General features: G+C 67.5%; 107 protein-coding genes and 1 riboswitch (2 of these 108 running past the window's edge). Of the genes, 66 read left to right on the forward strand and 41 right to left on the reverse strand.

Going from position 1 to position 112142, the window contains the following annotated elements; genetic code table 11:
- Positions 1-597 carry the 5' portion of a stage II sporulation protein M gene (locus AC3DEZ_RS00525; protein ID WP_488386455.1) on the reverse strand. Its footprint begins 399 nt before the window's first position, so only the first 597 of its 996 coding nucleotides appear in the window; it begins with the start codon at positions 595-597; its stop codon lies beyond the left edge, outside the window.
- Positions 594-1277, reverse strand: a complete 684-nt coding sequence (locus AC3DEZ_RS00530; protein WP_447103880.1) for an RDD family protein — start codon at positions 1275-1277, stop codon at positions 594-596. The genes AC3DEZ_RS00525 and AC3DEZ_RS00530 overlap by 4 nt, the downstream gene beginning before the upstream one ends.
- Before the next feature lie 154 nt (positions 1278-1431).
- Here AC3DEZ_RS00530 and AC3DEZ_RS00535 point away from each other — a divergent pair, with 154 nt between their 5' ends.
- Positions 1432-1698 carry a YkgJ family cysteine cluster protein gene (locus AC3DEZ_RS00535; protein ID WP_488386456.1) on the forward strand — a complete coding sequence of 89 codons (267 nt, stop codon included), beginning with the start codon at positions 1432-1434 and terminating at the stop codon, positions 1696-1698.
- A 16-nt stretch (positions 1699-1714) separates the two neighbouring features.
- Here AC3DEZ_RS00535 and AC3DEZ_RS00540 read toward each other — a convergent pair whose 3' ends face one another.
- The gene (locus AC3DEZ_RS00540; protein WP_488387025.1) at positions 1715-2560 is read right to left on the reverse strand and encodes a DUF2167 domain-containing protein; all 846 of its coding nucleotides are present in this window, start codon (positions 2558-2560) and stop codon (positions 1715-1717) included.
- A gap of 234 nt (positions 2561-2794) precedes the next feature.
- A complete protein-coding gene (locus AC3DEZ_RS00545) occupies positions 2795-3337 on the reverse strand; it encodes a gamma carbonic anhydrase family protein (protein ID WP_488386457.1) in 543 nt (180 codons plus the stop codon).
- A gap of 50 nt (positions 3338-3387) precedes the next feature.
- Here AC3DEZ_RS00545 and AC3DEZ_RS00550 point away from each other — a divergent pair, with 50 nt between their 5' ends.
- From AC3DEZ_RS00550 to xth, 3 genes are all read left to right on the forward strand, one after another.
- The gene (locus AC3DEZ_RS00550; RefSeq protein ID WP_488386458.1) at positions 3388-4797 is read left to right on the forward strand and encodes a coniferyl aldehyde dehydrogenase; all 1410 of its coding nucleotides are present in this window, start codon (positions 3388-3390) and stop codon (positions 4795-4797) included.
- A 285-nt stretch (positions 4798-5082) separates the two neighbouring features.
- Positions 5083-6639 carry an MFS transporter gene (locus AC3DEZ_RS00555; protein WP_488386459.1) on the forward strand — a complete coding sequence of 519 codons (1557 nt, stop codon included), beginning with the start codon at positions 5083-5085 and terminating at the stop codon, positions 6637-6639.
- A 106-nt stretch (positions 6640-6745) separates the two neighbouring features.
- Positions 6746-7516: an exodeoxyribonuclease III gene (xth, locus tag AC3DEZ_RS00560; protein ID WP_488386460.1), complete on the forward strand. Its 771-nt coding sequence runs from the start codon at positions 6746-6748 to the stop codon at positions 7514-7516.
- Positions 7517-7645: 129 nt separating this feature from the next.
- Here xth and AC3DEZ_RS00565 read toward each other — a convergent pair whose 3' ends face one another.
- Entirely contained in the window at positions 7646-7903 is a 258-nt protein-coding gene (locus AC3DEZ_RS00565) for a GlsB/YeaQ/YmgE family stress response membrane protein (protein WP_447103886.1), read from the reverse strand.
- 173 nt (positions 7904-8076) lie between these two features.
- Here AC3DEZ_RS00565 and AC3DEZ_RS00570 point away from each other — a divergent pair, with 173 nt between their 5' ends.
- The 15 genes from AC3DEZ_RS00570 to AC3DEZ_RS00640 all read left to right on the forward strand — a co-directional run bounded on the left by AC3DEZ_RS00570 (position 8077) and on the right by AC3DEZ_RS00640 (position 26217).
- Positions 8077-8688 (forward strand): 4'-phosphopantetheinyl transferase family protein, encoded by a 612-nt coding sequence (locus AC3DEZ_RS00570; protein WP_488386461.1) that lies wholly within the window; start codon positions 8077-8079, stop codon positions 8686-8688.
- A 28-nt stretch (positions 8689-8716) separates the two neighbouring features.
- Positions 8717-9364, forward strand: coding sequence for a 16S rRNA (guanine(527)-N(7))-methyltransferase RsmG (gene rsmG / locus AC3DEZ_RS00575; protein WP_488386462.1), 648 nt, complete (start codon positions 8717-8719; stop codon positions 9362-9364).
- Between the two features lie 166 nt (positions 9365-9530).
- The gene (locus AC3DEZ_RS00580; RefSeq protein WP_447103888.1) at positions 9531-10328 is read left to right on the forward strand and encodes a ParA family protein; all 798 of its coding nucleotides are present in this window, start codon (positions 9531-9533) and stop codon (positions 10326-10328) included.
- Positions 10328-11227 carry a ParB/RepB/Spo0J family partition protein gene (locus tag AC3DEZ_RS00585; protein WP_488386463.1) on the forward strand — a complete coding sequence of 300 codons (900 nt, stop codon included), beginning with the start codon at positions 10328-10330 and terminating at the stop codon, positions 11225-11227. Before AC3DEZ_RS00580 ends, AC3DEZ_RS00585 begins: the two co-directional genes overlap by 1 nt.
- 83 nt (positions 11228-11310) lie before the next feature.
- Positions 11311-12036 (forward strand): glycosyltransferase family 2 protein, encoded by a 726-nt coding sequence (locus AC3DEZ_RS00590; RefSeq protein ID WP_488386464.1) that lies wholly within the window; start codon positions 11311-11313, stop codon positions 12034-12036.
- Position 12037: 1 nt separating this feature from the next.
- Positions 12038-12379, forward strand: a complete 342-nt coding sequence (locus AC3DEZ_RS00595) for a lipid-A-disaccharide synthase N-terminal domain-containing protein (protein WP_141455054.1) — start codon at positions 12038-12040, stop codon at positions 12377-12379.
- A gap of 164 nt (positions 12380-12543) precedes the next feature.
- On the forward strand, positions 12544-12933 hold the full coding sequence (locus AC3DEZ_RS00600) for a hypothetical protein (protein ID WP_488386465.1): 390 nt from the start codon (positions 12544-12546) through the stop codon (positions 12931-12933).
- Between the two features lie 58 nt (positions 12934-12991).
- Positions 12992-14263 (forward strand): TolC family protein, encoded by a 1272-nt coding sequence (locus AC3DEZ_RS00605; RefSeq protein ID WP_488386466.1) that lies wholly within the window; start codon positions 12992-12994, stop codon positions 14261-14263.
- Positions 14260-15528 carry an efflux RND transporter periplasmic adaptor subunit gene (locus AC3DEZ_RS00610; RefSeq protein ID WP_488386467.1) on the forward strand — a complete coding sequence of 423 codons (1269 nt, stop codon included), beginning with the start codon at positions 14260-14262 and terminating at the stop codon, positions 15526-15528. The genes AC3DEZ_RS00605 and AC3DEZ_RS00610 overlap by 4 nt, the downstream gene beginning before the upstream one ends.
- A gap of 10 nt (positions 15529-15538) precedes the next feature.
- Positions 15539-18730 carry an efflux RND transporter permease subunit gene (locus tag AC3DEZ_RS00615; protein ID WP_488386468.1) on the forward strand — a complete coding sequence of 1064 codons (3192 nt, stop codon included), beginning with the start codon at positions 15539-15541 and terminating at the stop codon, positions 18728-18730.
- A gap of 263 nt (positions 18731-18993) precedes the next feature.
- Positions 18994-19230, forward strand: a complete 237-nt coding sequence (gene rpmB / locus AC3DEZ_RS00620; RefSeq protein ID WP_056881579.1) for a 50S ribosomal protein L28 — start codon at positions 18994-18996, stop codon at positions 19228-19230.
- Between the two features lie 13 nt (positions 19231-19243).
- Complete coding sequence (gene rpmG / locus AC3DEZ_RS00625; RefSeq protein ID WP_141455049.1) at positions 19244-19408, forward strand: 50S ribosomal protein L33; 165 nt, start codon at positions 19244-19246, stop codon at positions 19406-19408.
- 345 nt (positions 19409-19753) lie between these two features.
- Positions 19754-21163, forward strand: a complete 1410-nt coding sequence (gene cls / locus AC3DEZ_RS00630) for a cardiolipin synthase (protein WP_488386469.1) — start codon at positions 19754-19756, stop codon at positions 21161-21163.
- Positions 21164-21295: 132 nt separating this feature from the next.
- Positions 21296-22666 carry an FAD/NAD(P)-binding protein gene (locus AC3DEZ_RS00635; RefSeq protein ID WP_488386470.1) on the forward strand — a complete coding sequence of 457 codons (1371 nt, stop codon included), beginning with the start codon at positions 21296-21298 and terminating at the stop codon, positions 22664-22666.
- A 101-nt stretch (positions 22667-22767) separates the two neighbouring features.
- Positions 22768-26217 (forward strand): hybrid sensor histidine kinase/response regulator, encoded by a 3450-nt coding sequence (locus tag AC3DEZ_RS00640; RefSeq protein WP_488386471.1) that lies wholly within the window; start codon positions 22768-22770, stop codon positions 26215-26217.
- A gap of 27 nt (positions 26218-26244) precedes the next feature.
- Here AC3DEZ_RS00640 and AC3DEZ_RS00645 read toward each other — a convergent pair whose 3' ends face one another.
- From AC3DEZ_RS00645 to AC3DEZ_RS00655, 3 genes are all read right to left on the reverse strand, one after another.
- Positions 26245-26694 carry a type IV pilin protein gene (locus AC3DEZ_RS00645; RefSeq protein ID WP_488386472.1) on the reverse strand — a complete coding sequence of 150 codons (450 nt, stop codon included), beginning with the start codon at positions 26692-26694 and terminating at the stop codon, positions 26245-26247.
- Between the two features lie 296 nt (positions 26695-26990).
- Complete coding sequence (locus AC3DEZ_RS00650; RefSeq protein ID WP_488386473.1) at positions 26991-28259, reverse strand: sensor histidine kinase; 1269 nt, start codon at positions 28257-28259, stop codon at positions 26991-26993.
- The gene (locus tag AC3DEZ_RS00655; RefSeq protein ID WP_488386474.1) at positions 28249-28944 is read right to left on the reverse strand and encodes a response regulator transcription factor; all 696 of its coding nucleotides are present in this window, start codon (positions 28942-28944) and stop codon (positions 28249-28251) included. Before AC3DEZ_RS00655 ends, AC3DEZ_RS00650 begins: the two co-directional genes overlap by 11 nt.
- A gap of 273 nt (positions 28945-29217) precedes the next feature.
- Here AC3DEZ_RS00655 and AC3DEZ_RS00660 point away from each other — a divergent pair, with 273 nt between their 5' ends.
- The 3 genes from AC3DEZ_RS00660 to AC3DEZ_RS00670 are packed head-to-tail and all read left to right on the forward strand — an operon-like array spanning position 29218 to position 32178.
- On the forward strand, positions 29218-30021 hold the full coding sequence (locus AC3DEZ_RS00660; RefSeq protein ID WP_488386475.1) for a phosphatase PAP2 family protein: 804 nt from the start codon (positions 29218-29220) through the stop codon (positions 30019-30021).
- Positions 30018-31691: a phosphoethanolamine transferase gene (locus AC3DEZ_RS00665; protein ID WP_488386476.1), complete on the forward strand. Its 1674-nt coding sequence runs from the start codon at positions 30018-30020 to the stop codon at positions 31689-31691. Before AC3DEZ_RS00660 ends, AC3DEZ_RS00665 begins: the two co-directional genes overlap by 4 nt.
- 46 nt (positions 31692-31737) lie before the next feature.
- The gene (locus AC3DEZ_RS00670) at positions 31738-32178 is read left to right on the forward strand and encodes an EamA family transporter (RefSeq protein WP_488386477.1); all 441 of its coding nucleotides are present in this window, start codon (positions 31738-31740) and stop codon (positions 32176-32178) included.
- Positions 32179-32184: 6 nt separating this feature from the next.
- On the opposite strand, the gene AC3DEZ_RS00675 is transcribed toward AC3DEZ_RS00670, so the two are convergent.
- Complete coding sequence (locus AC3DEZ_RS00675) at positions 32185-32850, reverse strand: response regulator transcription factor (protein WP_488386478.1); 666 nt, start codon at positions 32848-32850, stop codon at positions 32185-32187.
- A gap of 40 nt (positions 32851-32890) precedes the next feature.
- Positions 32891-34834, reverse strand: coding sequence for an acetate--CoA ligase (gene acs, locus AC3DEZ_RS00680; RefSeq protein ID WP_488386479.1), 1944 nt, complete (start codon positions 34832-34834; stop codon positions 32891-32893).
- Positions 34835-35168: 334 nt separating this feature from the next.
- Between acs and AC3DEZ_RS00685 the strand changes: the two genes are divergently transcribed.
- The 6 genes from AC3DEZ_RS00685 to AC3DEZ_RS00710 all read left to right on the forward strand — a co-directional run bounded on the left by AC3DEZ_RS00685 (position 35169) and on the right by AC3DEZ_RS00710 (position 40632).
- Complete coding sequence (locus AC3DEZ_RS00685; RefSeq protein ID WP_488386480.1) at positions 35169-36551, forward strand: DcaP family trimeric outer membrane transporter; 1383 nt, start codon at positions 35169-35171, stop codon at positions 36549-36551.
- 10 nt (positions 36552-36561) lie between these two features.
- A complete protein-coding gene (locus AC3DEZ_RS00690; RefSeq protein ID WP_488386481.1) occupies positions 36562-38223 on the forward strand; it encodes an MFS transporter in 1662 nt (553 codons plus the stop codon).
- A gap of 323 nt (positions 38224-38546) precedes the next feature.
- Positions 38547-39161 (forward strand): DUF4388 domain-containing protein, encoded by a 615-nt coding sequence (locus tag AC3DEZ_RS00695; protein ID WP_488386482.1) that lies wholly within the window; start codon positions 38547-38549, stop codon positions 39159-39161.
- Positions 39158-39661 carry a GTP-binding protein gene (locus tag AC3DEZ_RS00700; protein ID WP_488386483.1) on the forward strand — a complete coding sequence of 168 codons (504 nt, stop codon included), beginning with the start codon at positions 39158-39160 and terminating at the stop codon, positions 39659-39661. The genes AC3DEZ_RS00695 and AC3DEZ_RS00700 overlap by 4 nt, the downstream gene beginning before the upstream one ends.
- A 51-nt stretch (positions 39662-39712) precedes the next feature.
- Positions 39713-40081, forward strand: a complete 369-nt coding sequence (locus AC3DEZ_RS00705; protein ID WP_488386484.1) for a roadblock/LC7 domain-containing protein — start codon at positions 39713-39715, stop codon at positions 40079-40081.
- A gap of 14 nt (positions 40082-40095) precedes the next feature.
- Positions 40096-40632 carry a protoglobin domain-containing protein gene (locus tag AC3DEZ_RS00710; protein WP_488386485.1) on the forward strand — a complete coding sequence of 179 codons (537 nt, stop codon included), beginning with the start codon at positions 40096-40098 and terminating at the stop codon, positions 40630-40632.
- A 33-nt stretch (positions 40633-40665) separates the two neighbouring features.
- Here the strand turns inward: AC3DEZ_RS00710 and AC3DEZ_RS00715 are convergent, their stop codons facing one another.
- The 3 genes from AC3DEZ_RS00715 to AC3DEZ_RS00725 form a co-directional block, all read right to left on the reverse strand.
- The gene (locus tag AC3DEZ_RS00715; RefSeq protein ID WP_488386486.1) at positions 40666-40998 is read right to left on the reverse strand and encodes an EF-hand domain-containing protein; all 333 of its coding nucleotides are present in this window, start codon (positions 40996-40998) and stop codon (positions 40666-40668) included.
- A 281-nt stretch (positions 40999-41279) separates the two neighbouring features.
- Positions 41280-42479 (reverse strand): DesA family fatty acid desaturase, encoded by a 1200-nt coding sequence (locus AC3DEZ_RS00720; protein ID WP_488386487.1) that lies wholly within the window; start codon positions 42477-42479, stop codon positions 41280-41282.
- Between the two features lie 102 nt (positions 42480-42581).
- Positions 42582-43130, reverse strand: a complete 549-nt coding sequence (locus AC3DEZ_RS00725) for a TlpA family protein disulfide reductase (protein ID WP_488386488.1) — start codon at positions 43128-43130, stop codon at positions 42582-42584.
- Between the two features lie 66 nt (positions 43131-43196).
- Here AC3DEZ_RS00725 and AC3DEZ_RS00730 point away from each other — a divergent pair, with 66 nt between their 5' ends.
- From AC3DEZ_RS00730 to AC3DEZ_RS00745, 4 genes are all read left to right on the forward strand, one after another.
- Positions 43197-44018, forward strand: a complete 822-nt coding sequence (locus tag AC3DEZ_RS00730) for an ABC transporter ATP-binding protein (RefSeq protein ID WP_488386489.1) — start codon at positions 43197-43199, stop codon at positions 44016-44018.
- Positions 44019-44095: 77 nt separating this feature from the next.
- Complete coding sequence (gene mutM / locus AC3DEZ_RS00735; RefSeq protein WP_488386490.1) at positions 44096-44920, forward strand: bifunctional DNA-formamidopyrimidine glycosylase/DNA-(apurinic or apyrimidinic site) lyase; 825 nt, start codon at positions 44096-44098, stop codon at positions 44918-44920.
- Between the two features lie 72 nt (positions 44921-44992).
- Positions 44993-45559: an ECF-type sigma factor gene (locus AC3DEZ_RS00740; RefSeq protein ID WP_447103917.1), complete on the forward strand. Its 567-nt coding sequence runs from the start codon at positions 44993-44995 to the stop codon at positions 45557-45559.
- A gap of 15 nt (positions 45560-45574) precedes the next feature.
- On the forward strand, positions 45575-48376 hold the full coding sequence (locus AC3DEZ_RS00745) for a serine/threonine protein kinase (RefSeq protein WP_488386491.1): 2802 nt from the start codon (positions 45575-45577) through the stop codon (positions 48374-48376).
- 249 nt (positions 48377-48625) lie between these two features.
- Here AC3DEZ_RS00745 and AC3DEZ_RS00750 read toward each other — a convergent pair whose 3' ends face one another.
- The 8 genes from AC3DEZ_RS00750 to AC3DEZ_RS00785 form a co-directional block, all read right to left on the reverse strand.
- A complete protein-coding gene (locus AC3DEZ_RS00750; protein WP_488386492.1) occupies positions 48626-49246 on the reverse strand; it encodes a thymidine kinase in 621 nt (206 codons plus the stop codon).
- Between the two features lie 33 nt (positions 49247-49279).
- Positions 49280-50077: a hypothetical protein gene (locus tag AC3DEZ_RS00755; protein WP_488386493.1), complete on the reverse strand. Its 798-nt coding sequence runs from the start codon at positions 50075-50077 to the stop codon at positions 49280-49282.
- A gap of 113 nt (positions 50078-50190) precedes the next feature.
- On the reverse strand, positions 50191-53127 hold the full coding sequence (locus AC3DEZ_RS00760; protein WP_488387026.1) for a pilus assembly protein: 2937 nt from the start codon (positions 53125-53127) through the stop codon (positions 50191-50193).
- A gap of 459 nt (positions 53128-53586) precedes the next feature.
- Positions 53587-54180 carry a pilus assembly PilX family protein gene (locus tag AC3DEZ_RS00765; protein ID WP_488386494.1) on the reverse strand — a complete coding sequence of 198 codons (594 nt, stop codon included), beginning with the start codon at positions 54178-54180 and terminating at the stop codon, positions 53587-53589.
- Positions 54177-55301: a prepilin-type N-terminal cleavage/methylation domain-containing protein gene (locus AC3DEZ_RS00770; RefSeq protein ID WP_488386495.1), complete on the reverse strand. Its 1125-nt coding sequence runs from the start codon at positions 55299-55301 to the stop codon at positions 54177-54179. The genes AC3DEZ_RS00765 and AC3DEZ_RS00770 overlap by 4 nt, the downstream gene beginning before the upstream one ends.
- Positions 55217-55729 carry a type IV pilus modification protein PilV gene (gene pilV, locus AC3DEZ_RS00775; RefSeq protein WP_488386496.1) on the reverse strand — a complete coding sequence of 171 codons (513 nt, stop codon included), beginning with the start codon at positions 55727-55729 and terminating at the stop codon, positions 55217-55219. Before pilV ends, AC3DEZ_RS00770 begins: the two co-directional genes overlap by 85 nt.
- A gap of 7 nt (positions 55730-55736) precedes the next feature.
- Positions 55737-56348: a GspH/FimT family pseudopilin gene (locus tag AC3DEZ_RS00780; RefSeq protein ID WP_488386497.1), complete on the reverse strand. Its 612-nt coding sequence runs from the start codon at positions 56346-56348 to the stop codon at positions 55737-55739.
- A 287-nt stretch (positions 56349-56635) separates the two neighbouring features.
- Complete coding sequence (locus AC3DEZ_RS00785; RefSeq protein WP_488386498.1) at positions 56636-57202, reverse strand: GspH/FimT family pseudopilin; 567 nt, start codon at positions 57200-57202, stop codon at positions 56636-56638.
- A 291-nt stretch (positions 57203-57493) separates the two neighbouring features.
- On the opposite strand from AC3DEZ_RS00785, the gene AC3DEZ_RS00790 reads away from it, so the two are divergent.
- The 3 genes from AC3DEZ_RS00790 to AC3DEZ_RS00800 all read left to right on the forward strand — a co-directional run bounded on the left by AC3DEZ_RS00790 (position 57494) and on the right by AC3DEZ_RS00800 (position 60711).
- Positions 57494-59473, forward strand: coding sequence for a UvrD-helicase domain-containing protein (locus tag AC3DEZ_RS00790; protein ID WP_488386499.1), 1980 nt, complete (start codon positions 57494-57496; stop codon positions 59471-59473).
- 315 nt (positions 59474-59788) lie between these two features.
- A complete protein-coding gene (locus AC3DEZ_RS00795) occupies positions 59789-60166 on the forward strand; it encodes a hypothetical protein (protein WP_488386500.1) in 378 nt (125 codons plus the stop codon).
- Positions 60163-60711 (forward strand): DinB family protein, encoded by a 549-nt coding sequence (locus AC3DEZ_RS00800; protein WP_488386501.1) that lies wholly within the window; start codon positions 60163-60165, stop codon positions 60709-60711. The genes AC3DEZ_RS00795 and AC3DEZ_RS00800 overlap by 4 nt, the downstream gene beginning before the upstream one ends.
- A gap of 249 nt (positions 60712-60960) precedes the next feature.
- Here the strand turns inward: AC3DEZ_RS00800 and AC3DEZ_RS00805 are convergent, their stop codons facing one another.
- Positions 60961-61650 (reverse strand): YceH family protein, encoded by a 690-nt coding sequence (locus tag AC3DEZ_RS00805; RefSeq protein WP_488386502.1) that lies wholly within the window; start codon positions 61648-61650, stop codon positions 60961-60963.
- Between the two features lie 118 nt (positions 61651-61768).
- Here AC3DEZ_RS00805 and AC3DEZ_RS00810 point away from each other — a divergent pair, with 118 nt between their 5' ends.
- The 4 genes from AC3DEZ_RS00810 to plsB all read left to right on the forward strand — a co-directional run bounded on the left by AC3DEZ_RS00810 (position 61769) and on the right by plsB (position 67515).
- Positions 61769-62677 carry a 5'-nucleotidase, lipoprotein e(P4) family gene (locus AC3DEZ_RS00810; RefSeq protein WP_488386503.1) on the forward strand — a complete coding sequence of 303 codons (909 nt, stop codon included), beginning with the start codon at positions 61769-61771 and terminating at the stop codon, positions 62675-62677.
- Entirely contained in the window at positions 62674-63393 is a 720-nt protein-coding gene (pyrF, locus tag AC3DEZ_RS00815; protein ID WP_488386504.1) for an orotidine-5'-phosphate decarboxylase, read from the forward strand. The genes AC3DEZ_RS00810 and pyrF overlap by 4 nt, the downstream gene beginning before the upstream one ends.
- Positions 63394-63797: 404 nt before the next feature.
- Complete coding sequence (locus tag AC3DEZ_RS00820; RefSeq protein WP_488386505.1) at positions 63798-64760, forward strand: hypothetical protein; 963 nt, start codon at positions 63798-63800, stop codon at positions 64758-64760.
- Between the two features lie 100 nt (positions 64761-64860).
- On the forward strand, positions 64861-67515 hold the full coding sequence (gene plsB, locus AC3DEZ_RS00825; protein ID WP_488386506.1) for a glycerol-3-phosphate 1-O-acyltransferase PlsB: 2655 nt from the start codon (positions 64861-64863) through the stop codon (positions 67513-67515).
- A gap of 59 nt (positions 67516-67574) precedes the next feature.
- Here plsB and AC3DEZ_RS00830 read toward each other — a convergent pair whose 3' ends face one another.
- Positions 67575-68402 (reverse strand): LysR family transcriptional regulator, encoded by an 828-nt coding sequence (locus AC3DEZ_RS00830; protein ID WP_488386507.1) that lies wholly within the window; start codon positions 68400-68402, stop codon positions 67575-67577.
- Positions 68403-68505: 103 nt separating this feature from the next.
- Between AC3DEZ_RS00830 and AC3DEZ_RS00835 the strand changes: the two genes are divergently transcribed.
- Positions 68506-69402, forward strand: coding sequence for an MBL fold metallo-hydrolase (locus AC3DEZ_RS00835; protein ID WP_488386508.1), 897 nt, complete (start codon positions 68506-68508; stop codon positions 69400-69402).
- A 13-nt stretch (positions 69403-69415) separates the two neighbouring features.
- On the opposite strand, the gene AC3DEZ_RS00840 is transcribed toward AC3DEZ_RS00835, so the two are convergent.
- Both AC3DEZ_RS00840 and AC3DEZ_RS00845 read right to left on the reverse strand, forming a co-directional pair.
- Entirely contained in the window at positions 69416-70105 is a 690-nt protein-coding gene (locus tag AC3DEZ_RS00840) for an N-acyl amino acid synthase FeeM domain-containing protein (RefSeq protein WP_488386509.1), read from the reverse strand.
- A gap of 221 nt (positions 70106-70326) precedes the next feature.
- Entirely contained in the window at positions 70327-70536 is a 210-nt protein-coding gene (locus AC3DEZ_RS00845; protein WP_295382649.1) for a YdcH family protein, read from the reverse strand.
- Between the two features lie 66 nt (positions 70537-70602).
- Between AC3DEZ_RS00845 and ttcA the strand changes: the two genes are divergently transcribed.
- The 4 genes from ttcA (at position 70603) to AC3DEZ_RS00865 (ending at position 74091) form a co-directional block, all read left to right on the forward strand.
- Positions 70603-71526, forward strand: coding sequence for a tRNA 2-thiocytidine(32) synthetase TtcA (ttcA, locus tag AC3DEZ_RS00850; RefSeq protein ID WP_488386510.1), 924 nt, complete (start codon positions 70603-70605; stop codon positions 71524-71526).
- A 64-nt stretch (positions 71527-71590) separates the two neighbouring features.
- On the forward strand, positions 71591-72496 hold the full coding sequence (locus tag AC3DEZ_RS00855) for a recombination-associated protein RdgC (protein WP_447103936.1): 906 nt from the start codon (positions 71591-71593) through the stop codon (positions 72494-72496).
- 216 nt (positions 72497-72712) lie between these two features.
- A complete protein-coding gene (locus tag AC3DEZ_RS00860) occupies positions 72713-73498 on the forward strand; it encodes a M48 family metallopeptidase (RefSeq protein ID WP_488386511.1) in 786 nt (261 codons plus the stop codon).
- An 83-nt stretch (positions 73499-73581) separates the two neighbouring features.
- Positions 73582-74091 (forward strand): hypothetical protein, encoded by a 510-nt coding sequence (locus AC3DEZ_RS00865; RefSeq protein WP_488386512.1) that lies wholly within the window; start codon positions 73582-73584, stop codon positions 74089-74091.
- A 97-nt stretch (positions 74092-74188) separates the two neighbouring features.
- Here AC3DEZ_RS00865 and AC3DEZ_RS00870 read toward each other — a convergent pair whose 3' ends face one another.
- Both AC3DEZ_RS00870 and hemH read right to left on the reverse strand, forming a co-directional pair.
- A complete protein-coding gene (locus tag AC3DEZ_RS00870; RefSeq protein WP_488386513.1) occupies positions 74189-75046 on the reverse strand; it encodes an alpha/beta fold hydrolase in 858 nt (285 codons plus the stop codon).
- On the reverse strand, positions 75043-76005 hold the full coding sequence (gene hemH, locus AC3DEZ_RS00875) for a ferrochelatase (RefSeq protein WP_488386514.1): 963 nt from the start codon (positions 76003-76005) through the stop codon (positions 75043-75045). The genes AC3DEZ_RS00870 and hemH overlap by 4 nt, the downstream gene beginning before the upstream one ends.
- A 201-nt stretch (positions 76006-76206) precedes the next feature.
- Here hemH and AC3DEZ_RS00880 point away from each other — a divergent pair, with 201 nt between their 5' ends.
- The 8 genes from AC3DEZ_RS00880 (at position 76207) to AC3DEZ_RS00915 (ending at position 84354) form a co-directional block, all read left to right on the forward strand.
- Positions 76207-77085 (forward strand): lipid-binding SYLF domain-containing protein, encoded by an 879-nt coding sequence (locus AC3DEZ_RS00880; RefSeq protein ID WP_488387027.1) that lies wholly within the window; start codon positions 76207-76209, stop codon positions 77083-77085.
- 92 nt (positions 77086-77177) lie between these two features.
- Entirely contained in the window at positions 77178-77408 is a 231-nt protein-coding gene (gene tatA / locus AC3DEZ_RS00885; RefSeq protein ID WP_447103940.1) for a Sec-independent protein translocase subunit TatA, read from the forward strand.
- Between the two features lie 18 nt (positions 77409-77426).
- The gene (gene tatB, locus AC3DEZ_RS00890; RefSeq protein ID WP_447103941.1) at positions 77427-77828 is read left to right on the forward strand and encodes a Sec-independent protein translocase protein TatB; all 402 of its coding nucleotides are present in this window, start codon (positions 77427-77429) and stop codon (positions 77826-77828) included.
- A complete protein-coding gene (gene tatC / locus AC3DEZ_RS00895; protein WP_488386515.1) occupies positions 77809-78585 on the forward strand; it encodes a twin-arginine translocase subunit TatC in 777 nt (258 codons plus the stop codon). Before tatB ends, tatC begins: the two co-directional genes overlap by 20 nt.
- Before the next feature lie 129 nt (positions 78586-78714).
- The gene (locus AC3DEZ_RS00900) at positions 78715-79383 is read left to right on the forward strand and encodes a hypothetical protein (protein WP_488386516.1); all 669 of its coding nucleotides are present in this window, start codon (positions 78715-78717) and stop codon (positions 79381-79383) included.
- Between the two features lie 88 nt (positions 79384-79471).
- Positions 79472-79678, forward strand: a riboswitch (cobalamin riboswitch).
- A 270-nt stretch (positions 79679-79948) separates the two neighbouring features.
- Positions 79949-82285, forward strand: coding sequence for a ribonucleoside-diphosphate reductase subunit alpha (locus AC3DEZ_RS00905; protein WP_488387028.1), 2337 nt, complete (start codon positions 79949-79951; stop codon positions 82283-82285).
- Positions 82286-82743: 458 nt separating this feature from the next.
- Positions 82744-83763, forward strand: coding sequence for a ribonucleotide-diphosphate reductase subunit beta (locus AC3DEZ_RS00910; RefSeq protein ID WP_488386517.1), 1020 nt, complete (start codon positions 82744-82746; stop codon positions 83761-83763).
- Between the two features lie 174 nt (positions 83764-83937).
- A complete protein-coding gene (locus AC3DEZ_RS00915) occupies positions 83938-84354 on the forward strand; it encodes an acyl-CoA thioesterase (RefSeq protein WP_488386518.1) in 417 nt (138 codons plus the stop codon).
- 7 nt (positions 84355-84361) lie between these two features.
- On the opposite strand, the gene AC3DEZ_RS00920 is transcribed toward AC3DEZ_RS00915, so the two are convergent.
- On the reverse strand, positions 84362-85855 hold the full coding sequence (locus AC3DEZ_RS00920; protein WP_488386519.1) for an alpha/beta hydrolase: 1494 nt from the start codon (positions 85853-85855) through the stop codon (positions 84362-84364).
- A 66-nt stretch (positions 85856-85921) separates the two neighbouring features.
- Between AC3DEZ_RS00920 and AC3DEZ_RS00925 the strand changes: the two genes are divergently transcribed.
- Positions 85922-86434 (forward strand): MarR family winged helix-turn-helix transcriptional regulator, encoded by a 513-nt coding sequence (locus AC3DEZ_RS00925; RefSeq protein ID WP_488386520.1) that lies wholly within the window; start codon positions 85922-85924, stop codon positions 86432-86434.
- A 93-nt stretch (positions 86435-86527) separates the two neighbouring features.
- Positions 86528-87379 carry a formyltetrahydrofolate deformylase gene (gene purU, locus AC3DEZ_RS00930; RefSeq protein ID WP_488386521.1) on the forward strand — a complete coding sequence of 284 codons (852 nt, stop codon included), beginning with the start codon at positions 86528-86530 and terminating at the stop codon, positions 87377-87379.
- A gap of 21 nt (positions 87380-87400) precedes the next feature.
- Here purU and AC3DEZ_RS00935 read toward each other — a convergent pair whose 3' ends face one another.
- Entirely contained in the window at positions 87401-88300 is a 900-nt protein-coding gene (locus tag AC3DEZ_RS00935) for a LysR family transcriptional regulator (protein WP_488386522.1), read from the reverse strand.
- Between the two features lie 134 nt (positions 88301-88434).
- On the opposite strand from AC3DEZ_RS00935, the gene AC3DEZ_RS00940 reads away from it, so the two are divergent.
- Positions 88435-89430 (forward strand): aldo/keto reductase, encoded by a 996-nt coding sequence (locus AC3DEZ_RS00940; RefSeq protein WP_488386523.1) that lies wholly within the window; start codon positions 88435-88437, stop codon positions 89428-89430.
- A gap of 59 nt (positions 89431-89489) precedes the next feature.
- Here AC3DEZ_RS00940 and AC3DEZ_RS00945 read toward each other — a convergent pair whose 3' ends face one another.
- Positions 89490-90275: a TSUP family transporter gene (locus AC3DEZ_RS00945; protein WP_488386524.1), complete on the reverse strand. Its 786-nt coding sequence runs from the start codon at positions 90273-90275 to the stop codon at positions 89490-89492.
- 135 nt (positions 90276-90410) lie between these two features.
- On the opposite strand from AC3DEZ_RS00945, the gene AC3DEZ_RS00950 reads away from it, so the two are divergent.
- A complete protein-coding gene (locus AC3DEZ_RS00950; protein WP_488386525.1) occupies positions 90411-91751 on the forward strand; it encodes a M20 family metallopeptidase in 1341 nt (446 codons plus the stop codon).
- Between the two features lie 73 nt (positions 91752-91824).
- Here AC3DEZ_RS00950 and AC3DEZ_RS00955 read toward each other — a convergent pair whose 3' ends face one another.
- From AC3DEZ_RS00955 to AC3DEZ_RS00975, 5 genes are all read right to left on the reverse strand, one after another.
- On the reverse strand, positions 91825-92388 hold the full coding sequence (locus AC3DEZ_RS00955) for a hypothetical protein (RefSeq protein ID WP_488386526.1): 564 nt from the start codon (positions 92386-92388) through the stop codon (positions 91825-91827).
- A gap of 32 nt (positions 92389-92420) precedes the next feature.
- Positions 92421-93839, reverse strand: a complete 1419-nt coding sequence (locus tag AC3DEZ_RS00960) for a hypothetical protein (RefSeq protein ID WP_488386527.1) — start codon at positions 93837-93839, stop codon at positions 92421-92423.
- Positions 93836-94906, reverse strand: coding sequence for a hypothetical protein (locus tag AC3DEZ_RS00965; protein WP_488386528.1), 1071 nt, complete (start codon positions 94904-94906; stop codon positions 93836-93838). Before AC3DEZ_RS00965 ends, AC3DEZ_RS00960 begins: the two co-directional genes overlap by 4 nt.
- Positions 94903-95898, reverse strand: a complete 996-nt coding sequence (locus AC3DEZ_RS00970; RefSeq protein WP_488386529.1) for a hypothetical protein — start codon at positions 95896-95898, stop codon at positions 94903-94905. The genes AC3DEZ_RS00965 and AC3DEZ_RS00970 overlap by 4 nt, the downstream gene beginning before the upstream one ends.
- Before the next feature lie 505 nt (positions 95899-96403).
- Positions 96404-96811: a protease inhibitor I42 family protein gene (locus AC3DEZ_RS00975; RefSeq protein ID WP_488386530.1), complete on the reverse strand. Its 408-nt coding sequence runs from the start codon at positions 96809-96811 to the stop codon at positions 96404-96406.
- Between the two features lie 52 nt (positions 96812-96863).
- Here AC3DEZ_RS00975 and queF point away from each other — a divergent pair, with 52 nt between their 5' ends.
- The 4 genes from queF to icd all read left to right on the forward strand — a co-directional run bounded on the left by queF (position 96864) and on the right by icd (position 100304).
- The gene (gene queF, locus AC3DEZ_RS00980) at positions 96864-97679 is read left to right on the forward strand and encodes an NADPH-dependent 7-cyano-7-deazaguanine reductase QueF (RefSeq protein WP_488386531.1); all 816 of its coding nucleotides are present in this window, start codon (positions 96864-96866) and stop codon (positions 97677-97679) included.
- Positions 97680-97786: 107 nt separating this feature from the next.
- Entirely contained in the window at positions 97787-98086 is a 300-nt protein-coding gene (locus tag AC3DEZ_RS00985) for a LysM peptidoglycan-binding domain-containing protein (protein ID WP_488386532.1), read from the forward strand.
- Between the two features lie 48 nt (positions 98087-98134).
- Positions 98135-98620: a hypothetical protein gene (locus AC3DEZ_RS00990; protein WP_488386533.1), complete on the forward strand. Its 486-nt coding sequence runs from the start codon at positions 98135-98137 to the stop codon at positions 98618-98620.
- A gap of 355 nt (positions 98621-98975) precedes the next feature.
- Complete coding sequence (gene icd, locus AC3DEZ_RS00995) at positions 98976-100304, forward strand: isocitrate dehydrogenase (NADP(+)) (RefSeq protein WP_488386534.1); 1329 nt, start codon at positions 98976-98978, stop codon at positions 100302-100304.
- Positions 100305-100683: 379 nt separating this feature from the next.
- Here icd and AC3DEZ_RS01000 read toward each other — a convergent pair whose 3' ends face one another.
- On the reverse strand, positions 100684-100908 hold the full coding sequence (locus AC3DEZ_RS01000; protein WP_488386535.1) for a hypothetical protein: 225 nt from the start codon (positions 100906-100908) through the stop codon (positions 100684-100686).
- 123 nt (positions 100909-101031) lie between these two features.
- Here AC3DEZ_RS01000 and AC3DEZ_RS01005 point away from each other — a divergent pair, with 123 nt between their 5' ends.
- The 4 genes from AC3DEZ_RS01005 to AC3DEZ_RS01020 all read left to right on the forward strand — a co-directional run bounded on the left by AC3DEZ_RS01005 (position 101032) and on the right by AC3DEZ_RS01020 (position 107573).
- Complete coding sequence (locus tag AC3DEZ_RS01005) at positions 101032-101904, forward strand: LysR substrate-binding domain-containing protein (RefSeq protein ID WP_488386536.1); 873 nt, start codon at positions 101032-101034, stop codon at positions 101902-101904.
- Positions 101901-103610 (forward strand): bifunctional isocitrate dehydrogenase kinase/phosphatase, encoded by a 1710-nt coding sequence (gene aceK, locus AC3DEZ_RS01010; protein ID WP_488386537.1) that lies wholly within the window; start codon positions 101901-101903, stop codon positions 103608-103610. The genes AC3DEZ_RS01005 and aceK overlap by 4 nt, the downstream gene beginning before the upstream one ends.
- A 147-nt stretch (positions 103611-103757) precedes the next feature.
- Positions 103758-104696, forward strand: coding sequence for a hypothetical protein (locus tag AC3DEZ_RS01015; protein ID WP_488386538.1), 939 nt, complete (start codon positions 103758-103760; stop codon positions 104694-104696).
- 153 nt (positions 104697-104849) lie between these two features.
- Positions 104850-107573, forward strand: a complete 2724-nt coding sequence (locus AC3DEZ_RS01020) for a bifunctional acetate--CoA ligase family protein/GNAT family N-acetyltransferase (protein ID WP_488386539.1) — start codon at positions 104850-104852, stop codon at positions 107571-107573.
- On the opposite strand, the gene AC3DEZ_RS01025 is transcribed toward AC3DEZ_RS01020, so the two are convergent.
- The 3 genes from AC3DEZ_RS01025 to AC3DEZ_RS01035 are packed head-to-tail and all read right to left on the reverse strand — an operon-like array spanning position 107570 to position 108701.
- Positions 107570-107794, reverse strand: a complete 225-nt coding sequence (locus AC3DEZ_RS01025) for a hypothetical protein (protein WP_488386540.1) — start codon at positions 107792-107794, stop codon at positions 107570-107572. The two genes, AC3DEZ_RS01020 and AC3DEZ_RS01025, sit on opposite strands and share 4 nt — an antisense overlap.
- A complete protein-coding gene (locus tag AC3DEZ_RS01030; RefSeq protein ID WP_488386541.1) occupies positions 107781-108227 on the reverse strand; it encodes a type II 3-dehydroquinate dehydratase in 447 nt (148 codons plus the stop codon). Before AC3DEZ_RS01030 ends, AC3DEZ_RS01025 begins: the two co-directional genes overlap by 14 nt.
- Before the next feature lie 36 nt (positions 108228-108263).
- Positions 108264-108701, reverse strand: a complete 438-nt coding sequence (locus tag AC3DEZ_RS01035) for a hypothetical protein (protein WP_488386542.1) — start codon at positions 108699-108701, stop codon at positions 108264-108266.
- Between the two features lie 187 nt (positions 108702-108888).
- Here AC3DEZ_RS01035 and AC3DEZ_RS01040 point away from each other — a divergent pair, with 187 nt between their 5' ends.
- Together AC3DEZ_RS01040 and AC3DEZ_RS01045 are read left to right on the forward strand one after the other, a co-directional pair.
- Positions 108889-109728, forward strand: a complete 840-nt coding sequence (locus tag AC3DEZ_RS01040) for a class I SAM-dependent methyltransferase (RefSeq protein WP_488386543.1) — start codon at positions 108889-108891, stop codon at positions 109726-109728.
- A 16-nt stretch (positions 109729-109744) separates the two neighbouring features.
- Positions 109745-110287, forward strand: a complete 543-nt coding sequence (locus tag AC3DEZ_RS01045) for a pseudouridine synthase (protein ID WP_488386544.1) — start codon at positions 109745-109747, stop codon at positions 110285-110287.
- 63 nt (positions 110288-110350) lie between these two features.
- On the opposite strand, the gene AC3DEZ_RS01050 is transcribed toward AC3DEZ_RS01045, so the two are convergent.
- Both AC3DEZ_RS01050 and AC3DEZ_RS01055 read right to left on the reverse strand, forming a co-directional pair.
- Complete coding sequence (locus AC3DEZ_RS01050; protein WP_488386545.1) at positions 110351-111865, reverse strand: serine hydrolase domain-containing protein; 1515 nt, start codon at positions 111863-111865, stop codon at positions 110351-110353.
- 210 nt (positions 111866-112075) lie between these two features.
- Positions 112076-112142: the 3' end of a hypothetical protein gene (locus tag AC3DEZ_RS01055; RefSeq protein WP_488386546.1), read on the reverse strand. Its footprint extends 296 nt past the window's final position; the window shows 67 of its 363 coding nt (coding positions 297-363); its start codon lies off the right edge, out of view — the gene reads right to left on this strand; the stop codon is at positions 112076-112078.

Below are 112142 nucleotides of genomic sequence, written 5' to 3' on the forward strand. Positions count from 1 at the left end.
GATCGGTCCCAGGCAACCCAGCAACCCGCTGGCGAACACGCGCAGGCCGATGCTGGTGTTGTTCATGATGTAGACGCCGAACATGTACCAGTCGCTGCCCGAATCGCGTCCCAGCCGGTGACGCGGATCGCCGGGATCGAACATCCGCTCCATCGAGGCGATTTCCTCGGGCGCCTTGATCCCGTGGATCAGTTCCGGCTGGTACTGCAGCAGCACGAACAGGATCACCATCGGCAGCGCGAACAGCGCCGCGGCGATCCACATGCAGGCGGCCTCGCTGCGCACCAGGCGCGGGAAGTCCGCCAGCACGAAAACCAGCGCGCGCCGCCAGCGCGGCGGTGGCGTGCGGTACAGCAGGTTGTGCCCGCGCTGCATCAGCTGCTGCAGGCGATCGGTGATCTGCGGGCTGTAGCCGCGCTTGCGCGCCAGCGCCAACTGTTCGCAGACCCGCCGGTAGCGCGCCGGCACGTCCTCGTCGGCCAGTTCGGCGCGGTTGCGCTGATCCCGCGCCTGCCCGGGTTCGCCGCGGACATCCAGCCATTGTTCGAAGGCCAGCCATTCGCGCTGGTGGCGGGCGACGAACTGCTCCTGCCTCATCGGCGCCCCACCAGCCAGTTGGCCATGCCGTACAGCCGCAACACGCCGGCCTGTCCCTGCGCCTGGGTCAGCGGCGCGACGATGTCCGCCAGTTCGGCCTGGCGCGCGGGCGTCAGCAGCGGCGCCCGCTCGCCGAACGCGACGATCGCGGCCTGCTCGTCCGGCGGCAGTCCCGGCGGCACCGGCACCACCACGTTGGCGGGCGCCGGCACCGGCTCGCGCGCGTGGTCCACATGCACCACCACGGTCCTGGCCACCATGTCGCCGAGGCGGCGGCCATGCGGATCGGCGAGGCTGGTGACCAGCCCGGCCATGTAACCGAACGGCAACATGTCGACCGTGCGCAGCAGGTTGCGGGTAATCGCGGCCAGCCAGCCCAACGGTGCGCCATCGGCCGACACCACCCGCAGGCCCATCGCGCGCTTGCCGATGGTCTGTCCGTTCCAGATCGCTTCCAGCGCGATCGGATAGATCCAGTACACGACGAACATCAGCACCATCGACAGGCCCTGGCCCATCTTGCCCATCAGGCCGAGCACGGTGCCGACGACGAACAGGATGCCCAGCCGCACCGCCAGATCGATCGACCACGCCACGGCGCGCGGCACCGGCCCGGACGCGGGCAGGTGCAAGGCCACGCCTTCGGGCGTGATCACCTCGCGGTAGGTATCCAGTCTCACCCCGTCACCCGATGCCGGCCCACGGCGATGCGCCGTCCTGGCGAGGTCTGCGTGCTGCGCGCCATGCGCGATCCCGTGTTCCTGTTTTCCGTACGTCGCGACTTTAGCCGTCGGCACCACGCTTGCCCAGTCCGCGCGTGGCTACACTGCCGGCATGTCATCGCCCTTTTCCTGCCGTACCGGCTGCGCCGCCTGCTGCACGGCGCCATCGATCGCCTCGCCCATTCCCGGCATGCCCGCCGGCAAGCCGGCGGGCGTTCCCTGCGTGCAACTGGATGAAGCATTGCGCTGCCGCCTGTTCGGACGTCCGGAACGCCCGCGGTTCTGCGCCACGCTCAAACCGGGACCGGAGATGTGCGGCCACAGCCGCCAGGAGGCCATGGCCTACCTGGACGCGCTGGAGCGAGCCACCCGGCCCTGAGGTCTGGTGGCGCATCTCAACTGACGGTCGGCTTTTCTTTCTTGCCGCCGAACACGCGACGGATGCCGGCGCCGACGGCGACCACGCCGATCAGCAGCAGCTTCCAGAACTTGGCCAGCACCAGGCCGATCTTGGCGAACAATCCGGCTTTCGCCGCGAGTCCGCCACCGACCAGCGCGGCCAGGCCGTAGCTGGCGACCTTGTCGGTGGATGCGTTGAAGTCGGCGTAGCGCGCACCCGCGTCGAACTCGGTCATCGGCAGCAGTTCCTGCATCCCTTTCTGCACCTGCGCCAGTTCGGACATGCCGGCCACCGCGTTGAGACTGAGGTAGCCGTGCCGGCCAAGCACGCGGATGTCGTAGTTCAGGGTGTGCTCGGCGTTGCCGTCGAACGACAGCTCCTTGGCCCAGTAGAGCTTCTTGGCGGAACCGTCGTAACGCGGCGGCACCGCCCAGCCGACCAGATCCACGGTGCCGTAGCCGGCCTCCTTGCGCGCGCTGTTCTCCTCGCGCGTGGACGCCTTCATTTCGGTCAGCATCTCGGCGTAGTCGATCTTGGCGGCGTCCTCGTCGGAGACATAACCTTCGTCCGAGTAGGTGACCACCACCGCCCAGCTGTCGTCGGCCAGCAGGTCCGGCTTGCGCGGCACGATCAGGCCCAGCACCGATTCGTCCGGCGGGTTGCCCCACAGATCCTCCAGCACGCGGCGGGCGTCGGCCTGATCCAGATAGCGGAATTCCGGCGTCAGCCGGAACTGCGCGTGCGCCTTCGGCACCGTGACGTCACCCTCCTTGAACTGCAATCCCGCGACGAACTGCTCGGCGCTCTGCGCGCCCGCGTCTTCCCCGCCTTCCTGCGCCATCGCCGGCGTTCCCCACGCCAGCATCGCGGCGGCCAGCAGGCCACCGAACCATGGTTTCAGCATTTTTCTTCCCCGTTGATGGACAGATCCCTGTCCCGCGCCAGTGTTGCCGGAGCATCGACGGCAGGCAAGCCCCTGGCCATCGGCAAAGAACTTCCTGTGGTTCCGGGCAAGCGGGAGCGCAATCGCGGCAAATCCAGCCGGTTCCGACCGGTCCGCGGAAACCGGACGGCGTCAGTCCTTCGGCGGCTGCAGGTATTGGTCCTTCAGCCGCACGTAGTGGGCGGCCGAGTAGTGCAGGCTCTCGATTTCCCTGTCGCTGAGCCGGCGGGCGAAGCGGGCCGGATTGCCCAGCCACAGCTCCGCCTCGCCCACGACCTTGCCGGGACCGACCACCGCGCCGGCGCCGACGAAGCCGTGTTTCTTGACCGTCGCTCCGTCCAGGATGCACGCGCCCATGCCGATCAGGCACAGGTCCTCGATGGTGCAGGCGTGGATGATGGTGCCATGGCCGACGGTGACATCCGCGCCGATCAGGGTGGGATGACCGGCCCGGTTGTACGGGCTGTGATGACTGACGTGGATGATGGTGCCGTCCTGCACGTTGGTGCGGGCGCCGATGCGGATGTGGTTGACGTCGCCGCGGATAACCGTGCCCGGCCACACCGAGACGTCCTCGGCCAGTTCGACGTCACCGATCACGGTTGCGGCCGGATCCACATAGACGCGCGGGCCGAGGGCGGGAAAACGGTCAAGATAGGGGCGGATAGCGGTCATGTCGCCATTGTAGCCACCATACGCACGCGTCCGGGCCTACACTCCGGTGCATGGACACTCCCGCCGACACGCCCGTGACCGAACTTTCATCCACCCTCGATCGCCTGCGCGCGGCCTGGCAGGCGCGACGGCCCGACCTCGCCCAGCGGCAGGCGGACCTGCAGTGCCTGCGCGATGCGCTCAAGCGCCGGCTGGATGAAATGGCCCGCACCATCGCCGCCGACTTCGGCCACCGCTCGCTGCACGAGAGCCGGATCGCCGACGGCATGACCGTGCTCAACGAGATCGATCACCTGCTCAAGCACCTGCGCCGCTGGATGCAGCCTCGCCGGGTCGGAGTGGGCTGGCGTTTCTGGCCCGCCAGTGCGGAGATCCGGCCCGAGCCGGTCGGCGTGGTCGGCGTGATCGCGCCGTGGAACTATCCGGTCAACCTGGCCCTGATTCCGCTGGCCACCGCCATCGCCGCCGGCAACCATGTGTACCTGAAGCCATCGGAACACACGCCACGCACCACCGCGTTCCTGCGCGAGCTGCTGGCCGAAGTATTCCCGCCCGATCGCGTGGCGGTCGCCAGCGGCGGTCCCGAGGTCGCCGCCGCGTTCGCCGGCCTGCCGTTCGACCATCTGGTGTTCACCGGCTCCACCGCGGTGGGCCGCAAGGTCATGGCTGCCGCCGCGCCCCAGCTGACCCCGCTGACCCTGGAACTCGGCGGCAAGTCGCCGGCCATCGTCTGCGACGACTATCCGCTGGATCAGGCGGCGGCGCGGCTGGCGACCGGCAAATGGTTCAACGGCGGCCAGACCTGCATCGCCCCGGACTACGTGCTGATCGCCGCGCACCGCCGCGACGCGCTGGTGGAGGCGCTGCGCAGGCAGGTGAAGGCGCGCTATGGCGATCTGCAGAACCCGGGCGACTACACCCGGATCATCAACGATGGCCAGTTCGCCCGCCTGCGCGGCTACCTGGACGACGCGCGGGCGCGCGGCCTGACGGTGATTCCGCTGGCCGGCGCCGAGGACGCGCGGGAACGACTGTTCCCGCCGACCCTGGTGCTGGATCCGGGCGACGACGCCAAGGTGATGCAGGACGAGATTTTCGGTCCGATCCTGCCGATCCGCTCGGTCGGTTCGCTGGACGAGGCCATCGCCTACGTCAATGCGCATGACCGTCCGTTGGCGCTGTATCCCTTCAGCAACGACCGCAACCGGATCGAGAAGATCCTGAAGAACACCCTGGCCGGCGGCGTCACAGTCAACGACACCGTGCTGCACTTCGGCATCAACGACCTGCCGTTCGGTGGCATCGGTCCCAGCGGCATGGGTGCCTACCACGGCAAGGCCGGCTTCGACGCATTCAGCAAGGCGTTGCCGATTCTCTGGCAGAGCCGCCGTGCCGGCAGCGACATGCTCAAGCCGCCCTACGCCAGGGTCGCGCGGTTCATCGATTTCATCGTCCGCTAGAGGCGGGCGGCCTTCCGGCCCTGTATCGGCGATGCCGAAGCGGGCCGGAATCTCTCCCCGTTGTTCCGGCGGACGCCGGAATCCATTGCCATGCAGGGCGGAGGATGTTCCGGCGAAAAAAAGAAAATGGGTCCCGGCGTTCGCCGGGATGAGGGCGACGGGGTCAGCCATTCCTTCACACCACCATTCCGGCGAAGGAAGAAAACGCGCGGCCCGGGTATTCCCCGATGTCGAAAACCGCCCTGCTCGCGCGTCATAGTCTGGTCACCCCGCACAGGACCCGCCATGACCTCCCCGATGTCCTCCAAGGCCACCCGCCGCGAATGGATGGGCCTGGCCGCCATCGCGCTGCCCTGCATGGTCTACGCGATGGATTTGACCGTGCTCAACCTGGCGTTGCCGGCGATCAGCGCCGATCTCAATCCATCGACGTCGCAGTTGCTGTGGATCGTCGACATCTACGGTTTCCTGGTGGCCGGCTTCCTGATCACGATGGGCACGCTGGGCGACCGCATCGGCCGGCGGCGCCTGCTGCTGATTGGCGCCGCCGCTTTCGCCGTCGCCTCGATCATCGCGGCGTTCTCGCGCAGCGCGGAGATGCTGATCGCGATGCGCGCGTTGCTCGGCGTGGCCGGCGCCACCCTGGCGCCCTCGACGATGTCGCTGATCCGCAACATGTTCCATGACGAACACGAGCGGCAATTCGCGATTGGCGTGTGGATCGCCAGTTTCTCGGTCGGTGGCGCGATTGGCCCCTTGGTGGGCGGGCTGCTGCTGGAGTGGTTCTGGTGGGGCGCGGCCTTTCTGGCGGCGGTGCCGGTGATGGTGCTGCTGTTGCTGCTCGGACCGAAGCTGCTGCCGGAGTACCGCGATCCCGACGCCGGCCGGCTGGATCCGGCCAGCATGGCGCAGTCGCTGCTGGGCGTGCTGGCGGTGGTGTACGGGCTCAAGCGGATCGCCGAGTACGGCGCCGATACGCGCGGGTTGCTGATACTGGCCGTCGGCCTGGTGCTGGGCGTGCTGTTCGTGCGCCGCCAGCGCCATCTGGACTACCCGTTCCTCGACGTCACCCTGTTCCGGCGTCCCGCCTTCAGCGCGGCCATCGTCGCGTACGCGCTCGCGGGCCTGTCGATGATGGGCGTGTACATCTTCATGACCCAGTACCTGCAACTGGTCCTCGGCCTGTCGCCGCTGCAGGCGGGGCTGGCGACGGTGCCCTGGTCGCTGTGCTTCACCTTCGGGTCGCTGCTGGCGCCACGTCTGGCCCGGCACTGGGGCGCGCGCCGGGTGATGGTGCGCGGCCTGCTGCTGGCGGCGGTCGGTTTCGGCATCACCGCGCTGGTGATGCCGCCGCACGGACTGTGGATCCTGATCACCGGCATGCTGGCGATGAGCATCGGCCTGGCGCCGGTGTTCACCGTGGGCAACGAACTGATCATCACCACCGCGCCGCCGGAACGCGCCGGCGCGGCCTCGGCATTGGCCGAGACCAGCGCGGAACTCAGCGGCGCGCTGGGCATCGCGCTGCTCGGCAGCGCCGGCATGGCGCTGTACCGCTTCTGGCTGGAACCGGCATTGCCCGCGGATCTGGCCCACGCCGCCGCCGGACATGCGCTGTCCACGCTGGGCGGCGCGATCGCCACCGCCGAAGCGCTGCCGGCCGGCCAGGCAGCCGCCATCGAAACGACCGCGCGCACCGCGTTCACCGACGCGATGCGGCTGGTCGCGGTGTTCGGTGGAGCGATGATGCTGCTGGCGGCCTGGATGGCGGCGCACCTGATGCGCGACGGCGAGGGCGAGGGCCACATCGCCGACGTGGCCAGCGAGGCACCGGGCGCGTGATGCGTTCGCGAAGCCGCTGCCCGTCGCGCGGACGCGATGGCGCGCGCATCACTTACACTGACGCCCCTCCGGCGCTCGCGGGCGCCCACGCACACGGATGCACGGGATGAAAATCGCCAGCTGGAACGTCAACTCGCTCAACGTGCGCCAACCGCATCTGGAGCAATGGCTGGGCGCGTTCTCGCCCGACGTGGTGGGCATCCAGGAAACCAAGCTGGAGGATCACCGCTTTCCGGATACCGCGCTGGCCGGCCTGGGCTATCGCAGCATCTTCACCGGGCAGAAGACCTACAACGGCGTGGCGATCCTGTCGCGGGTGCCGGCCATCGACGTGCAGATGGGCATCCCCGGTTTCGAGGACGAGCAGAAACGGGTGATCGCGGCGACCGTCGGCGACGTGCGCATCGTCAACCTGTACGTGGTCAACGGCCAGGACGTGGGCACCGACAAGTACGCCTACAAGCTGCGCTGGCTGGACGCCGTGCACGGCTGGCTGGCGGAGGAACTGCAACGGCACCCGAAGATGGTCGTGCTGGGCGATTTCAACATCGCCCCGGACGATCGCGACGTGTACGACCCCAAGGTCTGGGGCGATGACCACATCCTGACCTCGGTGGCCGAACGCGACGCGTTGCGGCGCCTCCAGGCGCTCGGCCTGCACGACGCCTTCCGCCTGCACAACGACGAAGCCGGCGTGTACAGCTGGTGGGACTACCGGATGGGCGGCCTGCGCCGCAACCTTGGCCTGCGCATCGACCTCACCCTGGTTTCGGACGCGCTGCGCGCGCAGGCCGCGGCCTCCGGCATCGATCGCGAGCCACGTACCTGGGATCGTCCCAGCGACCACGCGCCGGCCTGGGTGCAGCTGGCCGTCTGATCGCCGCAGCCGCGGCGCCGGAATGAACAAAGGCCCGACGCGCGCGCGCCGGGCCTTTGTGATGCCACGGACCTTGGGTGCGTCTCGAATCAGCGCACGCGGCCGCAGCGAAACCGGATCATCGTGGCGTCAGCGTGCGCGCCCCCGGGTGAAGAGGTTGACGATCAGCAGCAGCACCACCGCGCCGATGAAGGCGGTGACCAGGAAGCCGACCCAGCCGCCCCCCAGGCCCAGTCCCAGCGCCGGCAGCAGCCAGCCGCCCAGGAAGCCGCCGATGATGCCGACGACGATGTTGAGGATGATGCCCTGCGAACCATCGCGCTTCATCACGATGCTGGCCAACCAGCCCGCGATGCCACCGACGATCAGATAGATGAGAAAATTCATTCTGCCTGTCTCCTTCCGTTGTGGACTCGGCCCCGAACCCGAGGGGTTCGTGGGATTAAGCGGTCGCGGCCGTGAAACCACTGTCAAGCCGGCCAGGGGGAATGGCATCCTTGCGCCGTGGTGATAACGCGAATCGCGCCGCGATGCACGCTGCCCCGCACCACCCGCCGACCATGCCAGAAATCTCCTCCGCCGCCGAATTTCCACCTTCATCGCCCGCCTGGCAGTTCGGAAGATTCCGGGTCTGGCTGCGTCCGCACGCCCCGCGCACGCGCGGTGAACCTTCGGCCCGGCAGGTGCTGGCGGAAGCGCTGGCGCAACCGGCCGACGACCTGCCCATCCGGCGCGACGCGCGCGGCAAGCCCTATTTCGACGCGCCCTTCGGCGATCAGGCGATCAGTTGGAGCCACAGCGGCGAGGTGCTGCTGGTCGCGCTCGGCCCGGCGCGCGATCTGGGCGTGGATGTCGAGCGCCATCGCGAGCGGCCGCGGATGATGGAGATCGCGCAGCGTTTCTTCCATCCCAGTGAACTGGACTGGTTGCGCGCGCAGGACGACAGCGCGCGCACCGGCGCGTTCGTACGCCTGTGGTGCGCCAAGGAGGCGTTGCTGAAGGCGCATGGCCACGGCGTCTCCTTCGGCCTGGAGAAGCTGGTCTTCGGCGAACGCGAAGGCGGCCTGCAGCTGATCGATTGCGACCCCGCGCTGGGTTCGCCGGCGGAGTGGCAGCTGCACGAATGGGAACCGCTGCCCGGCCACCGCGGCGCGCTGGCGTGGCGGACCTGAGCCCCGCTGTTCGGGGATAATGCGCGCGATGAACGCCTCGACGCTTCCCGCCGGCCTGGATGCGCAACTGCGCCAAGGCCTGACCGAACTGGGCCTGGACGCCAACGCGCTGGCACCGCCGCTGCTGGACTACCTGGCGCTGCTGCACCGCTGGAACCGCACCTACAACCTCACCGCCATCCGCGATCCCGCCGAGATGGTGACCCGCCATCTGCTGGATTCGCTGGCCATGCACGCGCATGTCGCCGAAGGCAGCCTGGCCGACCTGGGCACCGGGCCGGGACTGCCCGGGATTCCGCTGGCGATCGCCCATCCCGGCCTGCGGGTGACCCTGGTCGAAAGCAATGGCAAGAAGGCCCGCTTCATGCGCGAGGCGGTACGCCAGCTGGGTCTGGGCAATGCCCGGGTGGCCGAGTCACGCGCCGAGTCGCTCGACGAACCGGCCGCCCATGACAACCTGACCGCGCGCGCCATGGACACGCTGGCCGGCATCATTGCGGTCGGTGGCCATCTGCTGAAACCCGGTGGTGCCCTGCTGGCGATGAAGGGCGTGCGTCCGGACGAGGAAATCGCCGCGCTGCCCCCGGGTTGGCAGGCCGAGGCCATCCATCCGTTGCGGGTGCCCGGCCTGGTCGGCGAGCGCCATCTGGTGATCGTGCGCAAAGCCACCGTCTGAACCCGCGCCTCGCCCCCATAACCAATTGATATCGTTGGCCGCCGCGAGGGCATGAGCGCGGTTCCGGGACGTTGCCGCGCGGCCGGATCGGCGATGCGAATTCGCAGGACCGGTCCGGACCCCGCATAATCCCCCATCCACTCCGTGTCCCGAGGCGACCACCCGCATGGCCCGCATCATCGCGATCGCCAACCAGAAAGGCGGCGTCGGCAAGACCACCACCGCGGTCAATCTGGCCGCCGCGCTGGCGCGCGCGCCGCAGCGCGTGCTGCTGGTGGATCTGGACGCCCAGGGCAACGCCACCATGGGCAGCGGCGTGGACAAGCGCGAGCTCGAGAATTCCACCTGCGACGTGCTGCTGCAGGAAGTCGACACCCGCGCGGCGATCGTGACCACCCAGGAAGGCTTCGATCTGCTTCCCGGCAACATCGACCTGACCGCCGCCGAGATCCAGCTGATGGAGATCGACGGCCGCGAGCTGCGCCTGAAGGCCGCGCTGGAACCGATCCGCGGCGACTACGACTTCATCATCATCGACTGCCCGCCGGCGCTGTCGCTGCTCACCCTCAACGCGCTGACCGCGGCCGACTCGGTGCTGGTGCCGATGCAGTGCGAGTACTACGCGCTGGAGGGCCTGAGCGCGCTGGTGGAAACCATCGAGGCGCTGAAGACACGACTGAATCCCCGCCTGGAGATCGAGGGTGTGCTGCGCACCATGTTCGACGTGCGCAACAACCTGGCCAACGCCGTCTCGGCGGAACTGACCCAGCATTTCGGCGATCGCGTGTTCCGCACCATCGTGCCGCGCAACGTCCGCCTGGCCGAAGCGCCCAGCCACGGCCAGAGCATCGTCGGCTACGACCGCACTTCGCGCGGCGGCGTCGCCTACCTGGGCCTGGCCGGGGAAATCATCCGCCGCCAGAGCGAACGCAAGAAGCAAGAAAAGAGGATGGAGTACGCCTGATGAGCGCGTCGAAGAAACGCGGCCTGGGCCGCGGGCTGGAAGCCCTGCTCGGCCCCAAGGCGGCCGAGACCCCGCCGCCGGAAGCCCAGCCGGGCGAGGCCCTGCGCACGCTGCCGGTCGGCCACCTGCAACCCGGCAAGTACCAGCCGCGCATGGCGATGGATCCGGCCAAGCTCAGCGAGCTGGCCGAGTCGATCAAGGCGCAGGGCGTGATCCAGCCGATCGTCGTGCGCGAACTGTCGGCGGGACGCTTCGAGATCGTCGCCGGCGAGCGCCGCTGGCGCGCCTCGCAGGAAGCCGGCCTGGCCGAAGTGCCGGTGGTCGTGCGGGAGCTGGACGATCGCACCGTCATCGCGATGGCGCTGATCGAAAACATCCAGCGCGAGGATCTGAACCCGCTGGAGGAAGCGCAGTCGCTGCAGCGCCTGATCAACGAATTCTCGCTGACCCACGCCGAGGCCGCCGAAGCGGTCGGCCGTTCGCGCGCGGCGGTGTCCAACCTGCTGCGCCTGCTGGAGCTGCCGCCGGCCATCCGCGCGCTGCTGGAAGCGCGCCGGCTGGAAATGGGCCATGCCCGCGCGCTGCTGACGCTGTCGCCGGAACTGGCCAGCAAGCTGGCCTCCGAGGCCGCCGACCAGGGCTGGTCGGTACGCGAGGTCGAACACCGCGCGCAGCAGTTCGCCGCCGGCAAGGTGCCGGTGGTCGGCCGCAAGGCCAAGCCGGGCAAGGCCGCACCGCAACCGGACATCGCCTCGCTGGAAACCGAACTGTCCGAAAGCCTCGGCACCCGCGTCACCATCGCCCACGGGCGCGGCGGCAAGGGCAAGTTGATCATCCAGTACACCGATCTCGACACTCTGGACGGCGTACTGGAGAAGCTGCGCGGCCCGCGCGGCTGACTGCCGGGCGCGCGCGTCGATGACGGCGCGCCGGCGACACGTATCAGCCCAAGATTCAGCCGGTGGCGGCAAAATAGGCGCCCATGACATCCAGCCCCGCTCTCTCCGTCGTCGTCCCGGTCTTCAACGAACGCGACAACGTCACGCCCCTGATCGACGAGATCACCACCGCCCTGCGCGGCCGGACCGATTTCGAGATCGTCTACGTCGATGATCATTCCCGCGACGACACCCTGGACGTACTGCAGGGCCTGAAGGCGCGGGTGCCGGAACTGCGGGTGCTGCAGCACGTCCAGCAGAGCGGCCAGAGCACCGCCATCCGCACCGGGGTGAAAGCCGCGCGCGGTGCCTGGATCGCCACCCTGGACGGCGACGGCCAGAACGATCCGGCCGACATTCCGAAGCTGATCGCCGCGCGCGACGGCGGCGAGGCGCAGACCAAGCTGTACGCCGGTTGGCGGGTCAACCGCCAGGACAGCGGCAGCAAGCGCTGGGCCAGCAAGTGGGCCAACGCGATCCGCTCGCGCATGCTGCGCGACGCGACGCCGGATACCGGCTGCGGCATCAAGCTGTTCGAACGCGAGGCCTTCCTCGACCTGCCCTACTTCGATCACATGCACCGCTACCTGCCCGCGCTGATGCAGCGCGCCGGCTGGAAGACGATCAGCGTGCCGGTCAACCATCGCCACCGCACCGCCGGCGTGTCCAAGTACAACAACCTCAACCGCGCGCTGGTCGGCATCAGCGACCTGCGCGGCGTGGCCTGGCTGATCAAGCGCGGCAAGCGCACGGCGGTGCGGGAGCTCTGACGTGGAAGTGCACTGGCTCAACCAGCCCATCGAGGCGCTCTACTGGACCGGCCTGCATGTCACCGGCTGGAAGCTGATCGGCTATACCGGCGCGCTGATGTTCGGCGGCCGCTGGCTGGTCCAGTTCATCGCCTCCAGGCGTGCGGGCAAACCGGTCATCCCCCGCTTGTTCTGGTACATGAGCGTGCTGGGCAGCCTGATGACGCTGAGCTACTTCCTGTTCTCGGCCAAGCAGGACTCGGTGGGCGTGCTGCAGAATCTGTTCCCCGCCTTCACCGCCCTCTACAGCCTGTACCTGGACATCAGGCACCGTGGCTGGCACCGCGACAAGGCCAGCCACTAGGAGCGGGTCATCGCCGAACCCGATCCATAGCGCGCACGGCGCTGTTCCTCCCCCTTCGCAGAAGGGGGACCGAGGGGGATTCGCTCTTCCGCCCCAATCCCACCTCCTCATTCACCTCCCTGCGATTGTGTAACGCCCCGCCCCGCCGTTAGCCTGTGCGACCGATGAACCTGCTCCGCCGCTTCCGTCGTCCCACTCTCATGCGCCTGCTGGCGCTGGGCGTGCTGCTGCTGGGCGTGATCGCCCAGCCGGTGATGGCGGCGGTGGGCGACGTGCATGAACTCGGCCATGGCGGCGCGTTGCATTCGCACGCCTCGCCGGGGTCGCCATCGCACGCCGATGACGACCGCACCCCGGACGAATCCGGTGGCGGCGGCAGCCTGCTGCACGCCCTGATGCATGCCGCGCACTGCTGCGGCCATGCCACCGCCATGCCCATGCCGGCGGTGATCTGGCAGACCCTCGCGCCCCCGGACACCGCGCCGGCGGTGCCGACCGTGCCGATGCCCATTCACCGCAGCGACAAGCTGCTGCGTCCACCGATCGCGATCTGAGGCACTTCCCGGCCAGCGCCGGGTTTTCGTTCGTCCTCGATCCTTTCGGAGAATTTCCATGTGGTTGCGTCTGGCGGCTTTGGCCGTCTTCGCGGCCGTGTCCGTCGCATCCGCGCGGGCACAGTCGCCTGTTGTCATGTCCCTGGACGACGCGTTCGCGCGCGTCGCCCGGACCCATCCCGATCTGCGCCTGATCGACGGCCAGCAGCGCGTCCTGGCCGCCGAGGCCGAGGTCGCCGCGCTGCGCCCGGGCCTCACCGCCGGCGCGTCGGTCGAAAACGCGCTCGGCACCGGTGACGTCAGTGGTTTCGGCGGCGCCGAGATCAGCCTGACCCTGGCGGGCGTACTGGAACGCGGCGGCAAGTGGGATGCCCGTCGCGCGCTGGCGCAGAGCCGCATCGATGCGCTCGCGATACAGCGCGAAACCCGCCGGCTGGATCTGCTGGCCGAAGTGGCGCGCCGCTATCTGGCCATCACCGCCGCGCAACGCCAGCGCGCGGTGGCGCTGGACGACATCGAGCAGCGCGGCCGCACCGTCGCCGCGGCGCGCCAGCGACTGACCGCGGGCGCTTCGCCGGAATCGGTGCTGCTGACCGCGCAGGCCGCGCTCACCCGCGCGGAACTGGAACGCGATCGCGCCGATCACCTGCTGGTGTCCGCGCGGCAACATCTGGCGGCACTGTGGGGCGAGCGCGATCCGGGTTTCCAGACAGTGGCCGGGAATCCGCTGGCGTTGCCGGCGATCGCCAACTTCGGCGAGCTCGCCGCGTTGCTGGACGGAACGCCCGAACTGGCCCGCTTCGCCGACGAGCGCCGCATCCGCGAAGCGCGCGTGCAGCTGGCGCGCAGCGAACGCAGCGCCGATGTCGATTGGCAGTTCGGCGTGCGCCGCCTGCAGGAGAACGGCGACACCGGCCTGATGGCCAGCATCGCGATTCCGCTGGGCAGCGCGCGCCGTGCCCAGCCCGGCATCCGCACCGCCGAGGCGGAACTGGCGCTGGTGGAAGTCGAACGCGAGGCCGAGGGTCTGGCGCTGTATTCCACCCTCGCCGACGCGCACGGTCGCTACCGCACCGCGCAGTTCGAGGTGACGCGGCTGGACGAGGCGGTGCTGCCCAAGCTGGTCAAGGCCGAGCGCGCCGCCGAACGCGCGTATCGTGCCGGCGCCATCAGCTATCTGGAATGGGCGCAGCTGCAATCCGAACGCATCAACGCGCGCCGGCAACAGCTCGACGCCGCCCTCGACGCCCAGCGCGCGCTGATCGAAATCCAGCGCCTGACCGGCCGCGCCTTCGTCGCCGCCGCTCCCGCACAAGGAATCACGCCATGAATGTCCGCGCCCCTGCCCTGCGGTGGATGCTGCTGTTGTCGACCCTCGCCCTGGCCGCCTGCGGCGGCGGCGGCAAGACCGGAGAAGCCCACGATCACGAGGCCGGCGAACATGCCGGCGAGGAAGCGGAAGCCGCCACCGGACAGCACGGCGGACGCCTGCTGGAAAAGGACGGTCTGGCCGTCGAACTGGCGATCGCCGAAGACGGCACGCCACCGAAGTTCCAGGCCTGGCTGTATCGCGACGGCAAGCCGCTGCCGGCCAATGCAGGTACGGTCGAAGTGCGCCTCACGCGCCTGGGCGGCATCGCCGAGACCCATCGCCTGCAGGCACAGGCGGATGGCAGCCTGCGCGGTGCGGCCGAAGTCGTCGAACCGCACTCCTTCGATGTCGAAGTGCTGGCGAGCATCAATGGCCGTTCGCTGCGCTGGGCCTACCCGAGCTACGAAGGCCGGACCGAGATCGCCGCGCCGATCGCGCAGCAGACCGGCATCCGGGTCGCCCCGGTCGGCCCCGGCATCATCGCCGACGAGCATGAGGTGCAGGGCCTGCTGACCCCGGTGGAAGGCCGCGTCGCCAAGGTCGCCGCGCGCTTTCCCGGCCCGGTGCGCCGGCTCGCCGCCAACGTCGGCGACCAGGTCCGCGCCGGACAGGCACTGGCCTCCGTCGAAAGCAATCTCAGCCTGACCACCTACACCGTCAGCACGCCGATCAGCGGCGTGGTGCTGGCACGCAATGCCGAAGTCGGATCGGTCGCGGCCGAAGGCACGACGCTGTTCGAGGTCGCCGATCTGTCCACGCTGTGGGTGGATCTGCACGTGTTCGGTTTCGACGCCCAGCACATCCGCGCCGGCTCGCCGGTCACCCTCACCCGCATCAGCGACGGCGCACAGGCCGAAACCACCCTGGAGCGCGTGCTGCCCGGCACCGCCACCGCCAGCCAGAGCACGGTGGCGCGCGCCGTCATCGCCAATGCCGATGGCCAGTGGCGTCCGGGTTCGGCGATCACCGCACGCGTCACCGTGGATCGGCAGCCCGCCGCGCTGGTGGCGCCAGTGGCGGCATTGCAGCGTTTCCGCGATTGGGACGTGGTGTTCGTGCGAGTCGGCGACACCTACGAGGTGCGACCGATCAAGCTCGGCAAGCGCGACGCCCAGCGGGTGGAAGTGCTGTCCGGACTGAAGGCCGGCGACCAGGTCGTGGTCGAACAGAGCTACGTGGTGAAGGCGGACATCGAAAAGTCCGGCGCTTCCCACGATCACTGAGGACCCGGCCATGCTCGAGAAAATCATCCGCTTCGCCATCGCGCACCGATGGCTGATGCTGGCGCTCACCCTCGCGCTGATCGGCGTGGGCGCGTGGAGCTTCCGCCAGTTGCCGATCGACGCCACCCCCGACATCACCAACGTGCAGGTGCAGATCAACACCGAGGCCGCCGGCTATTCGCCGCTGGAGTCGGAACAGCGCGTCACCTTCCCGATCGAGACCGCGCTCTCCGGCCTGCCGGGGATGGACCATACCCGCTCCATCTCGCGCTACGGGCTGTCGCAGGTGACGGTGGTGTTCGACGACGGCGTCAATCTGTACTTCGCCCGCCAGCAGGTCGCCGAACGCCTGCAGCAGGTCAAGTCGCAGCTGCCCGCCGGGCTGGAGCCGGAACTGGGTCCGGTCACCACCGGCATGGGCGAGATCTTCATGTACACGGTCGACGCCAGGCCGGACGCGCGCAAGCCGGACGGCGGCAAATGGACCGCCACCGATCTGCGCACCCTGCAGGACTGGGTGATCAAGCCGCAGCTGCGCAACACCCGCGGCGTCACCGAGGTCAACACCATCGGCGGCCATGCCCGCCAGATCCACATCACGCCGGATCCGGCGCGACTGGTGGCGCTGGGCTTCACCCTGCGCGACGTGGTCGACGCGGTGGCCGCCAACAACCAGAACGTCGGCGCCGGCTACATCGAACGCAACGGCCAGCAGTACCTGGTGCGCGCGCCGGGCCAGGTCGCGGACCTGGACGGCATCCGCGACATCGTGCTGGATCGCCGCGAAGGCGTGCCGATCCGGGTGCGCGATGTCGCCCAGGTCGGCGAGGGCCCGGAGCTGCGCAACGGCGCCGCGACCCAGGACGGGCACGAAGTGGTGCTGGGCACGGTGTTCATGCTGATCGGCGCCAACAGCCGTGACGTCGCCCAGGCCGCCGCCGCGCGCCTGGCCGAAGCCAACCGCAGCCTGCCGCCGGGCGTGTCGGCCAATCCGGTCTACGACCGCACCGTGCTGGTGGATCGCACCATCCAGACCGTGGCGAAGAATCTGGTCGAGGGCGCGCTGTTGGTGATCGTGGTGCTGTTCCTGCTGCTCGGCAATTTCCGCGCGGCGCTGATCACCGCGGCGGTGATTCCGCTGGCGATGCTGTTCACCCTCACCGGCATGGTCCGCGGCGGCGTGTCCGGCAACCTGATGAGTCTGGGCGCGCTCGACTTCGGCCTGATCGTCGACGGCGCGGTGATCATCATCGAGAACTGCCTGCGCCGGTTCGGCGAACTGCAGCACCAACTGGGCCGGGTGCTGAACGAGGAGGAACGGCTGGACACCACCGCCTCGGCGACCGCCGAGGTCATCCGTCCCAGTCTGTTCGGACTGGGCATCATCACCGCCGTGTACCTGCCGATCTTTGCCCTCACCGGGGTGGAAGGAAAAATGTTCCATCCGATGGCCATCACCGTGGTGCTGGCGCTGACCGGCGCGATGCTGCTGTCGCTGACTTTCGTGCCCGCGTCGATCGCGCTGTTCCTGCGCGGTCGGGTGGAGGAAAAGGAAACCCGGGTGATGCTGTGGGCGCGGCGCGCGTATGCGCCCGCGCTGGACTGGGCGCTGCGGCGGCGCGGCTGGGTGCTCGGTGGCGCGGCCGCGCTGCTGGTCCTGTGCGGCCTGCTGGCGACACGGCTGGGTTCGGAATTCATCCCGAGCCTGGACGAAGGCGACATCGCCATGCACGCCATGCGCATTCCCGGCACCAGCCTGGAGCAGGCGGTGAAGATGCAGGCCACCCTGGAGGCGCGCATCAAGCAGTTCCCGGAAGTCGAGCGCGTGTTCGGCAAGCTGGGCACCGCCGAGGTCGCGACCGACCCGATGCCGCCTTCGGTGGCTGATACCTTCCTGATGCTCAAGCCACGTGATCAGTGGCCGGATCCGCGCAAGCCCAAGGCGCGGCTGGTCGCGGAGATCGAAGCGGCGGTGAAGCAGTTGCCCGGCAACAACTACGAGTTCACCCAGCCGATCCAGATGCGCATGAACGAGTTGATCTCCGGCGTCCGCGCGGACGTGGCGATCAAGCTCTACGGCGACGACCTGGACGAACTGGTGGAAGTCGGCCGCCGCATCGAGGCGGTCGCCCGCACCGTGCCGGGCGCCGCCGACGTCAAGCTGGAACAGACCACCGGCCTGCCGTTGCTCACCATCACCCCGGACCGGCGCGCGCTGGCCCGCTACGGCCTCAATCCCGGCGTGGTCCAGGACACCGTGGCGACCGCGGTCGGCGGCGAGGTCGCCGGCCAGCTGTTCGAGGGTGACCGCCGCTTCGATATCGTCATCCGCCTGCCGGAACGGCTGCGCCAGGATCCGGCCGCGCTGCAGGATCTGCCGATCCCGCTGGCCGGCGACGCCAACGCCGACGAATCCAGCCGCGAGATGACGCTGGCAGCCGGCACGCCACGGACGGTGCCGCTGCGCGAGGTGGCGAAGGTCGACAGCACGCTGGGCCCGAACCAGATCAACCGCGAGAACGGCAAACGGCGGGTGGTCGTGACCGCCAACGTGCGTGGCCGCGATCTGGGCGGCTTCGTCTCCGAGCTGCAGCAGCGGGTCGGCAGCGAAGTGAAGGTCCCGGCCGGATACTGGATTGATTACGGCGGTACCTTCGAACAGCTGATCTCGGCCAGCCAGCGCCTGTCGGTGGTGGTGCCGGTGACCCTGGCGCTGATCTTCGCCCTGCTGTTCTGGGCGTTCGGCTCGGCCCGCGACGCGGCCATCGTGTTCAGCGGAGTGCCGCTGGCCCTGACCGGCGGCGTGGTCGCCCTCGCCCTGCGCGGGATTCCGCTGTCCATCTCGGCCGGGGTCGGGTTCATCGCCCTGTCCGGCGTGGCGGTCCTGAACGGACTGGTGATGATCGCCTTCATCCGCCGCCTGCGCGAGCAGGGGGATCCCCTCGACGAGGCGGTGGTCGACGGCGCCCTGGGCCGGCTGCGGCCGGTGCTGATGACCGCGCTGGTGGCCTCGCTGGGCTTCCTGCCCATGGCCTTCAACGTCGGCGCCGGCTCCGAGGTCCAGCGCCCGCTGGCGACCGTGGTCATCGGTGGCATCGTCTCCTCGACCCTGCTGACCCTGCTGGTCCTGCCGGTGCTGTACCGCTGGCTGCATGGCCGGAAGGCCGCGGCCACGGCTCCGGAGGCCCGGCCGGCAGCCTGAGCCTGCCGGGTCCGGAGCGGTGGAAGCCGTCTCCGGGCCCGGTTCCGGCCCTAAGTGCTTGCAGGGAAAGGGAAAGCCCTCCATAATGCGCGGCTCGCTGTGTCCGGTCTGGCCGGATTTGCGGCCGGAAGCGCGATTCCGGCTTGGTTCTACGGCGAGGTTTTTCTCACCGCATCGCGTGTCGTCCCGCCTGTCCGCAGGCCGTGTCGTCGGGCCGCCGCCTCCCTGGCCAAGGGAAGCATCAAACTTTTTTCGAGGTGCGTATGTCCCGCGTATGCCAAGTCACCGGCAAGCGTGTGCAGACCGGTAACAACGTCTCGCACGCCAACAACAAGACCCGTCGTCGCTTCCTGCCCAACCTGCACGAGCGCCGCTTCTGGGTCGCCAGCGAAAACCGCTGGATCAAGCTGAAAGTTTCCGCGCATGCCCTGCGCACCATCGACAAGAACGGCATCGACTCCGTTCTGGCCGAGCTGCGTGCCCGCGGCGAGAAGGTCTGAGGAGTAATCGAACATGGCAACCAAGCGTGACAAGATCCGTCTGATCTCCTCGGCCAACACCGGCCACTTCTACACGACGGACAAGAACAAGAAGAACACCCCGGGCAAGATGGAAATGAAGAAGTACGACCCGGTCGTGCGCAAGCACGTGATCTACAAGGAAGGCAAGATCAAGTGATGTCGTGATGCGTTCGCCCCGGCGACCGCATCCGCCTCATCCGAAGCCCGCCGCAAGGCGGGCTTTTTGTTTGTTTTGGGATCGCGAAGAGCCATCGCTTCTCAACAGCCGAATGGCTGGTCAATCCTCCTCGGTCCCCCTTTTTCGCTTTCAACAGCCGCATGGCTGATCAAGGGGGAGGCAAAAGCGGGGCCCGGAAAAATGGCCCCCTTTGAATGAAAAGGGGGCGGGCGCCCGCGCAGCGGGCGACGGGGGATTTGCGCGGTTGGCCGGCAACACCCCGCCGCCTTCCCGTTTGCGCGGACTGCGGCCAGAATCAGGCATCGCACCCACCACAGGCGCCGCATGGACTGGTCGCTGGGAACCGTACTGTTGATCCTCGACTGGGTGATCCGGCTGGCCGCGCTGCTGTGGATTCCCAGCCGCACCTCGCCGGCCGCGGCGCGCAGCTGGATGCTGCTGGTCGGCTTCGTGCCGCTGCTGGGTCTGCCGGCCTATCTGCTGCTCGGTCATCCCTGGCTGTCGCGCGAACGTGTTCAGCGGCAGGCGCGTGCTTCGCAGGTGATCCGCGAGGAACAGCAGCCACTCGCGGCGTTGCGCTGGCGACCCGAAACGGGAATCGCGGCGGAAATGGCGCCGCTGGTCGAACGGCAGGGCGCGTTCATGCCCACGCGCGGCAACGCCGTCGAACTGCTGGACGACTACACCGGTTCCCTGCGGGCCCTGATGGCCGACATGGATGCGGCACGCGACAGCATCCATCTCCTCTACTACCTGATGTTCGACGACGCCGTCGGCGATGCCGTCGCCTCGGCGCTGGAACGCGCGGCCGCCCGTGGCGTGCATTGCCGCCTCCTGCTCGACGCGGTCGGCGCCAAGCGGGGATGGCGCCGATACGCCCGGCGTCTGCGCCGGGCCGGGGTGGAAGTGCACCAGATGCTCCCCGGCGGATTGCGCTGGCGCCGCAGCGGCCGGATGGATCTGCGCAACCATCGCAAGATCGCGGTCATCGATGGCGTGATCGGCTTCATCGGCTCGCAGAACCTGGCCGACGCGGCGTTCATCCCGGGCTTCCCCAATCGCGAACTGGTCGCGCGGGTCGGCGGCCCCATCGTCGCCCAACTGGACGCGGTCTTCGCCAGCGACTGGTACCTGGAGACCGGCGAACGCCTGCACGTGGACCCGGTGCGGGATGCGGGCACGGGCGACGTGCCGATGCAGCTGCTGCCCAGTGGGCCCGCCTATCCCTTCGAGAACGCGCGCGACGCGATGAATGCGCTGATTCACCTGGCCAAACGCCGGATCGTGCTGGCCACGCCCTACTTCGTGCCCGACGACGCCACGCTCAGCGCGCTGCGCATCGCCGCGCTGTCCGGCGTGGACGTGCAATTGATCCTCTCCGCGCGCAACAACCAGCGCCTGACGGCGTGGGCGCAGGAATCCTACTACGCCGAACTGCTGGCCTGCGGCGTACGCATCGCCCTGTACGAACCGCACTTCCTGCATGCCAAGCACCTGAGCGTGGATGACGAGGTCGCCCTGGTCGGTTCGATCAACCTGGACATCCGTTCGTTCGCGCTCAACGCGGAAATCGGACTGCTCTGCTATGACGCCGCCATCGTCGCCCGCCTGCGCGAAATCGAATCGGATTATCTGCGCGATGCCCATGGCGTACGGGCGGAGGACTGGGCATGCCGTCCGGCATGGCGGCGCAGCCGCGATGGCATCGCGCGATTGGCCGATTCGCTGATGTAGCGAAAACTTAATCCAGAAGCGTTTGATGCCAAACGGATTTGATGCATTTGTGAAGTTTGCGTTGCACTGTCATGCGCCGCTGATGCCAAGCCAGCATGAGGCGTCGCGAATCGATCCACTACAATGCGCGCCATGACCAGCGTATCCGCGGGCCCCGCCCATGACATCGCCATCATCGGGGGAGGCGCCAGCGGCGTCCTGACCGCGATTCACCTGCTGCGCACCGCGACCACGCCGTTGCGTATCGCGTTGTACGAGCCGCAATCGCCGCTCGCCCAGGGCGTTGCCTATGCCACGCCATATCCGGAACACCTGCTCAACGTGCCGGTGCAGCGCATGAGCGCGTTCAATGATCAGCCGGAGGATTTCCTCGACTTCCTGTCCGGCGACGCGCGCGAGCGCGCCGCGTTGGCACCCGCCTTCGTGGAGCGCCATCGCTACGGCGAATACCTGCGGGATCGCCTGGCCCGCGCATGCGACGCCAGCGTCGCCACGCTGACGCCAGTCGCGCAACCGGTGATGGCGATGAGTCGCCAGCCCTCCGGCTGGCGGTTGCGGCTGGCCGACGGCGTGGAGGCCGATTGTGGCGCGGTGGTGCTGGCGGTCGGCAACCGGCCGCGCCCACTGCCGGCGCGCGGCGCCAACGGTCTGTCCGCCGATGCCAGCCTGTCGGCGTGGGATTTCGACGCAGTACGCGCGGTGCCGGGCGATGCGCGTCTGTGCATCGTCGGTTCCGGCCTGAGCATGGTCGACGCCGTGCTGAGTTTCGTCGCCACCGAACATCGCGGCGCGATCCACGTCCTGTCGCGGCATGGCTGGCTGCCACAGCCGCATGCGGCGCACGCGGTGGCGGATTTCGATCCCGCGCAACTGCTGCCACTGGATCTGCGCACGCGCCTGCGCTTCGTCCGCCAGCGCGTGCGCGAGGCGGCTTCCGCCGGCCTGCCCTGGCAGGCGGTGATGGAACGCCTGCGCCCGCATGGGCAGGCGTTGTGGCGCTCCCTGTCGGAGGCCGATCAGCGGCGCTTCCTGCGCCACGTCGTGCGCCTGTGGGACGTGCATCGGCATCGGGTCGCCGTTTCCGTGCACCAGCAATTGCAGGCGCTGATCGATCGCGGACAGCTGCGCCTGCATCGCGGTCGGCTCGACACGGTGATGCAGGTGGGCCGCTGCGTGCAGGTCAGCGCGAACGTGCGCGGCCAGCCGGGCCTGGAACTGGAAGTGGATCGCGTGGTGAACGCGACGGGCGTGGAGATGCGGGTGCCCACCATGCGCAATCCGCTGCTGACCGGACTGCTCGGCGAAGGTCACGCGCAGGCCGGTCCGCACGGCATCGGCATCGCGGCCGACGACGCCGGCCGGGTGCTGGATGCCGGCGGCAGCGCCCAGTCCGATCTGTGGGTACTGGGCAGCCTGCGGATCGGCAGCCTGTGGGAAACCACCGCCATTCCTGAACTGCGGGGCCAGGCCGAAGCGGTGGCCCGGCAACTGCTCGCGCGCTGACCCCGGCGGTCGGCGATCCGCCGGCGTCGCCCGCATCGATATAGAGCGCGGCCGGATCCGCTGCTACGCTGCTCGCGGTGTCGGGTGCCCGGAGGGCGGCGTTGGTTTCGAGCTGGATTCTGCTGCTGGTGTCCATCAGCTACGCCGCGCTGCTGTTCGGGGTGGCGTGGTGGGGTGATCGCCGGCCGATGTATCCCGACCGCCCCTGGCTGCGTCCGGTGGTCTACAGCCTGGCACTGGCGGTCTACTGCTCGTCCTGGACGTTCTACGGCGCGGTCGGCAGCGCGGTGCGCAACGGCATCGGCTACCTGCCGATCTATCTGGGTCCCTTGCTGTTGCTGCTGTTCGGCTGGCGCATCATCGAGCGGCTGGCGCTGATCGCGCGCAGCGAGAACACCGTCTCCATCGCCGATTTCATTTCCTCGCGCTACGGGCGATCGCGCCGGCTGGCCGCGCTGGTCACGGTGATCGCGCTGATCGGCGTCGTTCCCTACCTGGCGCTGCAATACAAGGCGGTGGCGATGAGTCTGGGCGTGCTGACCGGACAGGCCGGCGGCGCGCACGGGTTCTTCTCGGATCCGGCGCTGTACGTGGCCCTGCTGATGGCGCTGTTCGCGGCGCTGTTCGGCACCCGCCAGGTCGACGCCACCGAACATCATCACGGCATGATGCTGGCGATCGCGCTGGAATCGATGGTCAAGCTGGTGGCGATGATCGCGGTCGGCCTGTTCGCCTATCTGTGGCTGCAGGGCCGCTCCATCCCGGTCACCGAGTCCGCGCGCGCGCTGTTCGAGAACTCGCCGCCGGTGGGATTCGTCACCCAGACCCTGCTCGGGTTCCTCGCCATCGTCTGTCTGCCGCGCCAGTTCCATGTCGCGGTGGTCGAATGCAGCGACGTCGGCGACATCCGCCGGGCGCGCTGGCTGTTCGGCACCTACCTGGTCCTGATCTCGGTGATGGTGGTGCCGATCGCGGCCGCCGGCGTGACGTCCTTCGGCATCGGCAGCGGCGTGGCCGACGACAGCTTCATTCTCGCCCTGCCGCTGGCCGACGGCAGCAAGGCGCTGGCGCTGATCGCCTACGTCGGCGGTTTCTCCGCCGCGACCGGCATGGTGATCGTCGCCAGCATCGCGTTGGCGACCATGGTCAGCAACGATCTGGTGATGCCGGTGCTGCTGCGGCGCGGTTGGGCGGATCATCACGCCGAAGCCGACGTCGCCTCGCGGGTGCTGTGGATCCGCCGCTTCGCGATCCTGCTGCTGGCGCTCGCCGCCTATACCTATTACCGCAGCAGCAGCAACGACAGCACGCTGGCGTCCTACGGCCTGATGGCCTTCGCGGCGGTCGCGCAGTTCGCGCCGGGCCTGATCGGCGGCCTGTACTGGCGCGGCGCCAGCAGGCGCGGCGTGGAAGTGGGCATGCTGCTGGGCTTCGGCACCTGGATCTACACCCTGCTGCTGCCGACCATGACCCAGGCCGGAGGCTTCGATGCGTCATGGATCGCGACCGGTCCCTTCGGCATCGCCTGGCTGCGTCCGCACCAGTTGTTCGGCCTCAGTGGCTGGGATCCGCTCACCCACGGCACGTTCTGGTCGTTGCTGGTCAACACCGGCGCGATGATGGTGATTTCGGCGCGCTGGCGTCCCGGCGTGGACGACCGGCTGCGCGCGGCGCCGTTCCTGGATCCGTACGCGCAGCGTCCCGCGCTGGTCGCCGGTGAATGGCCCGGCAGCGTGCGGGTCGGTGATCTGCAGACCCTGGCCGAGCGCGTGGTCGGCGAGCGCCATGCGCGCCGCGCCTTCCTGGAACAGGCACAGGCGCTGGGCCGCGAGATGCAGCCGAACGTATCGGCCGATCGCGCCTGGGTGCAGTTCACCGAACGCCTGCTGGCCGCGGCCATCGGCGCGGCATCGGCGCGCATCGTCCTGACCAGCGTGCTGCGTGGCTCGGGCATGGAACTGGGCGAGGTGGTCGCGGTGCTGGACGAAGCCGGGCAGGAGCTGCGCTTCAACCGCGAGATCCTGTCCACCACGCTGGAGAACATCGCCGCCGGCGTCAGCGTGGTCGATCCCGAGATGCGCCTGGTCGCCTGGAACCGGCGCTACCAGCAGATGTTCGGTTATCCGGACGGCATGCTGTACGTCGGCCGCCCGGTCGCCGATCTGATCCGCTACAACGCCGAGCGTGGCGAACTGGGCGAAGGCGACGTCGATGCGCAGATCGGCAAGCGCATCGCCTACATGCGCGCCGGTTCGCCGCACGTGTTCGAGCGCGTGCGCAGCGACGGCCAGGTGATCGAGATGCGCGGCCAGGCCCTGCCGGGCGGCGGTTATGTCACCAGCTACAACGACATCACCGACTTCAAGCGCGCCGAACAGGCGCTGCGCGAAGCCAACGAGACCCTGGAACAGCGCGTCACCGAGCGCAGCCGCGCCGCCGAGGCCGCCCAACAATCCAAGACCCGCTTCCTCGCCGCCATCAGCCATGACGTGCTGCAACCGCTGAACGCGGCGCGCCTGTTCGCCTCCGCCCTGCGCGACGGCGAGCAGGATGGCGAGCAGCGGCACCTGGCCGAACGCGTGGATGCCTCGCTGCGCGCCGCCGAGGAACTGCTCGACGGCCTGCTCGACGTCTCGCGGCTGGATGCCGGCAGCCTGCGGGTGGAAATCGGCGATTTCGACGCCGGCGAACTGCTGCGCGAACTGGCCGCGCAGTACGCGCCGGTGGCCGCCGGGCGCGGGCTGGATCTGCGCGTGCACGCGCGCGCCCTGCCGGTACGCACCGATCGCCGCCTGCTGCGGCGGGTGCTGCAGAATTTCCTGGCCAACGCGCTGCGCTACACCCGCCAGGGCCGGATCGTGCTGGGCATGCGCCTGCTCGACGGCAAGGTGTCACTGCAGGTCTGGGACACCGGGCCGGGCATCCCGGAAAACCACATGCGCCAGATCTACGACGAGTTCCACCGCTACCAGCAGCCGTTTGACTGGGGCGAGCGCGGACTCGGCCTGGGCCTGTCGATCTGCCAGCGCATTTCGCGCCTGCTCGGCCACCACCTGGATGCGCGCAGCCGGGTCGATCGCGGCAGCATGTTCTCCATCGTGGTCCCGCGCGCGACCCGCGCGCATGCCAATCCTTCCGCGCCACGGCGCGCGCTCGCGGCCGATTCGCTGGCCGGCTTGCGGGTGCTGTGCGTGGACAACGATCGGGAAATCCTCGATGGCATGCGCGCCCTGCTGGGCCGCTGGCAGGTGGACGTGATCACCGCCACCACGGTCGACGAAGCCCTGGCGCGGATCAGCGCGGGACCGACGGTGATCCTGGTCGACTATCACCTGCATGATCGGCTGGATGGCCTGGACACGCTGGATGCCCTGCGTGCCGCCAGCCCGGGACCGGTCGCCGGCGCGCTGCTGACCGCCGATGGCCGCGATGAACTGAAGCAGCGCGCGCGCGAACGCGGTTACCGGCTGCTGACCAAGCCGGTCAAGCCGGCGTCACTGCGCGCCTTCCTGGCCGCGCACCATGACGCACGCCAGCGGCTGGAAGCCTGATTCGCACGCGCGCGGTCGCCCGGGCGATCACCAGCATTCCTCCGGCGTGTCCTTGGCGGTTCCCTCCACCCCGCGGGCGCCCAGCTGATTGATCACCAGCGTGCCGCAACGCGTGTCGGCGCCGGCCTGCGCGCCCTGCGGCACCGCTTTCAAGCTGAACGTCTGCGCCTTGATCTCGGAACTCAACTGGTAGTGCTGTGCGACCGCGGCGTCGCACTGGGGCAGCGCCGTCGATTTTCCCGAAGGATTCAGATAGGACAGATGCAGTGTATGGAAGCGTTCCAGTCGCTGCGCACGCTCCTGCACGCAGGCGGCGGCGGCGGCGCGGCGGGTATTGATGACGTGTTTCTGATAGCTGGCGTACGCGATGCCCGACAGGATGGCGAGGACCCCCACCACAACCATCAGTTCGATCAGGCTGAATCCCGCATCGGCGTTCCGGCGGAAGCGAAGGTCACGGGTGTGTGCGGATCGCATGGGCGTTCCTCCAGGAAGTGCGATGGGAGTGGAGACGGCCCGCCGATCACGCGCCTGTCGATGCGATCCATCGGCGGGGATGGGGCGCCTGTCGCGGCGATGCTAACCAGTCATGCGCGACGGATGAAGACATCCGCCTTCAGAGTCATGCGCGTGACAGTCGCACGCGCGCGTGGCGCGCGCCGGTTTTCCTTCAAGGCAAGGGCGGTTTCAAGGTTCCTCGGCCGCATCGCCTTCGCGCATGCCCGAGGAGGATCCGGCGGTACGGGACGCCGCCACGCCGCTGAAACCATGGACTATCTGCGGAAACGCAGCCGGGCCACGGTGCCACGCTCCGGCGCCGAATCGATGTCCAGATGCCAGCCCAGGTGCTCGCACAGCCGTGCGATCAGATCCAGGCCGATGCCGCCGCCGTCGCGCCCTTCGCCGCGCGCCAGCTGCGCGTAGATGCGGCTGATTTCCTCCGGGCTCATGCCGTGTCCGGGATCGGCGATGGTCACGGTGGCATCGGCGTCGAGGCGGATGTCGATCGCGCCCCGATCGCTGTTCTCGATCGCATTGCGCAGCAGGTTGCCGATCGCGGCCTGGACGATTGCCACCGGCGCGGTCACCCGGACCGGCGCCAACGGACTCAGCCGCAGCACCAGATCCTTGCCGTGGGTGAGATAGCGGTGGTCCTCCACGATTTCCGGCAGCAGTTCGTCCAGCGCCACCGTATCGCTGACCGCCGCCAGCCGCTCGGGATCCTTGGCCAGGATCAGCAGCAGCGAGATCAGCTGCTCGATCTGGCGGACGCTGCGCAGGATGCGCTGCATCTGCTCGCGGGCGACCGCGGGCATGCCGTCCTGATCGTGCGCCAGCCGCGCGGCGCCACCGATCACCGCGATCGGCGTGCGCAGCTCGTGGCTGGCGCTGTTGATGAAGGCGCGCTCGCGTTCGACGAAACGCTCGCTGCGGTTGAGATAGTCGTTGAACGCGTCGGCGATCACCCGCAGTTCGTCGCTGGCCCGGGATTCCACCTCGATGCGCTGACGCCCGCGCTCGGGTTGCAGGCGGGCGATGTCGCCGGCCATCACGCTCAGCGGGCGGATCGCGCGCCCCAGTCCCCAGGCCAGCAGCAGGCCCAGCAGGATCACCGCGGCGAACATGCCGACCACGATGCCGCTGCTGATGGTCTCCTCCAGCCCCTCGAATTCGGTGATGTCCAGCGCCAGCGCGACGCGGCCGCCGGGCAGATCCTGGATCATCACCACCCGCAGCTTGCCTTCCACCCACAGATCGTCGTGCAGGCCGGGCGGCAGCACGCGCAACACCTTGGGCGGCGGCGGCGCGTCGTCCCAGCGGTACAGGGTCATGTCCTCGGTGTCGGTCCAGCGATAGCCGGGATCCGCTTCCAGCCGATCCTGATAGTGATGGAGTTCGGCGCGCAGCAGCGACTCCCAGACCATGCGCTCGGCTTCTTCGTTGACGATCAGGCCGCCGATGAAGATCGCCACCGACAGCAGCGAGACATACACCAGCAGCCAGGTGAGGATGCGTCGGCGCAGGCCGTTCCTAGCCGCCATCGCGCTGCTCCTCCGGTTCGGCCAGGCGATAGCCCACCCGCGGCAGGGTCTGGATCAATTTGATCCGAAACGGGCCGTCGACGCTGCGGCGCAGTTCGTAGACATGCGAGCGCAGCATGTCGCCGTCCGGTGGACTGTCGCCCCACAGCGCGTACTCCAGCCGGTCCCGGGTCACCGCGCCGGGACTGGCCTGCATCAGCACCTCCAGCAGCTTGCGGCAGGCCGGATACAGGTGCAGCGGCTGGCCGGCCCGGCTGACCTCCAGGGTGGAAAGATCCAGTTTCAGATCCGCCACCTGCAACAGACGGCTGCGCCCGCGTCCACTGCCACGCGCCAGCACCGCCTCCAGGCGCACTTCCAGTTCCGGCAGTTCGAACGGCTTGGTCAGGTAATCGTCGGCGCCGGCGCGGAAACCGGCGATCTTGTCGGGCAGTTCGTCGCGGGCCGTCAGCATGATCACCGGCAAGTCGCTGCCATGGGTCTCGCGCAGGCGGCGGAGCACCTCGCGGCCGTCCATCCGCGGCAGCATCCAGTCGAGGACGAGCGCGTCATAGGCCTGGGTGGTGGCCAGGTGCAATCCGGTCACGCCGTCCGGCGCGGCATCCAGGGCGTGGCCGCGTGCTTCGAAGTAATCGAACAGGTTCGCCACCAGGCTCCGGTTGTCTTCGATCACGAGCAGCCGCATCGGGTTTCCGTTTTCGTGGTTGTGCGGTGCCGGCACCCCGGCGGGTCGCCACGCTGGACCTTCCGGTGTCGGAATCCGGTCGGAACGGGAGTGATTCTCCCACGCGCGGGCGGATCCCGGGGCAAGGCCGCCCGGAAAGACAACGGCGGCTGAAGGATCCCGCCCGCCGGAAGCCGGGTTAACCCGCAGCGAACCTGGTTCCGACGGCTCTCCGACAGCGGCGGCACCAGCATGCGCGGCATACCGGCACAGGGGCCGGAATGACCGCATCCGATGTCCTTCGCCACATCACAGATACCGCCGCCGCCGCTTCACGCCGCCCGCCCTCCGCTCGCCTTCGACCGGGACTTCCTGGCCCGCCACGCCGGCTGGCCGCTGGCGGCGTTCGTGCTGGCCACCCTGATCCTGATCCCGCTGCGGGGCGATCTGTGGCTGGCGGATCACCTGTATGCGTGGGAAGGCCATCGCTGGTCGCTGCAGCAGGGCTTCGTCACCCAGCACCTGATTCACGTGATGGGCAAGCGGCTGAGCACGCTCGGCTGGTACTGCGTGGCGCTGCTGCTGATCGCCAGCGGTTCCTTCCCGCGCCTCAAGGCATGGCGGCGTCCACTTTTCTTCCTGCTGCTGGCTACCGCGCTGTCGACCGCCGCGGTCGGCACGCTGAAGCTGTGGACCGACATGGACTGTCCGTGGGATCTGGTCCGCTACGGCGGCAGCCGGCCGTTCATCGATCTCTTCACCGCCCGGCCGGCCCTGCTGCCGCGCGCGTCCTGCTTCCCTGCCGGCCATGCCAGCGCCGGCTATGCCTGGGTGGCGCTGTACTTCTTCTTCCTGGCGACCCTGCCGCGCCTGCGCTGGGCAGGACTGGGCGTCGGCGTGGCGGTCGGCCTGCTGTTCGGGTTCGCCCAGCAACTGCGCGGCGCGCACTTCCTCTCGCATGACCTGTGGACGCTGGCGATCTGCTGGGCGGTCTCGCTGCTGCTGTACGCCTGCCTGCTGGTTCCCGGACGGACGGTGGTCGCGCGATTCCGGCCGGCGCTGTCCGGGCCCGGGCTCCTGTCGCGGGGCGAGCCATGAGCGCCAGTCCCCTGGAAGCCGGCCTGCGCCGCAACGCCCGTTCGGCCGCGCCCCTTTGGCTCAGGCAACGGCCGGTCATCGCCAGCGAGACCCTGCTGCTGGTGGTGAGCCTGTACTTCTCGATGTTCAGCAACGGCGAGTTCTGGCGCAACGTGATCGTCGCGCCGGCGGTGCAATGGAAGCTGGCCGCGGCGCTGTTCGTGATCATCACCGCGGTGCACGCGCTCCTGCTGGGCATGCTGATCCATCGCCGCTACGCCCGCCCGGTGCTGGCGGTGCTGATCCTGGTGACCGCCGTCGCCACTTACTACATGGGCAGCTACGGCGTGTACCTGGACTCGGACATGCTGCGCAACATCCTGCATACCGACCGCAAGGAATCCAGCGAACTGCTGAGCTGGCGTCTGCTGATGCCGATCCTGTTCGCCGGCCTGCCCATCGCGCTGCTGTGGCGCGTGCGTCTGCGCGAACGTCCCTGGCGGCGGGCATTGGCGATACGCACCGGTTTCCTGGCGGTGTTGCTGCTGGCCTTCGCCGGCGCGGCGATGCTGTCGTTCCAGGATCTGTCCTCGCTGATCCGCAACCGCCGCGAGGTGCGTTATCTGGTGACCCCGGCCAACTATCTGGTCTCGCTGGCGCGCGTGGTGACCGCCTCGCCGCCGGGAAGCCGGCCGGCCAGGACTCCGATCGGCCAGGACGCCCGGCAACTGCCACGGATCGCGGGCCGCAAGCCACGCCTGCTGGTGCTGGTGGTGGGCGAGACCGCCCGCGCGCAGAACTGGGGTCTGAACGGCTACGCGCGCCAGACCACGCCGGAACTGTCGCGGCTGGACGTGATCAATTTCCCGGACGTGACCGCCTGCGGGAGCAGCACGGAAGTGTCGTTGCCGTGCATGTTCTCCCCCTACGGTCGCCACGACTACGATCAGAAGAAGATCCGCGATCACCAGTCGTTGCTGCACGTACTGGAATACGCCGGCATCCGCACCCTGTGGCGCGACAACCAGTCCGGCTGCAAAGGTGTCTGCGAAGGGCTGGCGATACAGCAACTGGACGACGCCGACGATCCCGGGCTGTGCAACGGCAAGCGTTGTCTGGACGAAATCCTGTTGCGTGGCCTGGACGACGCCGTGCCCGCCGGTGCTGGCGACCGCGTGGTGGTGCTGCATCAGCTGGGCAACCACGGGCCCAGTTACTTCGAGCGCTATCCCGCCGGTTTCCGCCGCTACTCGCCGGTGTGCGAATCGACGGATCTGGGCGCATGCGATCGCCAGGCCATCGTCAACGCCTACGACAACGCCCTGGGCTATACCGATCATGTCCTGGCGAAACTGGTCGGCCAGCTGGGCCGCAACACCGACTACGACACCGCCATGATCTACCTGTCCGATCACGGCGAATCGCTGGGTGAGAAGGGGCTGTATCTGCACGGCGTGCCCTATGCGATCGCCCCGGAGGAACAGACCCATGTGCCGATGGTGATGTGGCTGTCACCCGGTTTCGCGGCCACCAGCCGGCTCGATGTCGCCTGCCTGCGCCGCGAAGCCGCCGAGCCGGCCAGCCAGGACAACCTGTTCCCGTCGGTGCTGGGCCTGCTGGACGTACGCACGACCCTGTATGACCCGGACCGCGACCTCTTCGCGGGTTGTCGCCGTCCCGTGAAAAACTGATCCCGGGCGTCGCGCACCCGTATCGCTCCGACGGAGGAGGATCACGATGAGCCCTGATCAGACACCGGGCTGGTTCGGATGGGCGCTGGCGTCGGCGGCTTTCGCCGCGCTCACCGCGATCTTCGCCAAGGTCGGCGTCCAGCGGATCGATTCGGACATGGCGACCTGGATCCGCACGGCGGTGGTGATGGCGGCGCTGTCGGTGTTCATCGCCGCCACCGGCAAATGGAGCGATCCCGCGGCGATTCCCGCCCGCACCTGGACGTTCCTGGTGCTGTCCGGACTCGCCGCCGGCGCGTCCTGGCTGTGCTACTTCCGCGCGCTGCAACTGGGCGACGCTTCGCAGGTCGCCCCCGTCGACAAGGCCAGCCTGCTACTGGTGCTGGTGTTCGCGTGGCTGTTTCTCGGCGAGCGGCCGAGCCTGCGCGACGGGCTGGGCATGCTGCTGGTCGCCGGCGGCGTGCTGGTGCTGGGCCTGAAACGCTGAGCGTGCTCAGTCTTCTTCCGGCGGCGGCACCACGCCGTCCGGGTCCACCGCCAGACGCCCGGCCATCAGCACCGCCTGGGTGCGGTTGGTGACGCCGAGCTTGCGCAGGATCGCGGTGACGTGCGCCTTGATGGTGGCTTCGGACACGCCCAGGTCGTAGGCGATCTGCTTGTTGAGCTGCCCGACCCCGAGCATCTGCAGCACACGGAACTGCTGCGGCGTCAGATCGCGCAGGCGCTGGGCGATCTCGTGCTCGTCGCGGCCGATGGCCGGTGCGTTCATCGCTTCGACCGGCGCCCAGCGTTCGCCTTCCAGCACCGTATCGATGGCCTCGCCGATGGTGTCGGAATCGGCGGACTTGGGGATGAAGCCCAATGCACCGTGATCCAGCGCGCGGCGCATCACCGTCGGCTCTTCGCGCGCGGACACGATCACCACCGGCAATTGCGGATGCAGCGCCCGTACATGCACCAGCGCGCTGAACCCCTGCGCGCCCGGCATGTTGAGATCCATCAGCAGCAGATCCGCATCCGGATGCGCATCCACCAGCGCGTACAGCGCGTCCACGTTGTCGGCCTCGTGCAGGCGCACGCCCGGCAACACCCGCTGCACCGCCGCGCGCAGGGCCTCGCGGAACAGCGGATGGTCGTCGGCGATCAGGAGGGTGGTCATGCGGTTCTCCCGGGGAGGAGGAAATTCCCCCCCGCCATGGTCACTTCACCTTCCGCTCCGCGACCAGCGAATCGACCACGCCCGGATCGGCCAGGGTCGAAGTGTCGCCCAGTTGGTCCGGTGCGTTCTCCGCGATCTTGCGCAGGATGCGGCGCATGATCTTGCCCGAACGGGTCTTCGGCAGGCCCGGCGCCCACTGCAGATGATCCGGCGCCGCGATCGGGCCGATTTCCTTGCGCACCCACAACACCAGTTCCTTCTGCAGTTCGTCACTGGGGACCTCGCCGGCCTTCAGGGTGACGTAGGCGTAGATGCCCTGGCCCTTGATGTCGTGGGGGAAGCCGACCACCGCCGCCTCGGCCACCTTCGGATGCAGCACCAGCGCGCTTTCCACTTCGGCAGTGCCGATGCGGTGGCCGCTGACGTTGATCACGTCGTCGACGCGGCCGGTGATCCAGTAATAGCCGTCGGCATCGCGGCGGCAGCCGTCGCCGGTGAAATAGGTGCCCGGATAGGTGCGGAAATAGGTGTCGATGAAGCGCTGGTGATCGCCGTACACCGTGCGCATCTGGCCGGGCCAGGAATCCAGCAGCACCAGGTTGCCCTCGGTCGCGCCGTCGAGGATTTCACCGTTGGCGTCCACCAGCGCCGGGCGCACGCCGAAGAACGGCAGCGTGGCCGAACCCGGCTTCTGATCGATCGCACCGGCCAGCGGGCTGATCATGATCCCGCCGGTCTCGGTCTGCCACCAGGTGTCCACGATCGGGCAGCGGCCATCGCCGACCACGTCGTAATACCAGCGCCAGGCCTCGGGGTTGATCGGTTCGCCGACGCTGCCGAGCAGGCGCAGCGAGGTGCGAGCGGTCTTCTTCACCGGCGCCTCGCCTTCGCGCATCAGTGCGCGGATGGCGGTGGGCGCGGTGTAGAAAATGGTCACCTGGTGCTTGTCGATGACTTCCCAGAAGCGCGACACGCTCGGATAGTTCGGCACCCCCTCGAACATCACCGAGGTCGCACCGTTGGCCAGCGGACCGTAGACGATGTAGCTGTGGCCGGTCACCCAACCCACGTCGGCGGTGCACCAGTAGATATCGTCCTCGCGCAGGTCGAACACCGCTTCATGGGTGTAGGCCGCGTACAGCAGGTAACCGCCGGTGGTGTGCAGCACGCCCTTGGGCTTGCCGGTGGAACCGGAGGTGTACAGGATGAACAGCGGATCCTCGGCGTTCATCCGCTCCGGCTCGCACTCCGCCGGTTGATCATCGACCACCGCATCGAACCAGCGGTCGCGCGGCATCTGCATGTCCACCGCGCCGCCGGTGTGGCGCACCACCAGCACGGTTTCGACCGTGTTGGTCCCCGGCAGCTTGAGCGCGGCGTCCACGTTCGCCTTCAGCGGCACTTTCTTGCCGCCGCGCAAGCCCTCGTCTGCGGTGATGATCAGCTTGCTGCCGCAGTCGGCCACGCGGTCGGCGATCGAATTGGCCGCGAAGCCGCCGAACACCACCGAGTGGATCGCGCCGATGCGCGCGCAGGCCAGCATCGCCACCGCCGCGTCCGGAATCATCGGCAGGTAGATGGTGACGCGATCGCCCTTCCTGACGCCCAGGCTGCGCAATGCGTTGGCCAGCTTGCAGGTGCGCTCGTACAGTTCCCGGTAGGTCACCCGGTAGGCCGGCTGGTCCGGGCTGTCCGGTTCGAACAGCAGCGCGGTCTTGTCGCCGCGCGTGGCGAGCTGGCGATCCAGGCAGTTGACGCTCGCATTGAGCTCGCCGTCCTCGAACCAGCGGATATGGAAGTCGTCCAGCTGATAGCTGACGTCCTTGATCCGGGTCGGCTTCCTGAACCAGTCCAGGCGCCCGGCGATCCGGCCCCAGAACGCATCCGGATCATCGATGGAGGCCTGGTAGTCGCGCTGGTAGGCGGCGCGGTCGATGCGCGCCTTGGCGGCGAACTCTGGCTTGACGGGGTAGATGTCGCTCATGGGGGCCCTCCCGGGGACAGCGGAACGAAAAGTCTGAGGATGCGATTCTGACAAGAATGCCCGTCACACCGCGAGCGCCGGCAACGCTCCGCGGGACGGGCGACGCACCGAGTTTGCCGCATCCGGCCATGCGGCATCGCAGCAACCCTGTTAGACCTTGGTCGTAATTCCAGCCGCATACCACCCGGCTTGTTCGCGCGCGGAGGCTTTTTTGAAGGGGTTTGCGCGGCCTTCCACCTCCATTCGACCAATGGCGAATAGGCGCGGCGGAGCCAACGGCGCAAGTCTGCCCGGCACGTGCCGACCACGGCATGCGTCCAAACCGGGAGGGGTTATGACCACACGTTTCGCAACGATGGCCAGGCGGCCACTGGCCACCGCGCTGTTCGTCGCCTGCATCGCGCCGGGCCTGGCCTTCGCGCAGACGGCGAAGGAAAAGGCGCTGGAGGCCCGCGTGGCCGAACTGGAGCGGCAGGTGCAACTGCTGCTGTCGGCGCAGCAGCAACAGCAGACCCAGATCAGCAGCACCCAGGAACAGGTCACCCAGGTCCAGGCGGCGCAGGCGGCCAAACCCGCGCTGCCCGCCGGCAAGCAGCCGATCCAGGGCACCACCATCATGACCGCCGCCAATCCGGGAACCACGTTCTCCTACGGCGGCTTCATCAAGATGGACGCGATGGTGACCGACACCAGCGACGGCCGCATCGCCGACGGTTCCTCCGGCCGCCTGTTCTACGTGCCCAGCACGATCCCGGTGGCGGGCGCGAATGCCGACGGCGGCGACCCCTACGCCGATTTCCACGCCCAGTTCTCGCGCTTCTGGCTCAGCGCCGATCACGTCACCGACAACGGCGACAAGTTCAAGGGTTTCATCGAGGCCGACTTCTTCGGCGGCGGCAGCAACGCGCTGGCCGGCAACGAGACGGCCACCAACACCTACGCGGTCACCCTGCGCCACGCCTACGTGACCTGGAACAACTGGCTGGCCGGCCAGACCTGGTCCAACTTCATGGACGCCGGCGCGCTGCCGGACGCGGTCGATTTCGTCGGCCCCACCGACGGCACCATCTTCGTGCGCCAGGCCCAGTTGCGCTATACCAAGGGTCCGTGGTCGTTCTCGATCGAGAATCCGCAGACCACGGTCACGCCCTACCTGACCGGCGCGCGCTTCAACAGCGGGGACAACGCCGCGCCCGACTTCACCGCCCGCTGGCTGACCAAGGGCGACTGGGGCCACTTCACCGTGGCCGCGCTGCTGCGCCAGTTCAAGGTGGCCGACGAGACCGACACCGGCGCCGCGCTCAGCGTCTCGGGCAAGTTCAACCTGGGCAAGAACGACGACATCCGCTATGCCGTCAACGCCGGCCAGGGCATCGGCCGCTACCTGGCCTTCGGCGTCGGCAGCGACGTGGTCACCGAGGCCGATGGCGACATCAGCGCGCTGGACGGCTACGGCGGCTTCGTCGCCTGGCGCCACGTGTTCAGCCCGAAGGTCCGCACCAATCTGATGTACTCGGCCTCGCACTTCGACAACGACGTGTCGCTCACCGGCAGGGGCGTCACCGAGCGCACCCAGTCGATGCACGCCAACGTCATCTACTCGCCGTTCCCGAAGCTGGACATCGGCGCGGAACTCATCTTCGGCCAGCGTTCACTCGAAGATGACCGCGAGGGCGACCTGAAGCGCCTGCACACCCACGTCAAATTCTCGTTCTGAGGGGAGAGGAATGAACGCAACCACGCTCAAGCACACGCCGTCCGGTGAACTCACCGGCGGCCACAAGAAGGTCATCTTCGCATCCAGCCTGGGTACCGTCTTCGAGTGGTACGACTTCTATCTGTACGGTTCGCTGGCGGCGATCATCGCCAAGCAGTTCTTCAGCGGCGTCAACGAAACCACCGGCTTCATCTTCGCGCTGCTGGCGTTCGCCGCCGGCTTCGCGGTGCGTCCGTTCGGCGCGGCGTTCTTCGGCAGCCTGGGTGACCGGATCGGCCGCAAGCACACCTTCCTGATCACCATCGTCATCATGGGCCTGTCGACCTTCATCGTCGGCGTCCTGCCCAACTACGCCAGTATCGGCGTGGCCGCACCGGTCATCCTGATCGGCCTGCGCCTGTTGCAGGGCCTGGCCCTGGGCGGCGAGTACGGCGGGGCGGCGACCTACGTGGCCGAGCACGCGCCCAACGGCAAGCGCGGCCTGTACACCAGCTTCATCCAGACCACCGCCACGCTGGGCCTGTTCCTGTCGCTGCTGGTGATCCTGGGTTGCCGGCTCTCGCTGGGCACCGAGGCCTTCGAGGCCTGGGGCTGGCGCATTCCGTTCCTGGTCTCGATCGTGTTGCTGGGCGTGTCGGTGTGGATCCGCATGCAGTTGAGCGAGTCGCCGCTGTTCCAGCAGATGAAGTCCGAAGGCAAGGGCTCCAAGCAACCGTTCCGCGACAGCCTGAAGGGCGGCAACTTCAAGCTGATGCTGCTGGTGCTGCTGGGCGCGACCGCCGGCCAGGCGGTGGTGTGGTACGGCGGCCAGTTCTACTCGCTGTTCTTCCTGACCCAGGCCCTGAAGGTGGACGGCACCACCGCCAACCTGCTGATCGCCGGCGCGCTGGCCCTGGCCACGCCGTTCTTCGTCTTCTTCGGCTGGCTGTCCGATCGCATCGGCCGCAAGAAGATCATCCTGGCCGGCTGCCTGCTGGCCGCGATCACCTATTTCCCGATCTTCAAGGGCCTGACCCACTTCGCCAACCCGGGCATCGAGGAGGCGCGTGCCACATCGCCGGCGGTGGTGGTGGCGGATCCGGCCACCTGCAGCTTCCAGTTCGATCCGGCCGGCGTGCGCAAGTTCACCAGCTCCTGCGACGTCGCCACCGCCGCGCTGACCAAGGCGGGCGTGCCCTACACCGTGCAGGCGGCCGCTCCCGGCTCGCTGGCCCACGTCGAAGTCGGCGGCAACCGCGTCGAGTCCTACGAGGCGGCCGGCCTGTCCAAGGACGACGCCAAGGCCAGGGGCACCGACCTGACCACTGCCCTGAAGGGTGCTTTGACGTCCGCGGGCTACCCCGAGAAAGCGGACCCGGCGCGCATCAACATCCCGATGACGCTGTTCCTGCTGTGGGTGCTGGTGATCTACGTGACCATGGTCTACGGCCCGATCGCGGCCTACCTGGTGGAACTGTTCCCGACCCGCATCCGCTACACCTCGATGTCGCTGCCGTACCACATCGGCAACGGCTGGTTCGGCGGCTTCCTGCCGGCCATCTCGTTCGCCCTGGTCGCCGGCACCGGCAACATGTACTACGGCCTGTGGTATCCGATCGGCGTGGCGGTGCTGACACTCATCGTCGGCACCCTGTTCCTGCGCGAAACCAAGGACGTGGACATCACCCAGTAAGCGCGCTCCCTCCGCGCCGGCCGGACGCATTCCGGCCAACCCGACGCCGGCCCCTGGGCCGGCGTTTCTTTTTGCGGACGTCGGCCGGAATCGCAAGCCTTTCGCCCGTGGCCGCGCATGCCCCATCACTTCGCGTTCCTTGTCTTTTAGGAATCCTCCGATACTCCGGCCGCGCCTCGTCGGCCTATCCTCCTTTTCCACTTCCGGAAGCCGGTCAGGCATCCGGAAGAAACTCTAGGGACACCTTCCCTTTTTCCCTTTGGATGCGCGCGGCTCACCTGCGCCGCGCGCGTCGCTTTCCTGCGGTAACCGAGAACTTCCCTGTGGCCATCTATGGAAGCCTGAGTGACTTTTCGCTGCGCGACATCCTGACCGTGATCGGCGACAAGCGCGGCGTGCTGACCGTCGATCAACAGGATGGACAGGTCCTGCGCCTGCACGTCGCGGAATCCAATGTCACCCGGATGTCGGTGGAACGCCCCGTGGGCTCGCGGACCGAGGCGCAGCTACTGCTGCGCATGTTCGGACAGGCACGCGGCGTATTCCGGTTCGAGGCGGGCGACGTCGACTCGCCCCACCATTCATTCCTGCGCCTGACCGAAATCCTCGGAACCCGCGCGGAAGATGGTCTTGATGAGCGCGACCTGCCTCATCCGAAGACGGTGTTCCTGCTGATCAAGGCACGCCAGGTTTCGCTGCCCGCGGACCTCGATGAATTCCTCGGCGCCGCCGAATCCCTGCTGGCGACCGGCGCCAGCGCCGAACGTCTGGCCGAGACGCTGGGCATCCCGGTGGACCAGGCCCGCCACAACCTGCAACGCCTGCGCGAGGTCAAGAAAGTCTGGCCGATGCAGGCCCACGTCGACAGGCTCGACACCGACCAACGCCAGCAGCGCCGCTCCCTGGGCCAGCGCATCGCCAGCTTCTTTTCCCGATGACCCCACTCAAGCTCGTTGTGTCCGGCCCCGTCGGTGCCGGCAAGACTACATTCATCCGTTCGATTTCGCAGACCGAGGTCGTCAGTACCGAGGAAGTCAGCACCGAGCAGATCGGCAAGACCCATACCACGGTCGCCTTGGACTTCGGCCAGATTGATCTGGGCGACCACGTGCTGCACGTGTTCGGAACCCCCGGCCAGACCCGCTTCGATTACATGTGGGACATCCTCAGCGAGGGTGCGCTGGGTCTGATCATGCTGGTGCCGTGCGACGCCCCGAACGAGTTTCCGCAGGCACGCCGGATTCTGGAATACGTCGTCAGTCGGAATCCGGTCGAATTCGTCATCGGACTCACCCGGACCGACCTCTCCACCAACGGCTGGGGTGTTCCCGACGTGGCCGCCTACTTCGGCCTGCCCGAACAACAGGTGCTCGCGGTCAATCCGCGCGACGCCGCCAGCGCCCGCGGCGCGATCCATCACCTGCTGCAACGCCTCTGAGCGCTCGGCGCGCTCCTTTTTTTCCCGCCGCACACACAACAAGGATTCGCCATGAGCAAACAAGAACAATTGCAGACCCAACTCGACGACCTGACCCGCGCCCTGCCGGGTATCAAGGGAAGCTTCCTGTGCACCCTGGACGGCATGCCCGTCTGTCAGTCGGTGACCGACCCGAGCATCGACTCGGCCCGCGTCGCCGCGATGGCCGCCACCGCGCTGGGCGTGGGCCGCCGCATCACCGATACGCTGTCCACCGGCGCGCTGCGTGGCATCAAGCTGCTGGCCGCCGAAGGCCGCGTCTTCATCTACATGATTGGCGGCAAGGCCTGCATGGCGCTGGTGGTGCCACCGGACATGGCGATCGGCCTGATCGAACTGGAAGCCGCCGACGTCATCGCCCGACTCACCAGCATTCTCTGACCGGAGGCAAACGCATGTACGAAGATCGCAAGAGCTGGAACGTTAAGGACGCGGAAATCATGCGCGAGCTGCGCGGGATCCTGGATCTCACCGCCGAGGAATGCGCCCTGCTGAAGAACCTCCAGCCGGCCGCGCAGGAAGCCGCTCCCCAGCTGGTGGCCGAGTTCTACGAGCGCCTGCTGGCGCACGAACCCACCCGGGAATTCATCGACGACAAGGAACGGCTCGCCACCACCCTGGCCAACTGGTTCACCGAACTGTTCTGCGGCAACTACGATGACGCCTACGCGCTCAAGCGCCTGGCCATCGGCAACGTCCATGTCCGCATCGGCCTGCCCATCCGCTATCCGCTGGCGATGATGGACGTCATCGCCAACCACGGTGAGCGATTGGCGTCGGCCACCGGCGAGGCGGCGGTCAAGGCGTTCCGCAAGGTACTGGCACTGGACGTGGCAACCTTCAACCAGGCCTACGAGAACAATCAACTGCACCATCTGGCGGAACTGACCGGCAGCGAGCGGCTCGCCCGCCGCCTGCTCTCCGGCGGCTGAGTCGTCGGCCGCATTCCGGTCCCGGGATGCGGCCTATTGCGGAGGCGCCGACAACTCCCGTGCGTCCAGATAGCCGTCTCCGCTGCGGTCCTGTTTACGGAAGGTGGCCGCCAATCGCTCGCGATGGGTTGCGCGGGTGATGGCGGCCCCCTTTCCTCCCGGCAACTCGTCGGCGGACAGCACACCATCGCGATTGCGATCCCGTGCATCGAAGGCGTAGCTCATCCAGTCCAGGAATTCGGTCTGGCTGACCCGGCCATCGCGGTCGGTATCCATGCGTTGCAGATAGTCACTCGTACCGTTGACCTGCGCCGCCGCGAGCAGCGGCAGGGTCAGCAACACCCATGCGGGTAGCGGACGTGTCATGGCGGCATTGTAGAGCCGGGCTTGTCCGGATGCCGAGCGGTACACGCTTGTCCATGCCCCCCGCGCAAATCCCCCGCCGCCTCCGGCGCCTGCCCCCTTTTTCAAGCGCTTTTCAACAGCCGCATGGCTGATCAAGAGGGCAACAGAACTAGCCACGCCCTTGACCGGCCAATCGACGTCCAGAAAACACCGGAGCCAACCTTGCTTTCCCCTTGACCAGCCATGCGGCTGTTGAAAGCGAAAAAGGGGGACCGGGGGGGATTGGCTCCCTGCCGCAAGCCTCAATGCGCCAACGCATACCCCTTCAGGCGCGCGGAATAGTCCTGCAATGCCCGGATACCACTAGCCTCGGCCTCATGGCACCACGCCTGCAACGCCTTCAGTCGTTCGGCCGCATCGTGGCTGCGGGCCTCGAGCAGCGCCGACAGGCGCGCGCGGTGTTCAACCAGCGCGCGGATGCGCGGCCGCTGCGACACCCAGGTGCGCAACTGCTCGCGTGCATCCGGCTTGAGCCAGCGGCCGTCGTCGACCAGTCCGCGCCGCAGCTTGCGCGGCAACAGCGCACGCAGTTTGGCGCCGGCCTGCGCGGCCTCTTCCTTCAGCGCCGGCTTCAGCACGTTGCGCTGGTAGTCGGTCATCGCCTGGAAACGATGCGACAGCAGCGCCTTCAGCGTGTCCGCATCCGGCACGGCGATGTTCGGGCGGATGTCCAGCGACGGCGCGACCCGCAGCACCTTGGCCAGCCGGATCTTTTCCAGCCCCTTGATCACGATCCAGCCGATGTCCACTTCCCAGCGCCGCATCGAGAAGCGCGCCGAGCTCGGGAACGCATGGTGGTTGTTGTGCAGTTCCTCGCCACCCACCCACACACCCCACGGCGTCAGGTTGGTCGACGTATCCGAGGATTCGAAATTGCGATAGCCCCACCAATGACCCAGGCCGTTGATGACGCCTGCAGCCCAGAACGGAATCCACGCCATCTGGATCGCCCACAGGGCGACGCCCGGCAGGCCGAACAACGCGGCATTGACGAACAGCAGGAGGACCGGGCCTCCGGTGGCATACCGCGTATAGAGGCGACGCTCGATCCAGTCATCCGGCGCGCCCTTGCCGTACTGCTCGATATCCGCGCGCTGCCCGCGCGCCTCGCGGTACAGCTCCACGCCGCGCCAGAACACGTTGCCGATGCCCTTGGTCTGCGGACTGTGCGGATCCTCCTCGGTTTCCACCTTCGCGTGATGCTTGCGATGGATGGCCACCCACTCCTTCGTGATCATCGAAGTGGTCAGCCAGGTCCAGAACCGGAAGAAGTGATTCAACACCGGATGGAAATCCACGCCCCGGTGCGCCTGGCTGCGATGCAGGTACAAGGTCACCGAGAAGATGGTCAGCTGGGTGAACACCAGCAGCACGATCAACAGTTCCCACCAGACCAGGCCGGCCAGGCCTCCGGTCAGGAACTGCAGCAGCGAGTCGGACATGGAAGGGCGCTCCGGGAGGCACCGGCGCCGGTGGGGTCCGGGGCCGTCAGCGCATCATGCGGCCTGCGCGTGACGATTTCACCCAACGCCGCCGAATGTTGTTCAGCTGGCGGATTTCGCCGCCGTCGCGGCCGCTTCCTGGCGATGCATTTCCTCGGTCAGCACGCGCTTGATCTCGTCCACGATCGCCTGGAGCGAGTCCTCGCCGTAGCCGACGTGATGGCTCGCGATACGGCCGTGGGTGTCGATGACCCAGAGATTCGGGTAGGCCTTCACACTGTAGGTGCGCGCGATGTCACCGTTGGGGTCGCGGGCCTGCAGGAGACTGAAGTCGCGCATCTGCCGCATCATCTGCCGGTAGGTGGCCGGCGGATCCTCGACATTCACCGCGATGACCTGCAGCCACCGGGGGTCGACCTTCTTCTGCAGCGCGTCCAGCACCGGCAGTTCCTTCAGGCAGTAGCCGCACCAGGATGCCCAGAAGGTCACGATCACCACCTTGCCCCGGTGCCCGGCCAGATCGACTATCTTTCCGTCACGTCCCTTGCCGAGCACGGTCGGTGCCGGATCGCCGATTGCGGGCGACTGCGCGAACGCGGGGAAGGCCACCGAAAGACAGAGCAGCAGGACGGCGAGGCGGATGCGGCGCATGGTCGGTTCCCTCCCTGGACTGGGGCCGAGTCTATCCCGCTTCCGTCCCCCCCAGACAACCCGCCGATGTCCCTCGCTCCCGATGCCGCCGCCGCGCCGGCGCCCCTGTTCGAACTCGATCGCGCCACCGTCATCCGCGGCTCGGTCCGTGTACTGAGCGACCTGACCCTGAGCATCCCGCTCGGCCAGCACACCGTCATCCTCGGCCCCAACGGCTGCGGCAAATCGACCTTCATCAAGTTGATCAACCGCGAGCTCTACCCACTCGCCCGCGAAGGCCAGGCGCCGGTCACGGTGTTCGGCTTGCGCCGCTGGAACGTGGCCGAGCTGCGCACGCGCCTGGGCGTGGTCACCAGCGACCTCACCCGCAACCTGCAGGAGATGCCGCAGCTGCGGGTGGAGGATGCGGTCATCACCGGCTTCTTCTCCAGTTTTGTCATCCCGCCGCACTGCGAGGTGGACGCGCAGATGCGCGCGCAGGCCCGCCGCGCCCTGGCGGCAGTCGAAGCCACCACGCTGGCCGAACGTGAAGTCGCCGAACTGTCCACCGGCGAAATGCGCCGCGTGCTCATCGCCCGCGCCCTCGTGCACCGACCCGAAGCACTGCTGCTGGACGAACCCACCGCCGGCCTGGACCTGATCGCCCAGCGCCACTTCCTCGAACTGCTGCGCGATCTCGCGCGCCAGGGCATCACCCTGGTGCTGGTCACCCATCACCTCGAAGAGATCGTTCCCGAATTCCAGCGCGTGATCCTGCTGCGCGCCGGCGACGTGATGGCCGACGGCGCGCCCGACGACATCCTCACCTCGGAAAACCTCTCCGCCGCCTATGGCGGTCCGTTGCGGGTGCGACGCGAGGGTGGGCGGTTCGTGCTGGGGCTGGATTGAGGCGGGCCTTGCCGCCACGCTTCGCATCCCCATCTGATCGTCATCGCACCCTTATCTCCGGCCGTCCCGGATCCACCATGCCCGAACTGCCCGAAGTCGAAACCACCCGCCGTGGCCTGGCGCCGCATCTGGAAGGCCGGCGCATCCAGGCGGTGACCCTGCGCCGGCCGGATCTGCGCTGGCCGATTCCGCCGGAGATCGCCCGTGATCTGCCCGGTCAGCGCATCGCCGAGGTGCGCCGGCGGGCCAAGTACCTGTTGATGGATGTGGAGGGCGGCAGCGCGCTGCTGCACCTGGGCATGTCGGGCAGCCTGCGGGTGCTGCCGGTGGATACGCCGGTACGCGCGCACGACCATGTCGACATCGCGGTGGAGGGACCGCGCGGGCAGCAGCGGGTGTTGCGCTTCAACGATCCGCGCCGCTTCGGCTGCCTGCTGTGGCAGCCGGCCGGGGAAGTCCATCCCCTCTTGCAGGCGCTGGGACCGGAACCGTTGTCGGAGGATTTCGACGGCGACTATCTGTTCGAGCTGAGCCGCGGGCGCAAGGCGCCGGTGAAGACCTTTCTGATGGACCAGGGCGTGGTGGTGGGGGTGGGCAACATCTACGCCGCCGAAAGCCTGTTCGTGGCCGGCATTTCACCACTGCGCGCCGCCGGCAAGATCTCGCGCGAGCGCTATGTGGCCCTGTCCGACGCGGTCAAGCGGATCCTCGGTTACGCCATCACCCGCGGTGGCACCACCCTGCGCGACTTCATCAGCCCGGACGGCGCGCCCGGCTACTTCGAGCAGGAGCTGTCGGCCTATGGGCGCGGCGGCGAACCCTGCCCGCGCTGCCGGCGGCCGATGAAGGAGGCCAGCATCGGCCAGCGCACCACGGTGTGGTGCGGCCACTGCCAGAAGTGACAGAGACCTTCTCCCGAATGCCTTTACTCACGTTTGGGGCTATATTCGCCGCCTGACTTGTGGGGAAAGCACATGGCGGACGCTTCAGACATCACCATCTGGCTGGATTCGGCCCGCAACGGCGATCGCGCCGCGCTGGATCGGGTGCTGGCCACGCTCTACCAGGAACTGCACACCATGGCCCGGCGCCAGCTGTCCGGCCAGCATGGCTATACCCTGGACGCGACCGCCCTGGTCCACGAGTCCTATCTCAAGCTGATCGGTTCCACCGGCACGGCCAAGTTCGAGGACCGCGCGCACTTTTTCGCCTACGCCGCCTCCTCGATGCGCAGCGTGGTGGTGGACTATGCCCGCAGCCGCCTGGCGCGCAAGCGCGGCGGCGACCTCAAGCGGGTCGCGGACATTCCCGAGGAAGTCGAAGGCAACCTCAGGCTCGACGAGGATCTGCTGGCCCTGAACGCCGCGCTGGACCAGCTGGCGCAGGCGGATGAACGCCTGGCCAAGGTGGTGGAACTGCGTTACTTCGCCGGTCTGTCGGAACTGGAAATCGCCGAGCTCCTGCAGCGCTCCGAACGCAGCATCCGCCGCGACTGGCAAAAGGCGCGGATGTTCCTGCTGTCGACGATGCAGGAACCCTGATCACGGCGGTCCATCGTGGACGTCGAACGCTGGAAACAGCTCTCCCCCCTGCTGGATGTCCTGCTGGAACTGGCGCCGGACGCGCGCGCGCACCGGATGGACGGGCTGCGCGCCGAGGATCCGGAGCTGGCCGCCGAGCTGGAGAAGCTGCTCGCGCTGGAGGATGACAGCGAGGGCTTCATGGAAGCCCCGCTGCTGGAGAAGCCGCAGAGTGGACTCCAGCCCGGCATGCTCATCGGCCCCTACCGGCTGGAGGACGTGCTGGGCGAAGGCGGCATGGGCATGGTCTGGCTGGCCTCCCGCGCCGACGGCCTGTACCAGCGCCGGGTCGCCCTGAAACTGCTGCGCCCCGGCCTGGCCGATCCCAATCTGCGCCTGCGCTTCACCCGCGAGCGCGAAATCCTGGCGCGGCTGGAGCATCCCAACATCGCGCGCCTGCTCGACGCCGGCGTGAGCCAGGGCAGCCAGCCCTATCTGGCGCTGGAGTATGTCGAAGGCATTCCGCTGACCGAGTACTGCCAGGTCAACAACCTGTCCATCGACGATTGCCTGCGCCTGTTCCTGCAGGTCTGCGAGGCGGTCAGCCACGCGCACGCCAACCTGATCGTCCACCGCGATCTCAAGCCTTCCAACATCCTGGTCTCGCCCGACCGCAACGTGCGCCTGCTCGACTTCGGCATCGCCAAACTGCTGGACGAGAGCGAGCCGGCGCCGGTGAACGCGCGCACCGAGGTCCGCGCGTTCACCCTGCACTACGCCGCACCCGAACAGATCCGCGGCGAACCGGTCACCACCATGACCGACGTCTACTCGCTGGGCGTGGTGCTGTACGAGCTGCTGGCCGGAACCAAACCCTACCGGCTGCGCCGGCAGAGCGACGCCGAATGGGAGGAGGCGATCCTGGCGGTGGAACCGCTCAAGCCTTCGGTGGCCGCGCAGCGCACCACCGGCGGCGGCCGTACCGATTGCCCCAACGCGCGCCGGCACGGCCGGCGGCTGACCGGCGATCTGGACAACATCGCGCTGAAGGCGCTGGCCAAATCACCGGAACAACGCTATCCCTCGGTCGAGGCGCTGGCGCTGGATCTGCGCCGGCACATGGACGGGCGGCCGGTGCATGCCCGTCCGCAGAGCCTGGGCTACCGCGCCCGCAAGTACATTTCCCGGCACCGCTGGGCGCTGGCCGCCGGCAGCGTGACCACGCTGATCCTGATCGCCGCGCTCGGCGCCAGCCTGTGGCAGAGCCAGCAGGCGGTCCGCGAAGCGGCGCGCGCGCAGGCGATGCAGAACTTCGTCATCGGCCTGTTCGACAACGCCGGCACCGCGCAGCGCGGCAACACCTTCGACGCCCGCGAGCTGCTGGTCGCCGGCGAGCGGCGTGGCGAGCGCGAACTGGCGCGGCAACCGCTGGCGCATGCCGAGCTGCTGGGCGTGATCGCGCGCCTGCGCGTCGGCCTGGGCGACTACCGCGAGGCACTGGCGCTGCTGGACCGGCAACAGCGCCTGCTCGCCGGCAGCGACGCGCCGGCGCTGCTGCTGGAAAGCGCGACCCAGCGTGGCCGCGTGCTGGCGCTGCTGGGACGTCCACGCGATTGCATCGACGCGATGATCCGTCTCGAACCCGACATCGCCCGCCTGCAGATTCCGTTGCCACAGCAGGCCGCCGATTTCCTGTCGCAGGACGGGCGCTGTCGCCGCGCGGTCGCCGATCGCCAGACCGCGCGCCAGTTCTTCCTGCGCTCGCAGCTGCTGCGGCGCGGCCTGCGCGATCAGACCGGCGTGGCCGAGAGCCTGTACGACCTGGCCGGACTGGAAAGCGACATGGGCAACGCCGATGGCGCGATCCGCGGCTTCAATGCCGCACTCGTGCATCTTCGCCAGTACGACGGCCAACGCTACCCGCTGGCCGTGGACATCGAACGCAGCCTGGCCAGCCTCTACCGCATCCGCGGCGATTCGCAGACCGCGCTCATGCACTACCAGCGCGCGCTCGCGCTGGCCCGGGACATCCACGGTGATCGCCATCCCGCCACCCTCGCGGTGCGCCGGCAGATGGGCGCGGTGCAGGTGGATCTGGGTCATTTCACCGAAGCCAACGCGCAGATGCGCCAATTGCACGCGCTGACCCTCAGCACGCTGGGTCCGGCCCATCGCGAGACCGGCTCTAGCTGGAATTCGCTGGGCATCATCGCCTGGGAACTGGGTGATACCGATACCGCGGTCGCCGACATCGAACGCGCGATCGAAGTCTGGCGCAGCCCGGATAGCCGACAGCAGTTGCCTGGCGGCCTCTACAACTACGGCATGGTGCTGCACAGCGCCGGTCGCGAGGAGGAGGCGCTGGCCGCGCTGCAGGAAGCGCGTGGACTGCGTGCGGAACTGTTCGGCGCCAGCCATGCGCTGGTCGGCGAAACCGATCGCATGATCGGCGAGGTGCTGGCGTCGCGGGGGGATCTGGCCGCGGCCAGCGAGTATTTCGATCGCGCCGAGAAACTGACCCGCATCGGCTACGGCACCGAACATCCGCGCACGCTGTTCGCCGAACTGTCGCTGGCCCGCCAGTTGGGCCGCACCGGCCAGGTCGCCGAAGCCCTGCGCCGGATGGATGCCTTGTCCCTGCGCAAGGGCGAAGGCAGCGAGATTCCGAAACTCCGCTGGAGCGCGCGTGGCTACGCCGCGGAACTGCGCTGCGAGCAGGGCCAGCGTGATCGGGGCCGTCAGGATCTGGATGCGCTGCTGGCCGAACTGCGCAACACGCAGCCGGATGGCGGCGTCATTCCACGGGAGATCGCGCGGATTCGTGCACGCTGTATTTGATGCCGGGCATGGATCTTCGCTCCTGTTGGGAGGGAGCAAAGTGGTGGCTTCATTCTGGGCGCCAGAAGCAAGCGCTCTTCAACAACCGCATGGCGGGTCAATGAGGCTACCAAGAGACTCCGACGCCCGGGAACCGGCTTTGCCTCCCCTTTGCAGCGCTTCACAACAGCCGCATGGCGGGTCAAAAGGGGGATTGAGAGAGATTTGCTGCTCGATTCTTCGCGACAAATCAGCCGGGCAAGCCCCGCTCTACAACGGCAGGGGCGCCTGCATCGGTTCGATACGGCTTTCGCCGCGGGCGATTCGCTTGAACTCGGCGCGGCTGACCGAAACGTAGCGGTCGTTGCCGCCGATTTCCACCTGCGGGCCGTCCTGCACCGCGCGGCCTTCCTCATCCACGCGCACGGTCATGATCGCCTTCTTGCCGGTGTGGCAGATGGTCTTGATCTCGGAAATCTCGTCGGCCCAGGCCAGCAGATACTGGCTGCCTTCGAACAGTTCGCCGCGGAAGTCGGTACGCAAGCCGTAGCACAGCACCGGGATGCGCAACCCGTCCACGACCTCGCTGAGCTGCCACACCTGCGGCTTGGTCAGGAATTGGGCCTCGTCGACCAGCACGCAGTCCAGCTTGCCGTGTTCCGCGATATCGGTGCGGATCAGTCTTTCCAGATCCGTATCGTGAACGAAGGCGGTGCCGCTGGCCTTCAGGCCGATCCGCGAGGCGACCACGCCGGTGCCGGCGCGATCATCCAGGCGCGGTGTCAGGATCAGCACGCGCATGCCCCGCTCCCGATAGTTGTGGGCGGATTGCAGCAACGTGGTGGTCTTCCCGGCGTTCATCGCCGAGTAGTAGAAGTAGAGCTTGGCCATGCGCGGATTCTACTGCCGCGCATGGCCGGCCCGTCAGGGATTGACGGGCGCGGGCTCCTCGGGCACGTCCGGTTCCGGGGCGTCGACCTGCGGCGCGGTTTCCGGCACCCGCGAGCTGGGGGCAGGCAGGTTTTCGTCGACCTGCTCCACCTCGCCCACCGAGACCCGGCCGATGCGGGGCTTGGCCCAGACCTGGTCGGTGTAGGCCCAGTACTTCTTGGCGTCCCAGTAGCGCGAGTCGTAGAACTTGCTGCCGTCGATGGTCTGCTCGCCACCGGGGCCGGGAACGATGATCTGCACGTTGCCGGTGAAGCCGGTGCGGCTGCCGGTCTGCTGCATCCTGCCGCGACGCAGCTGGGTCTCGTAGCGCGGCTTGGCGGCGGCGTCGCCGAAGCGGGCGTAGATGGCCTGCCCTTCCTCGATCGCGCGCGCGCGATCGGCTTCGTTCAACGCGCTCCAGTAACGCTCGCGCAGGCCGAGGAAGCCGGCGTAGCCGCGCTCGGCCGCCAGATCCATCCAGGCGTAGGCCAGCACCTTGTCCTGGGGCGAGCCCTGACCGTTCCACAGCATCTCCGCGACCATGCCCTGCGAAGGCTTGTCGGCGTAGAAGCTGGCACGTCGGAAGAAGCGCATCGCATCGTCGTATTTCTTCGCCTTGAACGCCTCCATGCCCAGCAGCCGGTACTTCATGTCCGGGTGATGGGTCAGGAAGCCGGCCGTGATCATCAGCGGATCGGAGGTGGGATCCGGCGGCGGCGCGGGTTTCTTGTCGGCCGCCATGGCGGCCGCCATCGGCATCATGGCCAGCAGGCAAAGAGTTTTCCGCAACATTTCCATTGCATCTCCAAAATCGACAGCCGCCATCCTAGGCGCTTCCCCGCTCTCCTGTCCCCTGAACTGATGGCAGGGTCCAGGGCCGTCGCATCCCCGGGGGTGTCGCCCACCTACTGGGTGGTGATCTCCTGCCACGACACACGTCCGAAACCACTCCCCCAGGAGAATTTCAGGCAACCGGCCTTTCCTTTCGCACCATTGGCGCACAGCATCGGCAGGCTTTCCGTGGTCCCCGTCTCCGTCAGTTTTCCCAACACGATGGAAGGGTCGGTGAGCATGCCCACGCCAAGTTCGACTGAACCCAGTGCACCGGACTGATTGCCTGGCAGCAACAATCCATCTCCGCCATCGAAGTTGCCATCCCGGTTGAAGTCCAGGAAATGTCGTGGCACCGCACCACCGGTGAAGGCCTCCACCAGGTTGAGGAGTCCCTTGCCAGCGCCGCACGTCCGGGTATCAGGAACGAGGCTGGTCGCGACCAGCACATTGCCCGTCACCACCAGCTGATCACCAATCATCCGCTCCCCCTCGGGAGATCCTCCGACGATGTTCTCGGATATCGGCCTCGCCTTCTTCAGATCCAACACCCAACCGCGCTTTCCCTTCATGTCTCCGGGGCGCGCGGATTCAAACACCCGCACGCCTTCCCGGCCTTCCACGTCCATGCCGCTGACGTAGGCGGGAATCGCCTGCCGGTACTTCAGTTCATCGCGACGTGCCGCTTTTCCACTGTCTTCCACGCCATACCAGCTTTGCAGGGTGTGGTCGAACGGATCGTCCCCGCTCAGGTAGCGTCCCGTTCCAAAGAAAACCCAGGGACGGAGCGTCCTCGGGTGGTAGGCCACGCCGATGCCGCCGGTGATGGGTTGTCGCCTTCCATCGGCGGTCGTTGCGGTGAACACGCGTTCGGCCTTCCAACCGCTCGGGCTGGAAGCGCGCAAATCGAATCGCCACACATTGCCGCGCAGGTCGCCGGCATAGGCGGTGTCGACGTTGCTGTCGCCATCGGTGTCCAGCAGGGTGGGTGTGGACAGGCCGTTGCCGGTTTCCTCGCCGGCCGTGATCTTGCCCACTGGCTTTCCAGTCTCCGCGTCAAGCACGTACAACGCGGCCTTGCCGCTGCGGCTGTTGATGCCGTTGGGAACGATCACGCTGGCGCCGGTACCGGCGGAAAGACGGGCGAACTGCGGCTGGCCCAGGACCATGCCCATGTCGTCATCACCGGCGTATTCCCATGCCCGTCCGGTCGTGGCGAAGGATGCCGGACTGGTCACGTCCAGACCGAACACGCCCGGACCACCCCGACCCAGGGTGCCCACCAGCAGATTCTTTCCAGAGGTCTGCTGGCGACTGGACAGCGCCAGGGGCCCATCCACGAAATAGTGATGTTTGAACCCCCGCAACCGGCTGTACTGCTTGAGTACCGTCATGTCCAACAGCGCGGGCACGTAGGCGAACCGCTCCTTGCCCGTGCGCGCATCGATGGCGTGCAACATGCCATCGTTGGCGCCGACGAAAATCGTCGGGGCGCCTGCTGCATCAAGATGGACCGGCGAAGAATTGATCACGTCACCGAACAAACTGGCCCTGGCACGAAACTGCCTGCCTTCGCCGCTGCGGTCACCCCTCAGATAGGACGCGACCTGGCTGGACAGAAGTGCCTGCTGGGCAGACGTCGGGAACGCGGCGGGCAGGCTCATGCCCGGCGCCCCCAAGGTCAGGATCGTCCGCTTGGCCGGGTCGGTGGGAATGCCCTTGTCGGCGCTCCATACCCATCGCGCTCCCGGTCCTTCCGTCCCCATTGGATACGCCTTGACGTCCCCACGCCATTCTCCGGATCTGAAGGATGCGATGTAGCCGAGGCGTTGGCCCTTCACCGCGGGATCGTCGACGATCAGACTGGTGCCGGATCCATCCGCCGTGGAGTTGTCCGTCAGCACTTCCCCCAGGGCCTCGACAAATTCGTCCACCTGGGTGGCGCCCGCGAACCGCCCTCCTCCATTGATCGTGGCATGCCGGAGGTCGTCGACCTTTTCAGGCAGCAGGTTGACGTTGGGCGGAAAGTAGATATCCGGGTCGGGCCAGCCAACCTCGCCGACGTCCGTCGCGCGCAACGTTCCCCGTGGGGCGACAGAGATAGCGTAGGTGGACAGATGCTGCCATGTGGCCGTATTGCCGACCGACGTTGGCACGACGTCGGCCAGATCCGGACGCAGGTCCTTCTTCCACAGGTCATACGCCACGTCCGCCAAGGTCTCGGCATAGCCATCCTGGAAGGGTGAACCCGCGCTTCCATCGGCGTTCCCCACCGAAGCGTATCCGCTCCGGTCGGACCACTGGCCGTCGGTCGCCAGCACCGCCAAATTGCGCCGACAGGCGATATGGTTCTGCGCAATGCCGTTGCCAGGAAGCGGCGCCCACGGTCCGTCCTCGTCTTCGCTGGCGAAGTACTGGCGCCCGACCATATGCAATGTTCTGTGGAGCTGGGCGTCGCCGGCTGAAATATCCGTGTGGTAAAGCTGCTGGAACCAGCGTGTGCGGTTGTAGACACCCGCGTTTGGGTCATCCTCGAAGCGGCCCTCCGCGTTCCGGACCGGGATCGCCCAGGAGGGATAGCGCAGACTCGTGTTCCAGAAACCCGCGCGGAAATCCGGATCCGCCATGCTGAAGGCATGGCTGGCACCGGCCTTGAGCACCTTGATGCGGGTGCGGTGATAGGCATACCAGTTGGCATAGTTCTGCCATTCCTGTGCCAGCGTACGCACCACGGTTCCGTTATCGGGCGTATCCCATGTGAAGGAGGAAACCCGCGTGCACAGCGGCTCGCGGTTCCAATAGCCGCGAGCGTCCTTCTGGGCCACGATGCAGCGATACGCCTCATCCGGGCCCACGAGCTTGTACAGCGTGTAGTTCTCCGGATTGAGCCACTGCCAGCTGGCCAATCCCAGCCGGGGCACATGGAACGCTCTTCCTGTTCCGGCCTGGAGATTGACGACGCCCACGCCACCGGCACGCACCGGCGACCCACCGGGCTTGTTCGGATGCACGACGGTCAAGGCGGCATGGTGGTAGGTCGCGCGCGGATCCGCGGCGGGCGCCAGCGTGCCGTCGGCCAGCTTCCACGGCTGGTAGGTGATGCGTGGGGAATAGGCCAGCAGGTTGAGGTTCTGCAGGTTGCTGTCGCTTATCCAGATTCGCTGTCCCCAGGCGTCCTCGCCCGTGCGGATGGTGGCCGGCGTATTCGGATAGCCTGGTGCGCGAGGGAAATCCGGATTCAGCACTTCATCCCGCCACATCCATCCGCTGACATCGAGGATGAACATGAGGTTGGGTAGCGGACGCGGACCCGCCTGCAACGGGACAGCCGGGATCGATACGTCATTAACCCCCGCCTGCGCGGTCGCACCGGTCAGCACGGTCAGGAAAGCAAGAAGTCCGACCCACCGCCGGGAATCACACCGGCGAAGTGTGCGTTGGGAATCTGGGCTCATCATGGGGAATCTCCGCTAAGGTCCGACGGATGACGGGGGCACATGCACGACCGAGCGCAGCGCCACGCTGGCGCGGTCATCGGCCTGGTAGCGCGCTTCGATGCTGTAGACCTCGACCAGGCACAGCGGATCCTTGGGCCGGCCATCGGCTCCCAGAATGCGCGAGCATCCAAAGGTGAGCTCGGCGCTGCCTCGATGCATGACCAGATAGCGGACGTTGTTCGCCTTGGGTACGGCCAGCGTGTTGTTCGTCAGCGGCGTGGCCGCAAGCGCATGCGCCTTGAACAGTTCGTCGATCTTCGCGTCGGTCAGCACGTCCTTCGATTTGCCGCAGACGCCCGAGGCGCAGGCGCTGCCTGCCACGGGAGCGGCGGCCAGCGCCACCACCCGCCGCTCGCCTTCCCGCAGCGCCGCCTCGGTGGCCTGGAAGGCCAGGCCACGATCGAACAGGTTGGCGGTCATGCGCTCTTCCAGGCTGCCGATGCGCAGGCTGGCCAGCGCCAGCAGGGTCATCACCAGCAGCAGCACCAACACGATCAGCAGAACGTTGCCCTGTTGGCTGCGGCGAGCGGCGCGCGCGTCCGGCGGCGGGAAGCGGGGTGGGTTCATGGATTGCGGTTCCGCAGGCTGACGACATGCACGATGCGACGACCTATCTCGTTGCCGGTGCCTCCGCCCGGCGAAGCCTCCAGTTCCAGCGCGATGCGCACCGCGCGTACCTGTTTCCAGTCATCACCGACTTGCTTGGCGGTGACGTATCCGGTCTTGCCGGGCAGCAGGTAGTGGAGCTTCAGCGACCGCACCCCGTCGATGACTTCCGCCTTGTCGTCCCCATAGGCGCCCGGCGCCAGGCGATACAACGACCGGCCACCGCGCGGGTTCTTGTCCACCTCCCAGCGGACGGCCGTGACCGGTGCCAGGAAAGCCGGGCGACGGGCGGGTTCGATGAGAGGTTTCCGCTCGTCACATACCTGCTCATCTTCCACCCCGATTTCTCCTCCGATCAGGCCTCCCCCTCCTCCCGGTTGCCCCTCGCATGTCGGCATCAGATAGGCAATCGAATTTCCCTTTACTCCAATCGCCGTCAGCAGGTAGCCGGTGTTGCTGTCGCAGGCCAGCAGCTCGTCCGTGTCCTTGAAGCGGGGCTGGCCGGCAAAGATCAGCTCGCTCGGCTCGTGCTTCACGATGGGCACCGCACCCGACGTGGCTGAGCGCAGTTCGATGACATCTCCGCTTGCTTCGCTCCAGCCCTGCAGGCCATCCCCCCAGTCGCCCAACACGCCCCAGTGCCTGTTTCCCTTGCTCAGCCAGCGGACGAGCGGCATCTTCTCCGGGTTTGATTCGGCGGCGGCGGTGTTCTGATACACGGGGCTCCGGCACACGGTGCCGTCCGCGGCGCGGATGTCACGCGCCATCAGTTCGAAACCGGCGCGGGCGTTCTCCTGGATCCGTGCCAGCGCCTCGGTGCTGTCGTAGACGGCGCGATTGCTGGTGAACAGGCCGATGGCGGCCAGTACCACCAGCAACCCCACCACCAGGGCCACCATCAGTTCGAGCAGGGACAGGCCCTTTGCCGATCGGCGCGGGGCGCGGATTTGCCGACGCGGAGGGATCCGCGTTTGGCGCGGGAATGGGCGCTGGGCGCTCACGGGCGGCTCTTGATGGTGAGGGTATTGCCGGATTTGCCGCCCGGCAGACGTGATTCGTCCCACTCGACCGTGATCGCACACTCGCCGCTGTCGGTATCGCAGACGATGCTGCCGCAGGTACCTTCCCCCAGATCGTCCCGCAGCCCTTTCACCCATCCGCGCATGTCGCTCTTGGCCAGGGTGTCGTCCTTGTCGACCTTGGGAGCATCGCAGGTGCGCTTCAACTGATAGTCGGCCAGGAACTTGGCCAGGACGGCGGGGGACACCAGAGACTCCGGCGGCATCGCCGCGCGGATCGCATCCAGCATCCCGTAGCTCTCGATGATCGCCTGGGATCGCATCGTCGATACCTGGTTGGCCTTCAGCGCCACGCTCTGGGTGGCGGCCACACCGAGCACACCGACGCCGAGCACCAGCACCGCCACCAGCACTTCAAGCAGGCCCACGCCCGCGGCATGGCGGCGGGTGGATTGCCGGATCAGCGTGTTGTTTCGTTGATGGACGATCATGCGCATCTCAGTTCGGGGCCGTGTCGGGGAGCGGACAGCCGCCGCCGCCACTGGCGACCGTCACTTCCACCCGCCCGCTGGGATGCAGCATCACGTCGCGGATGTTGTTGGCGGGCCGGGTGGTGGGAATGCAGACCCGCAGCGTGAGTGGGTTCGACAGCAGCGGCGATGTTCCGCGCGCGGGCCGGCCATCCGCGCCATAGGCGACCATTTCCTGCCAACCGCGGCTGTTGAAAGCGGCGCCGGGGATGAACTCCACGGCGGATTTCAGCTGGGTGAAGGCCAGGGGCTGGCTGCCGTTGTCACCCTCAGGCCGCGCAAGCAGCAGGCCGTTCCATTTGCGCTGGCAACATTGGCATTGGTTGCCGTCGCTGGAATCGCAGATCATCACCCGCCGGTTCTGGCGGATGGCCTCGCTACGCGCGTCCTGCAGGGTGGCGATCACCTGATCGCTGGCCGTGGTCAGGCGGTTCTGGTTGATCATGGTTTCGAAGGACGGGAACGAGATCGCGAGCAGGACCGACAGCACGGCCACCGTCACCACCAGTTCGATCAAGGTGAAACCTGCCGCGTTGCGTGTCGCGCCGGGCCACGCCCCGACATCCCCTTTCCAACTCATTGCAATCTCCCGTGCAGCGATTCGCGGAGAACGGCCACTCCTGATCCGGATGCCGCGCTTCCCACCTTCGCGGCAAGACCCGCGGACCGAAAATGGAAACGTGAACAGGGCGCAATAACCATCGGAAGATTCCGAAAGACTCTCAAACGCGGGGACGATACACGCGGCGGATCAGGCCGCCGCGAGGCCGTTCCTCCCCCGTCCGCGTTGAAGGAAGTGGGCGCGCGATCCTCGCGATCAGGCATGGCCGCGGGATCCGCGCACCGCTCCCTTCGGTCCCCGTCCTGTCAGTCGGTCGGTTCCGGGCACTGGCCGTTGCCGCTGGAAGCGATCACTTCGACCCGGCCGCTGGCGCGGATCGTCACCTCACGGATGTTGTCGTGCGGACGCGTGGTCGGGATACACAGGCGCACGTGGCCCGCGGTCGGGAACTGCTCGCCGGCGCGCATGCGTCCATCGGGACCGTATCCCCTCCACGCCACGGCGGCCCGGTTGAGTTTCAGGGCGACAGGGGTGTTCAGCCGGGTGGTGGCCACCATCCCGTTTTCGTCGTTGCCGCGCCTGTAGGCCATCCAGTGGCCCTGGAAAGAGGCGTCATCCGAACAGTTCTCGCCATCGGCGCTGGGGCAGAGATCCACCTGCGTGTTCCGGGTGACCGCTTCCAGGCGCGCCGCGTTGAGAAACGCGAGTATCTCGTTGCTGGCGTTCGCCAGCCGGTTTGCGTTGACCAGGTGTTCAAACGATGGCAACGCCATCGCGCTCAGGATGGCGAGCAACGCGGTGGCTGCCATCAGTTCGACGAGGCTGAAGCCTCCCACGCACTTGCGTGCGCCATGCCGTGTGGGCCGGTGCATCTGCTGACTCCGTTGGTATCGATTAGTGCCGACACGACGCGGGCCCCGGATGGGGAAAAGGGTGCGTCACGTGACAATTGGAAGGAGACCACGCTGGCCGGCAGCACCCCATCGGAATCGTCCGAAAGCCACACGAACCGGGATGACGGTCAGGTACGCGACAACGGCGCGGGCGCGATATGGACGGCCGCCACCCCGCCGATGCGAGGCCGGATGTCAATGTGAAAATTTCTGCTTCCAGCGCCCCGGAGCGCCGATGCGGGGCGGGCTTGGCCCTACAATAGCGCCCCCATGCAAGGCCTCAATCCTCCCCAACGCGCCGCGGTCCAGCACGTGCACGGACCGCTGCTGGTGCTCGCCGGCGCCGGCAGCGGCAAGACGCGCGTGATCATCGAGAAGATCGCGCATCTGATCACGTCGGGCCGGATGCCGGCCAAGCGCATCGCCGCGATCACCTTCACCAACAAGTCCGCCAAGGAAATGCGCGAGCGCCTGGGCAAACGGCTGAAGAGCGATGTGACCGACGGCCTGACCGTGTGTACGTTTCATGCGCTGGGGCTGAAGTTCCTGCAGATCGAGCACACGGCGGCGGGCCTGAAACGCGGCTTCTCGATTTTCGACGCCGACGATGCCGCCGCCCAGATCAAGGATCTGATGACCGGCGCCAAGCCCGACGCCATCGACGCGGCCAAGAACCTGATCTCGCGCGCCAAGAACGCCGGTCTCTCGCCCGAAGAAGCGATGGCGGCCGCGCGCAGCGCGCGCGAACAGGAGGCGGCCAGCCTGTATGCGCGCTACCAGGCGCGGCTGTCGACCTTCAACGCGGTGGACTTCGACGATCTGATTCGCCTGCCGGTGCAGATCCTGGAAGGCAACGAGGACATCGCCAAGGCCTGGCGCGAGCGCATCGGCTACCTGCTGGTGGACGAGTGCCAGGACACCAACGACGCCCAGTACCGCCTGCTGAAGCAGTTAGCGGGCCCGCGCGGCGATTTCACCTGCGTGGGCGACGACGACCAGAGCATCTACGCCTGGCGCGGCGCCAATCCGGACAACCTGCTGGAGATGGGCAGGGACTATCCGAAGCTGGAGATCATCAAGTTGGAGCAGAACTACCGCTGCTCCAACCGGGTGCTGCGCGCGGCCAACACGCTGATCGCCAACAATCCGCACGAACACCTGAAGAAGCTGTGGAGCGATCAGCCCGATGGCGATCGCATCCGGGTGTGGGAGTGCCGCGACAGCGAGCACGAGGCGGAGAAGGTCGCCGCGGAGATTGCCTTCCTGCACACGGCCCGCGAGGCGCCGTGGAGCGACTTCTGCATCCTGTTCCGCGGCAACCACCAGTCGCGCGTGCTGGAAAAGGCGCTGCAATTGCTGCGCGTGCCCTACCACCTGACCGGCGGCACCGCGTTCCTGGAACGCCAGGAAGTGAAGGACGCGCTGTCGTGGCTGCGGCTGGTCGCCAATCCCGATGACGACACGGCGTTCCTGCGCGCGGTGCAGTCGCCCAAGCGCGAAGTGGGCACCACCTCGCTGGCCAGACTGGCGGAAATGGCGCAGCAGGGCAGCATGCCGATGTCGCGCGCGGCCGAGTCGATGACGGTGCTCAAAGCGCTGCCGGCGCGCGCGGCCAACGGCCTGAGCGCGTTCAACGACGTGATCCGGGATCTGCGCGATCACACCAAGACACTGTCGGCCAAGGATCTGCTGTTGCGGCTGGTCGAACGCTCCGGCCTGCTGGCCGATTTGCGCGCGCAGACCAAGGATCAGGCCGGCTTCGAACGCCGGCGCGCCAATCTGGATGAACTGGCGGACTGGTTCGACGGCGGGCCGCGCGGCGGCAACGTCGGCGATCTGGCGGCGCAGCTGGCGCTGCTGTCGCGCAACGACAAGGACGACGGCGGCAACCAGGTGCGCCTGATGAGCCTGCACGCGGCCAAGGGCCTGGAGTTCCGCTACGTCTTCATCGTCGGCTGCGAAGACGGCACCCTGCCGCACGAGATCAGCGTGGAAGAAGGCAACCTGGCCGAGGAACGCCGCCTGATGTACGTGGGCATCACCCGCGCCAAGCAGGCGCTGTGGCTGAGCCACAGCCGCGAGACCCGCCGCTTCGGCGAACGCATCCGGCTGATGCCGAGCCGCTTCCTGGACGAACTGCCCGCCGCCGAGCTGCAGCGCGACGGCGCGGATCCGGTGGCGGACGCGGAGCGCAAGAAGGAGCGCGCGAGCGCGGGGCTGGCGGCGATTCAGGCGTTGCTGGACGGGTAGCTGCTTGCGGTCGCTTGTGCCCGCCATTCGGTAGGTGACAAGCGCTTGAGGGGGATTGAGGTTCGGCGCCAGAAGCAAATCCCCCGTCACCCGCTACCGACAGCCCCCTTTGAGAAAGAGGGCTGTCGGTAGCGGGGCTCTCCCATCGGACCTGTTTCCGTTTTACTTCCTCCTTTGCAAAAGGGGGACGACCCGCCATGCGGCGGTTGAGAAGCAGTTGAGGGGGATCTGCTTTTTGGCGCATCGCAGGACACGAGGTGGACGCCGCCCCACCCGTCTCGCTAGGCTGCTCGCAGGCTCTTCGAAGGTGTCGCCATGACCCGCTCCAGTCCCGTCTGGTTGCCGATCGGTTTCGCCATCGCGCTGATTGGCATCGGCTTCAAGTATTGGCAGTTGCCCGCCGATCAGGCGGTGCTGCCGGCCGCGCTGTACACGCCTGGTCTGGCCGCCGTGGCGGTGGTGGCGATGTTGTTGCGCGCCTTCGGGACCGGACGCTTCCTGCGTGTGTGGCTGTGGGCGGCGCTGGCGGTGCCGACGGCGGTGGTGCTGCGCCATCTGCTGGCGGGCGATGCGGCGATGGTGCCGTGGCTCCGGGAACTGTGGATCGCGACCCTGCTCGGCCTGGGCGCGTCCCTGATCGGCGCCGTCATCGGCAGTCTGCTGCTGCTGCGCAGCAGCCGGCGCCCGCAATGAGTGAACCCGCGAGCGCATTCAGGCTGTTGGCCGGCTACAACCGCTGGATGAACGAGCGGCTGTATGCGCTGGCGGGCGACCTGCCGGAAACCGAACTGTTCGCCGATCGCGGGGCGTTCTTCGGCTCGATTTTCGGCACGCTCAGCCATCTGATCGTGGCCGACACGATCTGGCTGAAGCGTTTTCGCCAGCATGCTTCCAGCCCGGAAGCGCTTGCGCCGATGGACGCGCTGGAAACACCGCGCGCGCTGGACGCCCGGCCCTGCGCGGATCTGCCGACGCTGCGCGCGCGGCGGGAATGGCTGGACGGGATCATCGTCGCCTGGGTGGATACGCTGGATGCGACGACGCTGGCGGTGCCGCTGGAATATCTGAATCTGCGCGGGGATCCGTTCCGCCGTCCGCTGGACGGCACGCTGCTGCATTTCTTCAACCACCAGACCCATCATCGCGGGCAGATCACGACGCTGTTCGCGCAGATGGGGGTGGATGTCGGGGTGACGGACCTGTTCGCGCGGGTACCGGATCTGTCGGTTGCGGATTAGTGGTGCCGGCGCGAAAGACGAAGGAGGGATGGCCCGCCATCCGGTGGTTGAGAAACGCCTGAGTTTTTTTCTTCGCCAAGAGCAAGCGCTCTTCAACAGCCGCATGGCGGGTCAAGGGGGCTATCCATACGGCTATCTTCCGCATGAACCCGCTGTTGCCTCCCCCTTTGCAACGCTTCTCAACAGCCGAATGGCTGGTCAATGGGGGATGACCCGCCATGCGGCGGTTGAGAAGCACTTGAGGGGGATTTACGCTTCCCGCTGCGCGAGCAGCTGCGCGATCTGTTCCTGCAAGGCGGCGACGTCCGCTTCCAGCGTCTGCACCCGCGCTTCCAGATCCGATGCGCCGGATGCCGTGGCCGTCGGTCCACGCGCGGCGATGGCGGCGACGTCCACCGGGCCGGACAGCAGGTGCATGTAACGGTCCTCGCGCTGGCCGGGACCGCGCGGGATCTGCACGACCAGCGCGGGTTGGCGCTGGGCGAGGCGATCCAGGTGATGGCGCAGATCTTCGGCGTCGGCGAACTTCGCCAGCCGCTCGCTGCGCGCGAGCAGTTCGTGGATGGTCTGGGGACCACGCAGCAGGAGCAGGCCGAGCAGCACGACCTGCTGCTGCGGCAGGCTGAAATGGCTGCCGGTGCGGTGTTCGTAGCGTTCGGCGCGCGAGGAGAACACCTGCCGCGCCAGGCCCTTCTGCTCCAGCGCGCGCAGGCCGCGGTTCACTTCGCCCGGCTCCAGGTTCATCACCGGGTCGCGGGCGGTCTTCTGGTTGGCCGCGGACTGGGCCGCGTTGACCGTCAGTGGATAGACGTCCGGGGTGGTGGCCTCCTTCTCGATCAGGCAGCCCAGCAGGCGGGCTTCCGTGGCATCGAGAACGGGGGCCGCGGCGACGGATTCGGAGGAAACGGATTCGGAAGAGAAGTCGGATTCGGTGCTCATGCGATCAGGATACCGTCCCGGCGTGGCAATCCCGCGTCGCCGCCGCGCGGAAGCGCGGGAAAAGCGGCTGAAACCGGGCTCGGCTAAAATCGCGCCACTCCTGTTCGATGGAACCGCGATGCGTCCTGCCCTGCTGATGGCCAGCCTCCTGGCCTCCCTCCTGACCCTGTCCGCGTGCAAGCGCACCGAGACGCCGGCTCCGGCCGCTCCCGCCGAAGCGCCGAAGGCCGAAACCGCCGCCACGCCCGCAACCGGTTTCCACGACAACCTCAACGCGGTGGCCTGGGTGCAGACCTCGGTGGAGTACAAGGCGCTGTCCGAGCAGAGCTACCGCGCCGCCGCCGATCATCTGGACGCGGCCCTGAAGGAAAAGCACTGGGACGCGCTGGTGCCGGACGAACGTGGCAACGCGGCCACCGGCCTGAAGCCGGCGGTGGTGATGGACGTGGACGAGACGGTGCTGGACAACTCGCCCTACCAGGCGCGGCTGATCCGGGACGGCAAGGAATACGACGAAGTCAGCTGGGATCAGTGGGTGGCCGAGAAGAAGGCCAAGCCGGTGCCGGGCGTGGTCGATTTCGCCAAGGCCGCGAACGCCCGGGGCGTGACCGTGCTGTACATCTCCAACCGCGCGGTCCACCTGAAGGAGGCCACCTTGGCCAACCTGCGCGCGGTCGGCCTGCCGGTCGCCGACGACAGCGTCTTCCTGGGCCTGGGCACGGTGGTGGAAGGCTGCGAGCAGAACGGTTCGGAGAAGAACTGCCGGCGCCGCCTGGCCGGGCAGAAGTACCGGGTGCTGATGCAGTTCGGCGATCAGATCGGCGACTTCGTGCAGGTCGAGGTCAACACGCCCGAGGGCCGGCAGAAGCTGTACGACGAATACGAGGACTGGTTCGGCGAGCGCTGGTGGATGCTGCCCAACCCGACCTACGGTTCCTGGGAACCGGCGCTGTTCAACAATGACTGGGCGCAGCCGGCCGAGGCCCGCAGCCAGGCCAAGCGCGCCGCGCTGGACGTGGCCCGATGAACGCGCGGCCGCTGCAGCTCGGCCCCCGCGAGCGGCTGATCGTCGCGCTCGACGAGCCCACCGGCGCCGAGGCGCTGGCCTGGGTGGATCGGCTGGGCGACGCGGTCCAGTTCTACAAGATCGGCATGGAGCTGCTGGCCTCGGGCGACTACTTCCGGGTGCTGGATGAACTGGCGCGGCGCGAGAAGAAGATCTTCGTCGACCTGAAGTTCTTCGACATCCCGGCCACCATCGCCGGGGTCATCAAGGGCCTGTCCCGCTGGCCGGTGAGCTACTGCACGGTCCATGGCTGGCACGCTGGAATGATGGAAGCCGCCGCCGCCGCCCGCAGTGGCGATCTGCGCCTGCTGGCGGTGACCGTGCTGACCTCGATGGACGGCACCGACCTCAAAGCGATGGGCATCAACGGTGAACCTGCCGACATCGTCGTCCAACGTGCGCTTTCGGCTCAGGCAGCCGGTATCGATGGCGTGATTGCCTCGGGCCAGGAAGCCGGCGTCATCCGCGCCGCCACCGGCCCCGGTTTCGACATCGTCTGCCCCGGCATCCGCCCGGGCGGCCCGGCAGGCGACGACCAGAAACGCACGGTGGGCGTCGCCGAGGCCTTCCGCCTGGGCGCGGATGCCATCGTGGTGGGCCGGCCGGTCCGCCAGGCCGCGGATCCACGCGCGGCGGCCGAGGCGATTCAGCAAGAAATTGCCGAATCAATCATGTAAATCATTAACTTACACGGCATTTACTCAGGTATTGCTTTAAGTTTGGCCGGACGCTAGTCTGTGCGTCATCCGGCTTCGGCCGGACATGTGCCACAACACATAGTCCTCCGGCTTCGGCCGGCTTCAGGAGGCAGGCGGTTCCCATCCGGGATCGCCGCCTCCTTTTTTATTGCGCGGAAAGCAAATCCCCCTCAAGTGCTTCTCAACCGCCGCATGGCGGGTCAAGGGGGAGGCAAGAACAGGCTCATGCGGAAGACCACTGTATGGATGGCCTCCTTTGCAAAAGGGGCGGGCGCCGAAGGCGACGGGGGATTTGCTCTCGGCGCGAAAACAGGGACGGACGTCCCTTGCCCCGATCGCGCCGGACCGGCCAAGATGCGGCCCGACTTGGGGAAGTCTGCCGAATGCCCATCGTTCCGAACGTGCGCCGCGCATTGCCCGTCCTGCTGCCATTGCTGCTGCTGGCGACGTTGCTGGCGGCCTGCAGGCGCGAGCCGGAAGAACTCGCCGGCGCGACCAGTGAACCGGCCGCCGCCGTGCGGGAGCTGGTGGATCACCTGCGGCGCGACGATCTGGCCGGCTTTGCGCGCGCCGCGGTGCCGCCGGCCGACCATGCCGCGTTGGAAACCGCGTGGCGCGAGGATCGCAGCCGCTGGCCACTGACCGAGTTGCCGTTGAGCCGGCAGTTGGTGCCGATGCTGGCGGTGCTGTCCAAGCCGGGTTCGGAACAGGCGCTGATGCGCGACTTCAACCGCCAGTTCGCCCGCCAGGAACGGGATCTGCGCGAGGCCGCCCGCTCGATGGGCCTGTTCGGCGTGCAATACCTGAAGAAGGAAGGCGACTACACCCCGACCCAGCGGCTCCATTACACCCAGGTGGTCCAGACGATCAGCGAGTGGGCGCAGACCGCGCCGTTGGCGGATCCGGCGCTTGCGCGCAACACCATCAACCGGATGACCGCCGCCGCGCGCAAGGCCGGGTTGACCAGCGACGCGGACCTGAGGGAAGCCGGCATGGACGGCAGCCTGCGCCGGTTGGCGCCGGTGTTCGCCGAGACCAAGGCCAGCTTCGCCCGCTACGGACTGCCGCTGGAGGCCACCCTGGCGGACCTGCGGACCGGCCTGGTCGAACAGAACGGCGACCGCGCCACCGTGCGCATCCACTATCCGCTCGGCAACCGCGAGATCGACAGCCAGGTCAGCCTGGAGCGCCGGGAAGGACGCTGGTACCTGAGCGACTACCTGCGCGCGGCCGAAAAGGCCCGCGCCACCGCGCCGTCCACCCCGCCAGCGGCGGCGCCGGACACGCCCGCCCCGGAGACGCCTTCGCCCTCGACTCCGCCCGCGCAGGCGGTCAAGCGGGCCTGAGCCGGTCCGGCCGGGCCCGGGGGCGTCATTCCCGGCGCCTGAACCTGCCGCTCCCCCGGGCGGGTCCGCGCTTTCCAGCCGGACAGGCCCGTGCGCCATAATGCCGCCGATGCCAGAACAGAACCCCCTGCCGTTCCCGGAAGCCCCCGCCCCGACGCCGCCGGAGAAGAAACCGGAGGCGCCGCGCGAGTCGGCGTCCGAATCCGCGCCCCCCGCCCGCGCGCCGGTGCCGGCGGCGCCCGCGCGCGCCTCGCGGCGACCGCTGTGGGCCCGGCTCCTGGGACGCCTCGCCGATCCCTGGTTGTCCCTGCGCATCGAGCCGGAATCGCCGCGGGAAGTCGTGGACGGGCGCCCGGTCTGCTACGTGCTGGAGGACTACGGCCTGTCCAACGCGCTGATCCTGGACCGCGCCTGCCGCGACGCCGGCCTGCCCTCGCCGCTGGAACCGCTGCCGGTCGGCGGTGACCCGCTGGGCCGCAAGCGCGCCTACGTGGCGCTGTCCCGGCGCAACGCCAGCACCCTGATTCCCGACCAGATCAGCGCCAAGACCCATTCCGGCTCGCTGGCCAAGCTGCTCGAGGCCCACCGCGCGAACCCGGAACTGGACGTGCAGCTGGTGCCGGTGTCGATCTTCGTCGGCCGGGCGCCGGACAAGCAGAGCGGCTGGTTCTCGGTGCTGTTCTCGGAAAACTGGGCCATCGTCGGCCGCTTCCGCCGGCTGCTGGCGATCCTGTTGAACGGACGCGGCACCATCGTCCGCTTCGCCCCGCCGGTGTCGCTGCGCGACACCGTGGCCGAGGGGCTGGATCCGGAACGCACGGTGCGCAAGCTCTCGCGGGTACTGCGCACGCACTTCCACCGCATCCGCGAAGCCATCATCGGACCCGACCTGTCCACCCGCCGCCTGCTGGTGGACCAGGTGCTGGCGTCCGAGCCGGTGCGCGAGGCGATCGCCGAGCAGGCCAAGCGCGACAAGAGCAAGCCGGAAGACGCCTGGAAGAAGGCGCATGCCTACGCCTGGGAAATCGCCGCCGACTATTCCAACCCGGTGGTGCGTTCGGCCAGCTTCCTGCTCTCGCACGTCTGGAACCAGATCTACGACGGCGTGCTGGTCCACCACCTGGACAAGTTCAAGGAAGCCGCGCCCGGACATGAAGTGGTCTACGTGCCCTGCCACCGCAGCCACATGGACTACCTGCTGCTGTCGTACCTGCTGTACGAACGCGGCATCGTGCCGCCGCACATCGCCGCCGGCATCAACCTCAACCTGCCGGTGGTCGGAACCATCCTGCGCAAGGGTGGCGCGTTCTTCATGCGCCGCAGTTTCCGCGGCAACCCGCTGTACTCGGCGGTGTTCACCGAATACGTGGCGCAGCTGGTTTCCGGCGGCTACTCGCTGGAGTACTTCATCGAGGGCGGTCGCTCGCGCACCGGCCGGCTGCTGCCCCCCAAGGGCGGCATGATCTCGATGACGGTGCGCGCGTTCCTGCGCCAGCCGCGCAAACCGGTGCTGTTCCAGCCGGTCTACATCGGCTACGAGAAACTGCTGGAAGGCAACAGCTACCTGGACGAACTCAGCGGCCGGCCCAAGGAGAAGGAATCCATCTGGGTGCTGCTGTGGAACATCCCCAAGGTGCTCAAGCAGAACTACGGCCAGGTGGTGGTGAATTTCGGCGAACCGATCCCGCTGGGCGAGGTGCTGGCCGAACACGCGCCGGAATGGGACGGCAAGCCGGTCTCCGAGGATGAGAAGCCGGCCTGGCTGTCCGACACCATCGACACCCTGGCCCAGCGCATCCACGTCAACATCAATCGCGCCGCCGACGTGAACCCGATCAACCTGCTGGCGCTGGCGCTGCTGTCCACGCCCAAGCACGCGATGGGCGAGGTGGATCTGATCGCGCAGATCGAGCTGTCCAAGTCGATGCTGGCGGATCTGCCGTATTCGGACCGGGTGACGGTCACTCCGCACTCGCCGGAGCGGATCATCGCCCACGGCGAGGAGATCGGCGTGCTCCGCCGCATCAAGCATCCGCTGGGCGACGTGATCAGCTTCGACAGCGACGACACCGCGGTGCTGATGAGCTACTACCGCAACAACGTGCTGCACCTGTTCACCGCGTCGTCGTGGATCGCCTGCTGTTTCCAGAACAACCGGCGCATGAGCCGGGCCGGCGTGCTGCGCCTGGGGCGCGGACTGTATCCGTTCCTGCAGGAGGAGCTGTTCCTGCCGTGGAGCGAGGACGAGTTCGTCGAGCGCATGGATCGCACCGTCGACGTGTTCATCCGCGAAGGCCTGCTGCAGCAGGTCAACGAGGAGGACGGCGGCATCCTGGCGCGCAGCGCCGGACAGACCGACGAGGTGTTCCGCCTGCGCGCCATCGGCCACTCGCTGCAGCAGGCGTTCGAGCGCTACTACATCGCCATCTCGGTGCTGGTGAAGAACGGCCCCGGCAAGCTCGGCGCCGCCGAGCTGGAAAGCCTGTGTCAGCAGGCCGCGCAGCGCCTGAGCCTGCTGTACGCGCCGGCCGCGCCGGAGTTCTTCGACCGGACGCTGTTCCGCGGTTTCATCCGCAAGCTGCGCGAGATCAAGCTGGTGTGGCCGGACGAAAACAGCAAGCTGGTGTTCGACGAACGCCTGGATGCCTGGGCCAAGGACGCCAAGGTGATCCTGGGTCGCGAACTGCGCCACACGATCGAGCGGGTCAGCCCGGAAGCAGCGGCGCCGGCGGAACCCGTCGCACCGGTGGAGTGAAATCACTTCCCGGCCGGGTGTCCGATCAGCCGCGGCGTCGCGCTTCGGTTCGCTGATCGCTATCGCGCCTTCGCCAGTGCCTCGGCCAGATGGTCGATCAGCGCGCGCACCCGCGCCGGGAGATGCTGACGCGAGGGAAACACCAGGAACACCCCCATGTCGTATCGGTCGGCATCGGGCTCCACCCGACGGAGCCTGCCGGCCGCGACATCCCGCGCGCACAGGGCATCCGGCAGGATCGCCCTGACCTCGCCGTCCAGCGCCAGCTGCCGGGCCAACGCAAGGCTGCGGGTCGCGATGGACAACGAATCGCTCCCCGTCGTCTCACCGGCGGCCTCGAGCGGATCGAGCAGGGGTCGCGCCGCTCCTTGCGCGAGCGCCGTTGGCGCTTCGTAGAGTCCCAGCGCTTCGATGCCGATCCGGCGCGCGACCAGCCCGGGCATGCCGGGATCACGGCCTCTCAGGGCGAGGTCATATCGATCCTCGATCAGGTTCACCGGTTCGTCTGAAACATCCACCCATAGCCGGACGCCCGGGTGGGCCTGCTTGAACCCGGTCAACAGCCGCGCCAGCACCTCCATGGGGAAGTCGACCGGGACCGACAGCCGCACGAGCCCCGACAGCCCCTGCCGCGACCGCAATTCGTCCTCGACCTCGCCCAAAGCACCCAATGCCTGCTCGCAGGCGCGCAGATAGCGCTCGCCGTCCTCGGTGACGGTGACGACCCGCGTCGTCCGCTGGAGCAGGCGCGTGCCCAGCCGCGCCTCCAGCGCCCGCACCCGCGCGGCCACCGTCGAACGCGGCAGGTCCAACCGCCCGGCCGCCGCGCTGAAGCTGCGCGCCCGCGCGACTTCCATGAAGGTCTGAATCTGCGTCAGATCACTCATTGGCTGATTTATCTGCCCAGTGTTTCCACTTTCAGGTGGTTATTCCACTCAATCCTGCCCGCTAGAGTGCCTCCACTTCAACACCCTGCCCCTGGAGGCATCCATGAAATCCGTTCTTCCGCGGCTCGCACTGGGCATTGCCCTGGCGGCGGCCGCTCCCCTGCTCACCGCCGGTGAAACCGCGCCGCGGCTGGAAATCGAATGGCTGGGGGCCGCGACGATGCGGCTCACTTTCGACGGCCACCAACTGCTCACCGACCCCGCGCTGGGAGAAGGCGCGCAGGCCTTTGAAATGCTCGACCCCAATGCGCCGGCGGGCAACGCACCGCCGGTTCCGGTCATGCATCGGCGTCTGGCGTCGCTGCCCGCCGTCCCGCTGGACGGCGTCGGACACGTGCTGGTCAGCCACCTGCATGAGGATCATTTCGACCAGAAGGCTGCCGCGACACTGGCCCGGAACGTGCCCGTCGTCCTGCCGGAAGTCGACGCCCCCCGCCTGCGGGAGCTGGGCTTCGTGGCCGGCCGCCCCACGGAGTGGGACCAGACGCTGAGCATCAAGACCGCCCACGGCTCGATCGAGATCACCGCGGTGCCCGCCGAGCATTCGGCCAACCCCGATGTCACCGCCAGGCTGGGGCAGGGGAACGGCTACTGGATGACGTTCCGCCAGGGCGACTGGCAGCGTTCGGTCTACTGGACCGGCGACACCTTCCCCACCGCCCGGGTGATCGCCCGCATCCAACCGCTGGGAGCGCCGGATCTGCTCATCGGGCACGTGGGTGGCGTCGGCGGCAATGGCGGAATGTTCGGCCAGCTGAGCATGCGCGGTTCGGATCTGCGCGCGCTGGCCGACGCGATCCATCCCCGCGCCGTGCTCCCGATCCATCATTCGACCCATGCGCTCTATCTTGAGCCGGTGTGGAAGGTCGCCGAACAGTTCTCCGACGGCGTCTATCGCTACGACCAGATAAGCGCGGGCAGCACGCTGATCATCGACTGACCGCCGCGGGGCGTCAGTTGAGATGCCCGAAGCTGCGGGTCAACCACGCCTTGGCGGTGGCGCCCGCGGCCGGATTTTCGACCAGATCGCGCAGCGGCGAGCCGCATTCGCCCAGGTGCGCGGCATCGTCGATCACCAGCGCCATCCGCAGCAGTTCCGCGCCGCCAGCCAGGATGGCCGGCGGCAGGTATTCGCGAAAACCATAATGTTCGAACGCGTCGATCAGGAACGGTTCGCAGGCCACCAGCCAGAAGCGGACACCGTTGTCCTGCGCCCAGCGGTAGGTGCCTTCCATCAGCCGATCCACCACGCGCTTGGCGCGCTGGTCCGCCTGCACCGCGAAGCGGGTGCCGACCGCCACGCTCTGCGGCGGCCAGGCGCGGGCGAACCGATCGACCTGGAACAGGCTGCCGTATTCCACCTGCACCGCCGGCGAGCCGAAGTCGTGCAGGCGCAGCGTGGCCACGGCCTGCGGCCCGACCTCGACCACGACGGTGGTGCCGCTGCCATCCAGACCATCGGCGATGCGCTTGCCGCGGCCATCCGGGCGGCCCCGTTCGAGGAAGTACACCTCGCGACGCAATCGCTGCACGTCGCCGAGCGCCTCGCCGGGGGCGATGCGGCGCACCCGCAGCGGGCCCGTGGCCACGCCCGGTTCGCGCGGCGGGAATCCACCGGCGATGGCTTCGTTTTCCTGGTTCATGCGGCTCTGGCCACGTTCTGCTCGCCCGAAATGGGCACCTGTTCACAGAAATGAAGCAAGCATCGGGCCAACTCCGGCCAGGACCGCCGGATCCCCTTGCAGACGAGGCCTGCCGCGGGGCCGCCCCGCCGGAACCTGCCTGCGCGGGTGGCGGCAGGTGACGCGACGCGTCAGCTTCGGGCGGGATGGGACGTGGATGGGGCGGACGGACGGGGCCGCGGTCAGGCCGGCTCGTCGGGAATCAGCGCACTCTCCAGGCGGGCGATGCAGTCCTTCAACCAGAGCTTGCGCTTCTTCATGCGCTTGATGGCGACTTCGTCGGTTTCCGGGTCACTGGCGACCCATTGCGCGATCGCCTCGTCCAGCTCGCGGTGCTCGCGCCGGAGTTCAGCGATGCGCTGGGCGATGTCGGCGGGGTTCTGGGTGTCCACGCAGCGAGCGTACACCGGGCGGGGTTTCGTCGTCATTGCAGCCCGACCGGTACAATGACCGTTCGCATGAACGCCACCCATTCCCTGCCCCAGGTCCTCGCCGATCCCGCGCCGCGCGCTTCGGATCCCCGTCGCCACGCCCGCGAACAGGGCAAGCTCGGCAAGCGCCTGCGCCGCCAGGTCGGCCAGGCGATCGCCGACTACGGGATGATCGAGGAAGGCGACAGGATCATGGTGTGCCTGTCCGGCGGCAAGGACAGCTACACGATGCTGGACATCCTGCTGCAGTTGCAGAAGAAGGCGCCGGTCAGGTTCGAGCTGGTGGCGGTGAACCTGGATCAGAAGCAACCCGGTTTCCCCGAGCACATCCTGCCGGACTACCTTGAATCGATCGGGGTGCCTTACCGGATCCTGGAGCAGGACACCTATTCGGTGGTGTCGCGGGTGGTGCCGGAAGGCAAGACCATGTGCTCCCTGTGTTCGCGGCTGCGCCGTGGCGCGCTGTATTCGCATGCCGAGGAACAGGGCTTCACCAAGATCGCGCTGGGTCACCACCGCGACGACCTGGTGGCGACCTTCTTCCTCAATCTGTTCTTCCACGCCAAGCTCGCCGGCATGCCCCCCAAGCTGCGGTCCGACGACGGCAAACACGTGGTGATCCGGCCGCTGGCGTATGTCCGCGAATCGGACATCGAAACCTACGCCGAGGCGAAAGGCTTCCCGATCATTCCGTGCAACCTGTGCGGCAGCCAGGAGAACCTGCAACGCAAGCAGGTCAAGAAGATGATGGACGCCTGGGAGCGCGAAACCCCCGGCCGCATCGAAACCATCTCACGCGCGCTGGGCGACATCCGGCCCTCGCAGCTGAGCGATCCGAAACTGTTCGACTTCCTCTCCCTTGGCCACCGCGAAGGCGCGCGGCAGCCCGACGCGCACGCGTGGCTGGCCGATGAAGCACGGGATTCGGGATTGGAGATTGGGGATTCGTAACACCACCCCCATCTCTTCCGCCTGACCGAATCCCCACTCCCGAATCCCCAATCCCGGCTACTAAATGTTCTTCCGCAACCTGACGCTGTTCCGCTTCAATCCCTCGCTCGATTTCTCCCAGCTCGATGAACTGCTTCCCGAGGCCCGGCTCAAACCGGTCGGCCCGCTGGAGCTGTCCTCGCGCGGCTTCATCTCGCCGTTCGGGCGGGGCGAGGAAACACTGTCGCACCGCATCCAGGACGCGATCTGGCTGAGCGTGGGCGGCGAGGACAAGATCCTGCCCGGCGCGGTGGTCAACGACCTGCTGGCGCGCAAGCTGGAGGAAATCGAGGAGAAGGAAGGCCGCAAGCCCAGCGGGCGCACCCGCAAGCGGCTGAAGGACGATCTGCTGATGGAGCTGTTGCCGCGCGCCTTCGTCAAACCCTCGCGTACCGACGCACTGGTGGATCTGGAACACGGCTTCATCGCCGTGGACAGTTCCTCGCGCAAGAGCGGCGAGAACGTCGTCTCCGAAGTCCGCCGCGCGATGGGCAGCTTCCCGGCCCTGCCGCTCAACGCGGAAGTGGCGCCACGCGCGATCATGACCGGCTGGATCGCCGGCGAACCGCTGCCCGAGGGCCTGAGCCTGGGCGAGGAATGCGAGCTCAAGGACGCGATGGACGGCGGCGCGGTGGTCAAGTGCCAGCACCAGGAACTGCAGAGCGACGAGATCGCCAAGCATCTGGAAGCCGGCAAACAGGTCACCAAACTGGCCCTGACCCTGGACGATCACGTGTCCTTCGTCCTCGGCGAGGATCTGATCATCCGCAAGCTGAAGTTCCTGGACGGCGTGGTGGATCAGCTGGAGAACACCGAACGCGAGGATCTGCGCGCCGAACTCGACGCCCGCTTCGCGCTGATGGCCGGCGAGGTGAAGCGCCTGTTCATCGTGCTGGAAGGCGCGCTGAAGCTGAGCAAGGCGGAGGCCTGATGCGGCGGGATTGGGGATGATCGGCCATGCGGCCGTTGAAAGCCGGAATCCGTAAGAGCCTCTGCCTTTACTCCCCCTTTGAAAAAGGGGAACTGAGGGGGATTTCGCTTTTCGCGCCATGAGCAAGCGCTTTTCAACCGCCGCATGGCGGGTCCATTCCCGTCGCCGATCCCCCGGACAGCCAGCAGCCGGGCATTCCATGCGATGCTTTTGTCCATGCCCTTCCGGTTGCAACGCCTGATCGCCAAGACGCCACGCGGCGTCGAGCGCGACGTCGTCGCGCTGCAACTGGAAGATGGCCGCCGGATCGAGGTGCAGCGGGTCCGCGATCCGCGCGCGCGCCGGCTCAAGCTGAGCGTTGACGAGCGCGGCGCGCGGCTGACCCTGCCGATGCGCGCCAGCCTGGTCTCGGGCGAACGTTTCCTGCACGAACACCGCGCCTGGCTGCAGGCACAGCTGGCGCGGCAGCTCGGCGCCGAAGCCCTGCCCTCGCTGGAACCTTTCGCCACCGCCAGCCTGCCGCTGCGCGGGCGTGAGGTACCGGTGGACTGGCAGGAAGCCCGCTACGCCGCCATCCGCCACGATGGCGAAAGCATCCGCATCCAGTTGCCGGCCCGGCTCGGTGAAGCCGCCCTGCGCCGGCACCTGCGCGCGTTCTACGAGACCGAGGCGCGCGCGGACATCAACCGCTGGCTGCCCCGCTATCTGGCGGCGCTGCCGCGCGCGCCCTCGCCGATCCGCCTGAAGATGATGTCCTCGCTGTGGGGTTCACTGAGTCCGGACGGCGCGATGGCCCTGGATCTGTCGCTGATCATCGCGCGGCCCTCGGCATTCGAGTACGTCCTGGTCCACGAGTTGTGCCACCTCATCCACGCCAATCATTCGCGTGCGTTCTGGCGCGAGGTGGAGGCGCGGTTTCCGGCCTGGCGCGATGAGCGCGCCTACTTCCATGAACACGGCCGCCGTCTCAAGGCCGGATTGCGTGCGCTGCTGGCCGGCTGAGGTTTCCGCTATCGTTCCTTCCGATAACGGCCCGGTCCGGACGCCGTGATCCCATACCGGACACCTACAAGGAGAAATGCGGAATGCGTGGAATGCTGTTGTTGTGCTGCATGGCGCTGGCCCTGGCGGGCTGCAAGAAATCGGCCGAGGAAAGCCTGGCGGAAGCGGCACTGGAGAAGGCGACCGGCCACAAGGTCGACGTCGACAAGGATGGCGAGTCGGTCACCATCAAGACCGACGAGGGCGAGATGAAGATCCACACGGGGGACAGCGCGACGCTGCCGGCCAACTTCCCCAAGGACATCTATCTGCCGACCGGCTACGCCGTCGAGAGCGTGATGGAAGTGAACAAGACCCTGCTGATCGCGCTGAAAGCCCCGGGCGAAGTCGCCAAGCTCTACGCCGATGCGCGCACGGCGATGGAAAAGCAGGGCTGGAAGCAGACGATGGCGATGCAGGGCAGCGCCAACGAGGGCCTGCTGGCCTACGAGAAGGACGGTCGCAAGGCCACCGTTTCGTTCAACGGCGAAGGCGCGGGCGAACCGGTCTCGGTCGGCCTGCAGGTGATGGAAGCGGAAACCGCCGCGCAGTAATCACTGTCCCGCCCTCCGTGCCCGCGGCCGAATGGCTTCGGGCGGATACGGAATCTCCGCAAAGCAGGAAAAGCGGCCCTCGGGCCGCTTTTCCTGTTCAGGCGCCGGACGCGGCGAGGAAATCCCCGATCGCGCGCGCCACGCCGGCCGGGTCGTCCATGTGCAGGTGGTGGGTGCCGGGCATGACGATCAGTTCGCCATCCGGCAGCAGGCCCGCGCGCTGGCTGCGCAGCGGTTCGGGGAAATAGGGCTGCGCAGGTTCGGCGAAGATCACCCGGGTCGGACAGCGGATGTCGGCGACCAGTGCGGCGATCTGGGCCTCGTCCAGCCGCTGCGGCGTGGGCAGGGTCAGGCGCTGGTCGCTGCTCCAGACATGACCGCCGTCCACCGCGCGGATGCCGCGCTCGACCAGCAGGCGCGCATTGGTTTCGCTCAACTGGTTGGCCTGCATGCGCGCGCGGATCGGCGCGGCGATATCGGTGAACACGCGCAGGCGCTTGCCCGGCAGCGCGCGCGCGGCGGCAATGGCCTCCTGCCAGCGCGCGGCGGTGCGATCCACGGTTTCCGACAGGCCGCCGAGCGCCTCGATCGCGACCAGGCGGCGTACCCGCCGTGGCGAGGATGCGGCCAGCAGGCTGGCGATGCCGGCGCCCATCGAGTGGCCGAGCAGGCAGAACTCGTCCCAGCCCAGCGCATCGGCCAGATCCAGCACCGCGTTGACCGCCACGCCGCTGGTGTACTCGGCGCCCGGTCCGATATGCACGCTGTGGCCGTGCCCGGGCAGATCCGGCACCACCAGTTCGATCCCGGAAAGATGGTCGGCGAGCGGCAGGAAGCTGGCGGCGTTGTCCAGCCAGCCATGCAGCGCGAGCACCCGCGTCCCGCCCGCCTCGCCACCACGCAGGCCACCGATGCGACCCATCGCGATATCGGCGGAGAACTCCTCCAGCCTCACGCCGACTCCCCGGCCACCTGCCGCGCCAGCGCCGCCAGCGCGTCGGCGTGGGCCGGCGTGGCGTTGAGGCAGGGGATGTAGCGCAGCTCACCGCCCTGGTCGGCGAACCGGCGGGCGAAACCGATGCCCACTTCCTCCAGCGTCTCCAGGCAGTCCACCGCGAAACCGGGGCAGACCACATCGACCTTGCGCAGGCCGTGCGCAGCCATCGCGTCGAGGGTGGCGTCGGTGGCCGGTTCCAACCAGCGCTCCTTGCCGAAACGCGACTGGTAGGTCAGGGTCCATTCGCCCTCGCCCAGGCCCAGCGCCGCCGCAATCGCGCGACTGCTGGCCTCGCAGCGTCGCGGATAGGGATCGCCCTCGCGGGCCAGCCGCTGCGGCAGGCCGTGGAACGAGAACAGCAGGTGCTCGCCGGCACCGTTGCGCGCCCGCCACTCGCGGATTGAATCCGCGACCGCGCGCACCCAGCCGCCGTCGACCGAGTAGTCGTCGACCACGGTCAGATCAAAGCCCCTGGCCTCGCGCGCCAGCACGTCCTTCACCGACTCGGTGGTGGTGGTCGAGTACTGCGGATACAGCGGCAGCACGATCAATCGGCGGACACCCGCCTCACGCAGTTCGCGCAACCGCTCCGGCAGGGCCGGCCGGCCGTAGCGCATGGCGTCTACCACCCGCCAGCGCGGCAGGCGCTGCTGCAGCGCTTCGGCCAGGCGGCGGGTATGCACCGCCAGCGGCGAGCCGTCCGGCAACCAGATCTGCGCGTACTTGTGGGCCGCGCGCGGACCGCGCAGCGGCAGGATCAGGCCGTGCAGCAGCGGCAGCCAGATCCAGCGGCTGAGCTGGACCACGCGGGGATCCTGCAGGAACTCGCCCAGATAACGCCGGACGGCGGAAGCCGTGGGCGCCTCGGGCGTGCCTAGATTGACCGCGATCAGCGCGGTATCGGGTGCGTCGGGCATCCGCGTATTGTGGCAGAGCGCACTCTTGTGAACCGCTGCTTCGTATCGATGACGATCTTCGGGCGGGTCGATGGACGGCGCGCGAAGGCTGGAATCCTCAGCGCCGATTCATTCAAGTACACCTATTTTCAAGCAGTTGCAGTAAATTTCTGCGAATCCACCTTCGGAGCGCCCATGAAACGCCGCCATTCCCGCCTGCTCATGCTGCCGGCAGCGACCCTGCTGGCCACCGCCCTGTTCGCCGGCCAGGCCCTCGCCGGCCCCAAGGAAGACGAACGCGCCACCAACGCGGTGCGGGTGCTGGACGAAATCCGCCGCATCCCCGAGGAAGGCATTCCCGACAAGCTGCTGGATGAAGGCCGCGCCATCGTCGTCATTCCCGACACCCTCAAGGCCGGACTGGTCTTCGGCGGGCGTCGCGGCCACGGCCTGATGTCGGTCAAGAATCCGGACGGCACCTGGTCGCAACCGGTGTTCGTCAAGCTGACCGGCGGGAGCATCGGCTTCCAGGCCGGCGTGCAGTCGTCGGACATCGTCCTGGTGTTCCGCAACGACCGCAATCTGGACAACATCGTCAACGGCAAGATCACCCTGGGCGCCGACGCCGGCGTGGCCGCCGGTCCGGTGGGCCGCAATGCCGCCGCCGCCACCGATGGCCAGCTCAAGGCCGAGATCTGGTCGTGGTCGCGCGCCCGCGGCCTGTTCGCCGGCGTGGCGCTGGATGGCGCCGTGTTGCAGATCGATGACGAGGCCAACACCGCGGTCTACGGCGGCGGCAGCACGCCGCGCGCCATCTTCGAGGGTCGTGCCGGCCATCCGTCCGGTGCCGTGGTCGGTTTCCGGGATCAGCTCGAGGAAGTGACCGCCGCCGCCCGCGCCGCGCGCAGTGGCCGGTCCGCGCCCGCAGCACCGGCCGCCACCGTCACGCCGGCGACCGCGGTCGCGCCCGCCAGCCAGACCGCGCCGGTCGCCGAAACCGCGCCGCTGGGCCAGGCGCCGGCCACGCCGCCGGCACAGTCCGGTTTCCAGCCGGTCGCCGAAGGCGAAATCCGCACTGAACCGCTCAACGGTACGCCCTGAAAAAGCGAAAACCCCAGCGCGCGCCCGGGATCTCCGGGCGTGCCTGCGCTATGCTGATCGCCTGATTTCATTACTCAACGCACGAGAAGACCATGGGCGGTTTCAGCATCTGGCATTGGATCATCGTTCTGGTGGTCGTTCTGCTGATCTTCGGCACCAAGCGCTTGCGCAACGTCGGCCAGGATCTGGGCGAGGCGGTCAAGGGCTTCAAGAAGGGCATGCAGCAGGACGAGGACAAGCCGGTCGAACGGCTTGACGACCAATCGCAGTCCCGCAACAGCGAGTCCAGCACGTCCAAGGATCGCGACAACTCGCAGCAGTAAGCGCGGTCCCCTGCCGCCATGTTCGACATCGGTTTCCCCGAACTGGTGGTCATCGCCATCGTGGCGTTGATCGTCCTCGGTCCCGAGCGCCTGCCCAAGGTCGCGCGTTTTGCCGGCCTGTGGGTGCGCCGCGCGCGCGCGCAATGGCATTCCGTGAAGGACGAACTGGAGCGCGAGCTGGCCGCCGATGAACTGAAGCGCAGCCTGCGCGACACCGAGGAAGCGCTGCGCGAGACCGAACGCAAGGTCCGCGAGAGCGCGGCGGAAACCGAACGCGAGTTCGAAGACCTGCGCTCGTCGGTGGAGCGTTCGCCGACACCGTCCTCCCCGCCGGAGCAGGCGGAAGAACCCGCGGCGCCCGCGGGTGGAGAAGACGTCCCCCTGTCCCATGGCAGCAGCGATGAACCACGACGCACCTGAGGATCAGGCCGAAAGCAGCCTGATGGGCCATCTGCTGGAACTGCGCACGCGCCTGATGCGGGCGCTGCTGGGCGTCGTGATCGTGCTGGTGGCGCTGCTGCCCTTCGTGAAAACGCTGTACAGCCGGCTGGCGTTGCCGATGCTGAGCCAATTGCCGGACAACCAGTCCGCGCAGATGATCGCCAACGATCCGACCTCCGGCTTCTTCGCGCCGATCAAGCTGGCTTTCTTCGCCGCCATGTTCCTGACCGCGCCCTGGCTGTTGTACCAGGCCTGGGGATTCGTCGCGCCGGGCCTGTACCGGCACGAGAAGCGCCTGGCGTTCCCGTTGCTGGTGTCGTCCATCCTGCTGTTCTACGCCGGCTGCGCGTTCGCCTATTTCCTGGTGCTGCCGGGCGTGTTCCATGCACTGATGATGTTCACCCCGGACATCGTCACCATCGCTCCGGATCCCGGCAAATACCTCGATTTCGTGCTGGTGATCTTCCTGGCCTTCGGCGTGAGTTTCGAATTGCCGGTGGCGCTGGTGATCCTGGCCCTGCTGGGCTGGGTGACGCCGCAGCAATTGCGCCAGGGCCGCGGTTACGCGGTGGTCGGCATCTTCATCCTGGCCGCCGTCATCACTCCGCCGGACGTGGTCTCGCAGCTGATGCTGGCGATTCCGATGTGCCTGCTTTACGAAGCCGGCATCATCGCCGCGCAATGGGTCGCGCCCAAACCCGATCGCGACGATTCACGCACGCCGCGCGACGCGTGATCGCGTCAACCTGAACTCTTCTCCACATCGCTGAAGCCGTCCGCGGGATCCATTCACGCCGCGACGTTGCGGTTCATCCTGCCTTTGCCAGACTCGGCCGCGCTGGAGTGAACGAGAAGGAACACCGCGATGACGCAACGCTTGGGTGCGATCTGCCTGCTGGGCCTGCTGTCGGCCTGCCAGCCTGAACATCCGGTCGACACCGCGCGCGCCGCATCCGCCGCACGCGTGGCGGAAGCGCCGCCGCCGCCGGTGTCGGACGCCCAGGCGTCACGCATCGCGTTGCAGGCGCAGTTCGTCGACGAGGCGCTGGGCGTGGCTATCCTGCCCTTGCCGGGCTTCACCCTGCGCCGCGATTTCCGCCGCGATTATCTCGCGACCGACGACTGGAAGACGTTCGCCAAGCCGGACAGCCGCGGCAAGGCGCTGGCCGCGCTGATCCTGGACGGCTCCAACGAGATCACCGCGGCGGAATTGCGGCTGGGCATCAGCGATGATCCCGACGCGGTGGCCGCCTGCCTGGAGGTCTCCGACTCGGCATTGCCGTCACCGCGCGATGAAATCCGCATCGATGGCCAGCCGTTCCGGCATTTCCGCGCCAGCGATGCCGCGATGAGCCATTACCTGACCGTGGACGCCTACCGCGCCGTGCGCCAGGAGCGCTGCTACGCCATCGACCTGCTGGTCGTCGGCACCCGGCCGGAGGTCTACGATCCGCCGCGCACGCCGCCTTTCGATACCGCCACCGCGCAGGCGCGGCTGCGGGAAGCCCTGGGCGCCATCCGCTTCGTGAAATAGCGGATGCGTGGAACGCCCGTTGCTGCGAGGAGTGGCGTTCCACAGTCCATGCATCACCATATTTGGTGTTGACGCTCCCATGTGCCCCCACTATCTTGTGGCTGTCGGTTCTCCCGGTCGCACGCCGGGGGATGAAAAGGGAAGCCGGTCGAATGCCGGCGCTGCCCCGCAGCGGTAGGTGGAAACGAACCCGTCATTGGCACTGAGGCGCCTTGCCTTGGGAAGCGACGGGCTAGGAGGAAGCAGGGCTTCCGCGTCCACGAGTCCGAAGACCTGCCGACAGCCGCGCGTTGCACACCGCGCGGTGCCGGCCGCGGAATCTCCGGGGGGAGATGGCTGGTGAAGCAGGCCGGCCATCCGTTCCCACGGTCGCGGCCCCTGCGACGCCGCTTCCCCACCCTGATGCTCCATACGGCCTTCCGCTGCCTGCGAGGGACAGGTCGCCGCGTGCATCACGCATGGAGGAAGCCCCGTGACCCCGACCGATACCGCCGTCGCTGAAACCGACGTCTCCCCGTCCCAGAAGGACGCATTCCTGTTGACCTCGCCGCCCACCGCAACCGCGATGAGCGTGACCAAGCGCAACGGCAGCCGCGAGCCGGTGGATCTGAACAAGATCGTCCGCGCGGTGCAGCGCAGCTGCGAAGGCCTGCACGCCATCGACCCGATGCGCGTGGCCACCCGCACCATCTCCGGCCTGTACGACGGCGCGAGCACGCGTGAACTGGACGAACTGTCCATCCGCACCGCCGCGCTGCTGACCGCCGAGGAACCCGAATACAGCCGGTTGGCCGCGCGCCTGCTGGCCAGCTACATCGCCAAGGAAGTGACCGGGCAGGAAATCCATGCGTTCTCGCAGTCGGTGACGCGCGGCCATGAGGTCGGCCTGATCAACGATCGGCTGTTGAATTTCGTGCAGACCAATGCGCGCAAGCTCAACGACGCGCTGGATGCCTCGCTGGATCTGCATTTCGACTATTTCGGCCTGCGCACCCTGTACGACCGCTACCTGCTGCGTCATCCGCACACCCGCAAGGTCATCGAGACCCCGCAGCAGTTCTTCCTGCGCATCGCCTGCGCGCTCAGCGAGGACGTGTCCGAGGCACTGGCGCTGTACCGCCGCATGGGCAACCTGGACTACCTGCCCAGCTCGCCGACCCTGTTCAATTCCGGCACCACCCACGAGCAGCTGTCCTCGTGCTTCCTGCTGGACTCGCCGCAGGATTCGCTGGAGTCCATCTACCAGAAGTACGGCGACATCGCCCAACTGTCCAAGTTCAGTGGCGGCATCGGTGTCAGCTATACGCGGGTGCGTTCGCGCGGCTCGCTGATCAAGTCGACCAACGGCCATTCCAACGGCATCGTGCCGTGGCTGAAGACGCTGGATTCCTCCGTCGCGGCGGTCAACCAGGGCGGCAAACGCAAGGGCGCCGCCTGCGTGTACCTGGAAACCTGGCACGCCGATGTCGAGGATTTCCTCGAACTGCGCGACAACACCGGTGACGAATCGCGTCGCACCCACAACCTCAACCTGGCCAACTGGGTGCCGGATCTGTTCATGAAGCGGGTGGAGGCCGACCAGGAATGGTCGCTGTTCGATCCGCGGGTCGTGCCGGAGCTGACCGATCTGTACGGCGAAGCGTTCGAGCAGGCCTACCTGCAGGCCGAAACCCAGGGCAGGGCCGCGAAGGCGGTGCCGGCGCGCAAGCTGTACGCGCGGATGATGCGCACGCTGGCCGAGACCGGCAACGGCTGGATGACCTTCAAGGACAAGTGCAACCGCGCCAGCAACCAGACCCTGCGCGCGAACAACGTCATCCACCTGTCCAACCTGTGCACCGAGATCCTGGAGATCACCTCGGCGGAGGAAACCGCGGTCTGCAATCTGGGTTCGATCAACCTGGCCCGCCACTTCGACGAATACGGCGACTTCGATTTCGAGCGTCTGGCCGAAACCGTGCGGCTGGCGGTGCGTCAGCTGGATCGGGTGATCGATCTGAACTTCTACCCGATCGAATCGGCGCGTCGCGGCAACCTGCGCTGGCGTCCGGTCGGCCTGGGTTGCATGGGCCTGCAGGATGTGTTTTTCCGCAAGCGGCTGGCCTTCGACAGCGCCGAGGCACGCGCGCTGTCGCAGAAGATCGCCGAGACCATCTACTTCCACGCGCTGGAAACCTCGTGCGAGCTGGCCGAGGAACGCGGCCGCCATCCGTCCTTCGCCGACACCCGCGCCTCGGCCGGTGAGCTGCAGTTCGATGCCTGGAACGTGGCGCCGCGGGACGGCGCACGCTGGGACGCGTTGCGCGCTCGCATCCGCGAGCACGGCCTGCGCAACTCGCTGCTGATCGCGATCGCCCCGACCGCGACCATCGCCTCGATCGCCGGCTGCTACGAATGCGTGGAGCCGCAGATCTCCAACCTGTTCAAGCGCGAGACGCTGTCCGGCGATTTCCTGCAGGTCAACCGCTATCTGGTCACGGAACTGAAGCAACTGGGCCTGTGGACCCCGGAGATGCGCGACGCCATCAAGCTGGCCGAAGGCTCGATCCAGGGCATCTCGCAGATTCCCGAACCGCTGCGCCAGATCTATCGCACCGCGTGGGAGCTGCCGATGCGCTCGCTGATCGACATGGCCGCCGAACGCGGCGTCTACATCGATCAGTCGGCCTCGCTCAACCTGTTCATGGAGAGTCCGAACATCGGCGCGCTGTCGTCCATGTACATGTACGCGTGGAAACAGGGCATCAAGACCACCTACTACCTGCGCTCGCGTCCGGCCACCCGCATCGCCAAGACCACGGTGAGCAGCGTCGGCAGCGAAGCGCCGAAGCCGGCCTACACGGCGGTGGAGGCGGTGTCGTGTTCGCTGGAGAACCCGGAAGCCTGCGAGGCGTGCCAGTAGCCGACGTCATGCGGGGTTGAGAAGCCGCGCCTCCATTCCCCCCACGCAGGATGCGCACAGGAATGACAGGAACAGGAGGTTCCGGGCGCAGGGACGCGCCAATCCCTCGTTCAACCGTCCCCTCCCCCGCTGGCGTGGGAGGGTCAGGGTGGGGGCAGGGCCGAAGCCATTGAACACGAACCACCCAACGTCCATCGAAGGTCCACTTCGCTTCATCTTGCTTTTCTCGCAGACGGACAAGCCTCCACTCCGTTCGCCCCCATCCCAACCTTCCCCCGATAGCGGGGGAAGGGGCTGAAATTCGTGGACGGAGACGCTCCCGCTCCGTTCGCCCCATCCCAACCTTCCCCGCTTGCGGGGGAAGGGGTTGAAATTTGCGGACGGAGGCACTCCTGCTCCGTTCGCCCCATCCCACCTTCCCCCGATAGCGGGGAAGGAGCAGAAACAGGAAACACGACATGTCCGCCAAACCCCGCCAGATGCTGCTGGACCCCGGCTTTGAACTGACCCTGCGCCCGATGCGCTATCCGCAGTTCTACGAGATGTACCGCGATGCGATCAAGAACACCTGGACGGTCGAGGAAATCAATTTCCAGATCGACATCAGCGATCTGCACGACAAGATGACCCCCGCCGACCGCCACCTGATCCACCGGCTGGTCGCGTTCTTCGCCACCGGCGATTCGATCGTGTCCAACAACCTGGTGCTCAACCTCTACCAGCATCTCAATGCGCCGGAAGCGCGCATGTACCTGTCGCGCCAGTTGTACGAGGAAGCGCTGCACGTGCAGTTCTACCTGACCCTGCTGGACAACTACCTGCCGGATCCGGCCGAACGGGTGAAAGCGTTCGCGGCGGTGGAGAACATCCCGTCGATCCGCAAGAAGGCCGAGTTCTGCTTCAAGTGGATCGACTCGATCCAGGACCTGCGCCGGATCGAGACCCGCGAGCAGCGCCGCCAGTTCCTGCTCAACCAGATCTGTTTCGCCGCCTGCATCGAGGGCCTGTTCTTCTTCGCCGCCTTCGCCTACGTGTACTACTTCCGCTCACGCGGCCTGTTGCCGGGACTGGCCTCGGGTACCAACTGGGTGTTCCGCGACGAGAGCTGCCACATGGAGTTCGCGTTCGAGTCGGTGCGCACGGTCCGCGAGGAGGAGCCCGAGCTGTTCGACGACCGCATGCGCGAACAGGTCTACGACATGCTGGCCGAGGCGATCGAATGCGAGGTGCAGTTCGCCGAGGACGTGCTGTCCGGCGGCGTGGCCGGCATCTCCACCCGCGACATGCGCCAGTACCTGCAGCACTGCGCCGACCAGCACTTCGTCAAGCTGGGCATGGAGAAGAAGTACAACGTGCGCAATCCATTGCCGTTCATGGAACTGCAGGACGTGCAGGAGCTGACCAACTTCTTCGAACGCCGCGTCTCGGCCTACCAGGTCGGCGTGCAGGGCGAAGTCGGCTTCGATCACGCGTTCTGATCGTTTTCGCGTAAACCACTTTGTGGGAGCGGCGTCAGTCGCGAATGCTCCAGGTCCGGCCGGAGAGCATCGCGACTGACGTCGCTCCCGCAGGGATTCATTCCGGAGTCCGTTTCCTGCGCTAGGATGCGTCCGGGAGGCACTGGCAACACGGAGGCAACACGGAGCAACCGCATGTCCGAACATTCCCTGTCCGACCCGCGCCCGATCGAGGCGCGGCTGCTGCACATGGTCTTCCCCGACCACACCAACCACCTGGGCACGCTGTTCGGTGGCCAGGCGCTGGCGTGGATGGACATGTCCGCGTTCATCGCCGCTTCGCGCTACGCGCGTACCACGGTGGTGACCGCGCGCTCGGAGCAGGTGGATTTCAACCAGCCCATCCACAAGGGCGATCTGGTCGAGGTCATCGCGCGCATCGTCAAGGTCGGCCGCAGCTCGATGAACGTGGATGTCGAAGTCATCACCGAGGATCTGCTGAGCGGCGAGCGCAAGCTGTGCACGCGCGGCCACTTCGTGATGATCGCGCTGGATCCAATGGGCCGACCCACCCAGACCCCGCCGCTGCCGCCGCCGGTCGTGCTGGACTGAGGCAGTCTCAACGCCGCGCGGCCGGCGCGGGAAAGTCCGGAACGGTGAAGGCGGGCGGCGGCAAGGTCACCTCCACGGGCAGGTCACCGAACTCACCGGTACGCAGGAAGTGATGCACCGCCGCCTTGGCGTCGGGCGCGTTGCGCAACTGGTAGAACACGCCGTCATGGCCGCCACGGTGGATCACGATCGCGTGGCCGTTGCGCAGGTAAGGCAACTGCGCCTGCATGTTCTCGATCGGCGTGGATGTGTCCCAGTTGCCATGCACCATCAGCACCGGGGTGTCGATGGGGCGAAGGCGGCGATAGTCGTCACCCAGGTCCGGCGTGGGCCAGCCGGCGGCGGCGGCGAGGTACGGCGCGAACCCGGCGACGCCCGTGTACGCGACGGCCGGGTCATGGCGCAACTGGTACTCGCGTTGCGGCGTGATGCCCAGGCTGGTGTCGATCAGCGGGCCGATGAGTTTATACGGCTGCGCCTGCCGCCCCGCCGCCACTTCGCGCGCCCACGCGGTGTAGTGGCCGTGGTACAGCGACAGCACGAAGGCCGGCCAGGTCTCGGGCGCGCCGGCTTCCGCCAGCAGCGAAGCCTGCAGGTCGGCCAGACCGATCACCACCGGCGCGGCACCGTCGTGGAGATCGAGCGTGACCGCTTGCCGGCTGAAGCGCTCGCGCAGATCGTCGATGGCGGCCATCAGGCCGCCAGGTGGCAGGTACGGTACCAATCCGGGATCACGGTCGGCCTCGAAGGCGATGCGCTGCATCGTCGCCAGCAGCGGCGAGGGCATGTCGTAGCCGAAATCCAGCGGTTCGATCGATGCCAGTACGGCACGCACGACGATATCCGGATGTGAGCGCATCACCGCGAAGCTCCATTGCGATCCGAAACTGCCGCCGAACAGGCTGATGCGCGGATAGCCCAGGGCGCGCCGCAGGTCGTCGACGTCATCCGCGCAGGCCGCGATGGTGTAGCCAGCCAGATCCTTGTCCGGATGCGCGGCCACGGCGGACTTCACCCTCAGCAGGGCATCGTCGATGTCGTCCCGCGCGGTGAACGCGCGCTCGCGCGGCCACGCCGGCGACATCGCCGTGAGCTTTTCGCCGCGCTCGCTGTAACCGCGCTGCTCGATCACCACCAGGTCCGCCGTGTCCCGATAGGTCAGCCAGGACGCCAGCCGGCTGCGCGCGGCCTCGCTGCTGCCGTCGAAGGCGTCCAGCACCGAGAGGCCGGGGCCGCCGGGCAACCAGAACACCGGCGGCGCGTCACCCGGCGCGCGGGCGCGGATACGGGCGAAGCCGACACCGATCAGGCGGCTGCCGGTAACGCCACGATGCTCCGGCACGTACAGCGTGCCGATTTCGTAAGGCACCGGGGTGCCGTCCGCCGCCCGGACGGTTCCGGTGGTGACCATGATATCGCCGGCCTGCCGTGCCTGCGCGGGCATCACGGAACCCGACAGCGACAACAACACGAGAATCGACAGCCACGGCATGCGCTTCATGGGCGGAATTCCGGCAGCGGGGTGCGCAGCCTCGCGCAACAGATATCTTTATGTCAAGATATTTCCATGAAGAAGCCCGATACGCCCGAACCCGACCTGATCGACCAGTTGCTGGCCGACTGGCGGCGCGAACGTCCTGACCTGGATGCCGGCGCGATGGCGGTCGCGGGGCGGGTCCTGCATCTGGGACGCCTGCTGGAAGCCCGGGCCGACGAATGCCTGAAGCCGCTCGAACTCAGCTATACCGAACTGGATCTGCTGGCGACACTGCGCCGGTCCGGCGCGCCTTACCGGCTGTCTCCGACCGATCTGCGCCAGTCCGTGCTGCTGACCTCCGGGGCGATGACGGCCTGCCTCAACCGGCTGCAGGCGCGCGGCCTGATCCGGCGCGAACCGGACCCGCGCGATGGCCGTTCCCTGTTCGCGGTGCTGACCGCCAAGGGCGTGAAGCTGGCCGAGCGCGCCATCGCGCTGCGGTTCGATCAGGCGCGCAGGGCGGTGGCCGCGCTGGACGCCGGCGAACAGGCGACACTGGCGGGACTGCTGCGCAAGCTGGGCCAGGGCATGGCGGAGGGCTGATCGGTCGCGCCGCCATCGCTACATTCGCCGGCGGACATGGTGCGTGCGCGGGGCGCGGCCCTACACTGGTCCGTCCCCCCACGCGGCCGCCCCATGCGCCAGGATCACATCCTCACCCTGTCGTGCCCGGATCGCACCGGCATCGTCTATCGGGTCACCGGGCTGCTGTTCGAATCGGACTGCAACATCATCGATGCGCAGCAGTTCGGCGACGAGGAATCCGGCCGTTTCTTCCTGCGCGTGCATTTCGACCTGCCCTCCGCGGCGGCGTTGCCGGCATTGGAGGCGCGCTTCGAAACCTTGGCCGAAGCATTCTCGATGAGCTGGCAGATCCACGACGCCCGCCGCAAGGCGCGCCTGCTGGTGTTGGTCAGCAAGCAGGGCCACTGCCTCAACGATCTGCTGTTCCGCGCGCACAGCCGGCAGTTGCCGGTGGAGATCGCGGCGGTGGCCTCGAACCATCGTGACTTCGCGCCGCTGGCCGCCTCCTACGGCGTGCCTTTCCATCACCTGCCGGTGGATGCCGACAATCGTGGCGCACAGGAGCGCCGGATCCTGGATCTGGTCGAACAGGCCCAGGTGGATCTGGTGGTGCTGGCGCGCTACATGCAGATCCTGTCGCCGGATCTGTGCGATGCGCTGGCCGGGCGCGCCATCAACATCCACCACAGCTTCCTGCCCAGCTTCAAGGGCGCGCATCCGTACCACCAGGCGCATCGTCGCGGGGTCAAGATCATCGGCGCCACCGCGCACTACGTGACCCGCGATCTCGACGAAGGTCCGATCATCGAACAGGACATCGCGCGCGTTGATCACGCGATGACGCCGCGCGATCTGAGCCGGCTGGGCAGCGATACCGAATCGCTGGTGCTGGCGCGCGCGGTGCGCCGGCACGTAGAGCATCGCATCCTGCTCAACGGACATCGCACGGTGGTGTTCCGCTGATCCGCGTGGAAGCCGCCGCGGTCAGGGCGGCGGCAGAACTTCGCGCAGATAGTCGATGAACACCCGCAGCTTGGGCGGCAGATGTTCGCGCGCCGGATAGTAGATGTGGAAGCCGGCGAACGGCTGCTGCCAGTCCTCCAGCACCCGCACCAGCGCGCCGCTGCGCAGATCCGCCTCGATCTGGGCCTCGAACACCTGTGACATCGCCAGCCCCTGCCGCACCAGGACCAGGCCGAGATCGCTGTCGTTGACGATCAGGCGGCCACCCACTTCCACGTCGAAATCGCAGCCCTCGCGGGTGAATTCCCACGCCATGAGGCGACCATTGCTGCGCCGGTAGCGCACGCATTCGTGGTGGACGAGGTCGGCGGGTTCGGTCGGGGCGGGATGACGCCGGAAATAACCGGGGGTGGCGACGATGGCCTGGCGTTGCATGGGACCGATCGGCAACGCCACCATTTCCCGGGCCAGCGACTCGCCCAGGCGGATGCCGGCATCGAAACCGCCGGCCACCAGATCGGCCAGCGCCGGTTCGACGAACAGTTCCACCTGCACTTCCGGCCAGCGCGCCATGAACGTTGGCAGATGCGGCGCGATCATGCGCTCGGCCACCACGTTCGGCAGGTTGATGCGCAGGTGCCCGGCGGGCCGGTCGCGCAGGAAGTCCATGTCGCGGAAAGCCTCGTCGATCTGACGCAGGCCGGGCGCCACCTGTTGCAGAAAACGCTGGCCGTGCTCGGTCAGCGCGACCCGACGGGTGGTGCGGTTGAGCAGGCGCACGCCGAGTTGGCGTTCCAGCGCGCGCACGGTCTGCGACAGCGCGGAGGGGCTGATCTCCAGTTCCAGCGCGGCGCGGGTGAAGCTGGCGTGGTGGGCGACCCGCGCGAAGGCGAGCACGGCCGGCAGCGGATGGGACGCCATTATGAAGCTCACCTTCAGACAGGATTAGGATATTGCGTCTTTATCGGCGCAATCACCAGTTCTATGGTGATCAGGTCGCACCGGCACGGCATCGCCGCGCCGGTGCGACCTCCCCCATCCGCAAGGAGTTCCCGATGAAAACCCGCACGCTGGGCCGCCATGGCCCGACCGTCTCCACCCTCGGCCTGGGCTGCATGGGCATGAGCGCCTTCTACGGCGGCCGCGGCGATGAAGGCGAATCCATCGCCGTGATCCACCGCGCGCTGGAGCGTGGTCTGAACCTGCTGGACACGGCCGACATGTACGGCCCGCATACCAACGAAATCCTGGTCGGCAAGGCCATCGCCGACCGCCGCGACCAGGTGTTCCTGGCCACCAAGTTCGGCATCCGCCTGGATCCGGCCGACCCGCACGCCCGCGGCGTGGACGGCCGCCCGGAGTACGTGCAGGCCGCCTGCGACGCCAGCCTGCAGCGGCTGGGGGTGGATCACATCGATCTGTACTACCAGCACCGCGTCGATCCGCAGGTGCCGATCGAGGACACCGTGGGCGCGATGTCGCGCCTGGTCGAACAGGGCAAGGTGCGTTTCCTCGGCCTGTCCGAAGCCGCGCCGGACACCATCCGCCGCGCCCACGCGGTGCACGCGATCACCGCGGTGCAGACCGAGTATTCGCTGTGGTCGCGCGAGCCCGAGAGCAACGGCGTACTGGACGCGGTGCGTGAACTGGGTATCGGTTTCGTGCCCTATTCCCCGCTGGGGCGGGGTTTCCTGACCGGCGCGATCCGCTCGCTGGCGGATTTCGACGCCGACGACTATCGCCGCCACTCGCCACGTTTCCAGGGCGACAACTTCGCGCGCAATCTGGCGCTGGTGGATCAGGTGCATGCGCTGGCCGCGGCCAAGGGCGTGACCGCCGGCCAGCTCGCGCTGGCCTGGGTGCTGGCGCAGGGCGAGGATCTGGTGCCGATTCCGGGCACCAAACGCCTGCGGTATCTGGAGGAGAACCTGGACGCAATCGACGTCGTGCTGACACCGGAAGAACTGGCCGGCATCGAGGCCGCGTTCCCGCTGGAAGCGGTGGCCGGCGATCGCTACACCGCCGCCGGCATGGCGATGGTCAGCCGCTGAGCATCAGCGGCTCCCCTCACGCGTCCGGCCATCGCCGGGCGCGTGACGACCACACCCGATCACAGCGCCAGCCACTGGCGCAGCGGATGTGCCGGATCCGCCAGCAGGCGGATCGCCAGCGCGATGGAGACGGTCACCAGCAGCGGCTTGATGATCCGCGCGCCCTGTTTCATCGCGAAGCGGGACCCCAGTTGCGCGCCGATGAACTGCCCGGCGCCCATCGCCAGACCGACTTTCCACAATACCGCGCCGGTGGCGAGGAACACCACGAACCCACCGACGTTGGAACCGAAATTGAGGAACTTGGTGTGCGCGGTGGCCTTGAGGATGCCGTAGCCGGCCAGGCTGACGAAGCCCAGCATCAGGAACGAACCGGTGCCCGGTCCGAACAGGCCGTCGTAGAACCCCACCACTGGCACGAAGCCGAAACCGAACGCGGTCACGCTCATGCGGCGATGCTTGTCCACGTCGCCGATGTTGGGCTTGAGCCCGAAATACACCGCGATGGCGATCAGCAGGAACGGCAGCGCCGCCTTCAACCAGTCCCCCGGCATCACGGTGGCCAGCAACGCGCCGCCGACCGCACCCAGCGCCGCCATCAACGCCATCGGCCATTGCATGCGCAGGTCGACGTGGCCGTGGCGCGCGTAGCTCCAGCTGGCCGATGCGGATCCGAACAGCGATTGCAGCTTGTTGGTGCCGAGCGTCTGCAACGGCGGAATGCCGGCCAGCAGCATCGCCGGAATGGTGATCATGCCGCCGCCACCGGCGATGGAATCGATGAACCCGGCCAGCAGGCCGGCGAGGAACAGCAGCAGCAGGATCTGCAGGGCGACGTCGTGCATGGGGTTCTAGGAAAGAGAAGCGGCCGCCCGGCGCTTTTATCACCCGGGAACGTGCTGCGGCCAGCATTCTAAGCGTTGCCGCGCGCGGCTGCCGGGATCGGGTTAGCATCGGCCGATATCGCCGGGAGATCCTTGATGCGCACCATCCTGTCCTCGACACCGCTGTTGTTCGCCCTGCTGCTGCCTCCCGCCTTCGCCCAGGATGCCGCGTCCGCCGTCCAGCGTCCGGAGGTGGCGACCGCCGCGCAGCAGTTGCAGGACAAGGTGGTCGCCTGGCGGCGCGATTTCCACCAGCACCCGGAACTGTCCAACCGCGAGGAGCGCACCGCCGCCCAGGTGGCCGCACACCTGCGCAAGCTGGGCCTGCAACCGAAGACCGGCGTGGCCTTCCATGGCGTCACCGCGGTCATCAAGGGCGGCAAGCCGGGACCGCGGGTGGCGCTGCGCGCGGACATGGACGCATTGCCGGTGACCGAACAGACCGGCCTGCCGTTCGCTTCCAAGGCCACTTCAACCTATCGCGGCGAAGCGGTCGGCGTGATGCACGCCTGCGGCCACGACGCGCACACCAGCATCCTGATGGGCGTGGCCGAGGCGCTGGTGGCAATGCGCAAGGAGCTGCCCGGCGAGGTGCTGCTAGTGTTCCAGCCCGCCGAGGAAGGTCCGCCGAGCGGCGAGGAAGGCGGGGCATCGCTGATGCTCAAGCAGGGCCTGTTCGACGACTTCAAGCCGGACGCCGTGTTCGGTCTGCATGTGTTCGCCAACATTCCGGTGGGACACATCGCGGTGCGCCAGGGCCCGATGATGGCGGCCTCGGATCGCTTCAGCATCCGCATGATCGGCCGCCAGACCCATGGCTCGCGGCCTTGGGGCGGCATCGATCCGATCGTGGCGATGGCGGATTTGATCGGCAGCGCACAGACGATCGTCAGCCGCCGCACCGATATCTCGCGACTGCCGGCGGTGGTGACCTTCGGCGCGATCAAGGGCGGCATCCGCTACAACATCATTCCGGACGATGTGGAGGTGCTGGGCACCATCCGCACCTTCGACGAGGGCATGCGGCAGAAAATCTTCGCCGACCTGACCAACGTGTCCAAGCATGTCGGCGCCGCGCACGGCGCGCGCGCGGAAGTGAACATCGAAAGCCACGACGGCAATCCGCCGACGATCAACGATCCCGCCCTGACCGCCCGCATGCTGCCGAGCCTGCGGGCGGTGGCGGGCGTGGACAACGTGTTCGAGCCGCCGCTGCAGATGGGTTCGGAGGACTTCTCGCTGTACGGGCAGAAGGCCCCGGCGATGTTCTTCTTCGTCGGCGCCACCGGCAAGGACGTGGATCCCGCCACCGCGCCGAGCAACCATTCGCCGAAGTTCCTGCTTGACGAAGGCGCGCTGGACGTGGGTTTCCGGGCGTTGCTGCAGGTCACCCTGGACTATCTGAACGGCACACCGGCACCGGCCACGGCCGGCTAGATGTACACGGAGGTGGCCGACTTCCAAGCGGAACCGGCCACCTCGATCGGGATCGATGGAACCGACGGCCGCCTCAGGATTCAGGCCGGCGCTTCGCCTGGCGATACTGGCGCTTGTCGCCCGCGTGCTGTCCATCGGACTGGACGTTGACGCATACCCGATCCCCGCAGATCACCGCATCGGACGCATAGAAGGCACGGAGGACGGGAACCGCGTCCTCGTAGCGCTGAAGCTCATCCCTCGCGGAAGCGAGTTCACGGCGGTAGTAGCCCAGCACGGTCCAGGCGACGAGGATTACCAGCAACAAGGCGCCCCCTGCGGCGGCAAACCACAGCCATGCCGCATGGCTCAATCCCCGCAGGCGCGCGGAGATCTTCGCCATGGTTTGATCACATTCGACGGCGAGCGGTGAAATCACGCCCCTCACCTCCTTCTCGATCTGGATGCCGGCATCACTGACGGTCTTCGTGATATCGACCCGGAATCGGCTCGCTTCCTGGCGCAGCGTCTGCATGTGCCGTTCGAGCGACGTCGCCATGCGGGTTTCCTGCTGCCCCAGTGCCGCGTGCAGCATCAGGATTGCGCCTGTCGCATCCTCCAGGGCGCGCCGCGTGGCTGCATCGGTTTCCATGTTCATTGCTCCCATTGCTTCCTTTTCCCGGCACTGCTTTATCTACGCATGACGGGAGGCTCATGGGACCTCACTGCCGGTTGTTCCTGTGAACGCTGATGCTCTTCGGCATGCTGTCTGGCCAGCCACCGCTCGCCGAGCTGCGCCAATCGCTGCCCTTCGAATGATTGCGAGAATGCCAGCGCGACGCGGTCGAGGTGCTCTCTGTCGCCGCTCCGTAGTGCGGTCAAGGCCTGATTGAGATGGGGATTGTCGAACGGCCCCGACGCGGGTTGGTAATGGCCCTGACGATCGCCCGCGGCGCCATTCATTCCAGCCGGTGGCATCGCCTCGGCTGGCCGTCGCCGTGGGGGTTCCCGGTCCGGCCCTTCATCGTTCCGGGCCCGGCCTTCCGCCTCGACCGCCGTGAGCACGTACTGCCAACGCGTCTGCCGCGGATTGGCGCGAACCGCGTCGGCGAAACCCTGGTACTGATCGGGATGGATGGTCTGGCAACCGGCCGAGTCGGTGTTGTTGCGCGAGCCGGCATGGACCTTGAACGTGGTGTTCAAGTTCTGTACGCCGTTGATGTCCGTCTCGGTGAACCGGCCATCGCCGTTGGTGTCGCGTTGTATCTGGCCGAGTCCTGTGGTTTCGGCCGCCCTGGTTGGGCGCAAGGAAAAATCTCCCGGATTGCCCCTGGCCGGATGTGTGGTCTTCTCCATTTCGATGGTGCCCGCTGCCAGGCGTCCAAGGTCCAGCATGCCATCTCCATCAACGTCCTCTCCCTGAATCTTGCGGGGCCGTGTCACCTGCTCATACCCCGGACTGGGAGGAATACGACGCCCTTCGACACCACTACCGAGCGGTCTCCGGCCATCGCTTCCGACATGATGACCGTACTGCGCGGTCGGTTCCGTATTCGCGCGATCCGCGATGTATACGCGCCGCGCGCCCTCCGTGGTCCGGCTGAGCGCCACGATGTGATCGTCGTAGACGCCGGTGCCGGCCAGACCGGTGCCGCCCATCGAGGCCAGGGTCGAATTCTCTTTGCGTAGCCCGAGCAGTACGCTTTCGCCGTCGCGGCGCAAGGCGTCGTAGGCGGCCCGGGTACCGCGGGTTTCCACGATGCTGGCGTAGACGTCATGCTGTTGCGCCTCGGTCAGGCCCACGAGCTCGTTGGGTGCATTGGCCTCCCGGCTGTAAGCCGGCATCCGTGGTTCGCGCAATGCCTGTCGCAGCCGGTTCCACACCTGCGCATCCGTCCCGGCACGACCGGGGCCATCCAGTTCGACACGCAGCCCGGCCGCGACGTAACGATCCAGTGCTTCCTGCACCCCGGGCCGCTCGGCCTCGCGCCTGGCTTCCAGCAACCGCAGCGCTTCGGCGTGCTCACTCCGGCGAAACAGCGCGATGACCTGATCGGCGCTGTCGCGGATGTCGATATCGGTGGATGCGGTGGAATGCGGGTTTCTCATGGGGTGTCCTCCGGAGCACCCGAAGAACCGGGCGCCATCAGATAGCGGTCAATATGGCTGTCGTAGCGGGGTGGGCAGGCCCGCTCCCCCTGTTCCATAAGACAGGGCCAGAGTTCGGCAGGCACCTGCTCGCGAAGTTCGAACCGGTTTCCCGTCCACACCAGGAAACCGAAATGCGCCTTGTAGCCGCCGTAGAAGTCACCGAACGCACGCGGGTCCGACGCCGGCAGGGGCGGCGCGTAGTACTCGTCTTCCCGCTCGTCCTTCACCGGCTCCAGCACCCAGCGCATCACCGGCACGTAGTCCAGTCGGGTGAGGTCCAGGCGCGCGTCGCTCTTCTTCGCATCGCCCTCGGGCAGGAGATACCGGCCATAGCGGCGGCGCTCGGCCCGGGTCAGCGTGGGAGCCGGAGGAGCCAACGTTCGGGTCACGTCCTCGGGCTTGCCGCCCTTGTGGACGCGATACAGCTTGAACTGGCGCAGGAAAGCGTCGCGGGGCCAGCACTTGTAGGGCCAATCCGGCCAGGTCGCATCGCATTCCGGCCCGTACACGAGATACACGGTGGTATCCGGGTCGGGGCCCTCGAAGGAACGAATCCAGAACGAACTGAGGTGCGCAATGACGACCACGAAGTCCGGCCGTTGGCCCAAGCCTTTGACCGCGCGGAACTTCTGCTTCTCCACCGCCGCGGCTTCGCGCTCGGCCGCGCTCAGGAAGGTGTGCCCCTCCGGAATCTGGCGCAGGAACGCCGCCATATGCGGCGGCGGCCAACCGTAGCAGGCGCGGTCCTGGAGAGGAGGCTCGGGAGCGAAAAAATCCTTTCTGCAATCCGCACCGAGCACTTTCTCCACCGCGAATCTGTCGGGTAAACCGGAGGTCGGCGCGGATACAGCGGGGTTTGTGATGGCCGGTGCAGGCTTCACCACAGAAGTGGACGATGTCTGCGGCGGCGCAGCGGACACGTCCGCTTGCGCCGTCCCGATCAACAACCCCGCGAGAACACCGAAGCGCACAAGCGTGCCCCTGTCCACCCACTTGGCAGAGGCTGTGGCGAATAATAGCGTCATGGGTTGCGGCTCCCGGACTCGATTGGCGCAGGTGCGGTCAGATAGCGGTCAATGCGGCTGTCGTAGCGGGGTGGGCAAGCCGACTTGCCCCGCCCCGTGCGGCAGGGCCAGAGTTCGGCAGGCACCTGCTCGCGAAGTTCGAACCGGGTTCCCGTCCACACCAGGAAACCGAAATGCGCCTTGTAGCCGCCGTAGAAATCATCGAACGCACGCGGGTCCGACCCCGGCAGGGGCGGCGCGTAGTACTCCTCTTCCCGCTCGTCCTTCACCGGCTCCAGCACCCAGCGCATCACCGGCACGTATTCCAGGCGGGTGAGGTCCAGACGCGCGTCGCTCTTCTTCGCATCGCCCTCGGGCAGGAGATACCGGCCATAGCGGCGGCGCTCGGCCCGGGTCAGCGTGGGAGCCGGAGGAGCCAACGTTCGGGTCACGTCCTCGGGCTTGCCGCCCTTGTGGACGCGATACAGCTTGAACTGGCGCAGGAAGGCGTCATAGGAAATGCACTTGTACCGGCCTCTAAGACGCCAACTCATATCGCATTCCGGTCCGTACACGAGATACACGGTGGTATCCGGGTCGGGGCCCTCGAAGGAACGAATCCAGAACGAGCTGAAATGACCGATGATGGTCACGAAGTCCCGCTGTTGGCCCAAGCCTTCGACTGCACGGAACTTCTGCTTCGCCGCAGCCGCAGCCTCGCGCTCGGCCGCGTCCAAGAAGGTGTGCCCCTCCGGAATCTGGCGCAGGAACGCCGCCATATGCGGCGGCAACCCGCCGTAGCAGGCGCTGTCCTGGAGAGGTGGATCGGAAGCGAAACTCGTTCTGCAATCCGCTCCCAACGCTTCCTCCACTGCGTAGCGGCGCGCAGGGTCGGTTTCCCCCACCGTGATCCTTTTGCCGGATCCCCCCGCATGCGAAACCGCTGAGCAGATCGCGCAGCCCGCGAACATGGCCAGATGAACATAGCGTCGCGCAACCGGCTTGCCCGCCATGGCAACCTCCTCTCAAGTCCTAGTTGATGTTCCCGATGCCCCTGCCATTCCCCACTTTTTTCGGCAGTGCGCTTTCGAGTTCACGTTGGACATTGCCCTGAACCTTTGGAATCGGAGTTGTCCGAATTCGAATGTCCGGCGAATTACGTCGAAGAACCGGCCTGTTTTCCCGCCGCACTCAGGTGGGCGGTGGAGCCAATGCGCTGGCGTGGAAACCTGCCGATCGCCAGGCAATGCGGGCGCCAGACCTGCGTGGATGGAATATGGTTTCGGGTGCGCGATGAAAGCCATCGCCGGACACCTACGACGACGGATGTCCCAAGGTCTGCTTTGTTCCGGATCCAGGGGATGATCGAAAGCGATCATTCCTGGCCGTGGCGTGGCGACAAACGGAGATCTGAGGGACAGGCTCCTCCACGCAGGCGATCGGAGTCGGGTCCTCCGTGCCCGGTGCACCGGATACGTTCCACTCCATGGCGTCTCTATGGGCCCGGGGTGCTCACCGTCACCCGATAGCGCACCTCGCGCGCCGGTGGTACGTCCTTTTCCCAGGTGCGGCGGTAGACGAGTCGCAACTCGGCGACGCCCGATTGCTCGGCCACGAAGCGCCACCCGCTCCGGGCATTGGCGGCGCGGCGGGGGTGTCGTCGGCCAATGGCGGCGGCGTGGTCTGCCGCAGCACCGGCGCGCCGGTTTCGACCAATTCCCAGCCGTAGCCGGTGCTGGCATTGGCCGGCAGGGCAAGGTCGAGGAAGCCGCCCACCGCCAGTTCCCGCACTTCGGCGCTGGCGCCACCGGCCGGCGCGGTCCCGGCCGATGGCGGCGGCGGGGGTGCGGCGGGGAGTGGCGCGCAGGCCGCCAGCACGCACGCCAACCCGGCGGCGATGCCGTGACGCGCTCCGATGCTTCCCATGACGGTCTCCGAGGCCGCCTAGCGTACAGGCGGACGGGACTAAACTAACACCATGAGCAAGCCCGAAGATTCCCTGCTGGGGCGCGAAGTCGCCTATCCGGATCACTACGATCCCAGTCTGCTGTTTCCGATTCCGCGCCGGCAGGCGCGGGCCGAGATCGGCATCGCCGACGACGCGCTGCCGTTCATCGGACACGACCGCTGGCACGCCTACGAACTGAGCTGGCTGGACGCGCGCGGCAAGCCGCGGGTCGCCACGGCCACCTTCTCCGTGCCTTGTGACTCATCGAACCTGATCGAATCCAAGTCGCTCAAGCTGTTCCTCAACTCGCTCAACGCCACCCGCTTCAACAGCGATGCCGCGGTGCTGGAGTGCATCCGCACGGATCTTTCGGCGCGCGCGGGCGCTGACGTGACGGTGGCGTTCGGATTGCCGCCGATGGTCGAAACAATCGAGGGCGAATCGCTGGATGATCTGGACGTTGAGATCAATCACTACGGTCCGCCGCGCCCGGAAGGCCTGCTCATCGACAGCACTGTCCTGGTGGAGGAAACCCTGGTATCGGCGCTGCTCAAATCCAACTGCCCGGTCACCGGCCAGCCCGACTGGGCCACGGTGGTGATCCGCTACGCGGGCCCGCGCATCGACCGCGCCGAACTGCTGCGCTATCTGGTCGGTTTCCGCGGCCACGCCGAGTTCCATGAACAATGCGTCGAACGCATCCATTGCGATTTGATGACACATTGCTCGCCGCAATGGCTGTCGGTGGAAGCGCGCTATACCCGACGCGGTGGCCTGGACATCAATCCGTGGCGCGCCACCCCGGGCGTAACCGCGCTTCCGGCGCAGCGCGAACCGCGTCAGTAGCGGCTTGCTGAAGGCCACGTCGGCCTTCACGCCAATCCCATGATTTCTTAACAGGGCGCATGCAAGGCTAGCTCGTCCCAACATCCTGCACGGAAGGACGGTTGTGTATGAGCAACGAGAAGAAAGCGGATTTTTCGGGCGTCACCGCGAAGGTGGATTCCACCGAACAACAGAAAGCCGATTTCTCCGGTGTCACCGCGAAGGTGGACAGCACCGAAGAGGCCATCGGGGAGCAGAGCTACACGATCGAGAAGGGCGACACGCTCTCCAAGATCGCCAAGGAACATTACGGTAGTGCCAACGCCTGGAAGCACATCTTCGAGGCCAATCGCGACGTCATCGAGGACCCCGACCGGATCTTCCCCGGCCAGGTGATCAAGCTGCCGCCCAAGGACAGCATCGCCTGATCCGCTCACCTCACCGACCATTCAACGGCTGACACAAGGACTGACACCATGAAGCAGAACCGCATTTCCTATGCCCTGATGATCGCGCTGGCCGGCACCGTGGCCCTGGCCGCCTGCAAGAAGAAGGAAGAACCGGTCGCCGCGCCGCCAGCCGCCACCGAACCCGCTCCGGCGCCCGTACCGGCTGAGCCCGCACCGGCTCCCGCCGTGAGCGCGACCGGCGTGACCGTGGGCAATGCCGCCGCCGCCGACAAGTCGGTCGCCGCGGTGTCCACCTTCACCCCGAAGGACAAGATCATCGTGTCGGTGAAGACCGATGCGAGCGCCCCCGCCGATGCGACCATCGATGCCAAGTTGACCTATCAGGATGGCCAGGTCGCGGGGCAGCAAAGCACCAAGCGCACGGCGGATGGCGATGGCACCACCAACATCGAGTTCACCAACGCCAATCCCTGGCCCGCCGGCAAGTACAAGGTCGACGTGACCTTGAACGGCCAGGCCGTCGGCATGACCCAGGAAATCGAAGTCAAGTAATTCCCACCCTCTCTCCCACCCTGGTGGGCAAGCTCGGGCGCGGTGCGAACCGCGCCCGCTTTTTTTGTGCGAAACCCTCGGCGTCACCTTCACCCCACCGGCGATCTTCGGCCAGGTCCTGGAAACCTCGCAGGATGCGGGCGAGCCGCACCGGCCCTGCGGTGAGGGTTGCGGCGGTTGAACGGGTAGGCCCCCGGCGTCCGTACGCCGGGCCATGGTGATCCGGGTTTTGCCCATGACTGCATAAACCGCGACAATGGGCGTCCGCTTCATCCCTGTCGTACCCCTTTTCGTTCGTCCCTTTGTTCACCCTGCGCGCGGCGTGCCGCGTGCCATCTCAACCGGGAGCAGTTCCATGGCAGAACCTGTCCTCACCCCGCCCCCCGGCGGTGAGAAGATCACCATCTCCGGCGGCAAGCTCAATGTCCCCAACCATCCGATCATTCCCTTCATCGAGGGTGACGGCACCGGTCCGGACATCTGGCGCGCCAGCGTCCGCGTGCTCGACGCGGCGGTGGAAAAAGCCTACGGCGGCGCCAAGAAGATCCACTGGCTGGAAGTGTTCGCCGGCGAGAAATCCAACAACCAGTTCGGCACCTGGCTGCCGGATTCGACCGTGCAGGCCTGCCGCGACTACCTGGTCTCGATCAAGGGTCCGCTGACCACGCCGGTCGGCGGCGGCATCCGCTCGCTCAACGTGGCGCTGCGCCAGATGCTCGATCTGTACGTCTGCCTGCGCCCGGTGCGCTGGTTCGAAGGCGTGCCCTCGCCGGTCAAGAAGCCGGGCGACGTCGACATGGTGATCTTCCGCGAGAACACCGAGGACATCTACGCGGGCATCGAATGGGCCGGCGGCAGCGCCGAGTCGCAGAAGGTGCTGGACTTCCTGGCCAGGGAATTCCCGCAGGCGTTCGGCAAGATCCGCTTCGGCACCCAGGAGAAGGCCAACGAGTGGCAGCAGGCGCTGGAAGGCATCGGCGCCCCGCACCGCGACGTGGGCGTGGAAGTCGGCCTGGGCATCAAGCCGGTCAGCCGCCTGGGTACCGAGCGCCTGGTCCACAGCGCCATCCAGTACGCCATCGACAATGGCCGCAAGTCGGTCACGCTGGTGCACAAGGGCAACATCATGAAGTTCACCGAAGGTGGCTTCCGTGACTGGGGTTACCAGGTGGCGCGCGACTACTTCGGCGCGGTGGAGCTGGACGGCGGTCCGTGGCACGTGATTCCGGAAGGCAAGCCGGGCGCGGGCCTCGTCATCAAGGACGCCATCGCCGACGCGTTCCTGCAGCAGATCCTGCTGCGTCCGCGCGAATACGACGTGTCCGCCACGCTCAACCTCAACGGCGACTACCTGTCCGACGCGCTGGCCGCGCAGGTGGGCGGCATCGGCATCGCGCCGGGCGCCAACATCAACTACGTGACCGGCCACGCGGTGTTCGAGGCCACCCACGGCACCGCGCCCAAGTACGCCGATCTGGACAAGGTGAACCCGGGTTCGGTGATCCTGTCCGGCGAGATGATGCTGCGCTACATGGGCTGGACCGAAGCCGCCGACAAGATCATCGACGGCGTCAACAAGGCCATCGCCAGCAAGCGCGTCACCTACGACTTCGCCCGCCTGATGGACGGCGCCACCGAAGTGAAGTGCAGCGAGTTCGCCGACGAGATCATCAAGCACCTGTGAGGGTGGTGATCCGCGGTTGATGTTGCAGACGCCCGGCCTTGTGCCGGGCGTTTGTTTTGGGGGCTGGTCGATTCCCGGGCACGAAAGTCCCTTTGAAAAAGGGGCGGTGCTGAAGGCGAAGGGGGATTTGCTCTCCTCGCCAACAGCAAATCCCCCTCAGTCCCCCTTTTTCAAAGGGGGAAGCAAAGCCGGTTTCCGAGCGTCAGAGTTGCTTGTTAGCCCCCTTTTGAAAAAGGGGGCGGGCGCCAGAGGCGACGGGGGATTTGCTCTTCGTGCCAACAGCAAATCCCCCCGGTTCCCCTTTTTCGCCTTCAACAGCCGAATGGCTGATCAAGGGGAAGGTAAAAGCGGATCACACTCCCGAGTCGACGCCGCGCGCTCACCGGAACAACGACAGCGCGGTCATCTCGCGTCGCCTGCGGGCATGCAGCACCCGCAGGGCGCGCTCGTGGCGTTCGGGCGGGACTGGCCTCCGCGCCGTGGGGTTTTCGCCACCGCTCGCGCGGAGTGCTTCGGTGCTGGCGATATGACCATCGAGGAACAGCATGCCCTGGCTGACGGCGCCCAGTTCACGCCACCACGAATGCTTCGTTTCGGTACGCATGGGATTCTCCTGCCGCCGGGACATCCGGCTTGAACAGGAACCAAGTTAGGCTCATCCTGATTGCCGAAAAAGCGAAACCTCCGCAAGCCAGCCTTGAACCGGGTTCAACATGGACCATCCCGCATGAGCCGTTTGCCGCTGGACCAGATCGACGCCTTCGTCACCGCCGCGCGGATGAAGAACCTGACCCGCGCGGCCGAGGCGATGCACCTGACCGTCAGCGCGCTCAGCCACCGGATGCGCCTGCTGGAAGAACGGGTCGGGCACAAACTGCTGGCGCGCGGGCCGCGTGGCGTGGAGCTGACCCCGGAAGGCCAGCGCCTGTTCGACGCGGTGGCCACGCCGCTGGATGCGATCGGCCACGCCCTGCAACGCATGTCGGCACGCAACGACCACGTCATCACCCTGAGCCTGATTCCGTCGATGGCCACCGCCTGGCTGGTGCCGCGCCTGCCCGATTTCCTGGCGGCGAACCCGGAGCTCGGGCTGAACCTGCAATCGAGCACCCACGTGGTGGATTTCGATCGCGAGCCGGTGGACATGGCGCTGCGGCTGGGTGGTGGGCGCTGGCCGGGCGTGCGCGCGGAACATCTGTTCCACGAATGGATCCAGCCGGTCGCCAGCCCGACCTTCCTCAAGCGCCACGGCAAGCCCGCGCTCGCGCGCATCGGCAGCCTGCCGCTGCTGGGCGATCCCTCCGATCGCTGGAAGGAGTGGTTCGCCGAATTCGGCGGCGAAGCGCCGCGCCGCTTCGTGGCCCAGTTCGACGACACCGAGACCCTGCACCAGGCCGCCGCCCAAGGCATGGGCGTCGCCTTGGCGCGGCTCACCCTCGCCGAACCGCTGATCAAGGCGGGCCGGCTGGTGCCGCTGACCGGCAAATGCCTGCAGGCCGACTTCGCCCACTACCTGGTCTATCCGGAACGCAGCCTGGCCCATCCGGACTTCCAGACCGTGCGCAAGTGGGTACTGGACCAGGCGCGGGTGGACGCATGATCCAGCCCACCGTCATCGCCACGCTCATCCATGACGCATTCGCCGACTATCACGCGCGCTTCGCCGAGGTCACCCAGCGCGCGCGTCATCGGTTCGAGACCATGGACTGGTCCGGCGCGCGCGCGGACGCGGTCGAGCGCATCGAGCTGTACGACGAATGCATCGCCGAATGCGCCCTGCGCCTGCAGGCGGCACTGCTGGATCACGCACACGACCATGCGCTGTGGTCGGCCGTGCGCGACGGCTACGACCGCCTGATCGCCGACCTGATCGATCGCGAGCTGTACAAGACCTTCTACAACACCCTGACCCGGCGTTTCTTCAAGACCCGCGGCGTGGATCCGTCGATCGAGTTCATCGCGATGGACATCGAGCCGACCGACGCGATCACCCACCCGGTCGCGCGCCACAGCTACGCGGTGTCCGAGCAGCGCCCCACCGACACCTTCGTCCGGGTGCTGGGCGACTACCGCTTCGACATTCCCTACGCGCACCGCACCCGCTGCGCGGCGTCGGTCGCGATCCGCCTGCAGGATGACCTGGCGCATTGGGGCGAGAATCCGGTGCGCGGCATCGAGCTGCTGGACACGGTGTTCTACCGCGAACGCCGCGCCTACCTGGTTGGCCGGGTGTTCGGCGAACACCGCTTCTCGCCCTGCGTGATCGCGCTGGTCAACGACGGCGGCAAGCTGAAGGTGGAAGCCGTGCTGACCCGGCGAGGCGACGTGGCGCACCTGTTCGGCACCTCGCGCAGCTATTTCCATGCGGATCTGTCCACCGTCGGCGATGCGGTGGTGTTCCTGCGCTCGTTGCTGCCGGGCAAGCCGATCGACGAGATCTACACGGTGCTGGGCCGGGCCAAGCAGGGCAAGACCGAACGCTTCCGCACCTTCTTCCATCATTTCGACACCCAGGCCGGCGAGCAGCTGGTGCAGGCCGAGGGCACCCCGGGCATGGTGATGGCGGTGTTCACCCTGCCCAGCTATCCGCTGGTGTTCAAGATCATCCGCGACCGCTTCGCCTACCCCAAGGAAGTCAGCCGCAAGGATGTGGAGGACCGCTACAACCTGGTGTTCCACCTGGACCGCGTCGGTCGCCTGCTGGATACCCAGCCCTATCGTTTCCTGCGCTTCCCCCGCGCGCGCTTCGCCCCGGCCCTGCTGGAGGAACTGCTGTCCACCTGCAGGCACGGCATCACCGAGGACGGCGACGATCTGATCATCCACCTGTGCTACGTCCAGCGGCGGCTGCGTCCACTCAACCTGTACCTGCGCGAGCAGAAGCCCGAGGCGGCGCTCGCGGCGGCGATTGATTACGGCCAGGCAATCAAGGACATGGCGCGCAACAACATCTTCCCCGGCGACATGCTGCTGAAGAACTTCGGCGTGTCGCGGCACGGCCGCGCGGTGTTCTACGACTACGACGAACTGTGTCTGGTCACCGACTGCCACTTCCGCGACTGGCCGCAGCCGACCTGCTACGAGGAGGAAATGGCCGATGGGCCGTGGTTCTATGTCGGGCCCGGCGACGTGTTTCCGGAACGCTTCCCGCAATTCCTCGGCCTGCCGGCGCCGCAGGCGAACGCATTGCGCGCGGCGCATGGGGATCTGTTCCGCGCCGGCTGGTGGCGCGACCTGCAGGCACGGCTCGCCGCAGGCGATTATCCGGACACGCCGCCGTATCCGGATGCGTTGAAGCTGGCGTGATTTTCGCCTGCCGGGGCCGTAGCGCACGGGCCGCCACCAGGGCGTCCACGCCGCCGCGATGGCACGGCATCGACAATCGGACACGTCCTATGGGAGACCGCGGCCGACCTGCCTAACGTCTCCGCCTCCCTCTCCGGTGGCGGTATCGTGCGGCTGATTTTTCGGACTCTGCTTTCCATTCTGATGATGGCCGCATGGCCGGTGGCGGCCAACGACGCGGTGCCACCGTCGCCGGCGGAAACCTTCCAGCTCTATGTCCGCGCCTTCCTCCGCCTCGACACGGACGCGGCCAGAACGCTCTACGACGCGCGCGAACCCTTGCATGGCGATGATGGTGTCGCTAAACCGGAAGAGGTCGCGGCGATGGCGGCATTGATCCGCTCCGGCACCGCACCGGGTTTCCCGTTTCTGGCCGATGCGACGGGAAGCGACGCGGATTCGGCGGAACAGCAGATCACCCGGCTCACGCGACGGATAACCGTCGCTCTCTACGAGGCCTTCGCCAGTGTGACCTGCACGGTCGGGGACGTCACCGTCATCGACCTGGGCGGATCTTCCGAAGAGAAAATCGCGACGTTCGCCTACACGTGCCTGGTTCCGGATGTCTCCGGCGCACACGAAGCGTTCCGGGCGGCCATGGACGAACCTTCACCCGAACGGATGAAGGCCTTCACCGAAACATATACCGCCGCGCTGAAAGGTCCCCGCGATACCGAGGTCGAAGGCGTCTTCATGCTCTCCGCAGCCACCGCCGAAGGCTCCTGGCACGACCATGACCGTGATTTCATCAGTGTTCTGTATGCGTTGCAGAAGGCAATGATCCCGTTCCTGGATCTTCACGAAGAAACCGAGGCTGCGAAGGTTCCCTCCGTCACCGGCATTCCCGTCTGCGACGTGCTGCTCGCGCGGCATCGGGCCTGCATGACCCGCATCGCGCCCCACGGGTTGCCGGAGGTGGCGACCATGGCGACGGAGCTCGAGCAGATGTCGGTGCTCCGGGATGCCAAGGACATGACCCGGCATTGCAAGGCGCTTCATCTGCTGATCCAGGGCATCTGGGGGACGGACTGCTTCGCCACTCCCTGATCTCCGCCGCGGTACCGACGTGGCGGCGGGAGGCGGGGCCTCCAGGATTGGCGGGTATCCCCGCCAATCCCGAAAATCGACAGCGATTGAATCATGGCTTGCCGACGAGAGCCGCGTTACCTTTGGAGCGCACTCCCGTCCTTCCGGCCCTTCATGAGCACCTACCGCCTGCAATCCATCTTCCGGCCCGCCTCGGTGGCGGTGGTCGGCAGCCGGTCGCGGCCGCGTTCGGTCGGGCGCGCGGTGATCAACAACCTGCTGGAAGCCAGCTTCGGCGGACCGATCGGACTGGTCAACCTGCATCCCACCACGATCGACGGCGTGACCACCGTCCGGCGCTTGCGGGATCTGCCATGGAAACCGGATCTGGTCGTGATCGCCACGCCGCCGGCCACGGTGCCGGGCATCGCCCGCGAAGCGGCCGAGTGCGGCGCCGGCGCGGTGGCGGTGCTGACCGCCGCGATGGGCTCGGGTCCGGACTCGCCGGCGGCGCAGCTGGAAGCCATCGCGCGCGAGAAGGGCCTGCGCGTGCTGGGTCCGAACTGCCTGGGCGTGATCGCGCCGCACGTACACCTCAACGCCAGCCTCGCCGGCCGCCTGCCCAGCGCGGGCGATCTGGCGTTGATTTCGCAATCGGGGGCGATTTCCGGCGGGCTGGTGGAATGGAGCGTAGGCCGCTCGATCGGATTCTCGGCGGTGGTGTCGCTGGGCGACGCGCTGGACGTGGATTTCGCCGACCTGCTGGACTACTTCGCCACTGATCATCGCACCCGTGCGATCCTGCTCTATGTCGAAGCGATCAAGGACGCGCGCAAGTTCATGTCGGCCGCGCGCGCGGCCGCGCGCACCAAGCCGGTGGTGGTGGTGAAGTCCGGACAGGTCGCCACGGCGGCCGCGCGGGCCGCCGCCGACAGCACCCACGTGCAGCACCTGGCGCATCCGCGCGCAGTGTATGACGCGGCGTTCCGGCGCGCCGGCCTGCTGCAGGTGCGCTCGCTGGACGAATTGTTCTCCGCCGCCGAAACCCTGGGACGCCTGCGCGCATTCCCCGGACGCCGGCTGGCAATCCTCACCAATGGCGGCGGCGTGGGCGCGCTGTCGGTGGATCGCCTGCATGAACTGGGCGGCACGCTGGCGGCACTGTCCGACGGCACACGCGACCGGTTGGATGCGATGCTGCCCGCGGGCTGGTCGCGCGACAATCCGGTGGATCTGCTGACCGACATCGACGCCGAACGCTATGCGGCCACCATCGCGGCGCTGCTGGACGATCCGGAGAATGACGCCCTGCTGGCGGTCAACGTGCCCACGGTGCTGTCATCGGCGGTGGAAACCGCCGAGGCGATGACGCGCGTGCTGCGCGCGCGTCCCGCGCATGGGCCGCGCAAGCCGGTGTTCGCGGTCTGGCTGGGCCACGATCCGGCCGCGGCCGACGTGCTCGACGCCGCGCGCATTCCCAACTACCCCACCGAGTCCGACGCGGTCGGCGGCTTCATGCATCTGGTCCGCTATCGCGAGGCGCAGGCGGCGCTGATGGAAACGCCGCCCAGCCTGCCCGAGGACTTCGTGGTCGACACCGACGCCGTGCGCGCACTGGTGGAGCAGGCGCTGAGGGACGGCCAGCACTGGCTGGATCCGCTGGCGACCGCGCACGTGCTGGCGGCCTACGGGATTCCGGTCGCGCCGCTGCAGCGCGCGCGTGATCCGGACGATGCCGCGCGGGTGGCCGAGCCCCTGCTCGCGCAGGGCCTGGCGGTGGCGGTGAAGATCCTTTCGCCGGACATCCCGCACAAGTCCGACATCGACGGCGTACGCCTGAACCTGGTCAGCGCCGGCGCCGTGCGCGAGGCGGCGGCCGGCATCCTCCAGCGCGCGCGCGCCGCGCGCCCGGACGCGCGCATCGGCGGCGTGCTGGTGCAACCGACCCTGCTGCGGCCAAAGGCGCGCGAACTGATCGCCGGCATCGCCGACGACGAGGTGTTCGGTCCGGTGATCGTGTTCGGACGCGGTGGCACCGCCGTGGACGTGATCGACGACAAGGCGCTTGCACTGCCGCCACTGGATCTGCGCCTGGCCCATGAATTGATCGGCCGCACCCGGGTCTCGCGCGTGCTCAAGGCCTACCGCGACGTGCCGGCCGCCGACGAGCGCGCTATCGCGCTGGTGCTGGTGAAGCTGGCGCAGCTGGCCGCCGACATTCCGGAGATCCGCCAGCTGGACATCAATCCGTTGCTGGCCGACCGCGACGGCGTGATCGCGGTGGACGCGCGCATCGCGGTGGCACCGGGCCGCAAGCTGCACAAGGGTCGCGGGCATCCGCGCTTCGCGATCTTCCCGTATCCGAAGGCATGGGAGCGCACGATTACCCTGGCCGACGGCAGCGACGCGTTCGTGCGACCGGTGCGGCCGGAGGATGACGCGATGTTCCGGGAGTTCTTCACCCACGTGACCGACGAGGATCTGCGCCTGCGCTTCTTCCAGTCGGTGCGTCATTTCAGCCACGAGTTCATCGCCCGCCTCACCCAGATCGACTACGCGCGCTCGATGGCGCTGGTGGCGCTGGATCCGGTCAACGGACAGATGCTGGGCGCGGTGCGCCTGCATGCCGATGCCAACTACGATCGCGGCGAATACGGCATCCTGGTGCGCTCGGATCTCAAGGGCCACGGCATCGGCTGGCGGCTGATGCGCATCATGATCGAGTACGCACGCTGGCTGGGCCTCAAGGTCATCGAGGGCCAGGTGCTGCGCGACAACCGCACCATGCTGGCGATGTGCGAGCAGTTGGGCTTCCGCATCCGCGCCGATCCCGACGAGCCGACCCTGATGGACGTCGAGCTGCCCATCGACGGGCGCATGGAAGGCGACGCCGGCTAGAGCCGGCAGACCTGGCGCAGGCGGATCGCGCCCGCTTCCGCTCCGTGCTGGTCCGCGGCGGCCTGGCGCAGCCGCCGGATCAGCCTTACGGGGTCGCGTTCGCCATCGTCATTGGCGCAGGCCAGGGTGATCTGGCCCCAGGCCACCGCCTCGCCCATCACATAGACCTCGTAGTCGGCGAAGTAGCCGACTCCGGAACTTGGGAAGTCAGGTGCCGACATGGCGTTCGGATTCGCATTCGGCGCAGCCCAGATGCTCCAGCGCCATTTCCAGCGCCAGCGTGTAGCTCTGCGCGCAATATCCCTGCGCCACCGCCAGGCAGGCCCGCGACGGCGGCAGGCGCGGTTCGGGCGCATCGCAATCATCGTCGTGGACTTCGATGTAGGGAATGCCGGCGTGATCCACCGCCGCATGCAGGCGCGCGCTGGTGGCGGCGCTGCCCGGGTCCAGCAGCAGCAGTTCGGTGCGGGTGAGCCGCGCCCCTTCCAGTGCGTGCAGGTACTCGGCCTCGTTGGCGCAGACGCGCACGGCCAGGGTCTTGCCGGCGGCGGCGGCGCGTTCGGCCAGGGCGCGCACGACCGGCGCGGGCAGTGGCGGCGGCGGTTCGCTGGCATGGGCGCGGCGCTCCGGGCCACGGATGAGCAATAGCGACATGGGGATGCTCCGGGTTGCGGAAAGGAAAGGAAGGGTTCAGGCGGTGCCGGTGGTCGTGGCCAACCGGCGCAGGGCGATCGACAGCGCCAGGGCGTGACCCTGATGGCGGTCGCGATTGAAGACCACCGTCGCCAGCGGCGGGTGCCGCAGATCCAGGCGGGACTCCAGCACCTGCGTGCTGTCGTCATGCACTTCGATGTAAGGCGTCGACAGCCGGTCGAGGGTTTCGCGCAGGGCCGGCAGCGCGGGCTCGCTGGCGGCGATGTCGCCCGAATCCAGCAGCAGCATCCGCACGTCCAGTGCGACGCTGGCGCGCAGGCCGGTCAGCAGCGCCTCCACGCTCGGGCATCGGCAATGGAACACGGCATGGCCATGGATGCGGGCCTGCGCCCGCAGGCCGCGCAGGACGGGCGGCGCCAGTGGCGTTCCGGCATCCGGCGAGGGATGCGGGCCTTCGAGAATCATCAGGTTCATGGCGGGCTTGCGGCGCGCCTTCGCGCGGTGGAAAACAGGCTATGCGCCATGGGCGTAAACAGGCCATTCCGTCCACCACGCCAACGCGTAAATTCCACATAAGCGAATGCGTACCGGAGGCGCGTATCCGGCCTTGCCGCATCGCACATGCGTGATAGGCTCGCCGCACTTTCCCCGGAGAACACCGATGAAGCCGCATTCGATCTGCCTCGCCGTGCTGTTGGCCCTGGGCGTGCCCGCGATCGCGCAGGCGCAGGACGCCGCCGCCGTCGCGGCCGATGCCGCCGCCAGCCTCGACATCGCAATCAAGGGCGACTGGCGAACCCCCGCCAACGTGGCCCGCGATGGCTATCGCCATCCCGCCGAGACCCTGTCGTTCTTCGGCCTGAAACCGGACCAGACCGTCGTCGAGATCACCCCGGGTGGCGGCTGGTACTCGGAAATCCTGGCCCCCCTTCTGCGCGATCGCGGCCACTACGTCGCGGCGATCGTGGACCCGGCGGCGGTGGCGCAGGGCGGTGGCCGCGACTACCAGCAACGCAGCAAGGACGGACTGGAAAAGAAGCTCGCCGCCTCGCCGGCGCTGTACGACAGGACGAAGGTGGTGGCGTATTCGCCGTCGGCGCCGGTGTTCGGCGAGGCCGGTTCCGCGGATCTGGTGCTGACCTTCCGCAACGTGCACAACTGGCGCTCGGCGGGACAGGCCGAAGGCATGTTCAAGGGCTTCTTCAACGTACTCAAACCGGGTGGCGTGCTGGGCGTGGTCGAACACCGCGCCAAGCGTGACGTACCGGCGGACGACAACAGCGGCTACGTGGGCGAGGCGCAGGTGATCGCGCTGGCCGAGGCGGCCGGATTCCGGCTCGACGGCAAGAGCGAGGTCAACGCCAATCCGCGCGACACCAAGGATCACCCCAACGGGGTGTGGACACTGCCTCCGTCCAACAACCACGATCCCAAGGATGCGGACAAGTACAAGGCCATCGGCGAAAGCGATCGGATGACGCTGCGGTTCGTGAAACCCTGATTCGAGCGATTGTTTCGTGCTGATCGCGTTCAACAAGCCGTTCAACGTGCTGTGCCAGTTCACCGATCGCAGCGATCCGCCCCGGCGGACGCTGGCGGAATTCGACCTGCCGCCGGAGGTGTACGCGGCGGGTCGACTGGACTACGACAGCGAGGGGCTGCTGTTGCTCACCGACGATGGCGGATTCGCGCATCGTCTGACCGACCCGCGCCACAGGCAGACCAAGACCTACTGGGCGCAGGTGGAAGGCACGCCGGACGACATGCAGCTCGACGCGCTGCGGCGTGGCGTGTCGTTGAATGACGGCCCCACGCGGCCGGCGGAGGTGCGCCGGCTGGATCCATCGCCGACGCTGTGGTCACGCGATCCGCCGGTGCGCTTCCGCAAGACCGTGCCGGATGCGTGGCTGGAAATGCGCATCACCGAAGGCCGCAACCGGCAGGTACGGCGGATGACCGCCGCGGTGGGATTGCCGACCCTGCGGCTGGTGCGCGTGGCGATGGGCGATGTCGCGCTGGACGATCTCGCGCCGGGTCGTTGGCGCGAGATCCGTTCATGAGCTCCGGTCACCTCCGCCACGGTGACCGGACAAGACGTCATCCGTGGAGGAACCGGCGGCGTCCTATGGCTGGGGAGAGGCCTGCAAGGTCTTCAGCTTCTCCTGCGCCTGCTTCGAGTCCGGTTTGAGCTCGATCATCCGCCTTGCCTGAGCGATGGCGGCTTCGCGATCGCCCTTGGCCAGATAGGCGTCGGCCAGACTGTCATACACGTTCAATGATTGCGGATGCGCGTCTCGATTGAACTCCATGACGACGATGGCCTTGTCGAACTCCTTGCGTTCGATCAGCGCGTAACCCAGCTCGTTGACCTTGTCCTCCAGGAAGTCGTAGCGCGCGGGACTCGCCGCGCGCTCCCCCGCCAGCCATTTGCGCAACGCGTCGGCATCGTCCGATTGCAGGCGCTGGAACAGCGGAACATGGATCGACGCCTTTACCGGCGTGTGGGGCTTGCCGGCCACGATCGCCTCCACCGCGTCGCGCGCATGGTCAACGCTGTCATCCTCGCCGTTGTTGGTGAGCAGCACGATGTCCAGGTCCTGGGCCGGCAGCAGCGTCAAATCGGCCTTGAAGCCGCGCCAGTGGCCACCGTGGGACACCCGCGCCTGGCCCAGCGGCGACGGGCGCAGCGCCAGCCCGAAGCCGTAGGGCACGCGGCTGCCATCGGCCAGCCGCACCGGCGTGGTGGCCTCGGTCCAGTGCCTGGCGGACATCAGCTTGCCGCCACGCAGCGCGCGCGCCCAGCGGTGCATATCGCGGGCGGTGGAATAGATGCCGCCGGCGCCGGCCACGTAGAACTGCGGCACCTGGTCGAACGCCTGCCGACGGCCGCTGGCGGACACCCGGAAGCCGTACGCGCGCGGGCCGATGCCGGCCTCGTTGTCCGGCATCCGCACGCGGGTGTGCGACATGCCCAGCGGGGTGAAGAATTCCCGGTCCAGATAGCGCGCGTAGTCGACACCCGACGCACGCGTCACGATCCGCGCCAGCAGCAGATAGCCGGTGTTGCTGTACTCGAAGCGGGTGCCGGGCGCGAACACCGGCTGCATCTTCTGTCCGGCCAGGATCTGGACCGCGTCTTCGGTGGTGATGGGGGAGGTGACCTCCCCGCCGCGCAGGACCTTGGAGTAGTACGGCATCACGTCCGGCACGCCGGAGGTATGGGTGAGCAACTGGCGCACGGTCACGTCGGAATACGGAAAGCCCGGCAGGTGTTTCGCCACCGCATCGTCCAGGCCCAGCCGGCCCTGTTCGGCCAGCCGGACGATGGCCGCCGCGGTGAACTGCTTGGTGATCGAACCGATATCGAATGCGTGGGCCGGGGTCAGCGATTGCCCGCCTTCGGCCGCGGCGTCGCCCAGCGCGCCCTCATAGAGGACCTGCTCGCCCCGCATGACCAGGAAACTGCCATTGCAGACCTGGACCGCGTGGCATTGGCGGAAGTATTCGGCCAGCGTGGCGTCGGTGGGCGGGGTGTCGGCCATCGCGGCCAGCGGCCACAGCAGCAGGGCCAGCGCGGCGCGGGTGGCGGGACGGGAACCGGCCGCGCGGGCGGACGGGGAAAAACGGGCAAAGCGCATGGGACTCTCCTGGGTGTACCACCTGTACTATTATTAGTAGTACAGTTGTCCCGGGAAAGCTGTCAAGGGGATTTCGTCGGATCAGCGGAAACGTCGGGAAGCGGGGAGCGGAGCGAACTGCGCTCTACGGGTCCATGCAGAGCCGAGCTTGCCCGGCTTTGGCTCGTCGGTATGAAAACACCACGTCAGCGGAACCAGTTCCGCTTTACGTCAGGGGTTGGCCGACGTGGAGCGGGAGGCCGCGGCGCGGCGGCCGGCGCGGCCGGTGCCATTGACC

Source organism: Pseudoxanthomonas sp. 134C1 (assembly GCF_057773065.1).

Excerpts from the sequence above, each read along its gene's own strand:
- AC3DEZ_RS00535 (WP_488386456.1), top strand. The coding sequence starts at position 1,432 with ATGTCATCGCCCTTTTCCTGCCGTACCGGCTGCGCCGCCTGCTGCACG.
- AC3DEZ_RS00540 (WP_488387025.1), bottom strand. The coding sequence starts at position 2,560 with ATGGCGCAGGAAGGCGGGGAAGACGCGGGCGCGCAGAGCGCCGAGCAG.
- AC3DEZ_RS00545 (WP_488386457.1), bottom strand. The coding sequence starts at position 3,337 with ATGACCGCTATCCGCCCCTATCTTGACCGTTTTCCCGCCCTCGGCCCG.
- AC3DEZ_RS00550 (WP_488386458.1), top strand. The coding sequence starts at position 3,388 with ATGGACACTCCCGCCGACACGCCCGTGACCGAACTTTCATCCACCCTC.
- AC3DEZ_RS00555 (WP_488386459.1), top strand. The coding sequence starts at position 5,083 with ATGACCTCCCCGATGTCCTCCAAGGCCACCCGCCGCGAATGGATGGGC.
- xth (WP_488386460.1), top strand. The coding sequence starts at position 6,746 with ATGAAAATCGCCAGCTGGAACGTCAACTCGCTCAACGTGCGCCAACCG.
- AC3DEZ_RS00565 (WP_447103886.1), bottom strand. The coding sequence starts at position 7,903 with ATGAATTTTCTCATCTATCTGATCGTCGGTGGCATCGCGGGCTGGTTG.
- AC3DEZ_RS00570 (WP_488386461.1), top strand. The coding sequence starts at position 8,077 with ATGCCAGAAATCTCCTCCGCCGCCGAATTTCCACCTTCATCGCCCGCC.
- rsmG (WP_488386462.1), top strand. The coding sequence starts at position 8,717 with ATGAACGCCTCGACGCTTCCCGCCGGCCTGGATGCGCAACTGCGCCAA.
- AC3DEZ_RS00580 (WP_447103888.1), top strand. The coding sequence starts at position 9,531 with ATGGCCCGCATCATCGCGATCGCCAACCAGAAAGGCGGCGTCGGCAAG.
- AC3DEZ_RS00585 (WP_488386463.1), top strand. The coding sequence starts at position 10,328 with ATGAGCGCGTCGAAGAAACGCGGCCTGGGCCGCGGGCTGGAAGCCCTG.
- AC3DEZ_RS00590 (WP_488386464.1), top strand. The coding sequence starts at position 11,311 with ATGACATCCAGCCCCGCTCTCTCCGTCGTCGTCCCGGTCTTCAACGAA.
- AC3DEZ_RS00600 (WP_488386465.1), top strand. The coding sequence starts at position 12,544 with ATGAACCTGCTCCGCCGCTTCCGTCGTCCCACTCTCATGCGCCTGCTG.
- AC3DEZ_RS00605 (WP_488386466.1), top strand. The coding sequence starts at position 12,992 with ATGTGGTTGCGTCTGGCGGCTTTGGCCGTCTTCGCGGCCGTGTCCGTC.
- AC3DEZ_RS00610 (WP_488386467.1), top strand. The coding sequence starts at position 14,260 with ATGAATGTCCGCGCCCCTGCCCTGCGGTGGATGCTGCTGTTGTCGACC.
- AC3DEZ_RS00615 (WP_488386468.1), top strand. The coding sequence starts at position 15,539 with ATGCTCGAGAAAATCATCCGCTTCGCCATCGCGCACCGATGGCTGATG.
- rpmB (WP_056881579.1), top strand. The coding sequence starts at position 18,994 with ATGTCCCGCGTATGCCAAGTCACCGGCAAGCGTGTGCAGACCGGTAAC.
- rpmG (WP_141455049.1), top strand. The coding sequence starts at position 19,244 with ATGGCAACCAAGCGTGACAAGATCCGTCTGATCTCCTCGGCCAACACC.
- cls (WP_488386469.1), top strand. The coding sequence starts at position 19,754 with ATGGACTGGTCGCTGGGAACCGTACTGTTGATCCTCGACTGGGTGATC.
- AC3DEZ_RS00635 (WP_488386470.1), top strand. The coding sequence starts at position 21,296 with ATGACCAGCGTATCCGCGGGCCCCGCCCATGACATCGCCATCATCGGG.
- AC3DEZ_RS00645 (WP_488386472.1), bottom strand. The coding sequence starts at position 26,694 with ATGCGATCCGCACACACCCGTGACCTTCGCTTCCGCCGGAACGCCGAT.
- AC3DEZ_RS00650 (WP_488386473.1), bottom strand. The coding sequence starts at position 28,259 with ATGGCGGCTAGGAACGGCCTGCGCCGACGCATCCTCACCTGGCTGCTG.
- AC3DEZ_RS00655 (WP_488386474.1), bottom strand. The coding sequence starts at position 28,944 with ATGCGGCTGCTCGTGATCGAAGACAACCGGAGCCTGGTGGCGAACCTG.
- AC3DEZ_RS00660 (WP_488386475.1), top strand. The coding sequence starts at position 29,218 with ATGTCCTTCGCCACATCACAGATACCGCCGCCGCCGCTTCACGCCGCC.
- AC3DEZ_RS00665 (WP_488386476.1), top strand. The coding sequence starts at position 30,018 with ATGAGCGCCAGTCCCCTGGAAGCCGGCCTGCGCCGCAACGCCCGTTCG.
- AC3DEZ_RS00670 (WP_488386477.1), top strand. The coding sequence starts at position 31,738 with ATGAGCCCTGATCAGACACCGGGCTGGTTCGGATGGGCGCTGGCGTCG.
- AC3DEZ_RS00675 (WP_488386478.1), bottom strand. The coding sequence starts at position 32,850 with ATGACCACCCTCCTGATCGCCGACGACCATCCGCTGTTCCGCGAGGCC.
- acs (WP_488386479.1), bottom strand. The coding sequence starts at position 34,834 with ATGAGCGACATCTACCCCGTCAAGCCAGAGTTCGCCGCCAAGGCGCGC.
- AC3DEZ_RS00685 (WP_488386480.1), top strand. The coding sequence starts at position 35,169 with ATGACCACACGTTTCGCAACGATGGCCAGGCGGCCACTGGCCACCGCG.
- AC3DEZ_RS00690 (WP_488386481.1), top strand. The coding sequence starts at position 36,562 with ATGAACGCAACCACGCTCAAGCACACGCCGTCCGGTGAACTCACCGGC.
- AC3DEZ_RS00700 (WP_488386483.1), top strand. The coding sequence starts at position 39,158 with ATGACCCCACTCAAGCTCGTTGTGTCCGGCCCCGTCGGTGCCGGCAAG.
- AC3DEZ_RS00705 (WP_488386484.1), top strand. The coding sequence starts at position 39,713 with ATGAGCAAACAAGAACAATTGCAGACCCAACTCGACGACCTGACCCGC.
- AC3DEZ_RS00710 (WP_488386485.1), top strand. The coding sequence starts at position 40,096 with ATGTACGAAGATCGCAAGAGCTGGAACGTTAAGGACGCGGAAATCATG.
- AC3DEZ_RS00715 (WP_488386486.1), bottom strand. The coding sequence starts at position 40,998 with ATGACACGTCCGCTACCCGCATGGGTGTTGCTGACCCTGCCGCTGCTC.
- AC3DEZ_RS00720 (WP_488386487.1), bottom strand. The coding sequence starts at position 42,479 with ATGTCCGACTCGCTGCTGCAGTTCCTGACCGGAGGCCTGGCCGGCCTG.
- AC3DEZ_RS00725 (WP_488386488.1), bottom strand. The coding sequence starts at position 43,130 with ATGCGCCGCATCCGCCTCGCCGTCCTGCTGCTCTGTCTTTCGGTGGCC.
- AC3DEZ_RS00730 (WP_488386489.1), top strand. The coding sequence starts at position 43,197 with ATGTCCCTCGCTCCCGATGCCGCCGCCGCGCCGGCGCCCCTGTTCGAA.
- mutM (WP_488386490.1), top strand. The coding sequence starts at position 44,096 with ATGCCCGAACTGCCCGAAGTCGAAACCACCCGCCGTGGCCTGGCGCCG.
- AC3DEZ_RS00740 (WP_447103917.1), top strand. The coding sequence starts at position 44,993 with ATGGCGGACGCTTCAGACATCACCATCTGGCTGGATTCGGCCCGCAAC.
- AC3DEZ_RS00750 (WP_488386492.1), bottom strand. The coding sequence starts at position 49,246 with ATGGCCAAGCTCTACTTCTACTACTCGGCGATGAACGCCGGGAAGACC.
- AC3DEZ_RS00755 (WP_488386493.1), bottom strand. The coding sequence starts at position 50,077 with ATGTTGCGGAAAACTCTTTGCCTGCTGGCCATGATGCCGATGGCGGCC.
- AC3DEZ_RS00765 (WP_488386494.1), bottom strand. The coding sequence starts at position 54,180 with ATGAACCCACCCCGCTTCCCGCCGCCGGACGCGCGCGCCGCTCGCCGC.
- pilV (WP_488386496.1), bottom strand. The coding sequence starts at position 55,729 with ATGATCGTCCATCAACGAAACAACACGCTGATCCGGCAATCCACCCGC.
- AC3DEZ_RS00780 (WP_488386497.1), bottom strand. The coding sequence starts at position 56,348 with ATGAGTTGGAAAGGGGATGTCGGGGCGTGGCCCGGCGCGACACGCAAC.
- AC3DEZ_RS00785 (WP_488386498.1), bottom strand. The coding sequence starts at position 57,202 with ATGCACCGGCCCACACGGCATGGCGCACGCAAGTGCGTGGGAGGCTTC.
- AC3DEZ_RS00790 (WP_488386499.1), top strand. The coding sequence starts at position 57,494 with ATGCAAGGCCTCAATCCTCCCCAACGCGCCGCGGTCCAGCACGTGCAC.
- AC3DEZ_RS00795 (WP_488386500.1), top strand. The coding sequence starts at position 59,789 with ATGACCCGCTCCAGTCCCGTCTGGTTGCCGATCGGTTTCGCCATCGCG.
- AC3DEZ_RS00800 (WP_488386501.1), top strand. The coding sequence starts at position 60,163 with ATGAGTGAACCCGCGAGCGCATTCAGGCTGTTGGCCGGCTACAACCGC.
- AC3DEZ_RS00805 (WP_488386502.1), bottom strand. The coding sequence starts at position 61,650 with ATGAGCACCGAATCCGACTTCTCTTCCGAATCCGTTTCCTCCGAATCC.
- AC3DEZ_RS00810 (WP_488386503.1), top strand. The coding sequence starts at position 61,769 with ATGCGTCCTGCCCTGCTGATGGCCAGCCTCCTGGCCTCCCTCCTGACC.
- pyrF (WP_488386504.1), top strand. The coding sequence starts at position 62,674 with ATGAACGCGCGGCCGCTGCAGCTCGGCCCCCGCGAGCGGCTGATCGTC.
- AC3DEZ_RS00820 (WP_488386505.1), top strand. The coding sequence starts at position 63,798 with ATGCCCATCGTTCCGAACGTGCGCCGCGCATTGCCCGTCCTGCTGCCA.
- plsB (WP_488386506.1), top strand. The coding sequence starts at position 64,861 with ATGCCGCCGATGCCAGAACAGAACCCCCTGCCGTTCCCGGAAGCCCCC.
- AC3DEZ_RS00830 (WP_488386507.1), bottom strand. The coding sequence starts at position 68,402 with ATGAGTGATCTGACGCAGATTCAGACCTTCATGGAAGTCGCGCGGGCG.
- AC3DEZ_RS00835 (WP_488386508.1), top strand. The coding sequence starts at position 68,506 with ATGAAATCCGTTCTTCCGCGGCTCGCACTGGGCATTGCCCTGGCGGCG.
- AC3DEZ_RS00840 (WP_488386509.1), bottom strand. The coding sequence starts at position 70,105 with ATGAACCAGGAAAACGAAGCCATCGCCGGTGGATTCCCGCCGCGCGAA.
- ttcA (WP_488386510.1), top strand. The coding sequence starts at position 70,603 with ATGAACGCCACCCATTCCCTGCCCCAGGTCCTCGCCGATCCCGCGCCG.
- AC3DEZ_RS00855 (WP_447103936.1), top strand. The coding sequence starts at position 71,591 with ATGTTCTTCCGCAACCTGACGCTGTTCCGCTTCAATCCCTCGCTCGAT.
- AC3DEZ_RS00860 (WP_488386511.1), top strand. The coding sequence starts at position 72,713 with ATGCCCTTCCGGTTGCAACGCCTGATCGCCAAGACGCCACGCGGCGTC.
- AC3DEZ_RS00865 (WP_488386512.1), top strand. The coding sequence starts at position 73,582 with ATGCGTGGAATGCTGTTGTTGTGCTGCATGGCGCTGGCCCTGGCGGGC.
- hemH (WP_488386514.1), bottom strand. The coding sequence starts at position 76,005 with ATGCCCGACGCACCCGATACCGCGCTGATCGCGGTCAATCTAGGCACG.
- AC3DEZ_RS00880 (WP_488387027.1), top strand. The coding sequence starts at position 76,207 with ATGCTGCCGGCAGCGACCCTGCTGGCCACCGCCCTGTTCGCCGGCCAG.
- tatA (WP_447103940.1), top strand. The coding sequence starts at position 77,178 with ATGGGCGGTTTCAGCATCTGGCATTGGATCATCGTTCTGGTGGTCGTT.
- tatB (WP_447103941.1), top strand. The coding sequence starts at position 77,427 with ATGTTCGACATCGGTTTCCCCGAACTGGTGGTCATCGCCATCGTGGCG.
- tatC (WP_488386515.1), top strand. The coding sequence starts at position 77,809 with ATGAACCACGACGCACCTGAGGATCAGGCCGAAAGCAGCCTGATGGGC.
- AC3DEZ_RS00900 (WP_488386516.1), top strand. The coding sequence starts at position 78,715 with ATGACGCAACGCTTGGGTGCGATCTGCCTGCTGGGCCTGCTGTCGGCC.
- AC3DEZ_RS00905 (WP_488387028.1), top strand. The coding sequence starts at position 79,949 with ATGAGCGTGACCAAGCGCAACGGCAGCCGCGAGCCGGTGGATCTGAAC.
- AC3DEZ_RS00910 (WP_488386517.1), top strand. The coding sequence starts at position 82,744 with ATGTCCGCCAAACCCCGCCAGATGCTGCTGGACCCCGGCTTTGAACTG.
- AC3DEZ_RS00915 (WP_488386518.1), top strand. The coding sequence starts at position 83,938 with ATGTCCGAACATTCCCTGTCCGACCCGCGCCCGATCGAGGCGCGGCTG.
- AC3DEZ_RS00920 (WP_488386519.1), bottom strand. The coding sequence starts at position 85,855 with ATGAAGCGCATGCCGTGGCTGTCGATTCTCGTGTTGTTGTCGCTGTCG.
- AC3DEZ_RS00925 (WP_488386520.1), top strand. The coding sequence starts at position 85,922 with ATGAAGAAGCCCGATACGCCCGAACCCGACCTGATCGACCAGTTGCTG.
- purU (WP_488386521.1), top strand. The coding sequence starts at position 86,528 with ATGCGCCAGGATCACATCCTCACCCTGTCGTGCCCGGATCGCACCGGC.
- AC3DEZ_RS00935 (WP_488386522.1), bottom strand. The coding sequence starts at position 88,300 with ATGGCGTCCCATCCGCTGCCGGCCGTGCTCGCCTTCGCGCGGGTCGCC.
- AC3DEZ_RS00940 (WP_488386523.1), top strand. The coding sequence starts at position 88,435 with ATGAAAACCCGCACGCTGGGCCGCCATGGCCCGACCGTCTCCACCCTC.
- AC3DEZ_RS00945 (WP_488386524.1), bottom strand. The coding sequence starts at position 90,275 with ATGCACGACGTCGCCCTGCAGATCCTGCTGCTGCTGTTCCTCGCCGGC.
- AC3DEZ_RS00950 (WP_488386525.1), top strand. The coding sequence starts at position 90,411 with ATGCGCACCATCCTGTCCTCGACACCGCTGTTGTTCGCCCTGCTGCTG.
- AC3DEZ_RS00955 (WP_488386526.1), bottom strand. The coding sequence starts at position 92,388 with ATGAACATGGAAACCGATGCAGCCACGCGGCGCGCCCTGGAGGATGCG.
- AC3DEZ_RS00960 (WP_488386527.1), bottom strand. The coding sequence starts at position 93,839 with ATGAGAAACCCGCATTCCACCGCATCCACCGATATCGACATCCGCGAC.
- AC3DEZ_RS00965 (WP_488386528.1), bottom strand. The coding sequence starts at position 94,906 with ATGACGCTATTATTCGCCACAGCCTCTGCCAAGTGGGTGGACAGGGGC.
- AC3DEZ_RS00970 (WP_488386529.1), bottom strand. The coding sequence starts at position 95,898 with ATGGCGGGCAAGCCGGTTGCGCGACGCTATGTTCATCTGGCCATGTTC.
- AC3DEZ_RS00975 (WP_488386530.1), bottom strand. The coding sequence starts at position 96,811 with ATGGGAAGCATCGGAGCGCGTCACGGCATCGCCGCCGGGTTGGCGTGC.
- queF (WP_488386531.1), top strand. The coding sequence starts at position 96,864 with ATGAGCAAGCCCGAAGATTCCCTGCTGGGGCGCGAAGTCGCCTATCCG.
- AC3DEZ_RS00985 (WP_488386532.1), top strand. The coding sequence starts at position 97,787 with ATGAGCAACGAGAAGAAAGCGGATTTTTCGGGCGTCACCGCGAAGGTG.
- AC3DEZ_RS00990 (WP_488386533.1), top strand. The coding sequence starts at position 98,135 with ATGAAGCAGAACCGCATTTCCTATGCCCTGATGATCGCGCTGGCCGGC.
- icd (WP_488386534.1), top strand. The coding sequence starts at position 98,976 with ATGGCAGAACCTGTCCTCACCCCGCCCCCCGGCGGTGAGAAGATCACC.
- AC3DEZ_RS01000 (WP_488386535.1), bottom strand. The coding sequence starts at position 100,908 with ATGCGTACCGAAACGAAGCATTCGTGGTGGCGTGAACTGGGCGCCGTC.
- AC3DEZ_RS01005 (WP_488386536.1), top strand. The coding sequence starts at position 101,032 with ATGAGCCGTTTGCCGCTGGACCAGATCGACGCCTTCGTCACCGCCGCG.
- aceK (WP_488386537.1), top strand. The coding sequence starts at position 101,901 with ATGATCCAGCCCACCGTCATCGCCACGCTCATCCATGACGCATTCGCC.
- AC3DEZ_RS01020 (WP_488386539.1), top strand. The coding sequence starts at position 104,850 with ATGAGCACCTACCGCCTGCAATCCATCTTCCGGCCCGCCTCGGTGGCG.
- AC3DEZ_RS01025 (WP_488386540.1), bottom strand. The coding sequence starts at position 107,794 with ATGTCGGCACCTGACTTCCCAAGTTCCGGAGTCGGCTACTTCGCCGAC.
- AC3DEZ_RS01030 (WP_488386541.1), bottom strand. The coding sequence starts at position 108,227 with ATGTCGCTATTGCTCATCCGTGGCCCGGAGCGCCGCGCCCATGCCAGC.
- AC3DEZ_RS01035 (WP_488386542.1), bottom strand. The coding sequence starts at position 108,701 with ATGAACCTGATGATTCTCGAAGGCCCGCATCCCTCGCCGGATGCCGGA.
- AC3DEZ_RS01040 (WP_488386543.1), top strand. The coding sequence starts at position 108,889 with ATGAAGCCGCATTCGATCTGCCTCGCCGTGCTGTTGGCCCTGGGCGTG.
- AC3DEZ_RS01050 (WP_488386545.1), bottom strand. The coding sequence starts at position 111,865 with ATGCGCTTTGCCCGTTTTTCCCCGTCCGCCCGCGCGGCCGGTTCCCGT.